This is a genomic window from Gilliamella sp. ESL0441, from assembly GCF_019469185.1.
Classification (GTDB): Bacteria; Pseudomonadota; Gammaproteobacteria; order Enterobacterales; family Orbaceae; genus Gilliamella.
In genome coordinates, this window is record NZ_CP048264.1 from 2,478,393 (window position 1) to 2,593,735 (window position 115,343).

At 37.1% G+C, this 115,343-nt stretch carries 100 protein-coding genes, 1 tRNA gene, 3 rRNA genes and 1 riboswitch (2 of these 105 cut by a window edge); of the genes, 58 read left to right on the plus strand and 46 right to left on the minus strand.

What is annotated here, in order from left to right:
- The 7 genes from rpoB to pgk form a co-directional block, all read right to left on the minus strand.
- Positions 1 to 250: the 5' end (the start) of a DNA-directed RNA polymerase subunit beta gene (gene rpoB, locus GYM75_RS10990; RefSeq protein WP_065559746.1), read on the minus strand. The gene continues 3,779 nt to the left of window position 1, outside the view; the window shows 250 of its 4,029 coding nt (coding positions 1-250); the start codon lies at positions 248 to 250; the stop codon falls past the left edge of the window.
- 245 nt (positions 251 to 495) lie between these two features.
- Positions 496 to 864, minus strand: a complete 369-nt coding sequence (rplL, locus tag GYM75_RS10995) for a 50S ribosomal protein L7/L12 (RefSeq protein ID WP_065559747.1) — start codon at positions 862 to 864, stop codon at positions 496 to 498.
- Between the two features lie 58 nt (positions 865 to 922).
- On the minus strand, positions 923 to 1,420 hold the full coding sequence (gene rplJ / locus GYM75_RS11000; protein WP_025316516.1) for a 50S ribosomal protein L10: 498 nt from the start codon (positions 1,418 to 1,420) through the stop codon (positions 923 to 925).
- A gap of 234 nt (positions 1,421 to 1,654) precedes the next feature.
- Complete coding sequence (rplA, locus tag GYM75_RS11005) at positions 1,655 to 2,356, minus strand: 50S ribosomal protein L1 (protein WP_065559748.1); 702 nt, start codon at positions 2,354 to 2,356, stop codon at positions 1,655 to 1,657.
- Between the two features lie 3 nt (positions 2,357 to 2,359).
- Positions 2,360 to 2,788: a 50S ribosomal protein L11 gene (gene rplK, locus GYM75_RS11010; protein ID WP_065559749.1), complete on the minus strand. Its 429-nt coding sequence runs from the start codon at positions 2,786 to 2,788 to the stop codon at positions 2,360 to 2,362.
- 174 nt (positions 2,789 to 2,962) lie between these two features.
- The gene (gene fbaA, locus GYM75_RS11015) at positions 2,963 to 4,042 is read right to left on the minus strand and encodes a class II fructose-bisphosphate aldolase (protein WP_065559750.1); all 1,080 of its coding nucleotides are present in this window, start codon (positions 4,040 to 4,042) and stop codon (positions 2,963 to 2,965) included.
- Between the two features lie 74 nt (positions 4,043 to 4,116).
- Positions 4,117 to 5,280: a phosphoglycerate kinase gene (pgk, locus tag GYM75_RS11020; RefSeq protein WP_065559751.1), complete on the minus strand. Its 1,164-nt coding sequence runs from the start codon at positions 5,278 to 5,280 to the stop codon at positions 4,117 to 4,119.
- Positions 5,281 to 5,509: 229 nt separating this feature from the next.
- Between pgk and rpsT the strand changes: the two genes are divergently transcribed.
- From rpsT to dtd, 4 genes are read left to right on the plus strand one after another with little or no spacing between them, the layout of a single operon-like run.
- Positions 5,510 to 5,773, plus strand: coding sequence for a 30S ribosomal protein S20 (gene rpsT, locus GYM75_RS11025; RefSeq protein WP_025316521.1), 264 nt, complete (start codon positions 5,510 to 5,512; stop codon positions 5,771 to 5,773).
- Positions 5,774 to 5,807: 34 nt separating this feature from the next.
- A complete protein-coding gene (locus GYM75_RS11030; protein WP_220215982.1) occupies positions 5,808 to 6,476 on the plus strand; it encodes an SPOR domain-containing protein in 669 nt (222 codons plus the stop codon).
- Between the two features lie 8 nt (positions 6,477 to 6,484).
- Positions 6,485 to 7,327 carry a virulence factor BrkB family protein gene (locus GYM75_RS11035; protein ID WP_220215983.1) on the plus strand — a complete coding sequence of 281 codons (843 nt, stop codon included), beginning with the start codon at positions 6,485 to 6,487 and terminating at the stop codon, positions 7,325 to 7,327.
- 7 nt (positions 7,328 to 7,334) lie between these two features.
- The gene (dtd, locus tag GYM75_RS11040) at positions 7,335 to 7,769 is read left to right on the plus strand and encodes a D-aminoacyl-tRNA deacylase (RefSeq protein WP_220215984.1); all 435 of its coding nucleotides are present in this window, start codon (positions 7,335 to 7,337) and stop codon (positions 7,767 to 7,769) included.
- An 89-nt stretch (positions 7,770 to 7,858) separates the two neighbouring features.
- Here dtd and GYM75_RS11045 read toward each other — a convergent pair whose 3' ends face one another.
- Positions 7,859 to 9,238, minus strand: coding sequence for a histidine-type phosphatase (locus GYM75_RS11045; protein ID WP_220215985.1), 1,380 nt, complete (start codon positions 9,236 to 9,238; stop codon positions 7,859 to 7,861).
- Positions 9,239 to 9,506: 268 nt separating this feature from the next.
- On the opposite strand from GYM75_RS11045, the gene dauA reads away from it, so the two are divergent.
- Both dauA and GYM75_RS11055 read left to right on the plus strand, forming a co-directional pair.
- Positions 9,507 to 11,180 (plus strand): C4-dicarboxylic acid transporter DauA, encoded by a 1,674-nt coding sequence (dauA, locus tag GYM75_RS11050; protein WP_220215986.1) that lies wholly within the window; start codon positions 9,507 to 9,509, stop codon positions 11,178 to 11,180.
- Positions 11,181 to 11,367: 187 nt separating this feature from the next.
- On the plus strand, positions 11,368 to 11,916 hold the full coding sequence (locus GYM75_RS11055; RefSeq protein WP_220215987.1) for an HdeD family acid-resistance protein: 549 nt from the start codon (positions 11,368 to 11,370) through the stop codon (positions 11,914 to 11,916).
- 108 nt (positions 11,917 to 12,024) lie between these two features.
- Here GYM75_RS11055 and rsgA read toward each other — a convergent pair whose 3' ends face one another.
- A complete protein-coding gene (rsgA, locus tag GYM75_RS11060) occupies positions 12,025 to 13,053 on the minus strand; it encodes a small ribosomal subunit biogenesis GTPase RsgA (RefSeq protein ID WP_220215988.1) in 1,029 nt (342 codons plus the stop codon).
- Positions 13,054 to 13,132: 79 nt separating this feature from the next.
- Here rsgA and orn point away from each other — a divergent pair, with 79 nt between their 5' ends.
- The 5 genes from orn (at position 13,133) to GYM75_RS11085 (ending at position 19,092) form a co-directional block, all read left to right on the plus strand.
- Positions 13,133 to 13,696: an oligoribonuclease gene (orn, locus tag GYM75_RS11065; RefSeq protein WP_220217314.1), complete on the plus strand. Its 564-nt coding sequence runs from the start codon at positions 13,133 to 13,135 to the stop codon at positions 13,694 to 13,696.
- Positions 13,697 to 13,701: 5 nt separating this feature from the next.
- Positions 13,702 to 14,973 (plus strand): lipid IV(A) 3-deoxy-D-manno-octulosonic acid transferase, encoded by a 1,272-nt coding sequence (waaA, locus tag GYM75_RS11070; RefSeq protein WP_220215989.1) that lies wholly within the window; start codon positions 13,702 to 13,704, stop codon positions 14,971 to 14,973.
- A gap of 9 nt (positions 14,974 to 14,982) precedes the next feature.
- The gene (hemH, locus tag GYM75_RS11075; RefSeq protein ID WP_220215990.1) at positions 14,983 to 15,948 is read left to right on the plus strand and encodes a ferrochelatase; all 966 of its coding nucleotides are present in this window, start codon (positions 14,983 to 14,985) and stop codon (positions 15,946 to 15,948) included.
- Between the two features lie 207 nt (positions 15,949 to 16,155).
- Entirely contained in the window at positions 16,156 to 17,487 is a 1,332-nt protein-coding gene (locus GYM75_RS11080) for a CoA-disulfide reductase (RefSeq protein WP_220215991.1), read from the plus strand.
- Between the two features lie 183 nt (positions 17,488 to 17,670).
- On the plus strand, positions 17,671 to 19,092 hold the full coding sequence (locus GYM75_RS11085; protein WP_220215992.1) for a cation:dicarboxylate symporter family transporter: 1,422 nt from the start codon (positions 17,671 to 17,673) through the stop codon (positions 19,090 to 19,092).
- Positions 19,093 to 19,170: 78 nt separating this feature from the next.
- Here the strand turns inward: GYM75_RS11085 and galU are convergent, their stop codons facing one another.
- From galU to GYM75_RS11110, 5 genes are all read right to left on the minus strand, one after another.
- Positions 19,171 to 20,085, minus strand: coding sequence for a UTP--glucose-1-phosphate uridylyltransferase GalU (galU, locus tag GYM75_RS11090; RefSeq protein WP_220215993.1), 915 nt, complete (start codon positions 20,083 to 20,085; stop codon positions 19,171 to 19,173).
- A gap of 18 nt (positions 20,086 to 20,103) precedes the next feature.
- The gene (locus tag GYM75_RS11095) at positions 20,104 to 20,667 is read right to left on the minus strand and encodes a DUF2569 domain-containing protein (RefSeq protein WP_220215994.1); all 564 of its coding nucleotides are present in this window, start codon (positions 20,665 to 20,667) and stop codon (positions 20,104 to 20,106) included.
- A gap of 228 nt (positions 20,668 to 20,895) precedes the next feature.
- The gene (locus GYM75_RS11100) at positions 20,896 to 21,045 is read right to left on the minus strand and encodes an entericidin A/B family lipoprotein (RefSeq protein WP_255556771.1); all 150 of its coding nucleotides are present in this window, start codon (positions 21,043 to 21,045) and stop codon (positions 20,896 to 20,898) included.
- 29 nt (positions 21,046 to 21,074) lie between these two features.
- A complete protein-coding gene (locus GYM75_RS11105; protein WP_220215995.1) occupies positions 21,075 to 22,268 on the minus strand; it encodes an amino acid aminotransferase in 1,194 nt (397 codons plus the stop codon).
- 414 nt (positions 22,269 to 22,682) lie between these two features.
- Entirely contained in the window at positions 22,683 to 23,066 is a 384-nt protein-coding gene (locus tag GYM75_RS11110; protein ID WP_220215996.1) for a RidA family protein, read from the minus strand.
- A 186-nt stretch (positions 23,067 to 23,252) separates the two neighbouring features.
- Here GYM75_RS11110 and ffh point away from each other — a divergent pair, with 186 nt between their 5' ends.
- Entirely contained in the window at positions 23,253 to 24,620 is a 1,368-nt protein-coding gene (gene ffh, locus GYM75_RS11115) for a signal recognition particle protein (RefSeq protein WP_220215997.1), read from the plus strand.
- A gap of 110 nt (positions 24,621 to 24,730) precedes the next feature.
- On the opposite strand, the gene GYM75_RS11120 is transcribed toward ffh, so the two are convergent.
- Complete coding sequence (locus GYM75_RS11120) at positions 24,731 to 25,597, minus strand: EamA family transporter (RefSeq protein WP_220215998.1); 867 nt, start codon at positions 25,595 to 25,597, stop codon at positions 24,731 to 24,733.
- A gap of 168 nt (positions 25,598 to 25,765) precedes the next feature.
- Positions 25,766 to 26,752 carry an octaprenyl diphosphate synthase gene (ispB, locus tag GYM75_RS11125; protein WP_363317337.1) on the minus strand — a complete coding sequence of 329 codons (987 nt, stop codon included), beginning with the start codon at positions 26,750 to 26,752 and terminating at the stop codon, positions 25,766 to 25,768.
- A 155-nt stretch (positions 26,753 to 26,907) separates the two neighbouring features.
- On the opposite strand from ispB, the gene GYM75_RS11130 reads away from it, so the two are divergent.
- Entirely contained in the window at positions 26,908 to 27,723 is an 816-nt protein-coding gene (locus GYM75_RS11130) for a TonB family protein (RefSeq protein ID WP_220216000.1), read from the plus strand.
- A 102-nt stretch (positions 27,724 to 27,825) separates the two neighbouring features.
- Here GYM75_RS11130 and pepP read toward each other — a convergent pair whose 3' ends face one another.
- The gene (pepP, locus tag GYM75_RS11135) at positions 27,826 to 29,139 is read right to left on the minus strand and encodes a Xaa-Pro aminopeptidase (protein ID WP_220216001.1); all 1,314 of its coding nucleotides are present in this window, start codon (positions 29,137 to 29,139) and stop codon (positions 27,826 to 27,828) included.
- Between the two features lie 29 nt (positions 29,140 to 29,168).
- Positions 29,169 to 29,711 carry a UPF0149 family protein gene (locus GYM75_RS11140; RefSeq protein ID WP_220216002.1) on the minus strand — a complete coding sequence of 181 codons (543 nt, stop codon included), beginning with the start codon at positions 29,709 to 29,711 and terminating at the stop codon, positions 29,169 to 29,171.
- A 123-nt stretch (positions 29,712 to 29,834) separates the two neighbouring features.
- On the opposite strand from GYM75_RS11140, the gene GYM75_RS11145 reads away from it, so the two are divergent.
- From GYM75_RS11145 to crr, 4 genes are all read left to right on the plus strand, one after another.
- A complete protein-coding gene (locus tag GYM75_RS11145; protein WP_220216003.1) occupies positions 29,835 to 30,179 on the plus strand; it encodes a hypothetical protein in 345 nt (114 codons plus the stop codon).
- A 138-nt stretch (positions 30,180 to 30,317) separates the two neighbouring features.
- Positions 30,318 to 30,575 (plus strand): phosphocarrier protein Hpr, encoded by a 258-nt coding sequence (ptsH, locus tag GYM75_RS11150; protein WP_065559773.1) that lies wholly within the window; start codon positions 30,318 to 30,320, stop codon positions 30,573 to 30,575.
- 55 nt (positions 30,576 to 30,630) lie between these two features.
- Positions 30,631 to 32,358 carry a phosphoenolpyruvate-protein phosphotransferase PtsI gene (ptsI, locus tag GYM75_RS11155; RefSeq protein ID WP_220216004.1) on the plus strand — a complete coding sequence of 576 codons (1,728 nt, stop codon included), beginning with the start codon at positions 30,631 to 30,633 and terminating at the stop codon, positions 32,356 to 32,358.
- A 9-nt stretch (positions 32,359 to 32,367) separates the two neighbouring features.
- Positions 32,368 to 32,886 carry a PTS glucose transporter subunit IIA gene (crr, locus tag GYM75_RS11160; protein WP_220216005.1) on the plus strand — a complete coding sequence of 173 codons (519 nt, stop codon included), beginning with the start codon at positions 32,368 to 32,370 and terminating at the stop codon, positions 32,884 to 32,886.
- 69 nt (positions 32,887 to 32,955) lie between these two features.
- Here the strand turns inward: crr and pgi are convergent, their stop codons facing one another.
- The 7 genes from pgi to rne form a co-directional block, all read right to left on the minus strand.
- Complete coding sequence (pgi, locus tag GYM75_RS11165; protein WP_220216006.1) at positions 32,956 to 34,605, minus strand: glucose-6-phosphate isomerase; 1,650 nt, start codon at positions 34,603 to 34,605, stop codon at positions 32,956 to 32,958.
- 243 nt (positions 34,606 to 34,848) lie between these two features.
- Entirely contained in the window at positions 34,849 to 35,781 is a 933-nt protein-coding gene (metA, locus tag GYM75_RS11170; protein WP_220216007.1) for a homoserine O-succinyltransferase, read from the minus strand.
- A 221-nt stretch (positions 35,782 to 36,002) separates the two neighbouring features.
- A complete protein-coding gene (locus tag GYM75_RS11175; protein ID WP_220216008.1) occupies positions 36,003 to 36,815 on the minus strand; it encodes an ATP-binding cassette domain-containing protein in 813 nt (270 codons plus the stop codon).
- 24 nt (positions 36,816 to 36,839) lie between these two features.
- Positions 36,840 to 37,829, minus strand: a complete 990-nt coding sequence (gene sapD, locus GYM75_RS11180; protein WP_220216009.1) for a putrescine export ABC transporter ATP-binding protein SapD — start codon at positions 37,827 to 37,829, stop codon at positions 36,840 to 36,842.
- A gap of 2 nt (positions 37,830 to 37,831) precedes the next feature.
- On the minus strand, positions 37,832 to 38,692 hold the full coding sequence (locus GYM75_RS11185; protein ID WP_220216010.1) for an ABC transporter permease subunit: 861 nt from the start codon (positions 38,690 to 38,692) through the stop codon (positions 37,832 to 37,834).
- A complete protein-coding gene (locus GYM75_RS11190; RefSeq protein WP_220216011.1) occupies positions 38,685 to 39,614 on the minus strand; it encodes an ABC transporter permease subunit in 930 nt (309 codons plus the stop codon). The genes GYM75_RS11185 and GYM75_RS11190 overlap by 8 nt, the downstream gene beginning before the upstream one ends.
- Positions 39,615 to 39,699: 85 nt before the next feature.
- Positions 39,700 to 42,390 (minus strand): ribonuclease E, encoded by a 2,691-nt coding sequence (gene rne / locus GYM75_RS11195; protein ID WP_220216012.1) that lies wholly within the window; start codon positions 42,388 to 42,390, stop codon positions 39,700 to 39,702.
- A gap of 740 nt (positions 42,391 to 43,130) precedes the next feature.
- Here rne and syd point away from each other — a divergent pair.
- Both syd and GYM75_RS11205 read left to right on the plus strand, forming a co-directional pair.
- Complete coding sequence (gene syd / locus GYM75_RS11200; protein ID WP_220216013.1) at positions 43,131 to 43,658, plus strand: SecY-interacting protein; 528 nt, start codon at positions 43,131 to 43,133, stop codon at positions 43,656 to 43,658.
- Positions 43,659 to 43,794: 136 nt separating this feature from the next.
- Entirely contained in the window at positions 43,795 to 44,970 is a 1,176-nt protein-coding gene (locus GYM75_RS11205; RefSeq protein ID WP_220216014.1) for an amino acid aminotransferase, read from the plus strand.
- 117 nt (positions 44,971 to 45,087) lie between these two features.
- On the opposite strand, the gene GYM75_RS11210 is transcribed toward GYM75_RS11205, so the two are convergent.
- Positions 45,088 to 46,224, minus strand: a complete 1,137-nt coding sequence (locus GYM75_RS11210; RefSeq protein ID WP_220216015.1) for an MFS transporter — start codon at positions 46,222 to 46,224, stop codon at positions 45,088 to 45,090.
- 304 nt (positions 46,225 to 46,528) lie between these two features.
- Between GYM75_RS11210 and purB the strand changes: the two genes are divergently transcribed.
- From purB to GYM75_RS11235, 5 genes are read left to right on the plus strand one after another with little or no spacing between them, the layout of a single operon-like run.
- On the plus strand, positions 46,529 to 47,890 hold the full coding sequence (gene purB, locus GYM75_RS11215; protein ID WP_220216016.1) for an adenylosuccinate lyase: 1,362 nt from the start codon (positions 46,529 to 46,531) through the stop codon (positions 47,888 to 47,890).
- Positions 47,887 to 48,411 (plus strand): GNAT family N-acetyltransferase, encoded by a 525-nt coding sequence (locus GYM75_RS11220; RefSeq protein WP_220216017.1) that lies wholly within the window; start codon positions 47,887 to 47,889, stop codon positions 48,409 to 48,411. The genes purB and GYM75_RS11220 overlap by 4 nt, the downstream gene beginning before the upstream one ends.
- On the plus strand, positions 48,408 to 49,193 hold the full coding sequence (locus tag GYM75_RS11225; RefSeq protein WP_220216018.1) for an amino acid ABC transporter substrate-binding protein: 786 nt from the start codon (positions 48,408 to 48,410) through the stop codon (positions 49,191 to 49,193). Before GYM75_RS11220 ends, GYM75_RS11225 begins: the two co-directional genes overlap by 4 nt.
- Positions 49,190 to 49,861: an amino acid ABC transporter permease gene (locus GYM75_RS11230; protein WP_220216019.1), complete on the plus strand. Its 672-nt coding sequence runs from the start codon at positions 49,190 to 49,192 to the stop codon at positions 49,859 to 49,861. The genes GYM75_RS11225 and GYM75_RS11230 overlap by 4 nt, the downstream gene beginning before the upstream one ends.
- Positions 49,862 to 49,872: 11 nt before the next feature.
- A complete protein-coding gene (locus GYM75_RS11235) occupies positions 49,873 to 50,625 on the plus strand; it encodes an amino acid ABC transporter ATP-binding protein (protein ID WP_220216020.1) in 753 nt (250 codons plus the stop codon).
- Between the two features lie 155 nt (positions 50,626 to 50,780).
- Here the strand turns inward: GYM75_RS11235 and GYM75_RS11240 are convergent, their stop codons facing one another.
- Complete coding sequence (locus GYM75_RS11240) at positions 50,781 to 52,142, minus strand: MmgE/PrpD family protein (protein WP_220216021.1); 1,362 nt, start codon at positions 52,140 to 52,142, stop codon at positions 50,781 to 50,783.
- 213 nt (positions 52,143 to 52,355) lie between these two features.
- Between GYM75_RS11240 and folK the strand changes: the two genes are divergently transcribed.
- The 3 genes from folK (at position 52,356) to gluQRS (ending at position 54,364) form a co-directional block, all read left to right on the plus strand.
- A complete protein-coding gene (gene folK, locus GYM75_RS11245; protein WP_220216022.1) occupies positions 52,356 to 52,841 on the plus strand; it encodes a 2-amino-4-hydroxy-6-hydroxymethyldihydropteridine diphosphokinase in 486 nt (161 codons plus the stop codon).
- Between the two features lie 134 nt (positions 52,842 to 52,975).
- The gene (gene dksA, locus GYM75_RS11250; protein ID WP_065559802.1) at positions 52,976 to 53,431 is read left to right on the plus strand and encodes an RNA polymerase-binding protein DksA; all 456 of its coding nucleotides are present in this window, start codon (positions 52,976 to 52,978) and stop codon (positions 53,429 to 53,431) included.
- Between the two features lie 42 nt (positions 53,432 to 53,473).
- Positions 53,474 to 54,364 (plus strand): tRNA glutamyl-Q(34) synthetase GluQRS, encoded by an 891-nt coding sequence (gluQRS, locus tag GYM75_RS11255; RefSeq protein WP_220216023.1) that lies wholly within the window; start codon positions 53,474 to 53,476, stop codon positions 54,362 to 54,364.
- Here gluQRS and moaA read toward each other — a convergent pair.
- Positions 54,344 to 55,318: a GTP 3',8-cyclase MoaA gene (gene moaA, locus GYM75_RS11260; RefSeq protein ID WP_220216024.1), complete on the minus strand. Its 975-nt coding sequence runs from the start codon at positions 55,316 to 55,318 to the stop codon at positions 54,344 to 54,346. The two genes, gluQRS and moaA, sit on opposite strands and share 21 nt — an antisense overlap.
- Positions 55,313 to 55,443, minus strand: a riboswitch (molybdenum cofactor riboswitch). (Overlaps the previous gene by 6 nt.)
- Before the next feature lie 389 nt (positions 55,444 to 55,832).
- Here moaA and ppnN point away from each other — a divergent pair.
- Entirely contained in the window at positions 55,833 to 57,209 is a 1,377-nt protein-coding gene (gene ppnN / locus GYM75_RS11265) for a nucleotide 5'-monophosphate nucleosidase PpnN (protein WP_220217316.1), read from the plus strand.
- 82 nt (positions 57,210 to 57,291) lie between these two features.
- Here the strand turns inward: ppnN and radA are convergent, their stop codons facing one another.
- Both radA and serB read right to left on the minus strand, forming a co-directional pair.
- Positions 57,292 to 58,671, minus strand: coding sequence for a DNA repair protein RadA (gene radA / locus GYM75_RS11270; RefSeq protein WP_220216025.1), 1,380 nt, complete (start codon positions 58,669 to 58,671; stop codon positions 57,292 to 57,294).
- 9 nt (positions 58,672 to 58,680) lie between these two features.
- Positions 58,681 to 59,655, minus strand: a complete 975-nt coding sequence (gene serB, locus GYM75_RS11275; RefSeq protein WP_220216026.1) for a phosphoserine phosphatase — start codon at positions 59,653 to 59,655, stop codon at positions 58,681 to 58,683.
- A 154-nt stretch (positions 59,656 to 59,809) separates the two neighbouring features.
- Here serB and GYM75_RS11280 point away from each other — a divergent pair, with 154 nt between their 5' ends.
- Entirely contained in the window at positions 59,810 to 60,337 is a 528-nt protein-coding gene (locus GYM75_RS11280; protein WP_220216027.1) for an NAD(P)H-dependent oxidoreductase, read from the plus strand.
- Between the two features lie 54 nt (positions 60,338 to 60,391).
- Here GYM75_RS11280 and rsmB read toward each other — a convergent pair whose 3' ends face one another.
- Both rsmB and GYM75_RS11290 read right to left on the minus strand, forming a co-directional pair.
- Entirely contained in the window at positions 60,392 to 61,684 is a 1,293-nt protein-coding gene (gene rsmB, locus GYM75_RS11285) for a 16S rRNA (cytosine(967)-C(5))-methyltransferase RsmB (protein WP_220216028.1), read from the minus strand.
- A gap of 27 nt (positions 61,685 to 61,711) precedes the next feature.
- Entirely contained in the window at positions 61,712 to 63,055 is a 1,344-nt protein-coding gene (locus tag GYM75_RS11290; RefSeq protein WP_220216029.1) for a Na+/H+ antiporter family protein, read from the minus strand.
- A gap of 413 nt (positions 63,056 to 63,468) precedes the next feature.
- Between GYM75_RS11290 and GYM75_RS11295 the strand changes: the two genes are divergently transcribed.
- From GYM75_RS11295 to GYM75_RS11365, 15 genes are all read left to right on the plus strand, one after another.
- Positions 63,469 to 64,290: a sugar phosphate isomerase/epimerase gene (locus GYM75_RS11295; RefSeq protein WP_220216030.1), complete on the plus strand. Its 822-nt coding sequence runs from the start codon at positions 63,469 to 63,471 to the stop codon at positions 64,288 to 64,290.
- Between the two features lie 45 nt (positions 64,291 to 64,335).
- Complete coding sequence (locus tag GYM75_RS11300; protein WP_220216031.1) at positions 64,336 to 65,208, plus strand: shikimate dehydrogenase; 873 nt, start codon at positions 64,336 to 64,338, stop codon at positions 65,206 to 65,208.
- Between the two features lie 134 nt (positions 65,209 to 65,342).
- Positions 65,343 to 66,107: a type I 3-dehydroquinate dehydratase gene (gene aroD / locus GYM75_RS11305; RefSeq protein ID WP_220216032.1), complete on the plus strand. Its 765-nt coding sequence runs from the start codon at positions 65,343 to 65,345 to the stop codon at positions 66,105 to 66,107.
- Between the two features lie 104 nt (positions 66,108 to 66,211).
- The gene (locus GYM75_RS11310; protein WP_220216033.1) at positions 66,212 to 67,060 is read left to right on the plus strand and encodes an SDR family NAD(P)-dependent oxidoreductase; all 849 of its coding nucleotides are present in this window, start codon (positions 66,212 to 66,214) and stop codon (positions 67,058 to 67,060) included.
- Between the two features lie 111 nt (positions 67,061 to 67,171).
- Positions 67,172 to 67,459 (plus strand): putative quinol monooxygenase, encoded by a 288-nt coding sequence (locus GYM75_RS11315; RefSeq protein ID WP_220216034.1) that lies wholly within the window; start codon positions 67,172 to 67,174, stop codon positions 67,457 to 67,459.
- Between the two features lie 213 nt (positions 67,460 to 67,672).
- Complete coding sequence (locus GYM75_RS11320) at positions 67,673 to 69,715, plus strand: FAD-dependent oxidoreductase (protein WP_220216035.1); 2,043 nt, start codon at positions 67,673 to 67,675, stop codon at positions 69,713 to 69,715.
- Between the two features lie 220 nt (positions 69,716 to 69,935).
- Positions 69,936 to 72,368, plus strand: a complete 2,433-nt coding sequence (plsB, locus tag GYM75_RS11325) for a glycerol-3-phosphate 1-O-acyltransferase PlsB (protein ID WP_220216036.1) — start codon at positions 69,936 to 69,938, stop codon at positions 72,366 to 72,368.
- 373 nt (positions 72,369 to 72,741) lie between these two features.
- A complete protein-coding gene (gene fdnG / locus GYM75_RS11330; protein ID WP_220216037.1) occupies positions 72,742 to 75,810 on the plus strand; it encodes a formate dehydrogenase-N subunit alpha in 3,069 nt (1,022 codons plus the stop codon).
- 15 nt (positions 75,811 to 75,825) lie between these two features.
- The gene (gene fdxH, locus GYM75_RS11335) at positions 75,826 to 76,800 is read left to right on the plus strand and encodes a formate dehydrogenase subunit beta (RefSeq protein WP_220216038.1); all 975 of its coding nucleotides are present in this window, start codon (positions 75,826 to 75,828) and stop codon (positions 76,798 to 76,800) included.
- Complete coding sequence (locus tag GYM75_RS11340; protein WP_220216039.1) at positions 76,793 to 77,491, plus strand: formate dehydrogenase subunit gamma; 699 nt, start codon at positions 76,793 to 76,795, stop codon at positions 77,489 to 77,491. The genes fdxH and GYM75_RS11340 overlap by 8 nt, the downstream gene beginning before the upstream one ends.
- Before the next feature lie 103 nt (positions 77,492 to 77,594).
- Positions 77,595 to 78,503, plus strand: coding sequence for a formate dehydrogenase accessory protein FdhE (gene fdhE / locus GYM75_RS11345; RefSeq protein ID WP_220216040.1), 909 nt, complete (start codon positions 77,595 to 77,597; stop codon positions 78,501 to 78,503).
- 280 nt (positions 78,504 to 78,783) lie between these two features.
- Entirely contained in the window at positions 78,784 to 79,743 is a 960-nt protein-coding gene (locus GYM75_RS11350) for an ABC transporter substrate-binding protein (protein WP_220216041.1), read from the plus strand.
- Positions 79,744 to 80,033: 290 nt separating this feature from the next.
- The gene (locus tag GYM75_RS11355; RefSeq protein WP_220216042.1) at positions 80,034 to 81,008 is read left to right on the plus strand and encodes an ABC transporter substrate-binding protein; all 975 of its coding nucleotides are present in this window, start codon (positions 80,034 to 80,036) and stop codon (positions 81,006 to 81,008) included.
- A 59-nt stretch (positions 81,009 to 81,067) separates the two neighbouring features.
- Complete coding sequence (locus GYM75_RS11360) at positions 81,068 to 82,021, plus strand: ABC transporter permease (RefSeq protein WP_220216043.1); 954 nt, start codon at positions 81,068 to 81,070, stop codon at positions 82,019 to 82,021.
- Positions 82,014 to 82,808 carry an ABC transporter ATP-binding protein gene (locus GYM75_RS11365; protein WP_220216044.1) on the plus strand — a complete coding sequence of 265 codons (795 nt, stop codon included), beginning with the start codon at positions 82,014 to 82,016 and terminating at the stop codon, positions 82,806 to 82,808. The genes GYM75_RS11360 and GYM75_RS11365 overlap by 8 nt, the downstream gene beginning before the upstream one ends.
- A 753-nt stretch (positions 82,809 to 83,561) precedes the next feature.
- On the opposite strand, the gene rrf is transcribed toward GYM75_RS11365, so the two are convergent.
- From rrf to GYM75_RS11385, 4 genes are all read right to left on the minus strand, one after another.
- Positions 83,562 to 83,677 (minus strand): 5S ribosomal RNA (gene rrf, locus GYM75_RS11370).
- Between the two features lie 153 nt (positions 83,678 to 83,830).
- Positions 83,831 to 86,730 (minus strand): 23S ribosomal RNA (locus GYM75_RS11375).
- Between the two features lie 203 nt (positions 86,731 to 86,933).
- Positions 86,934 to 87,009: transfer RNA gene (locus GYM75_RS11380), tRNA-Glu, on the minus strand.
- A 53-nt stretch (positions 87,010 to 87,062) separates the two neighbouring features.
- Positions 87,063 to 88,600, minus strand: a 16S ribosomal RNA gene (locus GYM75_RS11385).
- Together the 16S, 23S and 5S rRNA genes with 1 tRNA gene alongside form the textbook arrangement of a ribosomal RNA operon.
- A gap of 493 nt (positions 88,601 to 89,093) precedes the next feature.
- Between GYM75_RS11385 and GYM75_RS11390 the strand changes: the two genes are divergently transcribed.
- A complete protein-coding gene (locus GYM75_RS11390; protein WP_220216045.1) occupies positions 89,094 to 89,819 on the plus strand; it encodes a DUF4184 family protein in 726 nt (241 codons plus the stop codon).
- Positions 89,820 to 89,851: 32 nt separating this feature from the next.
- Here the strand turns inward: GYM75_RS11390 and gmhB are convergent, their stop codons facing one another.
- Complete coding sequence (gene gmhB / locus GYM75_RS11395; protein WP_220216046.1) at positions 89,852 to 90,388, minus strand: D-glycero-beta-D-manno-heptose 1,7-bisphosphate 7-phosphatase; 537 nt, start codon at positions 90,386 to 90,388, stop codon at positions 89,852 to 89,854.
- A gap of 117 nt (positions 90,389 to 90,505) precedes the next feature.
- Here gmhB and metN point away from each other — a divergent pair, with 117 nt between their 5' ends.
- The 4 genes from metN (at position 90,506) to tsaA (ending at position 94,070) form a co-directional block, all read left to right on the plus strand.
- Positions 90,506 to 91,537, plus strand: coding sequence for a methionine ABC transporter ATP-binding protein MetN (gene metN, locus GYM75_RS11400; protein ID WP_220216047.1), 1,032 nt, complete (start codon positions 90,506 to 90,508; stop codon positions 91,535 to 91,537).
- A gap of 112 nt (positions 91,538 to 91,649) precedes the next feature.
- Complete coding sequence (locus GYM75_RS11405; RefSeq protein WP_370632183.1) at positions 91,650 to 92,291, plus strand: methionine ABC transporter permease; 642 nt, start codon at positions 91,650 to 91,652, stop codon at positions 92,289 to 92,291.
- A gap of 14 nt (positions 92,292 to 92,305) precedes the next feature.
- A complete protein-coding gene (metQ, locus tag GYM75_RS11410) occupies positions 92,306 to 93,208 on the plus strand; it encodes a methionine ABC transporter substrate-binding lipoprotein MetQ (RefSeq protein ID WP_220216049.1) in 903 nt (300 codons plus the stop codon).
- Positions 93,209 to 93,341: 133 nt separating this feature from the next.
- Entirely contained in the window at positions 93,342 to 94,070 is a 729-nt protein-coding gene (gene tsaA, locus GYM75_RS11415; protein WP_370632184.1) for a tRNA (N6-threonylcarbamoyladenosine(37)-N6)-methyltransferase TrmO, read from the plus strand.
- A gap of 189 nt (positions 94,071 to 94,259) precedes the next feature.
- On the opposite strand, the gene hslO is transcribed toward tsaA, so the two are convergent.
- The 3 genes from hslO to GYM75_RS11430 all read right to left on the minus strand — a co-directional run bounded on the left by hslO (position 94,260) and on the right by GYM75_RS11430 (position 97,193).
- Entirely contained in the window at positions 94,260 to 95,123 is an 864-nt protein-coding gene (hslO, locus tag GYM75_RS11420; RefSeq protein ID WP_220216051.1) for an Hsp33 family molecular chaperone HslO, read from the minus strand.
- A gap of 1 nt (position 95,124) precedes the next feature.
- Positions 95,125 to 95,532, minus strand: a complete 408-nt coding sequence (gene hslR, locus GYM75_RS11425; protein WP_220216052.1) for a ribosome-associated heat shock protein Hsp15 — start codon at positions 95,530 to 95,532, stop codon at positions 95,125 to 95,127.
- Positions 95,533 to 95,615: 83 nt separating this feature from the next.
- On the minus strand, positions 95,616 to 97,193 hold the full coding sequence (locus GYM75_RS11430; RefSeq protein WP_220216053.1) for an AsmA family protein: 1,578 nt from the start codon (positions 97,191 to 97,193) through the stop codon (positions 95,616 to 95,618).
- Positions 97,194 to 97,457: 264 nt separating this feature from the next.
- Between GYM75_RS11430 and greA the strand changes: the two genes are divergently transcribed.
- Positions 97,458 to 97,934 carry a transcription elongation factor GreA gene (gene greA / locus GYM75_RS11435; RefSeq protein WP_065559646.1) on the plus strand — a complete coding sequence of 159 codons (477 nt, stop codon included), beginning with the start codon at positions 97,458 to 97,460 and terminating at the stop codon, positions 97,932 to 97,934.
- A gap of 65 nt (positions 97,935 to 97,999) precedes the next feature.
- Here the strand turns inward: greA and yhbY are convergent, their stop codons facing one another.
- On the minus strand, positions 98,000 to 98,293 hold the full coding sequence (yhbY, locus tag GYM75_RS11440) for a ribosome assembly RNA-binding protein YhbY (protein WP_065559637.1): 294 nt from the start codon (positions 98,291 to 98,293) through the stop codon (positions 98,000 to 98,002).
- Positions 98,294 to 98,391: 98 nt separating this feature from the next.
- Between yhbY and rlmE the strand changes: the two genes are divergently transcribed.
- The 3 genes from rlmE to folP all read left to right on the plus strand — a co-directional run bounded on the left by rlmE (position 98,392) and on the right by folP (position 101,979).
- Positions 98,392 to 99,018 (plus strand): 23S rRNA (uridine(2552)-2'-O)-methyltransferase RlmE, encoded by a 627-nt coding sequence (gene rlmE / locus GYM75_RS11445; protein ID WP_220216054.1) that lies wholly within the window; start codon positions 98,392 to 98,394, stop codon positions 99,016 to 99,018.
- Between the two features lie 85 nt (positions 99,019 to 99,103).
- The gene (ftsH, locus tag GYM75_RS11450) at positions 99,104 to 100,972 is read left to right on the plus strand and encodes an ATP-dependent zinc metalloprotease FtsH (RefSeq protein WP_255556894.1); all 1,869 of its coding nucleotides are present in this window, start codon (positions 99,104 to 99,106) and stop codon (positions 100,970 to 100,972) included.
- Positions 100,973 to 101,142: 170 nt separating this feature from the next.
- Positions 101,143 to 101,979, plus strand: coding sequence for a dihydropteroate synthase (folP, locus tag GYM75_RS11455; RefSeq protein ID WP_220216056.1), 837 nt, complete (start codon positions 101,143 to 101,145; stop codon positions 101,977 to 101,979).
- Between the two features lie 132 nt (positions 101,980 to 102,111).
- On the opposite strand, the gene ubiA is transcribed toward folP, so the two are convergent.
- The 5 genes from ubiA to GYM75_RS11480 all read right to left on the minus strand — a co-directional run bounded on the left by ubiA (position 102,112) and on the right by GYM75_RS11480 (position 107,596).
- Positions 102,112 to 102,942: a 4-hydroxybenzoate octaprenyltransferase gene (gene ubiA / locus GYM75_RS11460; protein ID WP_220216057.1), complete on the minus strand. Its 831-nt coding sequence runs from the start codon at positions 102,940 to 102,942 to the stop codon at positions 102,112 to 102,114.
- 108 nt (positions 102,943 to 103,050) lie between these two features.
- Complete coding sequence (locus GYM75_RS11465) at positions 103,051 to 103,611, minus strand: molecular chaperone (protein ID WP_220216058.1); 561 nt, start codon at positions 103,609 to 103,611, stop codon at positions 103,051 to 103,053.
- Positions 103,612 to 103,672: 61 nt separating this feature from the next.
- Entirely contained in the window at positions 103,673 to 104,512 is an 840-nt protein-coding gene (locus GYM75_RS11470; protein WP_220216059.1) for a DmsC/YnfH family molybdoenzyme membrane anchor subunit, read from the minus strand.
- A 1-nt stretch (position 104,513) separates the two neighbouring features.
- Entirely contained in the window at positions 104,514 to 105,134 is a 621-nt protein-coding gene (locus GYM75_RS11475) for a DMSO/selenate family reductase complex B subunit (protein ID WP_267360597.1), read from the minus strand.
- Between the two features lie 14 nt (positions 105,135 to 105,148).
- Positions 105,149 to 107,596, minus strand: coding sequence for a DMSO/selenate family reductase complex A subunit (locus tag GYM75_RS11480; protein WP_220216061.1), 2,448 nt, complete (start codon positions 107,594 to 107,596; stop codon positions 105,149 to 105,151).
- Between the two features lie 234 nt (positions 107,597 to 107,830).
- On the opposite strand from GYM75_RS11480, the gene parE reads away from it, so the two are divergent.
- From parE to GYM75_RS11505, 5 genes are all read left to right on the plus strand, one after another.
- Complete coding sequence (gene parE / locus GYM75_RS11485) at positions 107,831 to 109,720, plus strand: DNA topoisomerase IV subunit B (protein WP_065559628.1); 1,890 nt, start codon at positions 107,831 to 107,833, stop codon at positions 109,718 to 109,720.
- A gap of 27 nt (positions 109,721 to 109,747) precedes the next feature.
- Complete coding sequence (gene parC / locus GYM75_RS11490; RefSeq protein ID WP_220216062.1) at positions 109,748 to 111,976, plus strand: DNA topoisomerase IV subunit A; 2,229 nt, start codon at positions 109,748 to 109,750, stop codon at positions 111,974 to 111,976.
- 1 nt (position 111,977) lies between these two features.
- Positions 111,978 to 112,829: a co-chaperone DjlA gene (djlA, locus tag GYM75_RS11495; protein WP_220216063.1), complete on the plus strand. Its 852-nt coding sequence runs from the start codon at positions 111,978 to 111,980 to the stop codon at positions 112,827 to 112,829.
- Positions 112,830 to 112,843: 14 nt separating this feature from the next.
- Positions 112,844 to 114,286, plus strand: coding sequence for a TrkH family potassium uptake protein (locus GYM75_RS11500; protein WP_220217317.1), 1,443 nt, complete (start codon positions 112,844 to 112,846; stop codon positions 114,284 to 114,286).
- A 142-nt stretch (positions 114,287 to 114,428) separates the two neighbouring features.
- On the plus strand, positions 114,429 to 115,343 hold the 5' portion of the coding sequence (locus GYM75_RS11505) for a TerC family protein (protein ID WP_370632126.1). 654 nt of this gene lie beyond the right edge of the window; only the first 915 of its 1,569 coding nucleotides appear in the window; its start codon is at positions 114,429 to 114,431; the stop codon falls past the right edge of the window.

A 115,343-nucleotide genomic window follows, 5' to 3' on the forward strand; every position in this document is an offset into this window, starting at 1 on the left:
CTTTTACATCAAACACAGGTTCGCCCATCTTAAAGCTCACGTATTGTAACTCAGCATTACCACTATAACTTTTTATCGGAAATATTGAACGAAAAGCGGCTTCTAAACCATACTGACCTTCTGGATCTTGCTCAATAAATTTCTGGAACGAATCAAGTTGAATAGAAAGAAGATACGGTATATCCAAGACTTGTGGACGCTTACCAAAATTCTTACGAATTCGTTTTTTCTCGGTATAAGAGTAAACCATTAGTTCCTCAACTTGCTTATCTGCTATTTTAGCATGATTAAATATTCATCAGGAGCACTTCAATCGAATAATAACGCCTGACACCTCATCGAAAATATCTATAAATATCAATTGATTAGGCTTAATAAATATACTATTTCTTTATTGCTTTTTATTGATAGTCTTCAAATAAAATTCTTCGACTTTTTACAGCGCAAAAAGGCTGGAGGTAAAACCCCCAGCCATTTAGCTTGCTATCGATTAACTTATTTAAGTTCGACAGCTGCACCAGATTCTTCAAGTGCCTTTTTAAGTTCTTCAGCATCAGCTTTGCTAACACCTTCTTTAACTGTTGCAGGAGCTGATTCAACAAGATCTTTAGCTTCTTTTAAGCCTAAACCAGTTGCACCACGAACTGCTTTGATAACAGCTACTTTATTTGCACCAACATCTTTTAAGATTACATCAAATTCAGTTTTCTCTTCAGCTGCTTCAGCTGGACCTGCTGCTGCAACTGCAACAGCTGCTGCTGCAGAAACACCGAATTTTTCTTCCATCATAGATACTAGTTCAACAACGTCCATTACAGACATTTCAGCAACTGCATCTAAAATTTGTTCTTTAGTGATAGACATAATATAGTTTCCCAAATTTACAATTTTTAATTAATAAAATTCGTCATCATACTGCTAATTAAGCAGCTTCTTTTTGATCACGAACAGCTGCAAGAGTACGAACCAATTTGCCTGCTGCGGCTTCTTTCATGGTTGACATCAAGCGAGCTAATGCTTCTTCATAAGTAGGTAATGTTGCTAAGCGATCAATGTTCGCTGCAGTAATTAACTCACCTTCAAAGGCTGCGGCTTTAATCTCAAATTTATCGTTTTCTTTTGCAAACGCTTTAAAAATACGCGCAGCAGCACCTGGGTGCTCGTTTGAAAACGCAATTAGAGTAGGACCAACAAACGTATCTTTTAAACACTCATATTGAGTGCCCTCTACAACACGGCGTAATAGCGTATTACGAACAACACGCATATAAACACCCGCTTCACGAGCAGATTTACGTAATGCAGTCATTTTTTCTACAGTTACGCCACGAGAATCGGCAACAACTGCAGATAGCGCACCTTTGGCGATTTCATTAACTTCAGCAACAATTTCTTGTTTATTTTGAAGATTTAGTGCCATTGGTTTTGCTCCTGGATTAAAACTAGGCAAAGCCTAGACTTATTTAAACTAACTATAACAATATAGTTAGCACAACCACGATGAGCAGAATTCCTGTATTATATCTTATCAGGTTCTGTCACCGTCTACGTAGGAAAATTAAGTAATTAAAAGTCAATTACACCTACGGTCTTGGACGGGGTCTGGTTAAGGCCAGACACCAACCGATTTTTTTGTTTAATTAATAATGATTAATTAAACAGATGCATTCAATGTTGTTTGATCGATAGCAACACCAGCGCCCATAGTAGTAGAAAGACTTACTTTCTTCACAAAGACACCTTTAGAAGATGCTGGTTTTGCACGTTTTAACGCAACAAGTAATGCTTCTAAATTTTCTTTAAGTTTAGCTGCATCAAAATCAGCTTTACCGATAGTAGTATGGATAATACCATTTTTATCGTTACGGTAACGGATTTGACCTGCTTTCGCATTTTTTACTGCTTCAGCAACGTTAGGCGTTACAGTACCAACTTTAGGGTTTGGCATTAAACCACGTGGTCCTAAAATTTGACCTAATTGACCAACTACACGCATAGCGTCTGGCGATGCGATAACGACATCAAAATTCATTTCGCCTTTTTTGATTTGATCCGCAAGATCGTCCATACCAACTAATTCAGCACCCGCTTCTTTAGCTGCTTCTGCATTTGCACCTTGTGTAAACACAGCTACACGAACGCTACGACCAGTACCATGAGGCAATACAATTGCACCACGAACATTTTGGTCTGATTTACGTGAATCAATACCTAAATTTACAGCAACATCAACGCTTTCAGTAAATTTAGCAGTCGCAAGCTCTTTTAATAAAGCAATTGCTTCGTTGATTTCATATTGTTTAGTTGCATTCACTTTTTCGCGGATAAGTTTAGCTTTCTTAGATAATTTAGCCATCGATTAACCCTCCACTTCCAAGCCCATTGAACGAGCAGTTCCTTCAATAGAACGCATCATTGATTCAATGGTAGCACCATTCATATCTGCAGCTTTTAATTCAGCGATTTCGCGAATTTGAGCACTCGTTACTTTACCTACTTTTTTCTTGTTAGGCTCACCTGAACCAGACTTGATTTTAGCAGCTTTCTTCAATAGTACTGCCGCAGGAGGAGTCTTAGTAACAAAGGTGAATGAACGGTCTGAATAGACTGAAATAACAACTGGAATAGGTAGACCTTTTTCCATGCTTTCTGTTTTCGCATTAAATGCTTTACAGAATTCCATGATATTAACACCATGTTGACCAAGTGCTGGACCAACTGGTGGACTAGGATTTGCTGCACCAGCTGCAACTTGCAACTTGATGTAAGCCTGTACTTTTTTTGCCATTTTTTGGTTTCCTTCTCTCGGGTGCAAACGCTTCTATTATATAAATAGACAGCTCCCCTAAGTTAAATGAGGGCAGAATTATCCTACAATTGATATACAAATGCAAGATTTATTTTATGAACAATTAATACAAAGTAGGAGACTCCCCACTTTGTATTAAAAATGAAAACGTAATTAAAGTACGTTAACAGCGTTAAGTTCTTTAAATGCAAGTTCTAAACGAGCAACTAAAGAATCTTGACCTTTACGTAACCAAACACGTGGATCATAGTATTTTTTGTTTGGCGCATCAGGTCCTTCAGGATTACCTAATTGACCTTGTAAATAAGCTTCATTTGCTTTGTAGTAATCTAAAATACCCGCCCAGTTAGCCCATTGAGTATCGGTATCGATATTCATTTTGATAACACCATAACTAACTGCTTCTGCAATTTCTTCAGGTGTTGAGCCTGAACCACCATGGAATACGAAATTCAGTGATTTTTCAGGTAAGTTGAATTTTTCTGATACGTATTTTTGTGAGTTATCTAAAATTTTTGGTGTTAATTTAACATTACCTGGTTTGTAAACACCATGCACGTTACCAAAAGATGCAGCGATAGTGAAACGAGGGCTAATTTCGCTTAAACGCTCATAAGCATAAGCTACATCTTCAGGTTGAGTATAAAGTGCTGAACTATCCATATGGCTGTTATCCACACCATCTTCTTCACCACCAGTACAACCTAATTCTAACTCTAATGTCATTTTCATTGCAGACATACGAGCAAGATACTGACAACAAATATCAATGTTATCTTTTAATGTTTCTTCTGACAGGTCGATCATATGTGAAGAAAATAGTGGTTTACCAGTTTTAGCAAAGTGAGTTTCACCAGCATCAAGTAAGCCATCAACCCATGGAAGTAATTTTCTTGCACAGTGGTCAGTGTGAACAATCACTGGTACACCATATTTTTCAGCCATTAAATGAACATGTTTTGCACCAGAGATAGCACCTAGTACTGCACATTCTTGTCCTTCTAATTTAAGACCTTTACCAGCGATGAACTGTGCACCACCATTTGAGAATTGAACAATAACAGGAGAACCTACTTTTGCCGCTGTTTCAATTACCGCATTGATTGTGTTGGTATCAACACAGTTAACTGCTGGTAAAGCAAAGTTATTTTCACGAGCGATTTGAAATACTTTTTGAACATCATCACCAGTTACAACACCGGGTTTAACGACATCAGAAATCTTTGTAGCCATTTTATTACCTATGATTTAATTATTATAAAAAATAAAGGATGAGTAATCATCTCATCCTTTTTACTGAATCTATATTATGCTTTTGCTCTCGCTTCTAACATTGCAACAGCAGGAAGTTTTTTACCTTCAACAAACTCAAGGAAGGCACCTCCACCAGTTGAGATGTAAGAAATTTTATCTTCAATTCCAAATAAGTCAATTGCAGCTAACGTATCACCACCACCGGCAATTGAAAAACCTTCACTATCAGCAATTGCTTTAGCAACAATTTCAGTCCCACGACGGAAATTAGGGAATTCAAATACACCAACTGGACCATTCCATAATATGGTTTTCGCTTTTTTAATAATATCAGCTAATGCTTCAGCTGATTTATCACCTAAATCAAGAATTTGTTCATTTTCTTTAACATCAGAAACTGATTTTTCTGTAGCCGTTGCTGTTTCACTGAATTCAGTCGCAACACGTACATCAGTTGGAACAGGAATATGGCAGTTAGCCATCAATTTTTTCGCTTCCGGGATTAAATCCGCTTCATATAGTGATTTACCTACATTATAACCTTCAGCCGCAATGAAAGTATTAGCAATACCGCCACCGACAATAATTTGATCAGCGATTTTTGAAAGCGAATCAAGTACAGTAAGTTTAGTTGATACTTTAGAACCCGCAACAATCGCAACCATTGGACGAGCTGGGTTATCAAGTGCTTTTCCTAATGCATCAAGTTCCGCAGCTAATAAAGGACCAGCACATGCGATAGGTGCAAATTTACCCACACCATGCGTTGAAGCTTGAGCACGGTGAGCTGTTCCAAATGCATCCATTACATAGATATCACAAAGTGCGGCATACTTTTTAGATAACGTTTCATCATCTTTACCTTCACCTACATTGAAACGTACATTTTCAAGAACCACTAATTCGCCTTCTTTAACATCTACGCCATCAAGGTAATCTTTAACAAGACGGACAGGAAATGAAACATGTTCTTTTAAGTAATCAACGACTGGTTGCAATGAGAATTCAGGGTTATATTCTCCCTCTGTTGGACGACCAATGTGAGAAGTCACCATCACTTTAGCGCCTTTTTTGATTGCTTCTTCAATTGTCGGTAATGATGCCTTGATACGTGCATCAGAAGTGACTTTACCATTTTTGACTGGTACATTAAGATCTGAACGAATAAATAAACGTTTCCCTTTTAGATCAAGATCTTGCATTCTAATAACAGACATGAGACTTCCTCTTAATAAAAAAATATAAATAAAAATAAACTTCATGTATTCTAACATAAAAATTCTTTTTAGGTTATAGCGATTATTGTTCAAATAGTAAACGTTTGTCATCAATGTGTAATTTATAAATTGCAAATTTTTTATGTAACGGCATTGACAACTGGCAGAAAATCAGGCATATTTTGCCGCCTTATTAATATGTAATTTTATTTAAACTTGGGAGTTGACTTTGGCTAATATCAAATCAGCTAAAAAACGTGCGGTTCAATCCGAAAAACGCCGTAAACATAATGCTAGTAACCGTTCAATGATGCGTACTTATATCAAAAAAGTTTACGCAGCTGTTGCAGCTGGTGATAAACAAACAGCTGAAGTAGCATTCAAAGACATGCAAGCAGTTGTTGACCGTCAAGCGGCTCGTGGCTTAATCCACAAAAATAAAGCTGCACGTCATAAAGCAAATTTAATTAAACAGATTAAAGCATTGGCTTAATGCCCTCATCTGTTAACTATATATAGTTAAAAAAATGCTAAAAAGTGGTGTAAGCCACTTTTTTTATTTGTATACTAATCAGTTATTCCATATCAATAAAAAAAGAACAAGAGAGTATATTGTGGTTCAGCGTGATTATGTAAGAAGAAAAAGTCGACCGAAAAAAAACAAATCAAGCTTTATGCCAAAATTTATGATATTTATGGCAATTGCCCTTATTGTCTTATTTTCTGCCATTCTTTATTTTATTACCAATAATAAACCTAACAAACCCGCTGAACAACCAAAAGTCAAAACGCCTCCACCTGCCGTTACCTTGCCAGAGCAGCCTCAGGAACGTTGGACATACCTTAAAGCGTTAGAAACGCCCAATGCCAGTTCAAACGCAACATCGAATTCAGTTGCAAGTGAACGACAACAAATTTTAGACAGTTTTGCGAATAACACCAATACACGATCGAATGCCAATCAAACATCATCGACAACAACAAAATGGACATTACAATGTGGTGCTTTTAAGGAAAAAGCCAATGCAGACACTCTAAAAGCTCAACTTGCTATGGTAGGTATAAATGGTAATATTTCTTCTGGTCAGTTATATCGTGTTACAGCTGGACCCTATACTAGCAAAAGCGAAGCTGATAAAGCGTTGAGCTCACTAAAAAATAGTGGGATCAATAATTGTATTCTTTCTAACAAATAGAAAAAACCATGAAAACATTTCAGCAGATAACGTTGTTCTTAAAAATGTTGTGGGCTAAAATCAATCAAGATCAGTTGACCACATCCTCTGCCAGCCTTGCCTATACCACAATACTGGCACTCGTTCCGCTTATTACTGTTATTTTTTCATTATTATCCGCTTTTCCAATGTTTGATGAAATTAGCCTATCGCTAAAACAGCTCATTTACAGTAATCTTGTTCCTACCGCAAGTGATACCATCCAAAATTACTTAGAACAATTCATTGCCAATACGAAGAAGATGACGGTAGTAGGCATAGTGGGATTAATCGTTACCTCATTATTGCTTATTAACTCAATTAATAGTGCGCTTAATCATATTTGGAGAACGAAACGTAAACGCTCATTTATGTATAATCTAACCATGTACTGGACAATATTGACTTTGGGACCTATTTTAGCGGGCTCAAGTGTAGCGGTCAGTTCATATATATTTTCGTTAAACTGGTTATCAACTGGCACAACAGGAAATATTATGCTGAGTAGTTTACCGTTTATTATTTCTGTCGTTGGATTTTGGCTACTCTACAGTATTATACCTACTGAATCCGTTCCTTTTAAAGAATCATTCATTGGTGCCATTGTTGCAGCAATATTGTTTGAAATAGGTAAACGTGCCTTTGCGTTTTATGTAAGTTCATTTCCAACTTATCAGTTAATCTATGGCGTAGTATCTTCCATTCCGATCATGCTTGTTTGGATTTACTGTTCTTGGTGTATTGTCTTATTTGGCGCTGAATTTGCAGCAACCTTAACCGAATTTAACCGCACTAAAAAACGAATATCGGATAACCAAACTCAACCGGAGTAATATTTTTATGATCGCCTTAATCCAACGTGTTAAACAAGCTTCTGTCACTGTTGAAGATCAGATTATTGGAAAAATTAATCATGGTTTGTTGATATTACTCGGTGTCGAGCAAGATGATGATGAACAAAAAGCAATTCGATTATGTGAAAAAGTTCTTGGCTACCGTATTTTCAGTGACAGCGACGGTAAGATGAACCTTAATGTCAATCAAGCTCAAGGGGAAGTTCTTGTTGTATCCCAATTTACTTTAGTTGCAGATACCCAAAAAGGAATGCGTCCAAGCTTTACCAAAGGAGCTAAACCAGAAGATGCCAATAGACTGTATCAATTCTTTGTTGAGCAATGCAAAAAAAATATTAAGACGCAAACCGGTCAGTTTGCAGCAGATATGCAAGTATCATTAATTAATGATGGACCGGTAACCTTCTGGCTTCAGGTTTAGTCATTTAACGGATCATAGTCTTATGCAGGAATAGTTTCTACTTCACCTAATTCAGCAATACAGTCATTTACAATATGCTCAATCTAAAATCATTTTAATTTTTTAAGCATATCGATATCGGGTTGATTTTCATTTAAACCTAATTGATTTAATTTATTGGTATAAAACTGTTTAACATCCTGCCAACGATAATAAGGATATTGTTGGGTGCTAATTGGTAGATGGACTTCTTGTTCATTTAATAAGATTTTAACTAGTATCGGATGATGTGGTTGTTCACTTTTATAAAAAATCCATTGTATATTGGCGCCCATAGGAATAATTTTTTCTGCATGCCAGACAGTCGGATAATCAAATAGCGTCTTGGCAACTTTTGTTGTACCCTCTATTTCCATTAGCGTTGCAAACGGAGAAAGCGTCTCTGCATGAGCAAAACGCAAATTAGCATCAACATTATTACTGGTAATTGCAATATCGGCAGTCACTAGCATATCCTTTAATAAAGGTGCAGCAATTTTAATTTGAATACCATTGGCATCAAATGCCGGACCAATTTGTAAATAATTTTTGGCAGTGACAACCGTATTAAACCACGCATTTGCTTCCTCTGAAAAATAATCATCAAAATTAAGTTGATGATTAACTAATACCTCTGTGGGTAATGCCTGTAACTCTTGATAGAGTTGATAAACGGCCAGACTAAAATCTTCGGTTTTAATCGAATTATATTCACCAATATCCATTCCAACATTTAATTTTTCAATAAAATCAAGGGTAAAAAATTTCATAGCAACTGTTTGACTCAGTGCGATAGTTTTAGGTGAAAATTTAATTTCTTTTAAAGCATTTTTAACCACTTTACTCTGTTTATATTTATCATAAGCAGGCGAATAAATAAAAAAGCGTAACAACGTTTGTTCATTTTCGAGCTGGGTCGTGACTTGAATATGAGGATATTTTGCTTTAAAGGGTTGGACAAAAATTTCAGCCGTCTCTTTAGCCCTAGGCGACGTAGATGAAATCACCGCAATGTTATGTCCTTTAAAGACCGTTGGATTATTTTTTAACATTCGCTGACTGATGAGACCAATATCTTGACGCCCTAAATCGGTTAACTCTCCATAGTGATTATTATTCAACTGTTTAATATACAAAACTTGCTTGAGTAATGATTTTCCTTCATCAGTGAGTTGATTATCTTTGTCGGCTAATAATAATGTTTGATAGGCAATCTCTTCATATTTTGATTTACTAATATAGCGAGAACCATGACGACCAATATGATTAATATAAAATGCTTGATAGCCTTTTGGAGCAGGGGTAATGGTTTGCTTAGTGTCATAATGATAGGCGGTTTTTGAGCCTGCTAGTTGTGGTAATGCAAAACAAAATGAAGAGAAAGCAAGTAACATAATTGCACCTATTCCCCTAAAAGAATGAATAAACACGTTTTGATTAATTACTACCATACATTGCTCCTGCTAATCATACCATATCAAGAAAAGCGAATGGGTCTACGACATTATTTTTAAACGATACTGGTATCAAATCAATAGAAAAAGCATCTTAGAAACAATTTACAAAATCATTCCTAATAAACTTATTTATACCTCAATTGAAAAAGCCTAACGCAATTAAATGACAATATAAATTATTTTAATAACACTCTTTTAATTTTTGTAAAAAAGATTATCTTAGTAAGCATTTCAAAAAACTTCTATTAGTCGAATAAAAATAATGAAATTATATGGCATAACTGGCACCAAAATTTGTTGCGCTTTTATCGCAGCGTGCATAAAAGATCGTTACACATCTACCCGTTTTTTTAAGGATTTAATTGCTGGTATTACGGTTGGTATTATTGCTATACCATTAGCCATGGCTTTAGCAATAGCGAGTGGTGTTCCACCACAACATGGGCTTTACACCGCAATAATTGCAGGTTTTGTCATTGCATTAACCGGAGGTTCACGCTTCAGCGTATCGGGTCCAACAGCGGCATTTGTCGTGATTTTATATCCCGTTTCATTACAATTTGGTTTATCTGGATTACTTGTTGCGACCTTATTATCCGGTGTCTTTCTAATAATCATGGGAGTAATTCGACTTGGTCGATTAATTGAATATATTCCTTTACCTGTTGTTTTAGGCTTTACCTCTGGCATTGCGATAACTATCGCCACCATGCAAATCAAAGATTTTTTTGGTTTAACACTTGAACACATGCCGGAAAGCTATATTAGCAAAGTAACCGCTTTAGTTAAAACCTTTCCAACTATTAATTTTGCCGATACTTTAGTAGGGATTGTAACACTGATAGTACTGATTGTGTGGCCGAAACTTCGAATAAAAATATCCGGGCATTTACCTGCATTAATAACGGGTATTTTGGTCATGTTTATTTTGAATCAATTTGGCTATGAAATTGAAACTATCGGTTCTCGATTTACCTATATTTTACCTGATAATAGCATCGGTCATGGTATCCCGTCCGTTTTACCCGAATTTATCTTACCTTGGCAGCACGCTGATTTTAAATGGGATTGGTCAATGTTATCCGCTCTGCTTCCAATTTCGCTTACAATGGCAATGCTATGCGCGATTGAATCATTATTATGTGCCGTCGTATTAGATGAAATGACCCATACAAAACATCACTCAAATAGTGAACTTATCGGACAAGGATTAGGCAATATCATTGCGCCGTTTTTTGGAGGGATTTCAGCAACAGCCGCTATAGCCCGTTCCGCTGCTAATGTCAAAGCAGGCGCAACATCACCTATTGCTGCCGTGCTGCATTCGATTGTAGTATTGCTTGCACTCATTTGTTTTGCACCATTATTATCCTATATCCCTTTATCAGCAATGGCAGCCTTGTTATTGATTGTGGCATGGAATATGAGCGCTGTGCAACGAGTGATATATATAATTAAATGCGCACCTAAAGATGATATTTTAATCATGCTTATTTGCATGTCTTTAACCGTATTATTTGATATGGTTATTGCTATAACACTTGGCATAGTCTTAGCTTCAATCCTATTTATGCGTCGTATTGCACACATGACACGATTGGTTGAACTCAATCGAAGCAGTGAAAAAACATTAGTACTTCGCATTAATGGACCACTATTTTTTGCCGCCGCTGAACGTACCTTTTCTGAAATCTATCAGAAAATAAATGGCTATGAGCACATCGTATTACAGTGGGATGCGGTGCCTATTCTTGATGCGGGTGGGCTTAATGCATTACGCCATTTTGTTGATGAATTGCCAGAACAAGTAGATTTATCTATTTGTGAATTACAATTCCAACCATTGAAAACATTAGCCAGAGCCAAGTTTATACCGATTTCGAATAAATTAATGTTTTATTCAACATTAGACGAAGCACTGAAAGATAAAAATTAAAAGGACAATTAGTTTTATTATATTGATTAATTATTATACGCAAAGGAAATGGTACGCATTTTCTTTGCACATTTAGCATTACCTCCGTCATGCCTTCTTTTCGCTCGCTAAAAACGTCTGGCAAGTTTGAATTGAAAGGCTATGTTGATTACAACCGAAAGTTAACCATATAAAATAGGAATTTAATATGATATCTACTGAAAATAATACTCAAGATCTTAAACAAAAAACAGGCTGGTTTATTTTTATCGGTGTGATTTTAATTATTTTGGGATGCTTAGCATTAGGCTACCAGTTTATTGCAACTGTCTTTTCTGTTTACTTTATCGGTTCATTACTTTTAATTGCAGGTATTGCGCAAATAATACATGCCTTTAATATTAAAGGTTTTGGTCAAACAGCCTTATGGGCAGTGATGGGGATTTTGTATATCTTTATTGGATTAATGGCGTATTTCCAACCTATTGCCGTTTCTTCTGCATTTACATTACTAATTTCACTCTTACTGGTTATCAGTGGGTTTACGCAAATATTTGCATCATTAAATAACCGAGAAATACCACGTTGGGGATGGATTTTAGCATCGGGGATTATTACGCTAATTTTAGGTTTAATGATTATTGCCGGCTGGCCATACGATAGCCTATGGGTATTGGGCATGTTTTTAGGAATTGACCTTATTTTCCAAGGTTGGGCGTATGTCGCTATCGGTTTTGCACTAAAAAAACGCCAATAGTTAAAATAGCTAATCTGATTGCTCATAATCATGTGTTTTGAGATTATGAGCAATGTTTTCTAACTCATTCAAGCTCACTATCATTTTCTGAACGTATTGAAAAGCAGGCTATTTATAGCTTTTATTTGTTTTAGCTTTCACATCCTTCATGGATTGTAAAATACGATGATAATTATCAAGTCTCGATGGTGCTATTTTTCCTTCTTGTACCGCTTTTTGTAACAAGCACCCTGGCGTATTTAAGTGATTGCAGTCACGGAATTGGCACCCGCCTAAATAATCACCGAACTCTATAAAGCCATGAATAACCTGTTCAGGTTCAAGATGCCATAATCCAAATTCACGAATCCCCGGCGAATCAATAATATCGCCACCATTGGGTAAATGATAAAGCCGTGTAGATGTTGTGGTATGTTGACCAAGACCCGATAATTCAGAGATATCGCCCGTTAAAGCTGATTGTGCCTGTTCAGGCAATAACAGATTAATAATGCTTGATTTACCTACACCAGACTGACCAACCAAAATAGACACTTTTCCTTGTAATGCATCTTGCAAAGGGGCCAGCCCTTGTTGATTTTGGCAAGAAACAAACAATAGCTGATAACCAATATCCCGATAAATTGATAGCTGCTTTTCAATCTCAACACGCTGATCAGGGTTAAGTAAATCAATTTTATTTAACACAATAATGGGATGAATATTGGTTGCCTCACAAGCCACTAAATAACGATCAATAATATTCAAGGATAATTCTGGTAAAACTGCTGATATGATAACAATCTGATCAACATTAGCTGCGACAGGTTTTACACCATCATAAAAATCCGGACGTACCAATTCTGAATGTCGAGGGTGTACCGCCTCAATAATACCATTAGTATTGGGTTCCAAACTCTCTCGCCATATTACTTTATCACCGGTAACCAACGACGGTAAGGTACGGCGAATACTGCAACGATAAATTAGTCCAATATCATCTTCGACGTCAGCGGATTTACCATAACGACTCACGACGACACCTTCACGCGGCAACGAAAAATTCGACAAGTTGTCATCGTGTCTTGTCTCTAATCGTTGCTGATGTTTAGCAGCTACACGCCTTTTTTGATTTTGGGATAGTTTATTTTTTGCCACAATTAAGAATTTTTTACTATACAATTTGTCAGATATGCTACACTACTCAGCATCAAAAAGAAAATTTCTACAGCAAATTATGATCACACACACTAAAATTAATAGTAGTAATCTTATTTGGATTGATCTCGAAATGACGGGTCTCGATCCAAAAACTGATCGTATCATTGAAATTGCAACCATTGTAACTGATTCTGACCTAAATATTCTTGCTGAAGGTCCAGTTATTGCTGTTCATCAATCAGATGAACAATTGGCACTCATGGATGAATGGAATCAAAATACCCATGGCAAATCAGGATTAATTGAACGCGTTCGACAAAGTTCTTTCTCAGAACAGCAAGCTGAAGAGATAACATTAGCATTTTTACAACAATGGGTACCTGAAAACTGTTCACCAATATGTGGCAATACGATTGGTCAAGATCGTCGTTTTCTTTTTAACTATATGCCGAAGTTAGAAAAATATTTTCATTATCGTTATTTAGATGTCAGTACTATTAAAGAACTAGCAAAACGTTGGAAACCCGAAATTCTGAAAGGCATTACAAAACAAGGTACCCATCAAGCACTTGACGATATTCGTGATTCCATTTCAGAACTTGTCTATTATCGTCAGCATTTTTTTAATCTAGATCATTAACGTGCATGCAAATTATCTATACCCTTTTATTATATCTAATTCAGCCATTTGTTTGGCTAAAACTATTATGGCGCAGTCGTAAAGCGCCAGCCTACCGTCAGCGATGGTTAGAACGATATGGTTTTTGCAAAAATAAAGTCAAACCAAATGGTATTTTAGTGCATGCCGTATCCGTAGGTGAAACAATAGCGGCGATTCCGCTAATTAAAGCATTGCAACAAAAATATCCACAGTTACCAATCACTGTTACCACCATGACGCCGACAGGTTCTGAGCGAGTAAAAACGTTATTAAAAGACAGTGTCAGTCATGTTTATCTACCCTATGATCTACCTGGTGCCATAAAACGATTTTTGAAAACCACAAAGCCCAAAATTGTCATTATTATGGAAACTGAACTTTGGCCTAATTTAATTAGCCAATGTTATAAACAAAAAATTCCTTTAATTATTGCAAATGCCAGATTATCTGAACGATCAGCTGCTCGCTATGGCAAATTAGGTAAAGCGGTCAAACAACTATTTTCGAAAATTAGTATGGTGGCAGCTCAGAATCAGCATGATGGTGAACGATTTGTTTCACTTGGTTTACCTACAGATCATTTAGCAATTACCGGCAGCATCAAGTTTGATATTAACTTATCCAATGAGCAGCGACAGAAAATAAACCAGTTAAAACAACAATGGCAATTAAATAGACCTGTGTTAATTGCAGCAAGTACCCATAATGGCGAAGATGAAATTATTGTAACTGCATTTAAAAAATTACTGCTTAAACATGCTAATTTATTGTTAATTCTGGTACCACGTCATCCTGAACGTTTTAAAACGGTTGAAAAACTCATTAGTGATAATGGTTTTAATTATCTAAAGCGTAGTACAAATCAAATACCTACAGAACAAACTCAAATAGTTTTGGGCGATACAATGGGCGAACTACTAGAGCTTTATGCGATGGCAGATATCGCTTTTGTTGGTGGCAGCTTAGTAAAACAGGGTGGACATAATCCTTTAGAGCCTGCACTGCACCGCATTGCTATTATTACCGGTGAATATTTTTTTAATTTCCAAGTGATTTGTGAACAATTGATTGAAGCGCAAGGAATGATTGTTTGCACAAACTCAGCAGATGATTTATATTCATCAATAGATTGTTTATTAAATGACAATAGTAGCCGAAACCAACTTGGCGAAAATGCCTATCTCGTTTTAAAACAAAATCAAGGAGCACTAAGTAGACTATTAACAGTCATAAACCACTATCTTTATATCAAATGAGGCTTAGCTGTGAATAAAAAAAACGGTTTATTATTAGTTAACTTAGGTACACCAAGCGCAACAACGCCTGAAGCTATAAAACAATATTTAACAGAGTTTTTGCTTGATCGACATGTTGTTGATCTGCCCAGCTTTATTTGGTATCCAATTTTAAAATATTTTATTTTACCTAAACGCATTCCGTACATTCTCAAGCATTACCAAAAAATCTGGATAGAGGGTAGTTCCCCCTTGTTACATTACAGTAAATTGTTACACAAAAAATTGCAGCAACACTTACCCAATATAAAATGTGAGCTTGCCATGACGTATGGTGAACCGAGTCTTCAAGCAGCCTTAAATAACTTAAAATCCTGTAAGAAAATTACGTTGTTACCCCTATTCCCGCAATATTCTACAACCACAACACTTGCCGTTCTGGATAAAATCAAACAATTAAATGATACCAATATTATAAGAAGTAATATTCACTATATTCGAGACTATGCTGATCACCCAAGTTACATTAATGCACTCTATTTACAGATAAAACAGGCTTTTTTAGAGCAAGGACAACCTGATGTTTTACTCCTTTCTTATCATGGTATGCCTGAACGCTATATTCTTAAACGCCATGATGATTATATCGAGCGATGTGAACTCACCACCTTATTATTAATTGAAAAGTGTTTAGCGAACGGCGTCACGCTGCCAATACAAATGGCCTATCAATCAAAATTTGGAAAAGGAAAATGGGTTGAGCCAAACACGAGTGACATACTTAGAAATTTAGCTTTAAATGGCGTGACTCGTGTTCATGTGATGTGCCCAGGATTTTCTGCGGATTGTATTGAAACTTGTTATGAAATAGATCAAGAAAATCGAGAAATATTCCTTAATTCAGGAGGAAAACACTTTCATTACATCCCTGCATTAAATGATTCACAACAACATATTAATACTATCATCGATCTCATACATCAGACGGAATCTTAAGAACCGATCCGACTTTTTTTTCGATTAATTTGATTTAAAATAAGATTAAAACTATATTTGCAAGTGAAATGTTAAATTTAACACATCATTGTACATTTATTACAATTAAAATGGACAATTATGAATACTTATCGATATGCTTTGTTACTTTACCTTGATCAATGAGCAGATAAGTGTTCAAAATAGGCGCACAAAGGAGAATAATAGATGAAAATAATCATTATTGGAGCTCAAGCAGCTGGGGCGAGTGCTGCAGCTAAAGCCAAAAGAATAAACCCTAATGCAACAATTCGTATCTATGAAAAATCGGATATTGTTTCATTCGGTGCGTGTGGCTTACCTTATTATATTGGCAATCATTTTACTGATGCTAATGAAATGATATCCCGAACACCTGAACAATTTCAAAAAGATGGTATTGAAATAAAAACACGACATGAAGTGATATCTGTTGATGTTAAACAAAAAAAATTACTTATTAAAGATTTAAGTAACGGTGAAAACATTGAAGATAGCTATGACAAATTGCTATTTGCTGTAGGTGCAAGTCCAATTATTCCAACACTGGCGAATGATCAGCTGGAAAATATTTTTACGTTACGCAATCTTTATGATGGATTAGCAATCAAAGAAGCGCTGTCAAAACCGGAATGCAAAAATATTATTATTGTTGGAGCTGGTTATATTGGATTGGAAATAGCCGAATCACTGGCTGCATTAAAAAAGAAAGTAAAATTAATTCAATTAGATAATCGAGTCTTAGTCGAAGCATTTGATGAGCAACTCACTGACATTATTCAGGAAAATCTTGAGCAACATTGTGACTTACATCTACAAGAAAGTGTCCAAGGTTTTGTTGGTCAAGATAAAGTGACGCAGGTTATTACAAATAAAGGACAATATCCTGCCGATCTTGTCATTATCGCTACCGGCGTTAGACCAAATAGTCAAATCTACAAAAACATTGGCATTAATACCCTAAATAATGGTGCCATTATTACCGATGATTTAGGTAGAACAAATATCACTGATATTTATGCCGCTGGAGATTGTGCCACGCTGTTCCATAAAGTCAGCCAAACTAAAGTCTATATTCCATTAGCAACTGGCGCAAACAAATTGGGGAAAATTGTAGGTGAAAACATTGCAGGTGGCAATTGTCAATTTCCTGGTACGTTAGGCACATCAGCGCTCAGAGTTTTTAATATTGAAGCAGGACGAACAGGAATAACTGAAAATGAAGCCATCAAATTAGGTATCCCCTATAAAACGGTTTTAGTAAACGACAAAAACCACAGTAATTATGTCGAAGGTCAATCACCCGTTACGGCTAAACTTATTTATCATGCTGAAACACGCAAGATTTTAGGGGGGCAATTAGTCGGCGGCAGTGGTTCTGCACTGAGAATAAATGTATTAGCAACAGCAATATGGTCACAAATGAAGATTGACGAACTTACAATGTTAGATTTTCTGTATGCACCACCTTTTTCACGGCCTTGGGATATTTTAAATATTGCAGGTTCCATTGCCAAATAGAGATGATGAAAAGGGTGTTTACTAATCACTCAAAAATAGTCAATAAAAAATTAAATTTGTTAATCAATTGCTTCAGTATTAAAACAAACTTTTAAAGCACTTAACAAATTGATTAATAGATAAAATTAAAGCATTATTGATAATTATTTAATTATATACCCCCTAAAAGGGCGAGGATCGATTATGTCAGATGCCATTTTTCACGGGATTTTTTTTGAAAAATTCCTATCCATTACTCATTACCAAACATTAATTGGTCTTGGGCTATTACTTATTTGTTTTTTTGTCATAATGAAACCATTACAAGACAAAAAAGTTAATTTTTCAATTCGCATGTTAGTTGGCTTGATACTTGGGGCAGTTCTTGGTCTGGGAATCCAATGGTCGGCAGGTTTTCCTAAAAGTTCGACGGTTTGGATGCAAGAGATTGCAACATGGTATGGTCTTTTTGGGCGTGCCTTTATTGCCTTTATACGTATGCTAGTGATTCCACTGGTATTTGTCTCAATAGTTAAAGTTATTATTGATTTTTCGGGAAAAAAGAATTTACCTCAAATTGCATTCCGTGGAATTTTTTGGTTACTTTTTACAACAGCAATCGCTTGTATAGTCGGCATTGTTTTAGCTAACGTTTTTGAACTCGGTGAAATAAGCTCAACATCATTACACCAAGCTCAAGCTAAACATTATACCAATATTATTGATACCTTCGTTAATCTGATTCCTAGCAATATTATCGGTGCCATGGCAAAAGAAAATATTGTAGGATTAGTTATCTTTTCAGCATTAATGGGGCTTGCCGCCAATAGAATGGAAAAGAAAAACCCTCAACCAATTGCCTTGTTTAAAACATTTATTGAAGCGCTATATAAAATTGTTATGTCAATTGCAATGACCGTAATTAAATATATGCCGTATGCCGTCATTGCGTTACTCGCCCGTACAATTATATCTAATGGTATTCCTGCAATTGTTGAAGTATCAAGTTTTGTTGCAGCGGTTTATATTGCAACTCTCGTTATGCTTGTTGTACATGTATTAATTGTCTTAATTCATGGTATTTCACCAGTAATGTTTATCAAAAAAGCATTAGGAACATGGCTATTAGCTTTCACTAGCCGCTCGTCAGTGGGTACCTTACCGATGACTATTTCAACATTAACCGTCAGAATGGGCGTCAACACCGGTACAGCAAACTTAGTTGGCTCACTTGGCAGCACCATGGGTATGAATGGTTGTGCTGGATTTTTTCCTGCGTTATTAGCGGTAATGGTCGCCCATATGGTTGGGATAGATACCAATATTCAATTTTATATTATGCTTGTGATAGTCGTGGTCATAGGATCAATAGGAATCGCAGGTATTCCAGGAACAGCAACCGTTGCTGCGACGGTGGTTTTATCTGGCATGGGAATGGTTGAATACTTCCCATTAATTGGTATGGTACTCGCTGTCGATCCAATTATTGATATGGCTCGAACTTTAGCTAACGTATCGGGTGCAATGACCGCAGCGGTTGCCACAGATCGTGAAGTAGGATTGATGAATATGAATGTCTTTAACGATCCGAATCTCACTCTGGATAATGACAACACCGAAGCTTAAGTAACAACAATATATATTCAATGATAAAAAGGACGCAATTAAGCGTCCTTTTTAGGTTAATAAAACAACTTAAACCAATTAAAGTGTTTTCAACCAATCAGAAACATCTTTACCTAATGTTTTATGACGCATAGCATATTGAACAAAAGTCTGTACATATCCAAGTTTATTGCCACAGTCATGACTTTGTCCTTTAATACAATAGGCATCAACCGGCTCTTCTTCAAGTAACATTGCAATAGCATCGGTCAATTGAATTTCACCGCCAGCACCTAATGGCGTTTTAGCAAGTAATGGCCAAATTTTCTCAGATAATACATAACGCCCTACCACGGATTGATTTGAGGGCGCATCCTCAACCGACGGTTTTTCGACCACACTATACATTTGTACTACATTTCCTGCTGACAGCTCCTCTCCACGGCAATCAACAATACCATATGAAGAAACTAATTCTTTAGGCACAGGTTCAACCATAATTTGACTATGTTTAGATTCTTGGTAATTATGAATCATGGCTGCCAAATTGTCACAAGTCAAATCACTTTCATATTCATCAATAATCACATCTGGTAATACCACAGCAAAAGGTTCATCACCCACTAAAGGATAGGCACATAAAACTGCGTGACCAAGCCCTTTGGCTAAACCTTGACGAACACTTGTAATTGTTACATGTTTAGGAAGTATACTTTGTACTTCTTGCAACAATTGACGCTTCACTCGTGCTTCTAACATCGCTTCCAATTCAAAGCTGGTATCAAAATGGTTTTCAATTGAATTTTTTGATGAGTGTGTGACAAAAATAATTTCAGTGATACCTGCTGCAATACACTCTTTAACGACATATTGAATAAGCGGTTTATCGACAACTGGCAACATTTCTTTAGGAATTGCTTTCGTTGCTGGTAACATGCGAGTTCCTAGACCAGCAACAGGGATAACCGCTTTTTTTACTTTACCCTTTAGGGAATTTTCAAAATTAAATGACATAATCATTCCTTAAAAAATTTAACGGCTAATACTATCATAATTTGCATCCGTTGGACGACCATTAATAAAGGTATTTTTAACTCTTTCAGACTTTAACATATAAGGTATCCAAATACCTGCATGAATTAATGCTCTAAATAGATCTTTTAGATCACTAGATCCAAAAAATTGAGCTAATAGTTTTTGGTATAAAATTTGATCGAATACTATAATAATAATATTGAAAATCTCTAAAAAAATAAATGTGTTAACAAATTTATAATCTTTTTTGAAAAATAAGTAAGTTAGATAGATATTTACAATAATTAACAGCGTATTCCCAATTAGTTCAAATAAAAACAATTTATCAATATACGGAATATAATAATCTGAATTTATATTAATAAATTCCTCCAGAGTACCACTAAAAAACATCATATCTAATAAATCATAAATTTGACGACCAACCAAAAAAAAAGTTACAAACAAACCTATAGCGACTACAATTAACCAGCCACCTAATCCTTCCAATTTTTTTGTATTTGTATTTGTATTTGTATTTGTATTTGTATTTGTATTTGTATTTGTATTTGTATTTGTCATTGTATTAGCCTATCCCAAATTAATAAATTGTTTTTGCGAAAATATTCATTTCAAACTGAGAAAAAATCTAAGATCCAACGTAATATGAATCACTGAATATTGTTAAATGTTATCCTGATTAAAGGCACAGCTCGTCAACTTGACGAACTATGCCTTTATCAAAAAATAGATTAATTTTTGAAGTAAATGTAGATAATAAATTAGTTATATTTCGACTCAACGCTCCATTTATAATTTATCACTTACTTCATCAGCCGTATGAGTAATTGCTTTACCACCAGATTGAACATCTTTACCCACACCACTGACCGTATTACAACCCACAACAAATGTTGCCATAACTAACCCTAGCATTAACATTAACATTTTTCGGAACATATTAAATACTCCTCTTATTAATTACATGGTTATTTTAATGTAGCAAACGCTTCCGCTACTCGATGGATATTATGGTGATTTAAACCCGCCACACACATCCGTCCACTGCCCACCAAATAAACAGCAAAGTTATTTTTTAAATGTGCGACTTGTTCTTGAGAAAACCCAGTATAACTAAACATGCCTTGCTGTTTGATTAAATAATCAAAATTACTTTCAGGTACTGCCTTATTCAATAATTCTACTAGTTTAGTTCGCATTGAGATAATACGTTCACGCATTACTGTAACTTCGTCAACCCATTGGGCTTTGAGTTCAACATTATTCAAAACATGACTAACAATATGAGCACCATAGGCCGCAGGACTTGAATAATTTCGACGTACGGTTGCTTGAAGCTGACCAAGTACACGATTTGCCACTTCACTGTTATCACATAAAACGGATAAACCACCCACCCTTTCACCATATAACGAAAATGTTTTTGAAAAAGAGTTACACACAAAACCACATATTCCTAACTCTGCCACTCGTCTAATTGCATATGCATCATCTTCGATACTCTTACCAAATCCCTGATAAGCAATATCCATGAAGGGAATAAGATCGCGTGTTTTTAATATATCAATAACCTGATCCCACTGTGCATGTGTTAAATCGGCACCGGTTGGATTATGACAACAAGGGTGTAGCAAAACGATAGTTTTAGCCGGTAATTGATGTAGTGTCTCAAGCATTGCATCAAACTTAACACCACAAGTTTGTGAATCAAAATACGGATATTTATTTACCTTAAATCCAGCACCATGAAAAATGTCTATATGATTTTCCCATGTTGGATCACTGACCCAAACTTCTGATTTCGGAAAATAGCGAAACAAAAAATCAGCACCTATTTTTAATGCACCTGAACCACCTAAAGTTTGAATGGTTGCAATGCGTTTATCTTTAAACGCGCTGTGTGCTTCACCAAATAGCAAACATTGAATAGCTCGACAATACTCAGGTAATCCACTCATCGGTAAATAAAGTGATGCAGTTTTATCATTCTGATAGATAAAATCACGTACAGCTTTTACACATGCTAATTGAGGTACAATACTGTTTTCATCATAATAATAACCGATACTTAAATTTGTTTTATTCATCCGGTTATCCTGATTAAACTCAGCAACTAATGATAAAATAGGATCCCCTGCGTACGACTCAACTTTTTCAAACATATTTGCAACCTAATTACACGGCAACTAATAATAAATAATTGTAGATTATTGCATCAACTCCATCGGCAATCAATCATTAAATAGAAGTTTACACGTTCTGGATATGATTAATCATTTACTTGAATGATTAATGTAAAAAAAGATAAACATGGCAAGGCTTAAACGATAATTTATTAGATATTGCGGATAATAAAAGATGTTAGCCCCCCTAGACAAGTATAACTACCACTTTATAGGATTATCTAAAAAAGCAGAAATGTAGGGCAAAATTTGATGCAATTAAAAAGTAGTCACCAAGTGACTACACTAATTCAATTTGATGCAATAGGCATAAGTCTAAAATCTTTAATGGTAAAGGATCTATTGAGCTTAAAACTTTAAACTTTTAAAGTAAATCATTGTTAAATATTGCGTTTACTTTACAGCAATGACTTCAATTTCAACCTTAGCATCTTTGGGGATTCTGGCGACTTGTACGCAAGAACGAGCAGGAAACCCAGCATGATGTTCTGTAAAAAAGGCTTCATAAATTGCATTAACGGCCGCAAAATCATTCATATCAGCTAAAAAAATGGTGGTTTTAACGATATCACTAACTTGATAACCCGCTGCCGTGATAATAGCTTTTACATTTGCTAAACTTTGTTTAGCTTGTTCTTTGACACAATCTGACATTTTACCAGTAACCGGATCTAACGGTATTTGTCCTGATGCAAATAACATATTACCCAAATCAACGCCTTGTACATAAGGGCCTATTGCAGCGGGTGCGTTCTCTGTATTAATGATTTTTTTCATCTCAATATCTCCTGTATTCATCTTCCCTAGCTAAAAAATAATAAGGGGGAATATTATGCAAAGTTAATTTTCAACATTTGAACAGGAACACTATTTGGTGTCAAGTAAGAACAAAATTATGATCATGGGACTTCTTAAGATTTTCTGTTATGATAATCACAATTTTTTTGTTTATTGAGAGTTAATATGTTTGAGAATTTAACCGACCGTTTATCGCAGACATTTCGTAATATCAGTGGTCGAGGGCGACTGTCTGAAGATAATATTAAAGAAGCACTACGTGATGTACGTATGGCTTTACTTGAAGCCGACGTAGCACTTCCTGTTGTACGTGAATTTATTAATCAAGTAAAAGAGAAAGCCGTTGGTCTGGACGTTTCTAAAAGCTTAACACCAGGTCAAGAATTTATCAAAATAGTGCAGGCTGAACTCACATCAGCTATGGGTGAAGTTAATAGCACCCTCAATCTGGCAACACAGCCCCCCGCTGTTATTTTGATGGCTGGTTTGCAAGGGGCAGGTAAAACCACCAGCGTCGCTAAATTAGCTAAATTTTTAAAAGAAAAGCAAAAAAAGAAAGTGCTGGTTGTGTCTGCTGACGTCTATCGTCCGGCTGCAATTAAACAATTAGAAACGCTTGCAAAAGCCATTGATGTGGAATTTTTCCCATCGGATATTCACGAAAAACCAGTGAATATTGTTAATAAAGCCATTTCTCATGCCAAACTTCAGTTCTTCGATGTGTTAATTGTCGATACAGCGGGACGCTTACATATTGATAGCAACATGATGGATGAAATCAAAGAACTGCATCAGGCTATCAACCCAATCGAAACGTTATTTGTTGTTGATGCAATGACAGGGCAAGATGCCGCCAATACTGCAAAAGCCTTCAATGATGCCTTGCCACTTACCGGTGTGATTTTAACCAAAGTTGATGGTGATGCCCGTGGTGGTGCGGCGTTATCGATTCGTCATATTACTGGCAAGCCTATTAAATTCTTAGGAATGGGAGAAAAAACAGATGCTTTAGAGCCATTCTTCCCAGATCGTATTGCTTCACGAATATTAGGTATGGGAGATGTCATTTCCTTAATCGAAGAGTTGCAACAAAATGTTGATCGTGAAAAAGCAGAAAAAATTGCCAAAAAGTTAAAAAAAGGTGACAAGTTCGATTTTAATGATTTCCAAGATCAACTTCAACAGATGCGAAATATGGGTGGGATGGGAGCAATGTTGGCAAAACTACCCGGTGCAGGGCAACTACCTGAACACATTAAAGCACAAATGGATGATAAAATCACCGTTAAAATGGAAGCGATTATAAGTTCAATGACGTTAAAAGAAAGAGCCAATCCTGAAATCATCAAAGGATCTCGAAAACGTCGAATTGCGAATGGTTCAGGTACTCAAGTACAAGACGTCAACAAACTACTTAAACAGTTTGAAGATATGCAAAAAATGATGAAAAAAATGAAAGGCGGTGGCATGATGAAAATGATGCGCCAAATGAAAGGACTAATGGGTGGCGGTATGGGCTTCCCTCATCGTTAATAAGATACAATCAATCAGCTTGTTATGCATTATTGTTATACTTTGAACAATGCATAACAAGCGACATTTATATAAGTATTACATTTATTTGCGTAATACAGTCAAGCAAGTTATGGGTTAACCGATTTTATTTTAGTTGGTCGGCTCATTGTCAATACCGTACCGATTGATGAAACAATAATAAATGTAATCGCCAACCATTGATAACGTGTTAATTGCTCTTGTAAAACTATGAAGCCAGACAATGCAGCAAAAACCGGCGACAAACTCATTAAAGTACTAAATGTTTGAGCGGGTAATCTTGGTAACGCTATCATATCTAATCCATAAGGAATGGCCGACGCCAATAATGAAACCACAAACACTAAAGGAAGAAGTTCCAAAGAAAACATAGCACTCCCACTATCCCACACACCAATAGGAAATACAAATAAAGATGCTATTAAAGACCCTATCGCAACACTTGATGAACCATATAATGCCCCTGCTTTACGCCCAAAGACAATATAACATGCCCAACCTGAACCGGCTAATAAAGCCATCAAAATGCCAACGGGATCTAAATCACCAGAAGCTTGATGAATCGGTAAAAGTATCGCAAGCCCGATAACCGCAACGCCTAACCAAATAAAATCAACTAACCGACGCGAATAACACATTGCGACAACTATCGGCCCAGTAAGTTCTATCGCCACAGTAATACCAAGCGGGATTCTGGCGATGGCACTATAAAAAGCCAAATTCATGCAACCGGTAGCTACGCCATATAAAAACACATACTTAAAAGCTTGTTTAGTAATGGGTTTACGCCATGGTTTGAAAATAATGATAAGCATCAAGGATGAAAAAGTTAATCGCCAAGCGGTCATCCCTTCAGGGCCTAATACCGGAAAAAGATATTTGGCCATAGATGCACTTGATTGTAACGAAATCATAGAAATAAAAATAATAAAGACCGGCCAAGATCGTTTAAACATGCCTAATTACCTTGTTAATATAATCAGAAAAAATTGCTCGTCATTTCACAACATACGATGAAATATAAAGAAATCAATTTTTGATCATTGCTAATGATGATTTAATATAAAATGTCCATATAAGTACGAGTAGGAATGTTTTCAATCCATACTTTGATTTAACTCCTGTCAATTTTCTCTTTTTACTGAGAGCAATGCGAGATCTTGCAATGCTTTTTTATAGGGAGAGTCCGGCAGGATAGCAATCACATCAAAAGCCTTTTGGGCTTCTTGCTGTGCTATTTGTAAAGTATATTCAAGTGAACCACACTCATTCATGATCTGCAAAATACGATCTAACAAATGTCGCCCATTCCCTTGCTCGATAGCTTGACGAATCAACTTAGCTTCCTCAGCATTTTGACAATGACGCATCGCATGTAATAAAGGTAAAGTTGGTTTGCCTTCATTAAGATCATCACCCAAATTCTTACCTAAGGTTTGGTTACTATCAGCACTATAATCTAATAAATCATCAATAATTTGGAAGGCCGTACCTAAATATTTTCCATATTCTTGTAAGGCAAATTCTTGCTCTGCATTGGCGCCGGCTAACACCGCTGCCGAATGCGAAGTTGCTTCAAATAAACGAGCGGTTTTACGATAAATGACTTCTAAATACTGTTCATTAGTAATATCGGGATCATTACAATTGATTAATTGTTGCACTTCACCTTCAGCAATCACATTTGTTGCTGCCGACATAATAGTTAAAACTTTGAAAGATTCAGTCCGTACCATCATTTGAAAAGAACGCGTATAAATATAATCGCCAACTAAAACACTTGCCGCATTACCAAATAATGCATTAGCCGTTGATTTACCACGCCTGAGATCAGATTCATCAACAACATCGTCATGTAATAATGTAGCTGTATGAATAAATTCAATAAACGCAGCAGCAATGATGTGCTTATCACCTTGATAATTAAGGGCTTTGGCAACTAGCAATGCAATAATAGGACGAATTCGCTTACCGCCACTACTAATAATATAATTACCTAATTGATTAATTAGCACAACATCCGAGCTAAGCTCCGCCTGAATTGCCTCATTGACTTTAACTAAGTCATCTTTTACAAGATTAAGAATTTGACTCATTGAAGGATTTTTCATCATCCAAACCACTAAAAATAACAGATAGTTGCCTGCTATTATCTGATAAATATTGCCATGCAACAAGATATTGAATTAGCTTATTTCAAAAAAAACTACAAATGATAAGCATTTTCATTTAGAATATTCACCTTAAGTTAAAAATGATAATTGTTATGAAAATCAATTTTGATATAGACATTAGTAACGAAAAAGAACCTCAATCGCCAATACTTATCAAACAAGAGAGTGATTATATTTCAACTTCACTTTCGATCATATCACACCTATTTTTATTGGCTTTACTTTTCAGTCCAATGATCTTGGCTAAAAATGTTGTCGTTAACGAAGGTGATAACTCAATTAAGGCAATCATGATTGATGTAACACAAATAGCAGCGCCTGAACAATCATTAGTTGAAAATGCGCCTGATATCAAAGGTGTTAAAGAAAGTGATATTATTGAAAATAATCCAATAGATGAACCAATAGTTGAGCCTGTTACTGAAACCCAAATCATTCCTGAAAAAAAACCAGAGATCATTCCTGAAAATAAACTTGTCATAGAGCAAAAACAGAAACCAAAGCCGAAACCCAAACCTAAAACGAAGCAAAAACCAATTCAAAAAGAGTCACGTCAGCAAGTCAGACAAGAAGTGATCACGGATAACTTTGCCAAAACAGCCGTCGCATCTTCCATTTCTGATAGCCGTCAACATTCGGGTAATCCCTCGCCAATTAGTCGTAATCAACCTGAATACCCTCGTCGAGCGCTTGATATGCGCTTAGAAGGTCATGTCGTTGCACTTTTTGATATCAACAGTAATGGACGTGTCGAGAATATTCGCATTATTGAAACTAAACCGAACAATATTTTTAATCGTTCAGTTATCACAGCGATGAAAACATGGAAATATGAACGTAAAATAGCAAAAGATTTAAAAATAAAAATAATTTTTAATCGTGATAAATCAATAAGTTTAGATAATTAATTATCCTAATAATTTCTCAACACATTAGAACAATATTGCTTTATCCATAATAACAATAAAAGCAATAATCTCAATAAGAAGATTATTGCCTTATCGAAAAGATTAACGAGTCAGTAACATTAATTTTTCAATTTGCTCTGGTTCTTTAGGCACATCACTGGTCAATACTTCATTACCCGATGCTGTGATTAAAATATTATCTTCAATACGAATACCAATACCTTTATAACACTCAGGCACATCAGCATCTTGATTGATGTAAAGCCCTGGCTCAACAGTCAATACCATACCCGGCTCTAAAATACGATCCCTACCACTCCCCACATCATGTACATCAATACCGAGCCAATGCCCTAAACCATGCATATAAAATGCGGTATAAGCTTTATCAGCAATGAGCGAATCGACATCCCCTTGCATAATGCTTAATTTAACTAAGCCCGTCACCATAGTTTTCACAACATGATCATTTACTTCCATAATCGATGTTCCAGGTTTTAACAGATCAATTGCTTGATATTGAGCAGCTAAAACAATGTTATAAATATCGCGCTGTGCTTGGCTAAATTGACCATTGATAGGAAAAGTCCTTGTTATATCCCCTGCATAATATTGATATTCGCAGCCAGCATCGATTAACACCAAATCACCGTCTTTTAAAAGCGCACTGTTATTTTCATAATGTAATATACAACCATTGTTACCGGCTCCTACAATCGTATTATAGGAAGGAGAACGAGCACCCTGCCAGGCAAATTCATGTAAAATTTCTGCCTCTAACTGATATTCATACATCGAAGGTTTACAGCTACGCATGGCTCGACAATGGGCTTGGGCACTAATTTTGCACGCATGACGTAAAATGTCTATTTCAAAATTAGATTTAAACATCCGCATTTCATGCACAATAGGACGCCAATCAATCACACTACTGGGTGCTGAAAGTTTAAATCTTGCACCTTGTTTTAAAATCGTAAGGGCTTTTTTAACAATCGTGTCAGCATAATCATATTGCAGATCAGCATGATAAATTGCCTGCTTACCATTCAACAACTCAGGCAAAATAGTATCAATTTTATCAAAAGGATGCGCTTCATCAACGCCAAGGGTTTCTAACGCAGCTTGCTGCCCTAAACGATAGCCTGTCCATGTTTCAGCCAGAGGATCTTTTTTACGATTAAACAGCACATATCGAACATGATTATCTTGTTGTTTAATCATCACTAATACGGCTTCGGGTTCATCAAAACAGGTAAAATACCAAAAATCACTATTTTGCCGATAAGGATAATGCGTGTCATTGCTTCTGACGACTTCGGGTGAGGCAAAAAAAAGTGCGACGCTGTTAGGTTGCATCTGCGAAAGAAGCTTTTCTCGACGAGAAAAAAGCTCTTTTTTGGTATCGATATTTAGCATAGTGATAACCTTTTAAAAACAAGTTAATATTAATGAATGGTTGGTGCGATATCAGCCTCATTAAATTCATCAAAACAGAGAATCGAAGTCATGCGAACATACTCTTTAATTTCTTCAAATGCGAATCCTAACTCTTGCTCATCTTCGTTTTCATCGTAGCCTAGCTTCGCAATTTGTCTCAAATCATAAATTGCTTCACCCACATCGCCTTTAATATGATTTAATTTTGGTTGAACCAATCCAATACCTAATAAAAAATGGTTAACCCAACCGACTAAATCATCAATTTGAGAAAAAAGATCATGTTCGTTAAGTAACAATTGGAATTCAAAATCATCATCCAAAAATTGTTGCTTGGTAATACAATAAAGCTCAACCATTTTCTTATTTAGAGATTCTGGGATTTTTTGCCCATTATTGAGCATATCTTCAACTAAAGGGCGCCAACTTTCATCATGATTGCCTCCGGCTAAAATACCCGAAATAAAACCATGTAATTCAGCAGCTGTAATACCCATTTTATTTAAGTTTAATTCATGATTAAGTTCATCATAATTTACAGTTTTGGTCATTAATGTCACCCTGATTTTGTCATATCAATAAAAAGCACTCTGCACTTTCATTAATTATTAGTATATAATCCACAGCTAGCTATAAATAATAAACAGGTTACTGGGCTTTATAAAGGAATTATTTTGAATATTGTAAGATTTGTGGTGAAATTTTCCCTTCTCATTTTAGCTTTTGTTGTATCATTAACTGCTTGTAGTTCATGGTTCTCTAACAAAGGTATCATTATTCTCGATGTACAAAATAAAAACCAAACTTTTGTAACAAGCCAAGACTTGCCGCATTACTATAAACTAGGTAATGGTGAACACGAACTTCAACAATTTGAAACATTTTGTAGTGAAGAAATACAAAAATCACAACTTGATGGCAGCGAAGAAATTGTCTTTGAAAACATAAAGCGTGGTATACATGGAGAAGTAGAGTTTAAAAAATGTAGTGATAGAATCACTCGAATTTATCGTTATTAATAAATATGGACATAACTATATATTGATATATAAAAAGTTTAACTAATTCCAAAGATCGATTAAATGTTACTAGCCATTCAGGCGGTTTTTATTTATATTGGTCGCGTAAATGAAAATTTTTTTAGGAGTAGAATTATTATGTATAAACAAGATGTAACCATTACCGCACCGAATGGTCTCCATACCCGCCCTGCCGCACAATTTGTAAAAGAAGCTAAAAATTTTAATGCTGAAATTACTGTAACTTCTAACGGAAAAAGTGCTAGTGCTAAAAGTCTATTCAAATTACAAACACTTGGTCTAACACAAGGTACTACCATTACCATTTCAGCTGAAGGCGAAGATGAAAAAGAAGCAGTAAATCATTTGGTTAAATTAATCCCTGAGTTGGAATAATTAGATTCAAAATGCGATAAAGAACAGATTTAAAATTGAATAAGGATTAAATGTTATGGTATCAGGTATACTTGTTTCCCCCGGTATCGCTTTTGCAAAAGCGCTATTATTAAAAGAAGAACCTATTGTTGTTAACAGTAGACCAATTCTTGATAACAAAATTGATGCTGAAATTGCACGTTTTAAGGACGCTCGTCAAAAATCCAGCGAGCAATTAAATGCGATAATGGAACGAGCAAAATCCACATTAGGCGAAGATAAAGCTGCTATCTTTGAAGGGCATATCATGCTTTTAGAAGATGAGGATTTAGAACAAGAAGTTATCTCTCGTATACAAAGCAAGCATTCAACCGCTGATGCCGCTGTCCAATCAGTATTTGAAACTCAAGCTAAAGAACTTGAAAACTTAGACGATGAATACTTAAAAGAGCGTGCTGCTGATATTCGTGATATTGGCAAACGTTTACTTAAAAATATTTTAGGGATTGAAATCGTTGATTTAAGTGCAATTAACCAACCTTGTATTTTAGTTGCAACAGATCTTACTCCATCTGAAACAGCACAATTAAATCTAGATATGGTATTAGGTTTTATCACAGATGCTGGTGGTCGTACATCTCACACCTCAATTATGGCTCGTTCACTAGAAATTCCAGCTATTGTTGGTACATCAAACGCAACGCAAGCAATAAAACAAGGTGATTTTGTTATTTTAGATGCCATAAATAATGCCATTTATATCAATCCAGATCACGCTACTCAAGAGAAACTCAAACAGGTTCAAGCTAAATATATTGCCGATAAAGAAGAGTTGGCAAAATTAAAAGACTTACCAGCCGTCACGCTTGATGGTCACCAAGTTGAAATTTGTGCAAATATTGGTACGGTACGTGATATCGCTGGTGCGGATCGCAACGGTTATGAAGGTGTCGGTCTTTATCGTACTGAATTTTTATTTATGGATCGTGATGCCTATCCTAACGAAGATGAACAATTCAAAGCTTACAAAGAGGTAGCCGAATCAACGAATGGTTTATCTGTTATTGTCAGAACAATGGATATTGGCGGCGATAAAGATGTACCTTACATGCATTTACCGAAAGAAGAAAACCCATTCTTAGGTTGGCGTGCAATTCGTATCTGTTTAGATCGCAAAGAAATACTCCATGCACAATTACGCGCAATATTACGCGCATCAGCATTTGGTAAATTACGTATCATGTTCCCGATGATCATATCGGTTGAAGAAATCCGTATCTTAAAATCTGAAATTAATATTCTTAAAGAACAGCTTACTGCCGAAGGTAAAGCGTTTGATAAAAACATCGAAGTTGGTGTAATGATTGAAACGCCTGCTGCTGCCGTCATTGCTCATCATTTAGCGAAAGAAGTTGATTTCTTTAGTATTGGAACCAACGATCTAACACAATACACATTAGCGGTTGATCGTGGTAACGAATTAATTTCTCATCTTTATAACCCACTTTCACCATCTGTTTTAACACTCATTAAGAAAGTCATTGATGCTTCTCACAAAGAAGGGAAATGGACAGGAATGTGTGGTGAGCTTGCTGGTGATGAACGAGCAACGATTTTATTACTAGGTATGGGACTTGATGAATTCAGCATGAGTGCGGTATCAATTCCTAAAATCAAAAAATTAATTCGTAATACACATTTTGAAGAAGCGAAAAAACTTGCCGACAGTGCGCTTGAAAAAGCAACTTCTAAAGAAATTATGGATTTAATCGAAAAATATAACGCTGAAAAGCAAATTTGTTAGGAGAAAATAATGGGGTTATTCGATAAATTGAAGCAATTCATGAAGCAATTCATCAAATCTGATGATAGCCATGATAGCATCGAAATTATTGCACCTCTGAGTGGCGAAATCGTTAAAATCGAAGATGTGCCAGATGTCGTTTTTGCAGAGAAAGTCGTTGGTGATGGTATTGCAATTAAACCTGCTGGTAATAAAATTGTTGCGCCATTAAACGGTAGAATTGGCAAAATTTTTGAAACTAATCATGCATTTGCTATTGAATCAGATGATGGTATTGAGCTATTTGTACACTTTGGAATTGACACTGTTGAATTAAAAGGCGAAGGTTTTACCCGTATTGCTGAAGAAGGTCAACAAGTAAAAGTTGGTGATACTATTATTGAATTTGATTTACCACTACTTGAAAGTAAAGCAAAATCAGTGTTAACACCTGTTGTCATTTCTAATATGGATAGTATTGTCGAGCTGACAAAACTATCTGGTACCGTAGAAGCAGGTAAAACACCTGTTATGCGCGTGAAAAAATAATCATAAAAAAAACCTTCAGTTTTACTGAAGGTTTTTCTGCTCAATTCATTAACTGTCTAGTTTAATCTACTAACGCCACTTTTTATATTGATTAATCAAATTATTTGTAGAATCATCATGTGAAGTTACTGGCGTATCACTCGCTAATTCAGGTAGAATTCGACCCGCTAATTGCTTACCTAACTCAACACCCCATTGGTCAAAACTGAATATATTCAGAATAATACCTTGAGTAAAGATTTTATGCTCATACATCGCAACTAATGCACCCAAGCTATACGGGGTAATTTTCTTAACTAAAATTGAATTGGTCGGTTTATTTCCTTCAAACACTTTAAACGGAACAATTGCTTTAACTTCATCAAGCGTTTTTCCAGCAGCCATAAATTCTTGTTCAACTTGTTCTTTAGTTTTACCAAATGCTAATGCCTCAGTTTGAGCAAAAAAGTTAGATAATAATTTAGGATGATGATCACCAACTGGATTATGGCTAATTGCTGGCGCAATAAAATCACACGGAATAAGTTTAGTACCTTGATGAATTAATTGATAAAATGCATGTTGACCATTGGTACCCGGTTCACCCCAAATGATTGGGCCAGTAGTATAAGTTGTTTTATGACCATTACGATCGACACTCTTACCGTTTGATTCCATATTGCCTTGTTGAAAATAGGCAGCAAATCGATGCATATACTGGTCATAAGGTAAAATGGCTTCTGTCTCAGCACCATAAAAATTATTATACCAAATCCCAATTAAGGCTAATAATGCAGGAATATTTTTATCAATTGGTGTATTTTGGAAGTGTTTATCCATTGCATGGCCACCAGCCAAAAATTGTTTAAAATTATCAAATCCAATAGATAAAACGATCGATAAACCTATCGCAGACCAAGAAGAGTAACGACCACCTACCCAATCCCAAAATTCAAACATATTCGCTGTATCAATACCAAATTTTTCAACTTCTTTGGCATTAGTGGATAACGCAACAAAATGCAAAGCAACAGCTTTATCATCTTTAGCCGCATCAAGTAACCAAGAACGAGCCGTTTGTGCATTAGTCATGGTTTCTTGTGTGGTAAACGTTTTTGATGCTACTAAAAACAGGGTTGTTTCAGGATTTAAGCCTTTTAATGCTTCAACAATATGAGTACCGTCAACATTTGAAACAAAATGCATGTTTAAATGATTTTTATAAGGACGCAACGCTTCGGTAATCATGACAGGTCCAAGATCTGAACCTCCAATTCCGATATTTACCACATCACTTATTGCTTTACCGGTATACCCTTTCCACTCACCGCTAATAACTTTATTACTGAATGATTCCATTTTTGCTAATACCGCATTGACATCATCCATCACATTTTTGCCATCAACATAAATAGGGGTATTCGATACATTTCGTAAAGCAACATGCAAAACAGCACGATTTTCGGTGCGATTAATTTTTTCACCGCTATACATAGCTGAAATTGCACCTTTAAGATCACATTCATCAGCAAGCTTATGAAGTATTGCTAAAGTCTCTTGCGTAATACGATTTTTAGAAAGATCAACCAAAAACTCATCCTCAAACGGAATACTGAGTTTTTCAACTCGTTTTGGCTCTTCTTTTAAAATCTGGGCAATGGTCTTATTGTGATGCTTTTGATAACTTGCTTGAAGGGATTTCCAAGATGAAGTGGTAGTTGGATCAATTGATTTTAACATAACTCATTCCTTAAATAATAAAGCACTCTATCCATAATATAACTATGCCTAAAATGATGCAAGATAAGGATCTTTTATCTTTTTCTTAAATAAAGTAAGTAGTATAGATAAGCTTACTAATTCATAAACTGTGGTGTTATAGGCGTGAATAAGGAGACACCATATATAAAATTCAGTTTTGATAATAAGCATTAGCCTATTTTCTATTTTTTTGATAATTGAAATATCGTTTCTCTGTTTTATTTAATCATCAATTGTTAAATTACGCGTCGTTAAATCAAATGGTGTTAATTGATAGACATAATAGTTAAGCCAATTGCTGAACAATAAATAAGCGTGACTACGCCATGTGGCTTTAGGGGTTAAATCTGGATTATTATGAGGAAAATAATTTTCTGGGATAGTTGGCTGAATACCAGCTTTAAGATCACGAAAATATTCGTTGGCTAAAGTAAATGAGTCATATTCAGGATGCCCGGTAACAAATGCCATCCGTTTATCTGCTGTTGCCATTAAATAAGGGCCGGTAATATCAGAATCTGCCAGTATTGAAAGATCGGTATAATTTTTTATTTTTTCAATCGGAAAATCTGCATACCTTGAATGCGGTGCTAAAAAAGAGTCATCGAATCCTCGGGTTAAAATGGCATTAGGTTGTAAAATCTGATGCTGATAAACCCCAGATAATTTATGTGATCGTGTAAATTTTGGTAAATCATATAATACATTCAATGCGGCTTGTACTGCCCAACACACAAACATGGTTGAGGTGACATGTTCTTTTGCCCATGTGATAATTTCAACTAATTTTGACCAATAGACTACATCCGTAAAGGCCACTTTTCCTAACGGTGCGCCAGTGATAATAAGCCCATCAAAATTTTGTTCACGTATATCGTCAAAATCACAATAGAAACTATTTAAATGTTCTACTGGCGTATTTTTCGATTCACGCTGATCAATACGTAATAGTTGAATATCGACTTGTAATGAGGAGTTGGAAAGCAGTCGTAAAAATTGGTTTTCTGTCTCTATTTTTTTAGGCATAAGATTAAGAAAGAGCAGTTTTAGCGGACGAATTTCTTGTGTATTTGCACGAGAAGATGTCATGATAAAAATATTTTCTTTACGAAGTACATCAACGGCTGGTAATGAATCAGGAATACAAATAGGCATAGCAAAAACTCCTAATAATCAACAATCTTTTAAAACTTAAAATAGACGTCTAGAAATCTGTATAGCTAAATATAAGATGTTTTAGATTATTTGTCGAGGTTTTTATTTTGATTAGCTAAATCCAATATCTCAAAGAAAATCATGATACTACTATATACGAATAACGTTAAATTCGCATTGGTCTTTTTTAGATTGGATAATTGACAACAGTAAGGGAAGAGTTAAAAAGCCCGTGTATCGGTGCGCCATGAGTCAGCGGTTAACGCTTCGCCAAAATAGCTATTAACGAGTTTTTGCGTGATATCACTAAGTGGCGAGGCTAACACTTCGGCGGTATTCCCGTATTCAACAAGTTCGCCTTTGTGCATCACTAAGATTTGATCACTAATATGCTTCATCATCCCTATATCTTGAGTCACATAAATATAAGAGATGTTATGCTCGGCTTGTAATGACAACATCAAATTAACAATCTGTGAACGCATCGAGATATCTAATGCGGCTAACGCTTCGTCTAAAATAATAACTTTAGGTTTTAGAATTAATGCTCTCGCTAGGGCGACCCGTTGTTTTTGCCCCGATGCCATCACCGCTGGATAATAAGAAGCATGTTCAGGCAGTAACCCAACTTGCTTTAATACGTCGCTTATCATTTTTTCACGTTCAAACGCATCGTAATGTGTATTGTGTTTGAGTGGAATTTCAAGCAATTGACCAATGCGAAGTCTTGGATCAAAAGAGCTTTCTACATGTTGAAAAATCATGCGAATAAGTTGACAACGGTAACTATAATCGCCATATTCGACTTTTGTGCCATCAATCCAAATATCACCACTATCCGGTTTGACCATTCCAACTAACATTTTAGCTAATGTTGATTTGCCCGATCCATTCTGACCAATAATTGCCAAGGTTTTTCCTTCATTGATCGAAAAAGATATTGGTTTAACAGCATCAATGTATAGATGCCCCAAAAATCCTTTAGGAATTTTAAATTGCTTTGACAAATTACGCACTTTTAAAATTGGGTTCATGGTTTAGTCCTGGTATTGATAATTTTACTCATCAGTATTTAAAGGAAAATGACAAGCAACAAAGTGATCTTTAATTTGGATTAATTCGGGTGCTTGAATACATTTTTTTTGTGCATAAGGACAACGTGGGCCCAATCGACAGCCAATAGGTAAATGTTCAAGTGACGGAATAACACCCGGTAAAGTATTTAACGGGCTTTTATGTGGCATTGCCTTACCAAAATCTGGAATGGCGTAAATGAGCGCCTGTGTATAAGGGTGATAAGGCGATTTTATTAAATCTTCGCTATCCGCCACTTCAACCGTCTGTCCACAATACAATACATTAATTCGATCTGTCCACCTTGTAATCATTTGCAAATCATGGCTGATAAGTAAAATCGTGGTGCCCATATTTTGATTCATGCTAGCCAGTAGCCTAAAAATTTGGGCTTCTGTCGTGGCTTCCATGGCATTAGTCGGCTCATCGGCAATGAGTAATTTAGGTTGATTGGCCAATGCAATGGCTATCATGACTTTTTGACATTCACCTTCTGTCAGTTCAAACGGATAAGACTTTAATATTTCTTTATGCTCTTTGATTCCAACCCGATGCAATAGTTCAATCGCACGATTTTTACGCCAAAATAGCCGTTGCCACCAATGACCTTTAAAGGTGCGTCTAGGTATTGCATCGATCAGTTGTTGCCCAATTTTCATTGATGGATCTAAACATGATTGTGGTTCTTGGAATATCATGGAAATATTCGCACTAATAACTTTACGGCGTTGTTTAGGCGTAAGTTTTAATAAATCAATATTATTAAAATGAAAGCGATCTGCCGAAATTTTCCAATTGTGATTGGTGATTCCTAAAATCGCTTTGGCAATTAAGCTTTTACCAGAACCGGATTCGCCTACTAATCCTCGAATTTCACCTTCTGATAATCTAAGGTTAACCCGGTCGATAGCACGTAACAGACCGTCAGGAGTAATAAACTCAATCGTTAAATTACGAATATCTAACAATGCCATGATTAATGCCCTGCTCGTCGACCATTTAATCCAAAGTTTAATAAATAAACAAAGATAATGGTAGCTGAAACCGCAATTCCGGGGGATAAAAAGGCCAAGTAATTGGTACCAATAATGTCTTTCATTTTAAACATCATCATCCCTAAATCGGGTCTGGAGGTATCGTTAGCAAATCCTAAAAAGGTGATGCTGGTAATGGCTAAGATAATTGAACTAAATAACGATACAATTTCAGTTAAATAGACCGGCAGAATATTAGGCAAAATATAGTGATTTAAAATCGTTATTTTGGATAAACCATCAAGCCGATAAGCCGTGATATAAGTTTTATTCCACTCCTTAATCACTCGTTGATGGATATTGTATATAAATCGTGGTGAATAAGATAACCCAATGATTAACAACATATTGGTTATATCATCTTCAAATAACATACTGACAACGATAACCCCCAATAAAGGTGGTACGACCATAAAAAATCGGAAAATCAATAAAATAAAAGATCGTAGAAATGGGATAAAGAACATTAAATAATTAATTAATCCTGCAATCACAACAACATAAAATACCGCTTTTAGTGTCATCGATAAGGTTGAGCGATAACCAATTAATAAGTAATCAAAAATATCTTGTCCTTTAGCATTGGTGCCTAAAATGTGATTAATATCGCCATTCATAAACCATGCTGGCGGTAAGGAACTTGCATAAATAGGATCTAAATGAGCATGAAAAAACCACTTTGTTGAAACAGCAACAAAGACAATTGCCATAATGCCATAAAAGCCAACAATTGAATAAAGATTACTATGTAGCTTATTAAAACATAATGCCACACTATTTAATAACCTTGTTACCTTAGACATGATGTTCCTTATGACGTAATGGATAAATAGCCACAGCGGTAATTTCGCCCAATAGTGTTAAAAAGCTTATCACCGTTCCACAAGCAAAAATAGCAATTGAAATAATAAAATAATTATGATGATGATAAGCACCCATGACCCATTGCCCTAATCCAACACGGTTAAATAATATTCCGACAATCATTGTTGAAAACAACAATGTAGTCGTATTATAAGTCAATTGAGGAATAGTTGCCGGAATGGTATTGGGCAATAAATGTCGTCGTAAAATTTTTAAAGGTGACCTTTCTCGAATTGCAGCCATTTTTATGTAGTTCTGGCGTGAGGTATTTTTGACATTTTGGCTAATAAGCTGAATAGTCATAATGCTAGGCTGTATCGCAAGAATGATTATCGGAAGTTTCAGATATTGAAACTGCTCAATCAATAAATCTATTTTATTCTGTTTGTCAGACAGTAAAATCTCTAATAACGATGTACCAATAGCGGAGGAAGAGGTATCAAAATGTATTGATACAGACCAATTTGGAGAGACCCAAAACATAACAATCACAATTAGCATCACAATAGGACATGAATATAGTAATAAGCACCCTAACCGAATCGTGCTATTTAACCAATTAATATTACTTAGCCCTAAAAAGATACCTAATGGTAAACCAACAATTAGTGCTACCGCTAAGGCTAGAATACACAGTTCAATCGTCGCGGATAAAGTATAAAGAAACGAGACCTTTTCCCCTGAGGTTAATGTGAATTGTCCTTGCAATAATTGCCTAAAGAAAGAACTGTAAGCATCAACAATATGAAGATGATTAAACATAGAATGGGGCGAAAAATAGACAAGGCAAAAGCTGATCTGAGCCAAAATGCAGATAATTAATACAAAAGTGACTATTTTTTTCAAAATATAAATAATCATGTTTATCTTATCGCTTTTATTTGTCTAAGTAGGAACAGAAGTGGTCTGATGACCACTCTGTTTATAAATATCAGTTTTGAAACTATTATTCTGAAGGATAGGAAGGTTTACTTGCTTTAGCAAAGGCATGGTTTTGAGAGCTTAAACCGCCCGCTTCTCCTTTCCCTTCAAAGTGATAGTCTGATTCTTCCCGTAGTTTGAAACCAATTTCAGAATCTACATACTCTGGTGCAGGGGCTTTAGTCATTACTGACGAAGCGTGACCCGTAGCTTGAGACACATCAGTATTCACATCGCTATCATGACTTTCTTGTTCACTGTCTTTTGCAGCATCATGATCTTGAGTTGATTCAGAATTGATGGATACATCATTCAAATCAGCTGTGTGAATTGTCGGTTCAGAACGGGCTTCTGTCACTTCATTTTTAACGATAACAGGTAATAAAAGTGAAGGAATAACAGGAACCACATTACTTGGTTCATCTTGTGTGATTTGACTATAATCAATCGCAACCCGACCTAATGCCAATTCAAGAGATGCAGCAGCAAATTGTAACGGCATAGGTGATTTTTTAAGATCGCCACTTCGTACCCGTCGTTTATTACGTTGTCCATTCATACGTAGATGTCTGGAAGTGCGTCGTTGACGTTTTGGTTGTGACTCTAAAACAGGTGTTGTCTCAGCCTGTTCAGGCACTATCACCGGTAATAATAACGATGGAATAACAACACGCTCTTCATTGACTTGAATCGGTGCTTCACTATTTTTTACACGTACGCTTTTTGTCAATGAACGTTGTTGACGTCTTGGTTTCACTTCTTTTTGTTTCGGTGTGACCACTTCATTACTATTCGCTGTTTTTTCAGCTTTAGTCGCGTTTACCGCATTCGCCGAATGACTATTATTTTGCTTAGTACGACGACTGTTACTACGAGTTGTCTCTTTCACATCTTCTGTTGCTGCGCTGCTATTAGCATTTGCACCATTGCTATTACGACTATTACGCTGACGGCGACTATTCGATCGATTATTTTCACGTCTTTTAGTCGGTTTTGGTTTAACTTCTGGTTCAGGTTCACTTTTTTCAGCAACAAATAATTTGCGTAATTTACTAAATAATCCACTGAACAAGCCCCCAGATTTTTCAACTTTAGGCTCGCTCTTTTCTTTCGATGTCGTGTTCGCTTCGACTTTTGGCCCTGATAATACCGCTTGTTCAACGATGATTTCAGCCGCTGCGTCTTCTTCCTCTTCTTCCAGTTCTCGGATTAATTTCGGTAAGTTATAACTCAGTACATCAGTCTCTTCGCCAACACGTTTACGAATCACTTTATAAAGTGGCGTTTCCATCTCTTCATCACCCACAATGACAATTTTTACATCAGGGTGCATTCTTTCAATATTATTAATCGCGCGACGTTTTTCATTTAATAAATAGCTGGCAATTGGCACTGGCACGATAACATCAATTTGGACTGTGTTATCTTTCATCGCTTCTTCTTGAATTAATCGAAGAATAGAAAGCGATAATGAATTATTATCACGAATCGTTCCCGTTCCTTGACAACGTGGACAAATGTGATGAGTCGCTTCACGCAAAGACGGACTTAATCGTTGGCGTGACATTTCAAGCAGACCAAATCGAGAAATTCGTGTTGTTTGAATACGTGCTCGGTCTGTTTTCATCGCCTCTTTTAAGCGATTTTCAACTTCACGTTGGTTACGAATTGGTGTCATATCGATAAAATCGATAACAATTAGACCACCTAAGTCACGTAAACGTAGTTGACGAGCAATTTCTTCAGCTGCCTCAAGATTAGTGTTAAAGGCCGTTTCTTCAATGTCACTGCCCCGTATCGATTTAGCGGAGTTAATATCGATTGCTGTTAATGCTTCGGTTGCATCAATTACAATAGAACCGCCGGAAGGTAAACGCACTTCACGTTGAAACGCAGATTCAATTTGACCTTCAATTTGAAAATGGTTGAATAGAGGTACATCCCCCTCATAAAGTTTTAGTCGATTAACGTATTCAACACGCCCCAAATCAACTAATCGTTTTTTAGCGATCTCAAGGACTTTCGGATTATCGATTAATATATCACCCACATCATCACGTAAATAATCACGAAATGCTCGGGTAATAATATCACTTTCCTTGTGGATTAAACTTGGTGCTGGATGATTCTTAGCTTCATTTTGAATCGCTGCCCAATAATTGACTAACGCATCTAAATCTTGTTGTAACTCTTCTTGGCTTTTACCAACACCTGCCGTTCTGGCAATTACGCCCATGCCTTTAGGCTTTTCAATGGCGTCAATAATACGTTTTAAATCTGCACGATCTTCACCTTCAATTCGGCGAGACACACCACCAGCACGTGGATCATTGGGCATTAAAACTAAATAACTACCGGCAAGACTAATATAAGTCGTTAACGCAGCACCTTTTTTGCCTCGAATCTCTTTTTCAATTTGAATGAGAACTTCTTGACCTTCTTCAAGATGTTTAATGGTGCGACGACCGGTCATATTGGATGGAAAATAACTATCGGCAATCTCTTTTAATGGTAAAAAACCATCTCGCTCTCCACCATATGAAACAAAAGCCGCCTCTAAACTTGGATTGATTTTAGTAATTTTACCTTTATAGATATTGGCCTTTTTCTGCTCATGCCCAAGACTTTCGATATCTAAATCATATAAGCGTTGGCCATCAACAAGCGCAACTCGCAGCTCTTCTTGCTGGGTTGCATTGATTAGCATTCTTTTCATTATTCTACACTCTTCATTAATCTTAATTAATTGTAGGTAGAATCGTATTATTGATAAATGCTTATTTTAACAATGATAAAAAAAGTACTTAATTCGATATTTCTATACAGTGTTCATTATTTTATTTGTGTTATTTTTGTTATTATTTTATGTGACACCGATTTCACATTGACTACATTAAAATAATATTTTAGGGGGATAACCGCTAAATTCAAAAGTACAAATGACACGCCGAATTATTCCTAAATATATAATTTATTGATATTATTTCAATGGTTAATTTGCAAACCTTCATTTTATTGGTTCTAGCAAATAAACTAAATCTTTATATGATTGTTTAAAATAAACATATTATCTAATTATCTTGATTCTACTTACGCTATTTTGTTTTGACAAACTGTAATGTCTAACGCCATTGCTGCATTACAAGGATAAAAATATCCCCCCTTATTATTCACGTTTCGGCAAAGGATAGCAAGAAAATTAAACTTCATATTTCATCGATAGTTAGATTAATATTTTGAGTTATTTACAAATAATATTTATCATTTCAATAAAATCATATTAGATATATTAAAAATTTATATTAACCACACTAAAAAGCAAAAATTGCTTTACAATTTTTTCTCATTTTTAGAAAACAAAAAATGGGCACTTACTTAGTAGTACCTAAAGTAAGTTAATTTGTATAATAATGGACGAAATATAAAATAAATTCAAAAAAGAGACTTAACTTATTTATGAAATCACCCGAAAAAACAGCCTTACTTGATTTTACTTCTCGTTGGATGACTCAATTTGATTATGCCCCTAAAAGTGAAGAATTACATGCCATTCCTTCACCTTGTATACTAAAAACAGCGCAACTTGCAGTATATTGGCAACCTTTTTTATTAGAGCCGGCAAGAGATCTAACTATTGTAGAACAAGTCGTTAACATCAATCTGTGTCAAAGTGCTCATGTTTTTTATGGCACACAATATGCCGGAAATATAAACGCAAACTTTGCTGATACTCATTTAGTATTACTACAAGCATGGAATGATGACGATTTCTCAAATTTAGAGCAGAACTTAATTGCCCATTTGTCGCAACAAAAAAGATTAAAACGAATACCAACTATTTTTATTGCCTCTACCGATGAAAGTACCGAAATTATCGCCATAAATAATTTAACTGGCGAAGTGGTTAAAGAAGATCTCATTAGTGGAGAACTGACGATATTAGCTGAAAATTTAACATCATTTTTTAATAATCTTTCAATTTAATGTAAAAAAATAATTCATAAAAATTAACAAGATTATCGTCTAAACATTTATTCACAAATTGTCTGTATCGAAATTGTGTATTATAAAATATTATGTATATAATGCGATGAAAGTGATTAGACGAAATAGGTGAATTATGTTTGAAAGTTTAACAGCAGCACCGGCCGACCCGATACTTGGATTAGCCGATCTTTATAATAAAGATGAACGCACCAGTAAGATTAATTTAAGTGTCGGTGTCTATAAAGATGAAACCACCCAAACACCTATTTTAGAAAGCGTCAAAAAAGCCGAACAATTTTTATTAAATAACGAAACCACAAAAAGTTACTTATCCATTGACGGAATCAAAGAATTTAATATCGCTACACAAATCTTATTATTTGGTAACGAAAATGAACGAGCCAGAACGGCACAAGCACCTGGAGGCACAGGCGCTTTACGAATCATGGCCGATTTTTTAGCTCGCCGAACCAAAGTAAAACGTATTTGGGTCAGTAATCCTTCATGGCCAAATCATCGAAGTGTCTTCCAAACTGCTGGTCTTGAAGTGCGAGAATACCGTTATTATGATGCACAAACCCATAGCTTGGACTTTGATGGACTGATGCAAGATTTAAGTAAAATTGTAGCAGGTGAGGCGGTACTTTTTCACGGTTGCTGTCACAATCCAACCGGTATCGATCCAACTCCTGAACAATGGCAAGCCATTTCAGATTTAGCCTTAAAAAATGGTTGGTTACCGTTGTTTGACTTAGCTTATCAAGGATTTGGACAAGGTATAGAAGAAGATGTGTATGGATTACGACTATTCACCGATCATCACCCAGAATTATTAATTGCTAGCTCATACTCTAAAAACTTTGGGCTATATAATGAACGAGTTGGTGCTTTTACCTTAATCGCTGCTGATACGGAGATTGCGGATCGGGCTTTTAGCCAAGTTAAAACCATTATTCGTGCCAATTATTCTAATCCACCCGCTCACGGCGCCAAAATTGTATCTTATATTTTAAATAACAAGGAATTAAAAGAAGAGTGGATCGATGAATTGACAAGTATGCGTCAACGTATTCATCGTATGCGCCAATTATTTGTCAAAACATTACAAGATAAAGGTGCAAATCAAGATTTTAGCTTCATCGCTAAACAAAACGGCATGTTCTCTTTCAGTGGATTAACAGAACAACAAGTACTGAAACTGCGTAACGACTACGGTATTTACATCGTGAATTCGGGACGAATCAATGTCGCTGGCATGACCCTTGATAATATGTCACGCCTGTGTGAATCGATAGTTGAAGTGTTATAAGCCTATTTTATGAAGTCAATTTTTAGGCATTATTGTTGATTAACTGTTGTGTTAGTTTGATAAAGACAGCATGAGGGATTGATTATCAATCCCTCTGCATATTAAGGATATCACGACTTATCTGGTAAATTTTTTAAATAATAAACAGGCAAATACAATATCTAACACACACAGTGAAATCAGCACTAAAAACGAGCCTAAAACACCGCTTGAATCTAATCCTAAACTAAACAGATACGGATAGCCAAATACGCCAATAAAGTAGCTTAAACTAAAAATAGTTAAATAGATACTTCGCTTTTCAGCATCGATGTCTTTAACCATTTGAGTTTGAATTAACGGATAAACCAAACCATAACTTATGCCTAATAATGACGACGGTACAATATAAAAAATATTATTTGTCGTAACCAAAAACAGACACAAAGCGATCAACATAATGAATAACAAGCCGATCATGGCTAACTGCTGTGACAGTTTTAAAATAAATTTAGCCAGATAGAATCGGGCAAATAATAATGAAAAAGTATAAGAAATATAAAATATCGAAAAGTTTAAATTCTTCTCTTTCGCAAACACAAATTGAAAGTTCATCATTGAAATGTAAATACAGGCGCCTAAAAAAACCATTATTAACGGAATGACCGCATTTGAAGTAACAATGGTTTTCATTACTGGCAAAATCGATAATTTACTGCTATTTTGCTTATTGGATAAGGTTACATTAAAAAATAACCCACCGGCTAACAAACTCAACAACACAGCAAACATAAACATATATTCAATAGCAATATTATAATCGAGCAGTGTTTTGACTATCACTGGCGATAATCCGGCGCCTAACATATTAAATGCCGAAATAAACATAAAATGACGACTTAATTCGGCAGTATTACTGGTTGACGACACCATAATCGGCCCCAACGTATAAATAATCCCCCACCCTGCACCAAGCAACAAACCTGCAATATAAAGAAAAACACCACCTGTATACAAAATCAATGCGATAGCAAAGGCATAAATTAACGCCCCCATTGCAGCAATAACATTAGTAGAAACAGATTTCAACACATAAGGAATCGACAAAATCGACGCCACTACCCCAATGATCCCCATTGAAATAATTTCACTCGACATCACTAACGAAAGCTTTAAAGTGTCGGTTAAAAATAACGGCAGCGTTAACATCACGCCATAGGCAAAAGAGGTTAAAAAAGAGCCTAAGCAGACTAATTTAAATAATTTGTTATTCATCACTATTTATTCCTTTTTATTAAGCAGGCTCACGTTGTCCCCACGATGATAACATCAAAGAGATCAAGTATCGTGCATAATACGAATAAAAAATAAGAAATTTTGAAAAAATTCCCCTATTTGAGTCTATTCATCAAAACAAAATAAACATTCAACAATCAACTTCCTCAATCGCCCGTGATCAAATCCCAACAAGCTTAATTCTTTTTAGTTATATCCATAGTCCAAGAGGATATTAGACGCTGTTTGAATAATCTTTAATAATTGAATAATAAAACATTAATTAATCTTTGAGGATATTTCGGTGGCGTCACATGTTATTGATTATTTGATTTTAGGTAATAATTTTAGTACCAGTGAAATGCGAGCGATATGGTCAGAACAAAATCGCTTAGAAAAGCAAGTTGCTGTAGAAGTCGCACTAGCAAAAGTACAAGGTGAACTAGGTGTCATTCCTTGCGATGCCGCTGATGCAATCGTTGCTAAGGCCGATGCTTCGAAACTGTCCATTGAACAAATTGCCAAACAAGCTGCAAAAGCCAAGCACTCTTTAATGTCAACGATCAATGCGCTACAAGATCAAGTTGGCGATGCCGGTCAATTTATTCATTATGGCGCAACCACGCAAGATATTGTCGATACGGCAACCGTTTTACAACTTAAGCAATCATTTGCCATTATTGAACGTGACACCAAACTGGTGGCATGTGAATTAAAAAAGTTAGCCAAACAGTATCAATATTTACCTATGGTTGGACGCACTCATGGTATGCAGGCACTTCCTACTACTTTTGGGTTTAAACTTGCCGTTTGGTTAGATGAGTTTGTTCGCCATTTACAGCGGTTAAGTGAAATTAAACAGCGGGTTTTAGTGGGTAATATCAGTGGTGCAATTTGTACTTATGCCGCCATGGGCGAATTAGGGGTACAAGTTGAAGCCAGAACATTAACTTTATTAGACCTCAATACACCCAACATTGGTTGGCAAGCTGCACGTGATCGGTTTTCCGAATATGCATCCGTCATTGCATTAATCAGTGGAACACTGGGTAAAATGGGTAATGAGTTTTATAACTTAATGCGCACTGAAATTAACGAAGTTGAAGAGCCCTTTTCTGACGGAAAAATCGGTTCAACCACTATGCCTCATAAACGAAATCCCGCCGCATTAGAAGGCTTAGCTAGCTTAACCGCACCATTATTAAAAAGTGTCGCTTTAATTCATGAATCCATGAAAGTTGAACATGAGCGAGACGCCATGAGTTGGCGAGCCGAGTGGATAGCTCTTCCTGAAATTAATCTCTACCTTTCTTCACAACTACAAACGGCATTAGCTGTACTACAAGGGTTAAAAGTCAATGCTGAACGCATGTTAACTAACTTAACCTTACAAAATGGTTTACTGCTGTCTGAAAAAGTGATGTTTGAAATAGGCAAGCGATTAGGCAAACAGACCGCTCATCGTTTGGTTTATCAAAGCGCAATGCAAGCTTTTGAGCAAAATAAAACCTTTAAAGCAGTGTTATTAGCTGATTCTATCTTGAATAAAGAGTTTACCGAAGATGAACTCGATAGTTGGTTAGAACCCGTTAATTATGTTGGTTTAGCGCCTGAAAAAGTGGAACAAGTAATCCGGTATGCTGATCAAAGTGGAGTCTTAGTATGACGTTCCGCCTAATGACGCAAAATGATATCCCAGCTTATCAAACGCTATTGCATAATGCTTATCAAGCAACCCTACAACTTGGTATTCATTTTGCTGCTGCGACAGTTAATCAAAAACAAATTGCCGATCATATTGAATCAAATGCTGTTTATCTCTATGAAAAACAGGGTAAATTAATTTCAACATTAACGATTCGTTTTCCATGGGGCAATAATCCCGGGCCTTATGGATTACCGCATTTAGGTTGGTTTGCCACTGACCCACAATATAAAGGTCAAGGCTACGGTCATGCATTATGGGATTTTGTTGAACAACAAATTTTAATTAAACAATTAAGACTTCCTGCGGCGACATTAGGAACAGCCGCAAATCATCCATGGTTAGCCACACTTTACATCAACAAAGGTTATAAACCTATTGGGCAAGCCGATTTAACCCCTGATCACACCACACTCTATTTTGAAAAAATTTTTAATTATAAAAACTACACTGAATGGAAAAAAAGGAATCACAAACAATGAAAACAATCAGAACTATTTTCTCTGCGATACTACTCGCCAGTTTAACATTATTATTCGGATGCGATACAAATAGCCAAGATTCGACCACAAAGCAGCCGATCATAAGAGTCGGTTCAACCGGTCAAAGTTATCCAAATGGTTATAAACAACAAGATAAATTAATCGGATTTGATGTTGAACTGACAGCAGCCATTGCCAATGAACTGGGTTATCAAGTCGAATGGGTGGTCGCTGATTTTGGCGGCTTAATGGGACAGTTTGATTCAGGACGTTTAGATACCATTGCCAATGCCGTTGCAATCACACCTGCTCGCCAAGATAAGTATGATTTTTCTCAGCCATATAGTTTTTATGGTAGTCAGATTGTTACCCATCAAGAAAATAACGATATAAATACGTTATCTGATTTTAAAGGTAAAACCATTGCTGGCGTGTTAGGTTCAAATCATATCAATAATTTGAAAAAAGCCTTTCCAAATAATGAAGTGACGATTAAAACTTATGAAACCCGTGACGGAGCCATGTATGATACCGAATATCAACGGGTTGAAGGTTATGTTAATTCAAAACCCATCTTACTGGCTGAAATCAAACGTAAAAATCTTCCATTTAAATTAGTAGGCGAGCCAATAACGATTGAGCAAGTTGCTTTTCCATTTAGTAAAGATGAAAAAGGTCAAGCATTACGTGAAAAGTTTAATCAAGCTTTGGACAAGTTACGCAACAACGGCACGTTAAAAAATCTTTCGATTAAATATTTTGGTGAAGATATTACCTCATGAACTTTAATGTAAACTATTTTTTAAGTGTGTTTCCTCAGATATTACCGTATCTACCGGTCACACTTTTTATTGCAGTGGTGTCAATTTTATTTGCTATGGTGTTAGGTCTGACTATCGCATTGTTACGTAATAATAAAATCATCATTGTTGACGCAATTTTTTCGCTGTTTATTTCGCTATTTCGTGGGATTCCCTCGGTCGTATTGCTCTTTATTATTTATTACGGTTTACCGCAGATCTTTCCTGTATTAAAGCACATGGGAGCAACAACCGCCGCTATTGTCTGCTTTAGCTTAAAATATTCTGCTTATCTAGCCGAAATTTTCCGTGCTGGTCTGGCGTCAGTCGACCCAGGACAAAAAGAGGCAGGACTAACCTCGGGACTAAGCACGATTCAGGTTTACCGAAACATTATTTTGCCACAAGCATTGGTCAATGCTTTGCCTAATACCGGTAACATGTTTATTTCATTACTCAAAGACTCGTCTGTCGCTTTTTTTGTTGGCGTACAAGAACTGCTAGCAGCAGGCAAAATGCTAACGGCGAGCTCCTTTCTCTATTTTGAAACCTATTTAGCGGTCGGCATTGTTTATTGGCTAACGGTTGTTGCTTATTCATGGCTACAAAAACAGTTAGAACGTAAATTAAGCAAACCGTATTACCGTTAAGGAGCAAGCTCATGATTTCTGTATCACATCTGTCTAAACGGTTTGGTCATCATCAAGTATTAAAAGAGATAAACCTTTATGTAAAACAAGGTGAAGTTGTCGCCATTATTGGGCCTTCAGGCTCAGGTAAATCCACGTTATTACGTTGTCTGAATTTATTAGAAAAACCCAATACGGGTACAATTCGAATAGGTGATGTCATTCTGGATAGAGAACATTATCGTCATAAAGAAGAAGTACAATTACGCAAACAATCAGCGATGGTATTTCAACACTATAATTTATTTAAAAACAAAACGGCGTTAGAGAACATTACTTATCCTTTGATTCTGGGTAAAAAAATCAATAAAAGCGAAGCCAAACAACAAGGATTAATGCTATTAAAGCGGGTGGGCATGTTACCTTATGCAGACCAATATCCAATAACATTATCCGGCGGGCAACAACAACGGGTGGCTATTGCCAGAGCATTAGCGGTTAGACCTAAAGTTCTATTATTTGATGAACCGACATCGGCACTCGATCCAGAGCGTGTACACGAGGTGCTGCAAGTCATGTTACAGCTTGCTAAAGAAAATATCACGATGATCATTGTTACTCACGAAATGGAATTTGCTAAATATGTTGCTGACCGAATTATCTTTATGGCAAATGGCGTCATTGTAGAAGAAGGCTATGCTAAAACTCTTATCGATCATCCACAAAACGAGTTAACTCAACGTTTTTTGCGTCAGCTAACCGATGATATTAATTTCGAAATTTAATAAAGAAAAAATTGTTCGCTCACTGAGTGCTTATATTGAGACAAGAAATTGGGGGGATTTTACATCGTCCCCTATTTAGAATTCACGTAATAGTAAATATCACCTTATTAACAAACTTTAATTTTTATTCTTTTAAGTGAATCAAGATTTTTCAACTATAACTTAACTATATAACGCTTTATAAAATCGCTGACATCTAACCCTTTTGCAAATGCTTGAATATCTTGGCTTAGCGCTATTGCAGTTGGCTGATCATCAATAGCGTTTACGAGTTTTGCTGTCATTTCATTTTGGCTGTAAGGATTCTTTGGTGAGCCTTTGGGAAGGTCGATGCGTTGGCTGATTTTTTGACCGTTATTTAGTAATATCTCAACCACCACATAACGACCATTATAGGCTTGAGGATGTGGTGCTAAGGTGATGTGATAACTGCGATGCATTTTTTGCATCAGTTGTTGAATGTTGTCAGCGATTGGCGTTGCCGAAAATGCCTTAAAATCAGTGGGTAAACCTAATAAAATTAAGGCCAAAATATATTCAGCTGAAAAGCGCCCTTGCTCAGCAAGGGTTGGCTGTTGATAAATTAATGCCGCATCACTCTTAGGTGGCGCAAAGTAAAGGGTAATGTTAGCCACATTCTCAACACGAAATTGCGGATGTTGAGAAAGTAATTGTCCGGCATCCGCGATATAGGCTCCAGCGGAACAAAAACTATAAGTTTTAAACCACAATCCAGGGTCAATTATCTTCCAAGGCTTTGCCCAACTGGTTAAATTCAACCCCGTATTCCCTTGTCCATACATGGCGAGAAATCCTAAATTTTCATCTAAAAAATTTTGATCTGCTTGTAGTCCTGCTCTTAACCAATCAACAGTTTGGATGGCATGTTGCGCAGCCAGTCCTGCATGTAAAAATTTTATGGGTGTGCCCATTAACAAGCGCATACCCGAAGCTTGGGTTGCTGCAAGTGCTAATGCTTGCGATAAAAAAGGTTCATTATACAAATAACAAATTGCGGCTGTGGCTGCTATACCACCAAGCGTAATAGTGGCATGCCATCCTTTTTCATAATGTTGTGGATTGACGCTTTTACCCAGCAACGCCATGACTTCAATACCAATAACATAAGCCGTTAAAAATCGCCGTCCATCAATCTGGAATGGCATATGATCTAATCGAATACTGGCAAACAGTGCCGATAAAATCACCGCTGAAGGATGGCCTCGTATATCTGAATGAACATCATCATAATCTAAACAGTGGGCTTGAAAACCATTGAATAATGCCGCTTGACGTGGTGTAGCTAACTTTTTTTGACCAATCAGCCAAGACCGCTCATGCCCCCCTTCTTCTTTTATCCAAGCGAGTAATCTTTGAACATTCATATCCTGACGAGCTTGTAAACAACATGCAAAATAATCGACGATGCCATTTATCGCATTATTAATAACGCAGGAATCATTAAGAACAGGGGTATTTTTAATTAACAAGCATAATTGTTGGTTTAAGTTCATCATATATTCACTCATCAAACTATCATAAATAGACTTGACCAAAATAGCGTAAAATCAGCGTTAAGTTAAAGATTATCTAGTTATATTTTAATAACTAAACTTAATACTATTGCATCAAGCAGTCGTCTTTTTCCCTTCATATAACTATTTTTGACTCATCATTAGTATGCTAATATAGATGACAAATGATTAACCTAAACTTTCACTTATCTAATTATGTCAACTTGTTATATTGCGTTAGGAAGTAACCTTGACGATCCTTTTGCTCAAGCAAATCGAGCAATAGCCGCTTTAACTCAATTGCCTCATACTCAACTGGTTAAAGTCTCGCCTTTTTACCGCAGTAAACCTTTAGGGCCACAAGATCAAAATGATTATCTCAATGCAGTGATTAAGTTAATAACCAGCCTTTCACCAATTGAATTATTAGATGCCTTACAATCGATTGAAAAATCACAAGGGCGAGTTCGCAAAGATAATCGTTGGGGGGCAAGAACTTTAGATTTGGATATTCTTTTATATGATGATTTGATTATCAATAGTGAACGATTAACCATACCGCATTACCACATGAAAAACCGAGAGTTTGTCCTTTATCCACTCTTTGATATTGAGCCAGAACTCGTCTTTCCCGATAATGACAAATTGTCAGATCTTGTTGCTAAGTGTCCTAAAAATGACATGAAACAGTGGATAGCATAATTATATACATTAATACATATAGTTATGTTAATTTGCTCTAATTATGTAAAAAAAATCATAAAAAAATTTTGCCAATGGCTAATTTATTGCTATAGTTTAGCGCTTGCAAATAATCTGTACTTAAGGGGATTGCTGTGAAAAAGGAACAAAAAGTTAATACATCTTCTCTTAGCCTGCTTTCAATTGCTGGGCTTGAGCCTTATAAAGAGGCGAAAGGCGAGGAGTATATGAACCCTAAGCAATTGAAACATTTCAAACTTATCTTAGAAGCATGGCTTGCGCAATTACAAGGCGAAATGGGCAAAACAGTCTCGCACATGCAAGATGAGGCTGCAAATTTTCCAGATCCAGCTGACCGAGCAACTCAAGAAGAGGAGTTCAGTCTAGAGTTAAGAGCACGCGATAGAGAACGTAAACTGATCAAAAAAATTGAAAAGACATTAAAGAAAATTGAAACTGATGATTTTGGTTTTTGTGAATCTTGTGGCGTTGAGATTGGTATTCGTCGCCTTGAAGCTAGACCTACGGCGGATCTATGTATCGATTGTAAAACGTTAGCGGAACTTCGCGAAAAACAAATGGGAATGTAATTTTAATTACTTTCCTCAAACATTACACTACCAGATAAGCCCATGTGCTATATTGGTCGTTTTGCTCCCTCACCATCCGGACCATTACATTTTGGTTCGTTGGTGACGGCTCTCGGTAGCTATTTACAAGCTAAAGCTTATCAAGGTAAATGGTTAGTCCGTATTGAAGATATCGATCCACCACGCGAAGTCAAAGGTGCATCCTCACTCATTTTAAAAACATTAGAAATATTCAATCTGTTTTGGGATGATGATGTTCTATACCAATCAACATGTAGTGAACGTTATCAATCGGTATTGCAATCATTACTATCCAAACAGCAAGCCTACTATTGCGACTGTTCAAGACAACGAATCCATCATCTTACCAATCATATTTATGATGGCTTTTGCCGTCAGCGAAATTTAACCCCGAACCACCAGCAGCATTTAGCCATTCGGTTAAAGCAAACCCATCCAATCTTTGAATTTGAAGATAACATTCTTGGATTACAAACAGTTGAACCAGCAAGTGCGCAAGAAGATTTTATTATTCACCGAAAAGATGGACTATTTGCTTATAATTTGGTCGTCGTTCTGGATGATCATCAGCAAGGCATTACCGAAATTGTTCGTGGCGCTGATTTGCTACCGGTTACCGCAAAACAGATATCACTTTATCAACAGTTAGGCTTTACCGTTCCAACCTATTGCCATTTACCACTGGTCTTAGATCATAATGGTAATAAGCTGTCGAAACAAAATCATGCTAAACCAATCGAATTGGATAATCCAACCTCGCTAACCATTCAAGCTCTGCAATTTTTAGGACAACAGATACCACAAGATTGGCAAGATGCAACCCAACAACAATTGTTAGATTGGGCAATAGCACATTGGCAGCTTTCAACTATCCCGAAACAAAATGCAGTATTAACCACCAATGTAAGATAAGTTAGGCATCATACCCACTAGATTATCGTGTAATCGATGTTTTTCTGGTTTGACTACCAATGAAGCAAGAATGCGTGATTTAAGTTGTGCTTTTTGGTCTGCACTGACCAGTAAATCACGTAAATCAATCGCCGAATCACCAAACAGACAATAGTGTAACTGCCCAATTGATGACACTCGCAATCGATTGCAACTTTTACAAAAATCTTTTGAATATGGCATGATAAGACCAATTTTACCTTGATAATCATCATGCGCATAAACTTTTGCCGGCCCTGATAGAGCTTGCTTCGGTTGTAACTGCCAACCTTGCTCAATTAATTGACGTTCAATTGATTGACCAGCTAAGTGATAACGATGAAATAGATTACGGCTTTCATTGGTTTCCATAAGCTCGATAAAACGCAACTCAACTGGTCTGTATTTAATCCAAGATAAATAGTCTGATAAATGGCTATTGAGATCTTTCATTAAAACAGTATTAATCTTCACTTTCGGTATGCCAATTTCTAACGTTTTTTCAACGCCTGCAATCAGCTCTTTCAGCTTATCTTGACCTGTGATCAGTTTAAATATATGAGGAGAAAAACTATCTATACTAATGTTGATTGAATTTAGACCAGCTTGATGCCAATGGTTGATATTTTTTAATAACCGTGTGCCATTGGTCGTGATTGCAAGCTCACGAATACAGGGATAAGCCGAAATAACCGACAAAATTTCGGTAAAATCTCGACGTAATGTCGGTTCACCACCTGTAAGTCGAATTTTATGAACACCAAGCTCAGCAAATGTTGACACAATATTATCAATTTCATTAAGCGATAAAAAATGGTGAAGCTTATTCGGATGATAACCATTGGGTAAACAATACTGACATTTAAAATTACATAGTTCGGTAATCGACAAGCGCAGATATTGAAATCGACGCTGATAATTATCCACTAATTGCATATAAAAAAAACACCTTATCCAAATCGGGAAGCATAGCCATTTCTGCGCTATACCGCGGCTAATTCACCATATGAAACAGGCCAAGGCAACACTTAGGTGAAAAAGCTTCAGAGTTTGGTTTAGTCTAACATAGACAATATTTTTTGACTATAATCAATTAATCAATTCGAACATTCTGAATAAAATTCTAAGGTTAAGTTGATTCATCACTGTTTTCACCATTCTCAACTATTTAGAATAACAATTACTGCTTTCTCAACGATTATTCGCTTTAAATTAATCATTTAGCACAACAATATTAATTGATTTATTCACATTCAAATAAAGTCAGAGGTATATTAATATCAAATAAATTTAATTATGATAAATCAATCCTTTTGCTGTATTTCAATTATTCAATAGGATAATTACGATAAAATTGAAAAAAGTTCATTTTATAAACTTTACTTATTCAATCTGTTTGAGTATATAATAACTCCTTTGTCGATAAAACCGTCAAATGGAGGTTGTGATGATTACCACCCATATAAGTCCATTAGGATCTATGGATTTACTCGCTCAAGCTGAAGTGGATATTCTAAAGAGATCAGCAAATAGTGAATTATATCAATTATTTCGAAATTGCTCATTGGCAACACTGAATGCGGGTAGTAAAACCGATAATACGAAAGAGCTATTAGATAGGTTTCAATCGTTCGAAATTAATGTGATTAGTAAAGAACGAGGCGTTAAGCTAGAGCTCATCGATGCGCCGGAAAGTGCTTTTGTGGATAAACGTATTATCCGTTCAATTCAAGCTAACCTTTTTGCAGTGTTGCGCGATATTCTTTTTTTAAATAGTCAAATCAGTGCTGTTAAGCAATTAGTGTCGAATGTCAACCTTGATAAAGATCATTCCTATTATATTACTAATTTGGTTTTTTCGATTTTACGTAATGCTAATGCGCTACATGTCGGCGAAGAGCCTAATCTTGTGGTTTGCTGGGGTGGTCACTCAATTAATGAAAACGAATATTATTATGCCCGTCAAGTCGGCATGCAGTTAGGGCTACGTGAGCTTAATATCTGCACTGGCTGTGGCCCCGGCATTATGGAAGCTCCCATGAAAGGCGCTGCTGTTGGTCATGCTCAGCAACGCTATAAAGATAGCCGTTTTATTGGGATGACTGAACCTTCAATTATTGCCGCTGAACCACCTAATGCCTTGGTCAATGAGCTTATCATCATGCCAGATATTGAAAAACGGCTTGAAGCTTTTGTCCGTATGGCACACGGTATTATTATCTTCCCTGGTGGTCCGGGTACTGCTGAGGAACTGCTCTATATTTTAGGCATTATGTTAAACCCAGCAAATAAAGATCAGACATTACCACTTATCTTAACTGGCCCTAAAGAATGCGAAGGCTATTTTGCTGCCATTGATGACTTTATTCGTCAAACCTTAGGCGAAGAAGCCACCAAGCTTTATCAAATTATTATTGATTCCCCAGAACAAGTTGCGCGTATTATGAAAAAAGGGGTTAAACATGTTAAATCCTCACGCTTAAAAACAGGTGATGCTTACGGTTTTAACTGGCTCCTTAAAATTGATGGTTCATTACAACAACCTTTTGAACCCATTCATGAAAATATGGCTTCATTGAATTTACACAAAGATCAGCCTGTGGAATTATTAGCCGCTGATTTACGTCGGGCATTTTCGGGAATTGTTGCTGGTAATGTGAAGGAGTTTGGTATGAAACAAATTGCTGAACGAGGCCCTTATAAGTTACAAGGCGATAAGGAAATAATGAAACAGTTGGATGATTTATTACGTAGCTTTGTTAAACAAGATCGGATGAAATTACCGGGTGGAACGGCTTATCAACCTTGTTATGAGATCTGTTATTAACACATCATCTAAAATAGCTTATTTAACTGTTATTTTGCCGGTATTTTTTGTCGGCAAAATAACAGACGCATCGACCAATTAGCTATAAATCATTCAAAATATCTAAAGCTTCAGAAACTTTTTTGACACCAAAAACTTGCATATTTTCAGGTCTCTTTTTCGGCATATTGGCAATCGGTACGATCGCTTTTTTAAAGCCATGTTTTGCCGCTTCAGAAATCCGCTCTTGACCACTTGGCACAGGGCGAATCTCGCCACCTAAGCCAATCTCGCCAAAAATAACCACATCTTGTGGCAGTGGACGATTTCGAAAACTTGATACTAAGGCGGCAATCAAAGCTAAATCGGCACTGGTTTCAGTAACTTTTACACCACCGACGACATTAACGAAAATGTCTTGGTCAGCCATTTGTAATCCACCATGCCGATGCAAGACCGCCAGTAAAAGGGCTAATCGATTCTGATCAAGCCCAACTGTTACGCGTCTTGGATTCCCATACATTGAATGGTCTACCAGCGCTTGAATCTCAACCAATAATGGACGTGTCCCTTCCCATAACACCATCACCGAGCTACCGGGTAGCATTTCATCCCCACGACTTAAAAAAATCGCTGATGGATTACTGACTTCTTTCAATCCTTGCTCGGTCATGGCAAAAACGCCTAATTCATTCACTGCACCAAACCGGTTTTTATGGCTACGCAACGTCCTAAATCTGGAATCCGCATCACCATCTAATAAAATTGAACAATCGATACAGTGTTCAAGGACTTTAGGACCGGCAAGTGACCCATCTTTAGTAACATGTCCAACCATAATAATGGCTATGCCTTTGGTTTTAGCAAAACGAGTTAAATAAGCAGCGGTTTCCCGCACTTGAGCGACACTCCCCGGCGATGATTGAATATCAGCAAGATGCATAACTTGAATGGAATCAATAACCATGAGTTTAGGTTGTGATTGTTCAGCCAGCAAACAGATCTGCTCAATACTGGTTTCTGACAGCATATTAATATTATCGGTTGGTAGTCCTAAACGATGAGCACGCATAGCTACTTGCTGTAAGGACTCTTCGCCCGTCACATAAAGGGTGTTCATTTGCGTTGAAAGCTTACTCATGGTTTGTAATAACAGGGTACTTTTACCGGCACCTGGATTACCCCCAATAAGAATTGCACTACCAGGGACAACACCGCCCCCTAACACTCGGTCAAATTCGGAAAAGCCGGTAGAAAATCTAGGCAACGCTTCTAAACTGATTTCAGACAGTTTTTGAATTTTTGCCTGTCCAACGTTACTACCTGCATAACCGGTTAACCGATCATTGCGTGATGATGCACTTGCCAGCCTAACTTCGGTAATGGTATTCCAAGCATGACATGCACTACATTGACCTTGCCAACGAGGATAATCTGCACCACAATCATTACAAACAAAAGCACGTTTAACGGTTTTTGCCAACTTAATCTCCTAACCTTCACTTAATAAACTGGTCGATAAGATACACCATAATCCAGTTAAATCCGCATAATTAATGCTAATTCGTGCCTTTTCAACCACTTTAGGTTTACCATGATAAGCCACGCCAAGACCTGCAATTCGAATCATCATTAAATCATTCGCACCATCGCCAATAGCAACCGTTTGTTCAATGGGTATATCTAACGATGCAGCTAAATTCTGTAATGTTCGAGCTTTAAATTTGGCATCGACTATTTGACCCGTCACTTTACCGGTTAATTTATCATTTTTGATTTCTAACTCATTTGCATAAGCATCGACCAATTTTAATTTTTGTTTTAAATGGTCGGCAAAATAGGTAAATCCCCCTGATGCGATAGCGACATACCAATTTCTTTTTTGTAATTCTTTAACTAGATAAGTCAGTCCCGATGTCAATGGTAATTCATTTTTTACTTGCTGTAAGAGTTCTTGAGGAGCGCCTTTCAAGGTTGCAACTCGCTTACGTAAGCTGGTTGCAAAGTCTAACTCGCCCCGCATAGCTTGCTCAGTGACAGCCGCGACTTGATGCCCAACACCATATAATTTGGCAAGTTCATCGATGCATTCAATTTTAATCGCCGTGGAATCCATATCCATAACAAGCAAACCCGGTGAGTGTAAGGTTGGTAAATTATCAATAGGTGATACATCAATGCCTAATGCTAGGGAAATAGATTTTGCCTTTTTAGGCATAACGCCAGCAATCCGGACAATTTGGTAAGTTTTAATTTTCCAAGAAGAAACTATCACCATTGGCATCGCCAACTGATTTTGGAATTTTGACAGTATCGTTTTATTTAATTTTTTACCATAGATGATCCAACCTGTTTTACCTGCATTATAGTCAAGCGGAACCACTTCACAACCATTCAAAGATAATGGTAAACCTTGCCAGTTTTGAATATTTTCGGGGAGATCACTATAGGTGAGAGTATAAGCCATTACAAATATCTTTATAACACAAAATAAACCGAGAATTTACCACATCTACTAAAAATTGTCCAAGTGAGCAATAATTATCCTATAATTTAATTTTATACTAGTATATAGTATTGAATAACGTGCATTTTATTAACTAAAAGGAAAGGAAATTACTATGACATTAATGATTTTAGGCCATCCCAATATGGCGCAATCCATTGCTAACAAAACAATTATTGAGACATTACAGCAAACTGTTACCGATCTTGAAATCCGAAATATACATCAACTTTACCCTAATTATCAAATCGATGTAGAACAAGAACAAGCCGCATTATTGAGACATGATCTTATTATTCTTCAATATCCTATGTATTGGTTTAATATGCCAGCTATATTAAAGTTATGGTTTGATGAAGTGTTGACTTACCAATTTGCTTATGGCTCACAAGGTGATAAATTAAAAGGTAAAAAGTTATTGCAGAGTTTAACAATAGGGCAAAAAAGTTACCAAGAATACGGTGAAAATTTAATTGACCACTTTCTTGAATCAGTAAAATTTTCGTCTCTGTATATACAAATGGAATATCTTCCACCGGCTTTATTATATGGTGTATCACCATTTGATGATAAAACAGAAATAAGAACCAAAGCCTTAAAACATGGACAGGAATTAGCTGAATTGATAAAAAGTTACTGCTAATGACAAAATGTGATGATATAGCGTGAGACAGACATCATCACATTAAACGTTCTGTTAGCTATGTTTGGTTAAAACCGCATAAAAAAACCCATCACCGCCGTTGTCGGTAGGTAAAAACTGTTTAACCTCGCCTTGCAATTTTGCATCACTATTTTCATGTAAAAAACGCTCAATTTGCAATCTATTCTCTTCTGGAAGAATTGAACAAGTCGCATAGACTAAAGTACCACCTGTTTTTAAATAAGGCCAAATATACGTTAAGATCGCATGTTGTAACTCAGTGAGTTGGGCTATATCACTATCACGACGTAACCATTTTATATCTGGATGACGCCGAATAACGCCCGTAGCTGAACATGGGGCATCAAGTAAAATCCGGTCAAATTGACGCCCTGCGCACCATTTTTCTGGCGTTAATCCATCACCAACTTTCACTTCAGCACATTGTTTTAAACGCGTTAAATTATCATTAATCCGTTTAGCACGACTCGCATCAACATCAACCGCTAGTACTTGAGCATTTGGGGCGACTTCTAAAATATGTGTAGTTTTACCACCAGGTGCGGCACACATATCTAAAATTTGCTCGCCATTTTGCGGGGCAAGTAGATAAGCCGCATATTGTGCAGACAAGTCTTGTACGGTCACCGCACCTTCAGAAAAATAGGGCAATTTGGTCACATTAACGGGCTGTAATAACCTAATGGCAGAAGGTATAGCTGTACAAGCTTGTGATTCAATGCCTGCTTCGGTAAGCATTTGTTGGTACTCACTCACTGAATAGTGATTAAGATTCACTCGCAACCACATCGGAGGTTTTTGATTATTCGCCACTACAATTGCTTGCCACTGCTGTGGATAGGCTTGCTTAAGACGAGTTAGTAACCACGTCGGATGGAGAGTTCGGGCTGTATCTTGTTTACAGTCTTGCGAAAATTTGTTTGTCAAAACAGCTTGTTGACGCAAAAATTCCCGCAACACACCATTAATTAATCCTTTGAGAGCGATTTTTTTTAATTCCTTAACCGCGTTAACTGTTTCTCCTACTGCTGCATGCTCCGGAATACGGGTATAGAGAACTTGGTAAACACCCACTAACAATAAATAGTGTAAAACTCTATTTTTACCAGTAAGCACTTTGTTCATCAAGCTATGAATATAGAAATTCAGTTCGGGTAATACCCGCATTACCCCGAAACAGATTTCTTGAACTAACGCTTTATCTTTATCGGCAATTTTAGGATTTAAAGTCATCAATGCAGAGCTGAGCGATTGCCCTTCTTCCAACACATTAAAAATAGCCTGAGCACAAACCGCACGGATATTTTGATATAACTTGTTATTCATAAGCAATGACAGCCTTAATTGATGTTATTACAGAATTAACGATCCAACCCAACCCGCAATAAATAAAGGGATATTAAAATGGGTGAATGTTGGAATAACACTATCACGAATATGATCATGCTGACCATCACTATTAAGCCCAGCCGACGTTGCTAAAATAGTATCAGAAGGCGGAGAACCAGCATCACCAATCGCCCCAGAAGCACCAATTAAACAAACTGTTGCAATAGGTGAAAAGCCAAGCTGAATACAAAGTGGGACATAGATTGCCGCAATAATAGGCACCGTCGAGAATGACGAACCGATACCTAACGTGATCACCAATCCGACTAACATCATCATAAATGAAGCAATAACTTTATTACCCGCGAATAAAGCAGCACTGTTAATCACTAACGGTTCAATATCATTTGTTTGTTTTAGCACTTCGGCAAAGCCTTGGGCAGAAATCATAACAAAACCAATCATGGCCATCATTTTAATACCATCAGTAAAAACGCCGTCTGCTTCACCCCATTTAATGGTTCCCGAAACAATAAAGCAAATAAAACCAATTAGCGCCCCTAAAATCATTGAACCTGTGTAAAGTTGGATAGCAAAAGAGAGAACAATTGCCAATAGAGACACAATAAGTGAACGCTTATTTACACTATTTACCGTTTCTAAATTCGTCTCTTCACGAATAATTTTATATTCTCTTGGTTTACGGTAACTGACAAAAATTGCCCAAAGTAGCCCAACAAACATCCCTAGCGCTGGTATCGCCATAGCATGCATTACATTCACATGACTAACATCCATGCCGGATGCAGTGATATTTTTTAATAAAATTTGATTTAAAAAGATATTACCAAAACCAACCGGTAAGAACATATAAGGTGTAATGAGTCCAAATGTCATTATACAGGCAATCATTCGTCTATCTAACTGTAATCGAGACATCACATATAATAGTGGTGGGATTAACAGTGGAATAAAAGCAATATGGATAGGTATGATATTTTGTGAAGAAATACTGACCAAAGCAATAATAATAATTAATAACCATTTTATGCGTTTTTTAGCACTGCTCGTTGTCAACTGTTTAACCGCTTTATCAGCTAATAATTCAGGCAATCCCGATTTTGAAATTGCAACGGCAAAAGCACCAAGCATAGCATAAGAAAGAGCGATATTTGCACCATTGCTAATACCTGTATTGAATGCATCAATTGTTTGTTTTAACGTTAAATGGCTAAATAAACCACCAACAAAGGCACCAATAATTAAGCTAATTACCACATGAACACGGCAAAGAGATAAAATTAACATACAAATTACCGCAATAACCACAGCGTTTATTGACGATAAAAGCTCAAAAACTGTATTCATAGATATATTCTCTTAAATAAACAAAGTTAATTATTTTAGTGGATGACTATAGAAAGTGCAATTGATAGTAAATGCTGACTTTTAACCATGATTATTCTAAAAATAGTTGACGTCTAAATGGATTTTAAGTGACAGATTAAAATAAAAAGCAAAATCAACACATTGCTCAATAAACTCCCCATATTTTTTATAACTGTCTGATTAATTTTTTATTGATAAAGATCTCATTTTGATAAAAATCCTTTTTTTATCCTTGCTAATTACAGAATAAATGGCTATTTTAAATAATAGATATTTTTAATAGAAATCATTATATTTATAGAAATATAATAATGAATCATAATGTGGCTTATTTAAAAATTACACTAATTTTATGCTTTAGATGAATTAAATTTTTAATTAAGGAGAAAGATATGTCTAACCGTCCAATTGGATTGGCAGCGTTAACTGTCTTAGATGTTTCACCTGCTAACCAAGTCCTTGTTGCAGCAGAAGCGGGTTATACTCATGTCGGTTTGAGGCTTATACCGGCTACGCCAACTGAACCGGTATATGCGACCGTCGGCGATACGCCATTGGTTCGAGAAATTGAACGCCGTTTAAAAGAGACAGGAATTAAGGTATTAGATATAGAAATCTTCCGTTTAAAACCCGATACCCGTGTCATTAACTTTTTACCCGTACTGGAAACGGGCGCAAGATTAGGTGCCAGTCAGGTACTTTTGGCGGGTAACGATCCCGATCAAAATCGACTAGCCGATAATTTTGCCCAGCTTTGTGACATTGCCGCTCCCCTTGGCATTGCCATCAATATCGAACCGATGCCATGGACAAACATCCCTGGCGTCAATGCCGGTGTTGAACTGCTAAAAAAAGCGAATCAAAACAATCAAGGTATGATAATTGATCCCCTGCATTTTGATCGAGGTCCAAATACCCTTGACGATTTGAAAAAAGTACCTAAAGATTGTTGGCGTTATATGCAACTGTGTGATGGTACTAAAGAAAAACCTCAAGACACAGAAGGACTACTTTATCAAGCTCGTAACTATCGTTTATCCCCGGGGCGTGGTGGGATTGACCTTGTATCTTTGTTGAAAGCTTTACCTGAAATGCCGATTTCAATTGAATGTTGTAATGACGAATTAGCTTTATCTAAATCCCCAATTGAACGCGCTAAAATGTATATTGAAGATACACGTGCATTATTAAAACGTGTTGCTGAACAATCTTAATTGTTAACGCTTTATTGAAAAAAAGCGTGTAGTGGAGAATTTTTAATGAGAAATAATATTGACGGCCATTATTTATTGATTGGTTTAATGGCTTATCCAATACGTCACAGTTTATCACCGCAAATGCAAAACACTATTTATTCAAAACTAAATATTCCTTATGTTTATTTGGCTTTTGAAGTTGATCAAGAAAAATTACCCGATGCAATAAAAGGTCTTCGTGCCTTAGGTTTGCGAGGTAGTGCGGTATCGATGCCCAATAAACAATTGGTTTGCCAATATCTTGATAAGTTAACACCTGCGGTTGAAATGAGTGGGGCTTGCAATACAATTTCGAATGATAACGGCATATTAACCGGTTATAACACCGACGGCATTGGCTATATGCGCATGTTGAAAGAAGCAGGCATTGATGTCATAGGTAAAAAAATGACGATTCTTGGCGCAGGCGGTGCAGCAACAGCTATTGTAGTACAAGCTGCGCTTGATGGTGTGAAAGAGATCGCCATCTTCAATCAGAAAGATGACTGCTATGCAAAAATTGAAGCAATTGCAAAAAAATTAAATGAAAACACACCATGTAAAGTCAGTGTGACCGACCTTGCTGATAAAGAGCAACTCCGTCAAGCCATTGCCACCAGTGAAGTACTTTGTAACGCTACAGGTGTTGGAATGAAACCATTAGAAGGGCAAAGTTTAATTACCGATCCAACGATGTTAAGACCGGATCTTGTCGTAACAGACTGTATTTATAGCCCACGTAAGACCAAATTGCTTGAAATCGCAGAACAGCAAGGTTGTAAAACCTTAAATGGGATTGGCATGATGCTTTGGCAAGGTGCAGCGCAAATCAAAATTTGGACGGGTGAAGATGCACCTATTGAGTATGTAAAAGAAAAAATGGGATTTAATGATTAGTCGATAGGTAATCTTTTTACCTAATAATCCAATTAAAAATAAGTTAACAGATTATTTTATGTTATTGTCTGATTTGAATCACACAATATAAGATTAATCATTATCAATATAATCTTTTACCAACAGGATATAAAATGAAAACAGTTACAACCAAAAATCTAGTTATAGGATCGGGTGCGCCGAAAATTATTGTCCCAATTGTGGGGAAAACTGAAACCGAACTACTTGATGAAGTGACATTTTTACAATCGATAGATTTTGACGTTTTGGAGTGGCGAGTAGATCACTTCACCCAAGTTGATAATATTGATGCTGTGAAAACTGTTGCTAAAAAAATTGCAACCTTATTACCGAGCAAACCTATTTTATTTACCTTTCGTACCGCTAATGAAGGTGGAGTAAAACCATGGCCACTAACCGATTATCTTGAATTAAACAAAGAAATAGCTAAGAGTGGACTGGTCGACCTGATCGATGTTGAAGTCTTTATCGGCGATCAATACGTAAAAGAAATTATTAATGTAGCGCATCAACATAATGTATTGGTTGTCACATCCAACCATGACTTTGAAAAAACACCTACGAAAAACGATATCATTTCTCGATTACGTAAAATGCAAGATTTAGGTGCTGATATTCCCAAAATTGCGGTTATGCCACAGACCACAGATGACGTCCTTACCTTATTAGCGGCAACCACAGAAATGAATGAAAAATATGCAACCAGACCCATCATTACCATGTCAATGGCAGGGCTGGGGGCAATTAGCCGAGTGGCAGGAACAACATTTGGTTCAGCAATGACATTTGGAGCAGCTAAAAATGCCTCAGCACCGGGGCAATTAGATGTCAAACAGTTACGTTATATTTTAGATGTGTTGTATCAAAGTAAACAGTAGGTTAAATAATTTGGTACTTACTTTGACATTAAGATTTAATCAAATATAAAGATATGCGAAGAAAGTATAAATAAAAGTTATCAAGTTGAATAATAGGAGTTTTTATGAGCCAAAGTTGGTTAGGATTAGAAAATGATGTTTGTGTCATCACAGGTGCAATTGGTGGCATGGGCTCCGAAATTTGCCGTGAATTTGCCAAACAAAAAGCGAATCTTGTACTTATCGATTTAGATGAAACAAAATGTCAACAACTTGCTAAATCGTTAAGTAATGAATACGGTATAAAAGCAATCGGTCTTGCCTGTAATACCACTAACGAAGCACAAGTAGATGCAGCGGTCGCAAAAGTAAAACAAGAATTTGGACGTTGTGATGTACTGGTTAATACTGCAGCAATTTTACGTTTTTGTCCGATTGAAGACCTTCCTCTTGATGAATGGAATACTACCGTTAATATTAACCTAACAGGATATTTCCTTATGTCTCAACGTTTTGGGCGTTTAATGATTGAGCAAAAATCAGGTCGTATGGTGCATATCTCAACGGTGGCGTCGCACACGCCTGAAACTTACAGTGGTGCTTACAGTTCAACCAAAGCTGGGGTTTCGATGATGTCTAAACAATTTGCTGCTGAATGGGGACAATTTGGTATTCGCAGTAATGCAGTCTGTCCATGTTTTGTCAAAACACCTTTATCAAAAAAATTCTATGAAGATAAAGAAGTTGAACAAGGTCGTACCCGTATGATTGCCAGCCGTCGTATTGGTGAAACCATCGATATTGCTAATGCTGTTTTATATTTGGCAAGTAAACGTTCTGATTATTCAAATGGTACTGAGCTTGTGGTTGATGGTGGTTACGAAGTAATGCTTGGAGATTTAGTCCCACGTCCAGGTGGTCGTCGCCAATTTGCAGAACAACAACATGCGGCTTCGAAAGCATCGAACAAATAAAAAATATCAGTCAATTAGGCTTATAGCTCACGACCGTGATCATGGTGGTTAATTGGCTTTTTAGGATTTGAAAACCACAATCAAAATAGAGAATAACCATAAGGAATATCGATGTGTGAGCTAAATATTATTGCAATACATGAGGTAAAACCAGAGTGGGTAAAGGAATATCAACAAGCTGCCCTAAAAGTGCGGAATGAAAGCAGAAAAGAAGCTGGTTGCATTCGTTATGAACTCAGTCTGGATACCAATAACCAACATATTTTTATTTTCTCAGAAATATGGGCAAACCAAGCTGCCATTGAGTTTCATAATACGACTGCTCATTTTATGGAATTTAAACAATTCTTAGAGAATAAATTAGTCAATAGAAAATGGTATAAAACGAAAAAATTCTAATTAAATAGATAACGAATTCTCGTAATGGCTCGCGCTTAGCATAACGCGAGCCATTCTAGTTTTCATCTATTTATAGATAAAACGAATAAATTAAACTTGATCTATAAAATATAAACATAAGTTAGCAATGGATTTATTATTAACTTTAACACGTTTAGAAGACTATTTTGCAATGTTTGATAGAGAAATTATTTAAATAAAAAGGAGACAAATATGCCCAATTTTTCAGCTATATTTGAACCGTTTGTAATTAATAAAACAACTATACGCAACAGAATTGTCATGCCACCGATAGGGACTAACTTTGCCACATTACATGGCGAAATGGTGGATGACCATATTCAATACTATGAACAACGAGCAAAAGGCGGAACTGGGCTTATTATCCTTGAAAACGTATGCGTTGATTTTCCTTATGGTACTAACGGTACCACACAACTGAGAATCGACAACGATCAATACATTCCCGGATTGTATAAATTTACCGAACGTATGCACAAGCATGGGGCTTCGGTCGCAGTACAAATTAATCATGCAGGCGCATCCGCTTACCCCGGTCGCTTAAATGGCTTGCAACCTATTTCTTCATCCAATATACCATCTAAAACAGGTGGCAATATTCCCAGACCAGCAACGATTGAAGAGCTTCATGATATTGTTAAACAATATGGACTAGCAGCTCACAGAGCCCAAAGAGCCGGTTTTGATGCTGTTGAAATTCATGCCGGACACTCATATTTGCTGAGTCAATTTTTATCACCGCTGTATAACAACCGTACAGATGAATTTGGAGGTAGTATCGAAAACCGAGCACGATTAATTCGTCTGGTTATTAATGAAATGCGTAGCAAAGTCGGCCCTTTCTTTCCAATCCTTTTACGGATTAGTGCGGTCGATTTTGTAGATGGAGGAAATACTTTAGACGATACCTTAGCTATTTTAGAACACCTGAGTGAGGGTGTGGATGTTTTTGATGTATCTGCCGCACAAAATGATACTATCCAATTTCAGATTGATCAGATGAATCTCCCTGACGGTTGGCGTTCTTACATGGCAAAAGCTGTGCGAGATAAATTTAATAAACCGACCATTGCGTCTGGTAACTTTCGAGACCCATCAATCATCGCTAAAACAATTGAAGAAGGGATTGCTGATTTTGTCGTTTTAGGACGAGGGCTAATTGCCGAACCTTATTGGGTTGAAAAAGTACAAAATAACGAAATCGACACATTAAGAAAATGTATTTCATGTAATATTGGTTGTGCAGATCATCGCATTGCGAGATCTAAACCAATTCGCTGTACAGTTAATCCGGATATTATCAGTTATGAAGACTATAAACGCTATCAGATCTCAACCCCGCTTAATGTTGTTGTAGTGGGAGGCGGAACGGCTGGACTTGAAGCCGCATGCACAGCAGCAGAAGTCGGATGTAATGTTACATTATATGAAGAAAAGCCTTTTTTGGGTGGTCTGTCAATGATGATTTCTCGATTTCCATACAAACAACGTATTGCCGATTTGCCTAAATTTCTTATCAACCGTGCCAAAAGTTTAAAAAATCTCACAATCAATCTTAATACACGAGCAACGCCTGAAATAATCGAAAAATTACAACCCGACTTAGTGATTAGTGCAACCGGTTCAAAACCTTTATTACCCCCTATTAAAGGATTACACGATCAGCTTAGTGCGCCAAACAGACAAGTATTTTCGATTTTTGACATCATGGAAGACTTCAATCAATTTACCGATATTGCCAATAAAAAAGTGGTTGTCATCGGTGGGGGAGCTGTCGGGCTGGATGTCGTTGAATATTTTTCTGAAAACAACGCCAAGGCGGTTTCCATTGTTGAAATGAAGCCTGCTATGGCTGAAGATTTGGATTATATTGGTCGTATTTCTATGATGACCATGCTCAAACATAATCAGGTTGATGTTCATCTTTCTACAACTTTACTGGAAGTCGCTGAAAATCACTTTTTAGTTAAAGATAAAGATGGTCACCAATTTAAATTAGAATTCGATTATGGTTTTGTCTGTTTAGGAATGCTAAGTGAAAACACCTTTAGCCAAGCTTTTTCTGAACATGCAACTAAAAATAACTATGTTTATCATAAAATTGGCGATTGTAAACAAGCTCGTAAACTTATCGATGGCATGCGTGAAGGACGAGATGTTATTACCCTGATCCAACGATTGGAGAGGATAAAAAACAAAGAGATTCGTGGAGTTGATATCAATAAACCTTTATAATGCTTTCAACTATCGTTATAAATAGAGTTATTTAACTCAAACTATATCGACGAAAGATTGTGCAAATTAGCTAACGTTTAAATGATAACAAGTATATACTTAGTGTTTTCTCTCTTATTTAAACAATAAGAGAGATTCACTATTATGATTTAAATACTAATTTCTGTATTAGCTTGATTAAGTATATTTCATTATTTAAGCCTATAATTAGCGAAATACGATGAGGTTTATTTTTATGTTTTCGTGGTGGACTAAAGTTTCTTTTTCACTAATCCAAATCCCAATTAAATTATTTGTTAAAAGTAAACCTATACCAGCAGATCCGGTTTCTGAATTAGGTCTTGATACTAATAAACCCATATTATATGTTTTGCCCTATAATTCTAAGATTGATCTTATGGTTGTTCGTTCTTTATGTTCCAAGTTCGGCTTACCTGATCCGCTAGAAGGCATCGATATTAATGGTAATATGGTTCCTTCATATATTTTTATTGATAAAGGCCCGGGTATTTTTGCCTCTAATCAACAAAAAACAAAAGCAATTGACATTTTAAGAGAATATATTTCTGCTCATCAAGAAAATCCCGAGTTGGATATTCAAATGTTACCGGTTTCGGTGATGTTCGGACGCAGTCCAGATAAAGAAGGCAAAAAAAGCCCTTCTCTACAAGTGCTGGGAGCAACTTATAAATTATATAAAATCATTGTTTCAGGTCGAGATTGCTATACCCGTTTTTCAAGAACCGTGTCATTAAAAGATATTGAAATCAATAATCAACAAAATATTTCGGTCTTAGCCCATAAGCTTGCTCGTGTTGCACGTATTCATTTTACCAAACAAAGAATGGCATCAGTGGGTCCTAAACTGCCTGTACGGCAACAAATGCTGAATAAATTATTAACTAATCCTAGCCTTTCTGATGCAATTCAAGAAGAAGCCAAAAGTAAAAATATTAGTCTTGATAAAGCGAAAAAAAATGCACTGGCAATGTTAAACGAAATTGCCGCTAATTTTTCTTATCGAATGCTAAGAATTACCGATATTGTTTTAACTTGGGCATGGAACAGACTTTACCAAGGTTTAAAAGTAACCAATGCCGATCCAGTTCGAGAACTGGCGCAAAATGGACATGAAATTGTTTATGCACCGTGTCATCGCAGTCACATGGATTATCTTTTATTATCTTATGTTCTTTATCGACAAGGATTAGTACCACCTCATATTGCTGCTGGTATCAACTTGAACTTCTGGCCTGCTGGTCCGATTTTTAGACGACTAGGTGCCTTCTTTATTCGTCGTTCATTTAGAGGAAATAAACTTTATACTTCCGTTTTTCGTGAATATTTAGCTGAGTTATTTATTCGAGGCTATGCTGTTGAATATTTTATCGAAGGTGGGCGTTCACGTACCGGTAGATTGCTCGATCCGAAAACAGGCATGCTCATGATGACCATCCAAACGTTATTGCGTGGCGATGCAAGACCTATCACCGTTGTACCGGTTTATATTGGTTATGAACACGTTTTAGAAGTGGCGACTTATGCCAATGAATTACGCGGAGCAAAAAAAGAAAAAGAGAGTTTATGGCGTACGCTAAAAGCCTTTTTAAAATTAAAAAAATTAGGTTTTGGCTATGTTAATTTTGGTCAACCTATCCCACTGAACCAATTTTTAAATCAACAAATACCAGAATGGCGTGATGCAATTGAACCAACAGGCACCGCTCGCCCAAATTGGTTGACACCCACTACCAATGTTCTGGCAAAACAGATCATGGAGCGTATCAATGCCTCAGCAGCTATTAACGCCATGAATTTATGTTGCTCTATCTTATTGGCAGCGGATCAACGGGCATTAACTAAAGTTAAACTCATAGAACATATTAATTATCTTCTTACATTATTAAAAAATATTCCTTATTCTGATTTGATAACGATTCCCGCTCAAAGCGCAGATGAACTATTTGAACATGCTAAACAGATGGGTAAATTTGTTATCACAACCGATGAGGCTGGCGAAATTGTCGGCTTAACCACTGAACAAGCGGTTTTAATGACTTATTATCGTAATAATATTCAACATTTGCTGATCATTCCTGCAATCGTTGCCAGAATTCTTGTGAAGAATAATCGCATCTCCTCAGAAGCGGTTTTAGAACAGGTAAAATTGCTTTTCCCATTAATTAAATCTGAACTGTTTTTATATCATAATGAAGCGCAGTTAGTTGAATATGTAAACCAAATTATCGCCACCTATTGTGACTTAAATTTAATTAGTTGTACGTCAGATAAATTAGTGCTCAATTATGCAAAAATGTCTGGTTTACAGTTAATTGCTTCGTCATCAAAAGATACCTTACAACGTTATGCGATTGCTTTTTCGCTTTTGCAAAAAGACCCTTCAATTAGTCGAGCTAATTTAGAAAAAGAAGGTCGATTAATTGCGGAAAGATTATCGGTATTACATGGAATCAATGCGCCAGAATTTTTTGATAAAGGGGTCTTTTCAACACTGGTTGCATCACTACGAGAACAAGGTTATCTGGATGATCAAGATAGTGCCAGTTTTCAAAAAATTGAAAACATGAATAATATCTTAAAACCTCTCATTACTCATCGAGTCTTGCAAACAATTGAGGAAATTAATCCTTAATCACGAGTTAGTATCGATAGAGTTTGCCCTTTTATCAGTCGCAAACTCTATCAATATTGTTGAATATAGCAAAATCCACAATACCAATCGATTCACTTGATAGCTCATATATTGATAATAATTTTAAGTTTTGTTAAGATACGCTTTACATAATTATTGCAAAGTGCTGCTAACAATTTTAGATAAATTTTAATAAAAATTATCGGATCTTTTCTTCTGTTTTTTTGATTAATGTCAAATTTTAATCATTGATATCTGTTTTTTCCTTTATTTCCAATTGATAAACGATTATTATGAATCATTATCCAATAGGGATATTAGTACCTATCAATATAATAAATTAAAATGTAATGTCAGCTTTTAAGGAGTTCATATGCTATTTAACCGTAGACAGTTCTTTAAGATCTGCGCTGGTGGCATGGCAGGAACAACAGTTGCCACGCTTGGACTTGCTCCCAATGTGGCGCTTGCACAAACTCGCCAATTCAAATTATTAAAATCGAAAGAAACCCGCAATAACTGTACCTACTGTTCGGTTGGCTGTGGAATGTTACTTTATAGTCGAGGAGATGGAGCTAAAAATGCCGAATCTTCTATTTTTCATGTAGAAGGCGATCCTGATCATCCAGTTAGTCGTGGCTCACTCTGCCCAAAAGGTGCTGGGGTGCTAGACTATATCAAAAGTGAACAACGTGTTAAATATCCCGAATATCGTGCTCCTGGCTCTGATCAATGGCAACGTATCAGTTGGGATGAAGCGATTGATCGTATTGCTCGATTGATGAAAGAAGACCGAGATAAAAACTTTATCGACAAAAATGAACAAGGTACAACCGTGAATCGCTGGACATCAACCGGTTGGTTGGTCACTTCAGCTGCGAGTAATGAAACGGGTTGGTTAGCGTTCAAAATAGCTCGCTCATTAGGTATGCTAAGTCTTGAAACTCAAGCAAGGGTTTGTCATGGCCCGTCGGTATCTAGTCTTGCAGCAACGTATGGGCGTGGTGCGATGACAAATAACTGGAATGACATTAAAAATGCCAATGTCGTCATTGTTATGGGTGGAAATGCCGCTGAAGCTCATCCGGTTGGTTTTAAGTGGGCGATTGAAGCTAAAATCACAAATGGCGCTGAACTTATCGCTATTGATCCTCGTTTTCACCGCACGGCTTCGGTTGCCGATAAATATGTTCCGATTCGTGCAGGTTCGGATATTGCCTTCTTACTAGGTATTATTAATTATCTCATTACCCATAACGAAGTTAATTTTGAATATTTAGTCACACACAGTAACGCTAGCTTAATTGTGAGTGATGACTTTAATTTTGATGAAACTAGTGGTCTATTTAGTGGCTATAATGCTGATAATCGCCAATATGATCAAGCCAGTTGGACATATCAAAAAGATGAAAAAGGTTATGCGCTTCGAGATAAAACACTCACGCATCCACGCTGTGTTTGGAATCTGTTAAAACAACATGTAAGTCGATATACACCAGAAATGGTAAACAAAGTTACCGGAAGCCCGATAGACGGATTTTTACATGTTTGTCGCTCTCTTGCCAGCACGAAAACCAATGACCGAGCAGCAACATTTTTATATGCCTTAGGTTGGACACAACATACTTATGGTACCCAAATTATTCGTACTGCTGCCATGATTCAACTTATTTTAGGTAATGTGGGTGTCATGGGTGGGGGAATTAATGCCTTACGTGGACACTCAAATATTCAAGGTTTAACCGATGTCGGACTCTTATCCAATCGTTTACCTGCATATTTGGATTTACCTAAAGACTCGCAAGTTTCGCTTGAACAGTATTTGGATGAAAAAACCCCTAAACCGTTAGGTGCCAATGAGGTGAATTTCTGGGGTAACTATCCCAAATTCTTTATCAGTTTTATGAAAGCGATGTATGGTGATAAAGCGACTAAAGACAATCAGTGGGGATTTGATTGGTTACCTAAATGGGATAAAACTTACGATATCTTACGCTTTAGTAAAATGATGCGTGACGGTCAAGCTAATGGTTTTATTTGCCAAGGATTCAATCCACTTGCTGCCTTACCTGATAAAAATAGTATTCGTGAAGGTTTATCTAAACTCAAATTCTTGGTGAGCATTGACCCATTACCCACTGAAACAGCCGAATTTTGGAAAAATCATGGTGAGTCAAACGATGTCGATTCAAGCAAAATTCAAACCGAAGTCTTTCGATTACCGACTAACTGTTTCGCTGAAGAAAACGGTACGATTGTCAATTCATCTCGTTTATTGCAATGGCATTGGGCAGCAGCAAAGCCTCCTTATGAATCGCTATATGACCCCGAAATCATTTCACGTATCTTTCTAAGAATCAAAGAACTTTATGCTGAAGAAGGCGGTGCTTATCATGAACCAATTAATAATCTTTCTTGGGATTACCAAGATCCAGAAGGGCCAGCAGCAGAAGAATTAGCCCAAGAGTGTAATGGTCGTGCTCTTGCTGACCTTACGGATACCAACGGTAATGTGATTCTGAAAAAAGGTCAATTATTAAGTGGTTTTTCTCAGCTTAAAGATGATGGTACCACCTCTTCAGGTATCTGGATATTCTGTGGTTCGTGGACTGAACAAGGTAATTTAATGGCAAGACGTGATCCAACAGATCCATCTGGTAAAGGTATCCATGCAGGTTGGGCATGGTCATGGCCAATGAATCGACGTGTACTCTATAATCGGGCATCGGCAGATGAACACGGCAATCCATGGGATCCAAACCGAGTATTGATAAAATGGAATGGTTCTCATTGGGATGGCAATGATGTTGCTGACTTTACCGCTACCTTGTCTCCAAGTTCTGGTGCAGGCGCCTTTATTATGAATAACGATGGTTTAGGTGGATTATTCTGCTTAAATCGTCTGGTTGATGGGCCTTTCCCTGAGCACTACGAACCATTTGAAACGCCAATTACCAATAATCCGTTGCATCCAGAACAAATCAATAATCCGGTTGCTCGAGTATTTAAAGAAGATTTAGCGCGTTTAGGTTCAGCAGATGAATTTCCTTATGTGGGAACAACATACAGTATTACAGAGCATTTCCACTTTTGGACACAACACGCAAGATTGGCCTCAATTACGCAACCAGAACAATTTATCGAACTAAGCGAAAATCTTGCCAATAAAAAAGGAATCAAATTAGGCGACACCGTTAAAGTGACTTCGTATCGAGGCTATATAAAAGCGAAAGCGGTAGTAACTAAACGCTTGCCTACGTTAACGGTAGACGGTAAAGAGATCGAAACCATTGGAATCCCAATTGTTTGGGGATTCACTGGACAAACTAAGAAAGGATTTTTGGTCAATGAATTAACCCCTCATTTAGGTGATGCAAATTCACAAACGCCAGAATATAAATCATTCTTAGTTAACATCGAAAAAGTTACCACCGTGGCATAGGCAGGAGGATTAATTATGTCATTACAAACTCAAGATATTATTCGTCGTTCTGCAACTAATGATTTAACGCCTGCACCGCGAGCACGTGATTATCAACAAGAGGTGGCCAAATTAATTGATGTCACCACCTGTATTGGTTGTAAAGCATGCCAAGTCGCCTGTAGCGAATGGAATGACCTGCGAGCAGAAGTAGGCAATACGGTCGGTGTTTACGATAATCCCGCTGATTTGGAGTCTAAAGCATGGACGGTAATGCGCTATTCTGAAGTTGAAATTAACGGAAAATTTGAATGGCTAATTCGCAAAGATGGGTGTATGCACTGTTCTGAGCCTGGCTGTTTAAAATCTTGCCCTTCTGAAGGTGCTATCATTCAATATGCTAACGGAATAGTCGATTTTCAGTCGGAACATTGTATTGGTTGTGGCTATTGTGTAGCAGGTTGCCCGTTTAACATTCCTCGTATCAGTAACGAAGATAATCGAGCCTATAAATGTACTTTATGTGTTGACCGTGTTTCGGTTGGACAAGAGCCGGCTTGCGTTAAAACCTGCCCGACTGGAGCTATTCATTTCGGAACTAAACAAGATATGATTCAACATGCTGAGCACCGAATAGCCGATTTAAAAAAACGGGGATTTGAACATGCAGGGCTTTATAATCCTCAAGCGGTCAATGGAACGCATGTCATGTATGTATTACATCACGCTGATCAACCCGATCTGTATCACGGTTTGCCAGATGAACCCCATATCAGTGAACTGGTTAGATTCTGGAAAGGCCCTTGGAAACCACTTTCAGCTGCCGCCTTTATTGCTACTTTTGGAGGATTACTTTTCCATTACATGGGCGTCGGTGCAATTGAAGTAGACGAAGAAGATATCGAACAGGAAAAACAAGCGGATAAACAAGCAAGAAAACGGTTAGGATTACCTATTTTTGGTCGTAAAAATAGTGCCGACATACCACAAAAGGAGGAACATCATGAATAAAAAAGGAATGATTCTTAGAACACCACTTATTGTACGTTTTTGCCATTGGTGTATGGTGTGTCTTTTCATCTTAACGGCATTATCTGGTTTATCGTTATTTTTTCCGTCCATTAAACTATTTGGGCTTTTTCTTGGAACCCCTCAACTGGTTAGAGCGTTACATCCCCTAATTGGATGCATCGTCTTTATACTGCTGATGTTCATGTTTGTAAAGCTTGCTCATCATAATATCCCTAATAAAAATGATCTGTTATGGATCAAGAATTTTAAACACGTCATCATGGGCAAAGAAGAAGGTATACCCATTGGCAAATATAATGTTGGTCAGAAATTTTTATTTTGGTGTATCATGAGTTTAATCACTGTGTTATTCGTAACCGGTATGATTATGTGGCGAAGATATGTTTCAGATTATTTTTCAATTGAAATTGTTCGTATTGCAATCTTTTTCCACTCGTTTGCAGCTATTTGCTTAATCTTGCTCGCCATTGGTCATGCTTATATGGCTATCTGGGTTAAAGGTTCAATTAAAGGGATGATTACAGGGTATGTATCTCGAGCTTGGGCTCGAAAAAACCACTCTTCATGGTATGAAGAAGAAATGCAAAAAATCTATCAACAGGAACTGGAAGCAGATAAACCTGTAGACATAAAGCAAACAACAAAAGTCGAACAAAAAACAGCTTTATAGTTGTTTCTAAAATATATCTATCTTATCCGCTGATATTTATCAGCGGAATTATCTCAATCACTAAATCGATTATGGATAAAATAATCATGAATGGTAACCAATAATGAGTATAAAAATCATCCCACAAGTTCAACTTGAAAAACAAAATATCAATTCCGTTATCAGACAAATTCCCTTACTTTTTTATCCTTCACCAACAACGCTCTATTTGCATCGAGCTAACAGGCTAAAAGAATTAGCAAAAAATAGTCCATTAAGTGACTATCTCTGTTTTTGTGCTCAATTAGCGCAAACGCAAGCAGACTTAGTTAGCCAAAAACCACTAAATAAAGAGCTATTCGAGCCATTAAATAATGATTTACCGCCACTGAGTATAGAAAACTTTTCATTACCCTACTCTTGGCAGGATTATTTAAAGGCGTTATTACAATCATCATCAAATTTAACCGATCAGATTTCAATCGTGATTGAACAACTGAATAAAAACAGTATTGAGCAATTACAAAATAAAGCTTTGCATTTACTTAAAGGCGAATTCCACGCAGTTGATGGCAATGAAGCCGTATTTATTTGGTCTGCACTCTCTGTTTACTATAGCCAGCTAGCTAGCCAAATAAAAGGTAAAGCAGTATCCGAAAATAGTGATAAAAATTGGCTATGTCCCGTATGTAATAGCATGCCGGTTGCCAGCGTCATTCAACTGGGTGGTCATAATGGATTGCGTTATTTACATTGTAGTTTATGTGAGAGTGAATGGTATGTGCCAAGAGTAAAATGTACCAGCTGTGATAACATGAAAAATATTGAATATTTTTCGCTAGATAGTGAATTGTCAGCGACTAAAACAGAATGTTGTGATGCTTGCCACAGCTATTTAAAAATCTTTGATCAGGATAAAGATCCGCATATTGAAGTTGTTGCTGATGATATTGCCTCTTTAATACTTGATATCAAAACCGAAGAAGAAGGTTTTGCAAAAAGTGGTATCAATCCCTTTGTATTTGCACAATAAGAATTTTGCTTCTAATAAATTTAGAATTAACCTTGAATAGGTAACTGAACAATATTAGCAGCTATTTTTAGCTTTCTTTCATGAAAAGGAGGATTAAAAAAACAATAATCTGATTATTATATTCTTAATTTGTTTGAAATTTTAGCGTATTTTTATATTAATCAGATGATGCCTCATCCTTTTAAAAAATAAGAATGACAAAAAAGTCCAATTACACCTTAACATTTTGATTGAATCAGTTTAGAATAATACTATTGTACTAGTTTGCGAGTTTATTTTTATGAAACGCTTTTTTTTATTCAGTTGTTTGATGTTAATTACCCCTTTTATGTGTATAGCAAATACGGTAAAAAGTGTTGCCATAACTGCAATTGTTGAACATCCCTCACTAGATCAAATCCGAGATGGTGTAAAAGATGAATTAACAAGCAGTGGTTATATATTAAATGAAAATTTAACGGTTAAGTACAAAAGCGCCCAAGGCAGTAGCGCGACTGCAGCACAAATTGCCAGACAATTTATTGCCGATAAACCCGATGTTATCGTCGCTATTGCAACTCCAAGTGCACAAGCAACAGCCGCAGTAACTAAACAAATCCCACTCGTATTTGCAGGAATTACTGATCCCATTGCCGCAAAGCTAGTTAAAAATTGGGAACCAACCAATACCAATATTACGGGTGTATCTGATTTTCAAGAGATTGGGCCTCAAATCGACTTTATGAAAAAAATTGTCCCGAATGTAAAATCGGTAGGATACATCTACAGTCCAAGTGAAATCAATTCCACTGTGGTAATGAAAAATTTGAAAGCACAACTTGCAGAACAAAATATTTCATTGGTTGCAGTGCCCGCACAACGAACTGCGGATATTTCCACTGCGGCAAATTCGTTAAAAGGCAAAGTTGACTTGATTTATACGACAACCGATAACAATGTTGTATCTGCTTATGAATCATTAGTGAAATTTGCTAATGAAAACAAAATTCCTTTATTAGCATCTTTTCCTGATGCAATTGAAAGAGGCGCCGTTGCGGCTTATGGCATGAGTTATTATGATGTTGGTCGTCAATCAGGCAAACTTGTTGTTCGCATTTTGAATGGAGAAAAACCCGGCAGTATTGCGCCAGAAATTGGACAAGCATTACGACTGGTTATCAATATTGAAGCCGCGAAAAAACAAGGCGCAACATTATCGCCTGAAGTTATTCAGTCCGCTTATAAAGTCATTGGTGAATAACATAATCCCATTTATGCTTTGCTGAATCAATCAGCAGAGCATACCCCTATTATCAACAGAACTCGCTTACTCTCGAACGAATGATTATTTTCGTTTTTTTTATCTATAAAAGAAGCAAAATATACCCAATTTTTGTCGATTAAAAGTGCTTTACAATCACTAATCATAACAGATTGTAATTAAAAATTTACAGCTAAATAAAGTGATATTCCTAGAAAATTATTTAAATATGATTTATAGTAAACACATATTTATCTAAGTTGTAAAAAAATTATTACAAAGGTACCTATATGCGTAATCGTATTTGTAAACTTATTATGCTACTCTGTTTATCAACCCTTACTTTTTCATCGTTTGCTGATACAGCAAAGGAACAAAAGTATGTTGCTATTACAGCCATTGTTGAACATCCTGCATTAGATAATGTTCGAAGAGGGGTGGAAGATGAATTAAAAGATAATGGTTATATCAACGGTGAAAACTTAAAATTACAGTATGCCAGCGCTCAAGGCAGTAGTGCTAATGCTGTTCAAATCGCTAAACAATTTGCTGCGAATAAACCCGATGTGATTGTCGGAATTGCAACACCTAGCTCACAAGCTTTATTAGCGACGACTAAACGTATTCCAATCATTTTCACGGCTGTAACAGATCCCGTTGCCGCAAGATTAACCCCTAGTTGGGAAGCGTCAAAAACCAATGTGACCGGTGTTTCTGATGCACTACCGTTAGATGCGCAAATAGATATGATGTTAAAAATCAAACCAGATGCGAAAAACATTGGTTATGTCTATAGTCCTAGCGAAGTCAATTCAACTATTGTACTTAAACAATTACAATCAGCACTAGAAAAACGTGGTATGCAAATTATCGCAGCTCCTGCTCAACGTACTTCAGATATTTCTACAGCAGCAAGAAGTTTAAAAGGTAAAGTTGATCTGATTTATACCACTACCGATAACAATGTCGTTTCGGCTTACGAGTCTTTAGCAAAAGTCGCTAATGAAAGTAAAATACCTTTGTTAGCCTCCGATCCTGACTCAGCCGAACGCGGAGCCATCGCGGCCTTGGGAATGAGTTATTATGACTTAGGACGCCAAGCTGGTAAAATCGTTATCCGCATTCTTAATGGTGAAAAACCTGGCGATATTCCGCCACAAATAGGTAACATTACACAGTTAACAATCAATAAAAAAGCAGCTGAGCGACAAGGCGTCGTATTATCTGAAGATGTATTGAAATCAGCAACGAAGATTGTTGAATAGTTTTTTAATTTTATCACGATACCGCTAATATTAGCGGTTAATTTTAATAGGTTTTTTTCATGTCTTTTGAATTTTTAATAGGCTCGCTGGGAATTGGACTTATTTATGCCATTGTGAGCTTAGGTGTTTTTATATCTTTCCGTTTACTCGATTTTCCAGATCTAACAGCCGATGCCAGCTTCCCGTTAGGTGGCGCAGTATGTGGTTTATGTATTTATATTGGTATTGACCCTTGGATTGCCACACTTTTAGGTATGTTTGCGGGGTGTATCGCCGGTAGTTTGACTGGATTGCTTTATGTTAAGCTCAATATTTTGCAATTATTATCCAGTATTATTGTCATGATAGGTTTGTATTCAATCAATTTAAGGATATTAGGTCTTGGACGTTATATTACTCACGAAACAACTGAATATTCAGGATCACCGAATCTTGCGTTATTGGATGCGAAAACTATTTTTTCACCCTTTATTTCAGAAGACTACAGTAACCAATATATTATTCAATCCGTTATGGTTTTTGGCTTTGTTGTTGTGGTTTGGTTATTGCTACATTTATTTTTAAACACCCAAATGGGATTGGCATTGAGAGCTACCGGTACAAACCAAAGAATGGCTAGATCTCAAGGTGTCCCAACGGGCAGCATCACCATTTTAGGTATGGCTATTTCCAATGGCTTAATCGCATTAGGCGGTTCATTATTTGTGCAAACTCAGGGCAGTGCTGATATTACTATCGGTGTGGGGACAATCGTCATTGGTCTTGCTTCTATTATCATTGGTGAAAGTATCTTCCCAACAAAACGTATATGGGCAATTATGCTGGCAGTTATTCTAGGCGCTATTCTTTATCGTTTATTTATAGCTGTAGCACTTAGTAATGAGTTTTTGCACAAAATAGGTGTAGGCACAGAAGACTTAAATCTTATTACCGCAATATTGGTTGTACTTGCTCTTGTACTACCTAAGCAATTAAAAAAATACTCGAAAAAAAGAGGAAATAAACATGCTTAACGTTGAACAATTGCAATTAACCTTTAACCAAGGTACACCTATTGAAAATCACGTATTACGTGGCTTAAATTTAAATATAAAAGAAGGTGAGTTTGTTACGATTATTGGTAGTAATGGTGCGGGTAAAAGTTCGTTACTTAATATTATTAGCGGAGATTTACTTAGTGACTCAGGGCATGTCATCATCAATGGCAAAGATGTAACGCGTGTTCCTGCCTGGAAAAGAGCAGGAATGGTTGCCAGAGTGTTTCAAGATCCGATGGTGGGAACCTGTGAAAATTTAACCATCGAAGAAAATCTTGCTATTGCTTATAATCGTGGACGTTGTTTTACATTACGCCCTGCACTTAATCGCAAAATTCAGTCCATATTTAAGGAAAAGCTTGCGACTTTAAATTTAGGTCTCGAAAATCGTTTATCCGATATGATGGGGTTACTTTCAGGAGGACAAAGACAAGCAATAAGTTTATTGATGTCGACCTTACAGCCATCTAAAATTTTGTTACTCGATGAACACACCGCTGCACTTGATCCTAAAACAGCTCAATTCGTTCTAGATCTGACTAATGAAATAGTGGGCAAAAACCAGTTAACAACCATGATGGTAACACATTCAATGAAACAAGCTCTAGAATACGGAAACAGGACCGTAATGCTTCATCAGGGACAAGTCGTACTTGATGTTTCTGGTGAACAACGTGATAAGATGACAGTAAATGACTTATTAGCTATGTTTGAAAAAACACGCGGTGAAAAAGTTACCGACGATGCCTTACTTTTAGGTTAATATTAACAAACAAGCAATATTCCTTATTAGGAGTATTGCTTTCTCTTTTTGTCTGTCCAATCAAACTCTCCAAACTTTAAGCTCTTTCAATTACTCACACAATGTTATCAAAGCATACGCTACTTAAAGATCACTTTTCCATATTAATGGATGGTCAATAATAAAGTACCTTAGCTTATGCTTTTTTTAAATATTTAATCTACAGACATTAACTTCGATTCAATATCTTTCCAATAAAGAGCATAAATTTGACTCATTGTTATTATAGAGAGCACTTGGCTTGGCTATTCGCCAGTTAAGTGTTAACCATTTAATCTTTAATGGAATTTTATAATCAACAATCTAGTCTAAATAACAGATATGTTATTAGCATCAAACAAATTTATCACTCATTGGGCAGGTTAAATCTACAGATTAATATTTTTTATGCTATGAAAATTGAACTACGACATTACACTGATATAACAATAGATATTTAATGGAATTTTGTAATCGACGACTTAATGTAGATAATAGACATGTTATTAACATCAAACAAACTTATTAATATTTGTAATAAGTATTAGGTAGATCCAATCTGCTGTTTGATATTATTCATGAGATACCGCTTTAAATGGTTTATTAAAAGTGATTAATGAGCTCATTTCCAGACTATATCCCTCTCTGCTCTTCAATTACGTTGATTTTAATTTCTTAAATCATAGATAGCAAAAAAACCCAGCATCTCTGCTGGGCTCTCGCACTTATTTAAAAGTCTGGCGGCACCCTACTCTCACATGGGTAATACCCACACTACCATCGGCACTACGGCGTTTCACTTCTGAGTTCGGCATGGGGTCAGGTGGGACCACCGCGCTATTACCGCCAGACATATCCTGTCTTCTCTTTCTCTATTGATGTACATTATCTCATCTTTACATCAATTCCTCAATCCGGAACAAACTGTTTCTACAATATTCAATCACCTTCCGATGATTTTCTCTTCTCTCTATTCGCATAATCCCAAAACAACTCCGAGTTGTAAGGTTAAGACTCTCGGTTCATTAGTATCAGTTAGCTCAATGTATCACTACACTTACACACCTGACCTATCTACGTCTTAGTCTCAAACGGACCTTACTGATTCTCATCAGGGAAAACTCATCTCGAGGCTAGTTTCGTACTTAGATGCTTTCAGCACTTATCTATTCCGCACGTAGCTACCGGGCAATGCAATTGGCATCACAACCCGTACACCAGCGGTGCGTTCACTTCGGTCCTCTCGTACTAGAAGCAAACCCTCTCAATTTTCCTACGCCCATGGCAGATAGGGACCGAACTGTCTCACGACGTTCTAAACCCAGCTCGCGTACCACTTTAAACGGCGAACAGCCGTACCCTTGGGACCTACTTCAGCCCCAGGATGTGATGAGCCGACATCGAGGTGCCAAACACCGCCGTCGATATGAACTCTTGGGCGGTATCAGCCTGTTATCCCCGGAGTACCTTTTATCCGTTGAGCGATGGCCCTTCCATTCAGAACCACCGGATCACTATGACCTACTTTCGTACCTGCTCGAGCCGTCACTCTCGCAGTCAAGCTAGCTTTTGCCATTGCACTAACCTCCTGATGTCCGACCAGGATTAGCTAACCTTCGTGCTCCTCCGTTACTCTTTGGGAGGAGACCGCCCCAGTCAAACTACCCACCAGACAGTGTCCCTTACCTCGATTCAGAAGTATAGGTTAGAACATCAAACATTAAAGGGTGGTATTTCAAGGATGACTCCACACACACTGGCGTGCATGCTTCAAAGTCTCCCACCTATCCTACACATTAAGGCTCAATGTTCACTGTCAAGCTATAGTAAAGGTTCACGGGGTCTTTCCGTCTTGCCACGGGTACACCGCATCTTCACGGCGATTTCAATTTCACTGAGTCTCGGGTGGAGACAGCCTGGCCATCATTACGCCATTCGTGCAGGTCGGAACTTACCCGACAAGGAATTTCGCTACCTTAGGACCGTTATAGTTACGGCCGCCGTTTACTGGGGCTTCGATCAAGAGCTTCTGCTTACGCATAACCCCATCAATTAACCTTCCAGCACCGGGCAGGCGTCACACCGTATACGTCCACTTTCGTGTTTGCACAGTGCTGTGTTTTTATTAAACAGTTGCAGCCAGCTGGTATCTTCGACTGACTTCTCCTCCATCCGCATGGGACTTCAATTACCATCAGCGTGCCTTCTCCCGAAGTTACGGCACCATTTTGCCTAGTTCCTTCACCCGAGTTCTCTCAAGCGCCTGAGTATTCTCTACCTGACCACCTGTGTCGGTTTCGGGTACGATTAACTATAACCTGAAGCTTAGAGGATTTTCCTGGAAGCAGGGCATCAATTACTTCACTACCTTAGTAGCTCGTCATCACGCCTCAGGGTCTCAGTGACCGGATTTGCCTAATCACACCCCTACACGCTTAACCCACCATCCAATAGGTGGTAAACCTAGCCTTCTTCGTCCCCCCATCGCAGTTATAGCCAGTACGGGAATATTAACCCGTTTCCCATCAGATACGCCCTTCGGCCTCTCCTTAGGGGTCGACTCACCCTGCCCCGATTAACGTTGGACAGGAACCCTTGGTCTTCCGGCGAGCGGGCTTTTCACCCGCTTTATCGTTACTTATGTCAGCATTCGCACTTCTGATACCTCCAGCATGCCTCACAACACACCTTCTACGGCTTACAGAACGCTCCCCTACCCAATACACTTACGTGCACTGCCGCAGCTTCGGTGCATAGTTTTAGCCCCGTTACATCTTCCGCGCAGGCCGACTCGACTAGTGAGCTATTACGCTTTCTTTAAATGATGGCTGCTTCTAAGCCAACATCCTAGCTGTCTAAGCCTTCCCACTTCGTTTCCCACTTAACTATGACTTGGGGACCTTAGCTGGCGGTCTGGGTTGTTTCCCTCTTCACGACGAACGTTAGCACCCGCCGTGTGTCTCCCATGATTAAACTTGTCAGTATTCGGAGTTTGCATCGGGTTGGTAAGCCGGGATGGCCCCCTAGCCGAAACAGTGCTCTACCCCCAACAGTTATACATGAGGCGCTACCTAAATAGCTTTCGGGGAGAACCAGCTATCTCCCGGTTTGATTGGCCTTTCACCCCCAGCCACAGGTCATCCGCTAATTTTTCAACATTAGTCGGTTCGGTCCTCCAGTTAGTGTTAACCAACCTTCAACCTGCCCATGGCTAGATCACCGGGTTTCGGGTCTATACCCTGCAACTTAACGCACAGTTAATACTCGGTTTCCCTTCGGCTCCCCTATTCGGTTAACCTTGCTACAGAATATAAGTCGCTGACCCATTATACAAAAGGTACGCAGTCACACATACCCAACGGTACATGCTCCCACTGATTGTACGTACACGGTTTCAGGGTCTATTTCACTCCCCTCCCGGGGTTCTTTTCGCCTTTCCCTCACGGTACTGGTTCACTATCGGTCAATCAGGAGTATTTAGCCTTGGAGGATGGTCCCCCCATATTCAGACAGGATATCACGTGTCCCGCCCTACTCTTCAAGCTTCCACATAATCCATCTTCGTGTACGGGACTTTCACCCTCTGTCGTGCGACTTTCCAGACGCTTCCACTGATACATTATGCTACCCGCTTTGGGCTCCTCCCCTTTCGCTCGCCGCTACTAGGGGAATCTCGGTTGATTTCTTTTCCTCGGGGTACTTAGATGTTTCAGTTCTCCCGGTTCGCCTCATCTGACTATGTATTCATCAGATGATAGTGCAGTCACCTGCACTGGGTTTCCCCATTCGGACATCGACGGCTATAACGCCTTTTATCGGCTCACCGTCGCTTTTCGCAGATTAACACGTCCTTCTTCGCCTCTGATTGCCTAGGCATCCACCGTGTACGCTTAATTTCTTAACCTTACAACTCACAGTTGTCTTGGTTTCTATTACGCTTTTTTCTCTTTTCTACTTCATAACATCCATACTTTCGTATCAATGCCTTCCGTAAAAACGAGAACTCGTTTCTTTCAGCTTGTTCCTAATTGTTAAAGAGCTTTATCTTTCTATTTACTCATGCAAGTAAATACAAACATAATTAATTCAAGAAATAATCTCATCTGATGGCGTCCCCTAGGGGATTCGAACCCCTGTTACCGCCGTGAAAGGGCGATGTCCTAGGCCTCTAGACGAAGGGGACTTAATTATTTCTTCATAAACAAACAATCTGTGTGAACACTTACGAGCGCTTCGTAAGGAGGTGATCCAACCGCAGGTTCCCCTACGGTTACCTTGTTACGACTTCACCCCAGTCATGAATCACACCGTGGTAAACGCCCTCCCGAAGGTTAAGCTATCTACTTCTGGTGCAACCCACTCCCATGGTGTGACGGGCGGTGTGTACAAGGCCCGGGAACGTATTCACCGTGACATTCTGATTCACGATTACTAGCGATTCCGACTTCATGGAGTCGAGTTGCAGACTCCAATCCGGACTTAGACGTACTTTCTGAGGTCCGCTTGCTCTCGCGAGGTCGCCTCCCTTTGTATACGCCATTGTAGCACGTGTGTAGCCCTGGTCGTAAGGGCCATGATGACTTGACGTCGTCCCCACCTTCCTCCGCTTTATCAACGGCAGTCTCCTTTGAGTTCCCGACCTAATCGATGGCAACAAAGGATAAGGGTTGCGCTCGTTGCGGGACTTAACCCAACATTTCACAACACGAGCTGACGACAGCCATGCAGCACCTGTCTCACAGTTCCCGAAGGCACTCCAGCATCTCTGCCAGATTCTGTGGATGTCAAGACCAGGTAAGGTTCTTCGCGTTGCATCGAATTAAACCACATGCTCCACCGCTTGTGCGGGCCCCCGTCAATTCATTTGAGTTTTAACCTTGCGGCCGTACTCCCCAGGCGGTCGATTTATCGCGTTAGCTTCGGAGCCCATCACTCAGGGCAACAAACTCCAAATCGACATCGTTTACAGCGTGGACTACCAGGGTATCTAATCCTGTTTGCTCCCCACGCTTTCGCATCTCAGCGTCAGTATCTGTCCAGAAGGCCGCCTTCGCCACCGGTATTCCTCCACATCTCTACGCATTTCACCGCTACACGTGGAATTCTACCTTCCTCTACAATACTCCAGATAACCAGTTTTAAGTGCAATTCCCAGGTTGAGCCCGGGGCTTTCACACCTAACTTAATTATCCGCCTACATGCCCTTTACGCCCAGTCATTCCGATTAACGCTCGCACCCTCCGTATTACCGCGGCTGCTGGCACGGAGTTAGCCGGTGCTTCTTCTGTAGCTAACGTCAACTGCATGCACTTTTCATACACACAACTTCCTCACTACCGAAAGTACTTTACAACCCGAAGGCCTTCTTCATACACGCGGCATGGCTGCATCAGGGTTTCCCCCATTGTGCAATATTCCCCACTGCTGCCTCCCGTAGGAGTCTGGACCGTGTCTCAGTTCCAGTGTGGCTGGTCATCCTCTCAGACCAGCTAGAGATCGTCGCCTTGGTGAGCCTTTACCCCACCAACTAGCTAATCCCATATGGGTTCATCAAATGGCGCACGTCCTTTCGGAACCGTACTTTGGTCTCTCAACTTTATGCGGTATTAGCAGTCGTTTCCAACTGTTGTCCCCCTCCATTTGGCAGATCCCCATACTTTACTCACCCGTCCGCCACTCGTCATCAAGTGCAAGCACTCATGTTACCGTTCGACTTGCATGTGTTAAGCCTGCCGCCAGCGTTCAATCTGAGCCATGATCAAACTCTTCAATTTAAAGTTTGATGCTCAATAACTGTTTCTGACATATTCAAATGAATCTTCAGTGTCACTTATCAAGACTTAATTTTTTGAGTCCGTAGACTTTTAATTTTTCGTCTCGCAAGTGCCCACACAGATTGTCTGTTTCTTCTTTTTAAAGAGCTGACAGTATTTTTTTCGCTTTCGCTTTTACTGTCTCAAGGGCTGCGTATACTACGCTACACCTTTTTATTCGTCAAGATCTTTTTTCAAAATTTTTGATCCTGCTCACTAACCTCTTTTACCGCCTGCTTTCGCTGACGCCGTGTCAGTGGATGCGCATTATAGAGCCTTAAAAAAATCATGCAAGCGTTTATTGCAATTTTATTTCTGTTTGTGTTTTTTTTACCCATGCCGTATTGAAAACAAACTGATCCTATACAAATTTTACAAACTTTCTTTATTATTATTTATTATGTCAGTTATGATATGTTTGCTTTAGGCTAACTTATTAAGATGGATTTTTCATATGCCTTTTACTTTCGCACACCCAGCAATTGTTTTACCTTTTAATAAAAAGCCTCAATTTTTTTCAATGACAGCCTTAATTATAGGTAGCATGTCCCCTGACTTTGAATATTTTCTTAGAATGAAAATAAAAAGTGATATGAGCCATACTTTATTTGGTATTGTTTATTTTGATCTGCCAATAACATTAATGGTTGCTTTTATCTTTCATTCCATCATTCGTAATGAACTAATCAAAAATTTGCCTCATTTCCTTTTTAAACGATTTGCTCATTATCTTACTTTTAATTGGAATCAGTATTGCTTGCATCATTGGTTTATTGTTTTGACATCAGCAGTAATGGGCATATTGTCTCATATTGGTTGGGATAGTTTTACTCACTTAACTGGTTTTGTAGTTAAACACATCCCTTTTTTACAACAGTCAATTTCCCTAAACAATATTGATATTCCTATCTACCAATTACTACAGCATGGCAGTACTTTGGTCGGAATGAGTTTAATATGCCTCTTTATTCTTAGATTACCGATCATGACTGATAAAAGGAATACGGTTAGTGTTCTATATTGGGGTTTGGTTATGATGATCGTTATAAGTGGTTTCTCTCTTTTTTTCGCTAATACTATCCATACTTTTGGTCAAAATGTGGTGAACTTTATTGATGCACTATTTTTAGGATTAATATTAGCACCACTTGTATTGAGAATTATACGGCGTTTATTTTAAACACCGTAATAGAATAGTATTGTTTTAGAATGTTAAGATTCTGCTTTTATTTTATTAGGTAAATCCGCCAAACTATCGATTACCCAATCGGCTTGAGCAACGACTTCTTCAGTGATTGGGTCGCCCGTTTTCACTAAAACGGTTTTTTTGACCCCAGCCCTTTTACCTGATAATAGATCTGAAAGTTTATCGCCCACCATATAGGAATTAGCAATATCAATGCCTAACTCTTTCGCTGCGGTTTGAATCATACCTGGGCTTGGTTTTCGGCATTCACAATGATCGACTAGTGGATCATGCGGACAATAATAGATACCATCTAAGTCAACACCTCTGTCTTGTAACGACCAATCCATCCATTCAGTTAAAGTATGAAATTGCTCTTCAGAAAATTTGTTTCTGGCAATTCCAGATTGATTGGTGGTAATAACTAATAAGAAACCCATTTTTTTGAGCTCTTGCATTGCCTCAATAACTCCGTCAATAAAGTGGAATTTATCAATTGTATGCACATAGTTATAATCGATGTTTATTGTACCATCACGATCTAAAAAAATAGCAGGCTTCATATTTACTCATTTTCCTTTTATTTAGGTATTTATCCTAATTTGCATAATATATTATTGATTGACTTAGATGTCTAGACGTCTTAATATTCAACTATTCGCATTTTGCTTTTATATATTATGATACAATTACAACATATTTCGAAAACTTTTGAACATAATAATACGTTAATCCACGCATTAAAGGATATTACTATTAATGTACCCAAAGGTAAAATTTATGGGGTTATCGGTAAATCAGGCGCTGGAAAAAGTACATTGATTCGCTGTGTCAATCTGTTAGAAAAGCCGACAAGTGGTAAAATTTTTTTAGATAATCAAGAGATAACTAATCTATCTAATCGACAATTAATTCCTGTTCGTCGAAAAATCAGCATGATTTTTCAACATTTTAATCTTCTCTCATCACGTACCGTATTTGATAATATTGCTTTTCCTCTTGAACTTAATCGGACACCCAAAGCTAAGATTAAGCAAAAAGTCGATGAACTAATCGCATTAGTTGGTTTGACTGAAAAAGCAAATGTCTATCCAGCCAATTTATCTGGTGGACAAAAGCAACGTGTTGCTATCGCACGAGCCTTGGCAAGTGACCCTAAAGTATTATTGTGTGATGAAGCAACCAGTGCCCTTGATCCAGAAACAACGCGTTCGATTTTAACTTTATTAAAAGAAATCAACCAGAAACTTGAATTAACAATCTTATTAATTACCCATGAAATGGATGTCGTTAAACAGATTTGCGATCAAGTTGCCGTTATTAGCAATGGAGAGTTAATTGAACAATCATCAGTAGGTGAAATGTTTTCCCATGCTAAAACCGATATTGCCCGTCAATTTATTCAATCTACTTTACATTTAAACATTCCTGATGACTATTTAACTAAGCTATCAAAAAAGTATAGAGAAGGACTTAATCCCCTAGTACGCCTAGAGTTTTCAGGTGTTTCGGTTGATTTACCGCTGTTATCGCAAATTGCTCAACAATTCAATATCGAAAGCAATATTATTAGCGCTCAGATGGATTACGCCGGTGGCGTTAAATTTGGTTTAATGCTAGCGGAAATGAAGGGCGAGACGAAAAGTATTGAATCCGCAATTGAATTTTTAGAAAAAAATAACACCAACGTAGAGGTGCTTGGTTATGTTTAGTTTTATTCCTTCTTTTAAACCTTTCGAAACCTTATTTCGATATTTAGCACACTACAATTTTTGGGGTGATTTTGTCGCTTTTTGCTCTTCTTTTAATGGTTTTAATGAAGCCATGTTATTTAAAATGGCACAAGCAACGGATGAAACACTTTATATGGTTATCTTATCTGGATTTTGGGGAACCGTTATTGGATTACCGATTGGTATACTTCTTTATACCACTCGTAAAGGACAAATTTTAGATTGTTATATCGCTAATAGTGTTATTTCATTTATAACGAATATATTTCGTTCAATACCTTTTATTATATTGATTGTTTGGATTATTCCTTTTACAACTTTCTTAATGGGAACGTTTATTGGTAAACAAGCTGCTGTTGTGCCACTAAGTATAGGTGTTTCACCATTAATCGCTCGCATGATTGAAAATGCATTATTAGATGTTCCAAAAGGTTTGATTGAAGCAGCTCGCTCAATGGGTGCAACGCCATTTCAAATCATTTATAAAGTATTATTACCTGAATCCTTACCGGTCATTGTTAATAGTATGACAATTACTTTAATTACGCTAACGGGTTATATTGCCATGGCAGGCGCTGTTGGTGCAGGTGGTCTTGGTCAATTGGCAATTCAATATGGTTACAATGGATACAAGCCTGCTATAATGAATACAGTTTTAGTTATCTTAATCATTATTGTATTTATTATTCAGTTTATAGGAAATGCCATTGTAAAACGCGTAACTCATCATTAATTTTGGAGAAAATTATGTCAATTAAACAGCTAGCATTAATTACCACCTTAGTCAGTGCCTTTTTTGTAACGGGTTGTGATAATAGTAAACAAACAGTATCGGAAAATAACAATTCAAATCAATCAGATAATATGACGACACTTAAAGTCGGTGTTATTTCAGGGCCCGAACAAGAAGTAGCCGAAGTGGTAAAACAACAAGCTAAGGATCTTTATCATTTAGATGTTGAGTTGGTTATTTTCAATGATTATGTCACCCCTAATCAAGCATTAAATGATGGATTAATTGACGTTAATGCATTCCAACATAAACCTTATTTAGATGAGCAAATGAAAGAGCGTGGTTACAAATTAGCTGTTGTCGGTAATTCATTTGTTTACCCAATTGCAAGTTATTCTCATAAACTTAAACCAATCGACAATGCTACGCCAACGGGTGAAGGCGTGAAAGTGACATCTCCGCGTGGCGAAACTTTCTTTATTCCAGCTAACTCAACCATTGCGATTCCAAATGATCCAACTAATTTAGGTCGTGCACTATTGTTATTACAACATGAAGGATTAATTACCGTTGATAAATCAAAAGGTTTATTACCGACAGTTTTAGATATCACCAGTAATCCTAATAATTATAAAATTGTTGAGCTTGAAGCGCCTATGTTGCCACGCTCTTTAGACGATGCACAAGTTGACCTTGCTATTATCAATAATGCATTTGCCGGACAAGCAAATTTAACGCCAAGTAAAGATGGCATTTTTGTTGAAGATAAAGAATCCCCTTACGTTAATATTATCGTTGCCCGTGAAGCTGATAAAGATAACGAGAATATCAAAAATTTTGTGAAAGCTTACCAAACTGATGCTGTAGCGCAAAAGGCAGATCAAATTTTTAATGGTGGTGCTATTCGTGGTTGGTAATAACTTACCAAAAACATTAATAAATCAAAATTCCGCCGATTTAAGGTCGGCGGAAACAATTAAAGACAAAATAGATAGAGTTATTGAGTGAGATACTGCAGACCATACATTAACTTAGTAGAGCATAGTTAAGATCATGACCTGGCATATAGACCCCATTGGTATTATACATTCCCCTTATAGCGAAAAATTTGCTGTACCCAGACAACCGAATTTAGTTCCTGCTGGACATGGAGAACTTCATTTATTGGCACCTTATAACGATCCTAATAGTGTTAAAGGATTAGAACAGTTTTCACATTTATGGTTGCTATTTCAATTCCACCATATAGATCAGAACAAGTGGCGCTTAACCGTTCGTCCTCCTCGTTTAGGTGGAAATAAAACGTTAGGCGTATTTGCAACTCGTTCCCCATTTAGACCCAATCATATCGGGCTTTCGGCAGTAGAATTAAAAGACATAGTCATTAAAAATAAACAAGTTATTTTAAAATTAGGAAGTTTAGATTTAGTTGATGGCACACCTATAATCGATATAAAACCCTATCTACCTTATTGTGATAGTTATCCAGATGCCACTGCTGGCTATGCACAAACGTCTCCAGAAAAAAAATTAACAGTTGAATTTTCTTCTCAAGCATTAGAATCCATCTCTTTACATCAACAAAGTTATCCTCAATTGAAAGAGTTAATTACCCAAGTTATAGCTCAAGATCCTAGACCAGCCTATAAGCATCATAATACTGAAAAACAGACATATGGTATATGCTTGTATAATTTTAATATTCAATGGCAAATAGCCCAGCAACATGTAGTAGTTCAAGATATTTGTATCAATTCTGACCTAAAATCCGTTACCTAATATTTTATTTGAGAATTTTCCTACATATAAGAAATGTAATAGAGCTCAGAACGCTGTGCACTTTTAGCTATCGATATATTAATAAATAAGAAAATTGAATTTAAAATTTAATAAAGGAGAGGGTCAACTATTAAATAGCTGACCGTTTTTACTTTAATAACATCATTTATATCAAAAAGAAATGATTAATTAGTGGTAATTGACGTGTTGCTTGTTTCTCATTTTTGCAATATCAATTTCATCAAAGATATAATGCTTACCGCAATAGTCACATAGGATATCAATCTTACCGCCATCCTCTTTGAGAATTTCATTAATTTCATTTTGCGGTATTGTTACTAGACTATCTTCAAAACGTTGCCGAGAACAACCACATTTAAATGTAACATTCTCAGTTTCAAACAGTCGAACTTGTTCTTGATTATAAAGGCGATATAAAATTTCATCACTGGTTAGTTTAAATAATTCATCGCTCGTGATTGTTTCGGTTAAAGCGCATAGATGATCAAAAGAATCTTCAGTATTTTCATTAGCTGGTAACACTTGCAATAATATGCCGGCAGCCATTGGTTTATTATTGTAAACACCTGTTTTAACAAATAATCTAGTTGGCAACTGTTCAGACTGCATAAAGTAATTTTCAATACATCCTATTAGCGTCTCTTTTTCAAGTCCGACAATACCTTGATAGCGTTCTCCATTCTTGGGCGTAATGGTAATTACAATATAGCCATTACCCACCATATCTTTCAGTGACGCATTATCAGCAATGTCACCATTAACCCGAGCTACCCCACGTAATTGTTGATGATGATTGCCATTAACAACCGCTAAACGCAGAGGACCATCACCTTGTAATTGAACCGCAATATCGCCTTCAAATTTTAAGGTTGCGGTTAATAAACTCGTCGCAACCAGTAACTCACCCAATAAATTTTGTACTGCTACAGGATAATTATGGTTATCTAAAATTGCTTGGTAAGTTTGTTCTAAACGAGTTATTTCACCACGAACAGGGTGATTATCAAAGATAAATCGATTTAAAGTATCCATATCAATTTTTGTCGCCTTGTTGTCTATCATATTTAAATTTTATTAAATTACGCCGCTCTTTTTTATCCGGCTTTCTATCAGGATGTGGCATGGTTAATGCATTAAGCTTACGTGCTTCGGCAATTTTTTCACGTTTATCTAAGCTTTCTGGTGTTTCTTGATAAAGTAATTGAGCTTCTTGCGCAGGTCTCCGCTGCTCATTAATTGCAAGAATTTTAATTGTTTTTTGATCTGAACCTTGCCGAAGGGTCAATATTGCACCAACTTCAACTATCTTACTAGGTTTAGTTCGTTGACCATTATAGTGAACTTTTCCCCCTTCGACCATTTCACGAGCGAGTGAACGCGTTTTATAAAACCGTGCAGCCCACAACCATTTATCTAATCTTACTGGAACCATATTTTTCATTTTTTGTTTATCACTAATTCAGTTTTATAAGACAAAAAAAGCATTTCAAACATTTTTAATATATAAGGTCCACTTTATAAAAATCAATTGTCAGGTTTAATGCCAAAATTAGTATTATTGAAAATTATTGCACCTATTAAACTAAATGGTGCAAACTTCCCATATAATTCAGCAGTATAATTAGTCACTTCAGGAACGTCTTTTACTAATTTTAAGTCCGTTAATAATTGACTTGAGATATTAGATGCCTTAAGTACAAAAGATGAAAACTCTGTTTGGGTAGAATTAAGATTTGCTTTTATTTCAAGCACACCATTGCTAACCAGACCATTGAAGTTAAATGAATTATGATTATCTGAATCATAATCTATAACCAAATCGGGATGATTAATTTCCACACTATTGACTGAACCTCTTTCAGCCATAAAACTGAGTTTTCCAGATTCTAAGCCTAAATTTTTACCTTTTACTATTGTAATATTTGAGCCCGTTCCCTCGCAATTTGTAAATGTAAATGGATAATTTGGATCAACATTTAATATCATACTAGGAAGAACAGATAATTTTCCAATTTCAATTCTGCTAAATATTTCTGGTAAATTAAAATGTTCAAACGGTTTAGGTAATTGATAAATTACACCCGCCAGAGTTAGCTGATCTAACTTTAAAACATCATTATGCCAACTTCCTTTAAAGTTAATATTTCCTTTATTCCAAGTTGCTATTGCTTTTTGAATTTCAATATTATTTTCATCAAGTTTTAATTGAAGTAGTACTGAAGAAAATAAATTATCATACCAAACAACATTGTCTGCACTAAACGTTACAGCACTTTGGTCAAAATATCCTTCTTTATTAAAATGAATATTTTTCGCCTCTAAATTCCCCTTTTCTACTAAAAGAGAAGGAAGTTGTAAACTACTTTCAAATATCGATAATTGGTGAACAGTAAAAGTGGGCAAATATGTTGCATAGGCTTCCCAAAAATTATTTATGTGAGATTCATAATGGATATTATTTAATTTTAATTGCTCAATATCCCAACTTTTATCTGCAAGTATTTTTAATTTACTTATGAAAAATCCATTTTCAATATTTCCACCTAAATTTGTTATGGTCGTTACACCATCTCGATGAAAACCTTCAATAACAACCGAATTAATATCGAATTCATTAAATTGGAATTTGTTTAAAGTAAATTCAAATTGATATTTTTCGGTGTTTGAAAGGGAAAATGGCTTGATTCCACCATTTGCTTGTTGAAATTTGATTTTATCCGCGCCATCGTTAACAGAAACCGTAGCAGTTGAATTAATGAATTTTAAGAAATTTGCCGAAAAATTATAATTTTCAAGTTTAGTTTCATTCAATGTTCCATCAATAACAGTAATATAATTAAAATGGTTTAATTGCCACAAATCATTTTTGTCTAATCCGATGACTAATTTAGGAATATTAGCTATCTGTTGCTGACCATCGCTGATGACAACATCATCCAAGACAACTTCATAAACATTTGAAAAAGAATGGTGAACATGACCAATTGAGATAGTATAGGAACTTAATTTTGATAATTGCTCACTTATTATTTTTGCCCCAAAAGCCGTCTGTACTAAAAAATATGTTAGTAAAATCAAAGACCAAACAATGAACAAAAACATGATTATGTAAAATCGTATTCGTCGCATAAATAAATTAAATTGTTATAATAAGCCGTTCACAATGATACTACGATAAACGATTTTAGATGAAATAGCATCTTATTTTGATATAAATGATTTGTCGTTACATGAGTTTTGCAGTTAATATATAAATATTGATAATTGAAACGTTAAAATACCAAATGGAATCGATCACTCTGCCTTTATTTAAAGTAAGATGAGGGATTGTTTTTATTTAATATAAATAAAGCGGGAGAAACACAAATGAAACAAATCCCAATGACAGTAAAGGGAGCTGAATTATTACGTGCTGAACTTGAAGAGCTAAAAAATGTTAAAAGACCTCAAATTACAGCAGCAATAGCCGAAGCAAGAGCACACGGTGATTTAAAAGAAAATGCAGAGTATCATGCAGCAAGAGAACAACAAGGTTTTTGTGAAGGACGTATTCAAGAAATTGAAGGAAAGTTATCACAAGCACAAATTATAGACATTACCAAAGTCAAAAACACTGGCAGAATTATTTTTGGTGCTACCGTCACTGTTATCAATGTGGATACTGATGAAGAAACCACTTATCGAATTGTGGGTGATGATGAAGCTGACTATCGACAAAATCTCATTTCGGTTAATTCCCCTATTGCCAGAGGATTAATTGGTAAAGAAGATGGTGACACAGTACAAATCAAAACGCCTGGTGGCGATGTAGAGTTTGATATTGTTAAAGTAGAATATATTTAAAAAGTTAATTCTGCATTGTCATTTGCTACAGATAAACAGGGCGAATACCCTGTTTATTAATCGTATTATTTAGGTAACGTGATTTTCTTCTCTTCACTTGGTCTAAAAATAGTAAAAATAGAACCAACTTGTTGTACTGCAAGGGCATGCGTTTCACGTATAATTGCCTCGCAAATAAGTTTTTTCGTCTCTCTATCTTCAGCAGACACCTTAATCTTGATTAACTCATGAAAGTTTAACGCATTTTCAATCTCTGCAAGCACACCTTCAGTAAACCCATTTGCACCGATCATAACAATCGGTTTTAAATGATGAGCTTCACCTTTTAAATACTGTTTTTGTTTATTTGATAAATTCATTATTTTTTTATCACATTAAGTTGCAATTTTGTTATTCTACCCTTATATATATTTGTAATCAATTGAAGAGAACTCTTTACTATAAGGATTTATTCCCTGTGAGTAACAAAAAACGCTCAGCAAGCTCGACTCGTTGGCTTAATGAACATTTTAATGATCGCTTTGTGCAACAAGCACAAAAAAAAGGTTTACGATCGCGAGCATGGTTCAAATTAGAAGAAATTCAAAAAAGTGACAAATTATTTAAACCTGGAATAACCGTTGTTGATCTAGGCGCAGCGCCTGGTGGATGGTCACAATATGTGGCGTCTGTTATTGGTAGCAAAGGACGAATTATCGCTTGCGATTTATTACCGATGGATCCGATTGTCGGTGTTGATTTCCTACAAGGTGATTTCCGAGACGAAGCTGTGCTTAAGGCTCTACTTGACCGTGTTGGTGAAGAAAAAGTACAAGTCGTCATGTCAGATATGGCTCCGAATATGAGTGGTCAACCTGCTGTTGATATTCCCAGAGCAATGTATTTAGTTGAACTTGCCTTAGATATGTGTCGAGATGTCCTTGCCCCAAACGGCAATTTTATTGTCAAAGTATTTCAAGGTGAAGGATTTGAAGATTATTTAAAACAAGTAAGAACGATGTTTAAAACTGTTAAGATTCGTAAACCTGAAGCGTCGAGATCACGATCGAGAGAAGTTTATATCGTTGCAATGGGTATGAAGTAGCCAGTAGCACAATTTTGTAGTAACATTACTTCCTAATTTTAGTCGTAACTGTTAATTTTTATGAGAGGTTTTTCTTTTGAACGACATGGTAAAGAATTTACTGATCTGGGGAATTATTGCTGTAGTATTGATAGCTGTATTTAATCAATTCAGCTCAGTATCAAATAGCGGTCCTCAAGTCAATTATACTCAATTTAATTCCGATATCACCAGTGGTAAAATCCAAGAAGTGCATATTAATGGGCGCGAAATTATTGCCACAACAAAAGGTAATAGTAATTATGTGACTTACATTCCCTATTTTGATGAAAAATTAATGGATGACTTAGTCTTAAATAAAGTTGCCGTTTATGGTAGCCCTGATGAAAAACCAAGTTTGTTAGCAAGTATTTTAATCTCTTGGTTCCCCATTATTTTATTAATCGGATTTTGGATCTTTGTCATGCGTCAAATGCAAGGCGGTGGTAAAGGTGGGCCAATGTCGGTGGGTAAAAGTAAAGCTCGGATGTTAGCACCAGATCAAGTAAAAACCAAATTTACCGATGTCGCAGGCAGTGAAGAAGCCAAGCAAGAAGTAACAGAAGTGGTCGATTTTTTACGTGATCCAGGGAAATACCAAAAATTAGGTGGACGTATACCAAAAGGTATTTTGATGGTTGGGCCACCGGGTACTGGTAAAACATTGTTAGCTAGAGCCATTGCCGGTGAAGCCAATGTGCCTTTCTTTAGTATTTCAGGTTCCGACTTTGTTGAAATGTTCGTTGGTGTGGGCGCATCACGGGTACGTGATCTCTTTGAACAAGCCCGTAAACATTCACCTTGTATTATCTTTATTGATGAAATTGATGCTGTTGGTCGCAAACGTGGAGCGGGTTCAATGGGCGGTCATGACGAACGCGAACAAACCCTAAACCAAATGTTAGTTGAAATGGATGGTTTTGAAGCTAACAGTGGTATTATTATGATTGCAGCAACAAACCGTGCTGATATTCTCGATCCTGCATTACTTCGTCCAGGTCGTTTTGACCGTCAAGTTCAAATTGATTTACCTGACTTAAAAAGTCGTGAGCAAATTCTGGCAGTACATGTACGTAAAGTGCCTTTAGGGTCTGATGTTAATCTAGCAGTGCTAGCCCGCGGAACACCAAATTATTCGGGTGCTCAATTAGCTAATTTAGTTAACGAAGCAGCGCTATTTGCCGCTCGCCGTAATAAACGTTTAGTCACGATGGATGAGTTTGAAGAAGCCAAAGATAAAATCGATATGGGTACTCAACGTCGTTCATTATCCATGACAAAAGAGCAATTAACCAATACGGCTTATCATGAAGCGGGACACGCAATTGTGGGTTATTTAATGCCAGATCATGATCCGCTCCATAAAGTCACGATTATTCCTCGTGGAGGGGCGTTAGGTGTCGCCTTCTTCTTACCGGAAGGTGATCAAATTAGTCAAACTCGTACTCAGTTAGAATCAAAAATTTCAACAGCTTATGCAGGACGAATTGCCGAAGGCTTAATTTATGGCGAAGATAAAATTACCTCTGGTGCTTCAAGTGATATACGATACGCTTCAAATGTAGCCAGAGCAATGGTGACACAATGGGGCTTCTCAGATCGTTTACCACCTGCATTGTTTGAATATGAAGAGTCTTCTTATGGAGTCATGAAGAAAATATCTGATGGTACAGCTAAAATTATTGATGAAGAAGTTAATGCAATCCTTCAACGAAACTATCAACGAGCTAAAACAACATTAACTGAAAATATTGATATTCTTCATGCAATGAAAGATGCTTTACTCAAATATGAAACAATTGATAAAAAACAGATTGATGAACTGATGAATCGCCAGCCAGTCACGCCACCAGAGGGTTGGACAGCCAGTGATGAAAAAGCAGCACAAGAAGTACCAAATGAAGGTCGTGATACACCACCTGAATCGGATAATTAATCTGTTTTAATTTCTATAACGCGCTACGGCGCGTTTTTTATCGGATAATTTAGATAAATCTAAAATACAAACAGGTAACAAGCTTAAATGATTTTGCTATTGTTTTTAGCTTATAACTAAGTTTAACGATAGCAAAATTGAGTAGCAGATGACTTAAATAAGGCATAATCATGGAAATTCGTTTCAACAATCAAATTATGGATCTCTCTTTTCCTCAAGTAATGGGTATCGTAAACATGACGCCGGATTCGTTTTCTGATGGCGGTAATTATAACAATCTTGATGATGCCATGCGTCGAGTTGATAATATGATACAAGCAGGCGCAACATTTATTGATATAGGCGGCGAATCAACACGCCCTGGTGCAGCCATTGTATCAGTTGAAGAAGAGCTAGATAGAGTGGTGCCTTTAGTTGAAAAAGTGGCTCGCTATTTTGATGTTTGGATTTCTGTTGATACCTCTAAACCCCAAGTTATGACAGAGTCAGCAAAAGCAGGAGCCCACTTAATTAATGATATACGAGCATTAACAGAGTCTGGTGCAGTCGAAGCCGCAGCCCAAACAGGATTACCAGTTTGCATTATGCATATGCAAGGCGATCCTCAAACTATGCAAAATGCACCACATTATCAGCAAGACATCTATCAAGAAGTCGATCAATTTTTTGCCCAACATATCAATCGTTGCATCAATGCAGGGATTGAGCGAGAAAAAATTATTCTTGACCCGGGTTTTGGCTTTGGTAAAACATTAGCACACAATTATCGATTACTAGCAACACTTGAAAAATTTCATCACTTTCATTTACCGCTATTAGTTGGTATGTCGCGAAAATCGATGATTGGACAAGTATTAAATGTTCCGCCTAAAGAACGTATGTTAGGTAGTGTTTCTTGTGCAGTAATTGCAGCGATGAAAGGTGCACAGATTATTCGAGTTCATGATGTAAAAGAAACCTTTGATGCACTGCGAATTGTGCAAGCCACTTTAGCTGAACAGGAATAAACGGGATTTAACTTCAACAAAATGAGCTGTTATTTTGTTAAAAAGGGAATTTTTAGACAAATAAGATAAAAATCCCTTTTTGTTTTATTCTTAAGAATTTTCAACTTTTGGTATTACTGTTTCTAATAATCATTAAACAATAACAACACTTAAAAACATCACTAATCCAACATAATTATTATTTTGAAAAGCTTTGAAGCATCGAGTTCTATCACGATCGTTTATTAACCATTGTTGATAAAGAAACAGTAACGACATGATCGATATTCCACTATAGTAAATAAAAGACAGATGATGACTCAAACCAATAATTATCAAGCAAATCACCGTTATTATCTGTAAAATGCCAATTATCAATTTATCATAATGCCCAAACAAAACAGCCGTTGATTTAATGCCAATTTTGATATCATCATTGCGATCAACCATGGCATATTCCGTATCATAAGCAACTGTCCAACAAATATTTGCCAAACACAATAACCAACAGGTTAACGGGAACTGTTCAATTGTGGCCGCATAGACCATTGGAATGCTCCAACTAAATGCAATCCCTAATACTATTTGCGGAAAGTAGGTATAACGCTTCATAAACGGGTAAATCATTGCAGTTAACAATGCACAGCCAGCAATCATCCACGACAAAGTATTTAAAAAGAATAATAAACAAGCAGCCATTAACAACAATATCAATAATGTCCATAAAGCATTCTTTGCGGTTAATACGCCTTGCGCTAACGGACGGTGTTGGGTTCGCTCCACATGCGCATCAAAATGGCGATCGGCATAATCATTTACCACACACCCTGCCGCTCGCATCACAACAACACCCAGTACAAAGATAACAACAAGTTCAACGGGCGGATGAGGATTTGCAAGCCAAATTGCCGTTATAGTTGGCCAAAGCAATAGCAAGATTCCAATTGGTTTATCTAACCGCATAAGTTGTAAATAAGCTAACATATCTGATTTCTATCTTATATAACAATGGGTAAATTATACCTTTTCCTTCAAAAACTGTAACGCTCTCAATAACTGAGCCAATTTAATTGCTACTATTAATAAACACGCTCATTGAAGCATCTCTAAATATTGTTCTGCAATAACGGCAAGAGCAGCATAAAATGGACTAATTTGATTATGTTTTAATTGGTTTAAATAGTAAGTAGACCACGTAAATAAATGTTCATTTAATAATTGTTTTGCTGTTTGTGGCTGATTTTTTTCTAGCAGTAATGCAAATGCCATTAACATTAATCCAAACTGATCTTCAGGCTCATTCATACCAGTAGACAGCATTAACCCTTGTTGCTGTAAAAATTCACGATAACGTTCTTGTGATTCCCCCATTAATAACTTTTCTTGATCCAAATAGACCGATCCCCAAGGTGGGGCAAGCATTTCACCTTGTCCTTCAAATAACAGTGAAAATTGATAATCAAGATCTTGATGGGATAATTCTGCCGCCAATCTTTGACATTGCTGACAAATTAATTTGGGATTTTGCCAATTAGCAAGCTGATCGATATGGAGTAAAGCCTCAATCAACGGTTTGACGGTTTCACTTCGAGGAGAATAGTAAAAAAATGCCCCAATGATTTTTGCTAAGGTGGCGGTAGTTAGATTATCCAATCTTATCTCTCTTATTCATTATAAAATGACTTAATTTGCTATGAGTTATTAGCTTCAATGATTATAGCGGTATTGTCCATAAATTATAAAATGCAATGCGTCCACAAACCTCCCCCAAAAAAGTACAAGCAAAGGCTGTAGTACAAAGTATCGTCATATGTTTTGTTCGCCAACAACTAAAAATAATCAACATTAGCGCCACGATTAATAAAATACACTCGATTATCATCCAACTCAATTGCGCATTAGCCAGCGCCGGACTGATTGAAGTCATTAAATTAAAATAAGGTACTTTTGACAGCACAATTAATAAAACGCCAATAATAAAAGCACCTATTCCTAATCGATATAGCCCAACCCTAGCACTAGCAATACCACCTAATGCCAGCATCGTTAGATACATTTGAATCGGTGTATAAACAGTATCCCACGTTTTCACTGTGGGTAATCTATACGTTAAAACAATCGTCCAAACAAACACTAAACTTAGTATCATCAACACGATCGCTAATAGTTGATTTATATAAGGGATGCGATTTATCTTTAAACAAAGCGGCTTAATAATATCAAGTTTTTCACTATTGGGATTAAGAGCAAAATAATTGAGTAACAAGGATACAAGCGGAACTCCAAACAATACACTAAAGGTAAAAATTTCATTACTCATTGGCGAACGACCGATACCCAAAATCACATTGAAGGCACGCATAGGATGCCCCAAATGGAATGAGGCAATAAGCATACCAAGAGCCATAAAAAGCAGTGCTAACCCATTAATTTTTTGTCTAATAACTTGTTTAGCTTGTGAATGATTGATGAAACAAGACAAGCTACTCAGCAATACCATTCCCGCAGATAATTGCCCCAATACCGTAAAAAAAACGAGTGGTAATTCATGCATATTAAACCTCCTCTGGATTGAGCACTTTACCCAATGTATCACCCGAACTTTTAGCTTGTGCATGGGGTTTAATCACAATATTGGGTTTAGTTAGCTCGGCATTAGGCAAAGGAGCAATATTACGTTCATTACCATAACGTTCACGTAATTTGCCTATCTCGTCAAAATCTAAAGCATGTTGCGGACAAGATTCGACACACACGGGCTTTAATCCTTCGGCGACACGTTCATAACAGCCATCGCATTTTGACATGACACGCTTTTGATGATCATACTGTGGTGCACCATAAGGACAACGCATTTCACAATACCGACACCCGATACACACATCTTGATTGACAACCACTAAGCCATCTTGCTTGCGTTTGTGCATTGCCCCCGTAGGGCAGCCTTGTACGCAAGTCGGCTCATCACAATGGTTACAGGCGATCGACAAATAATAAGTAAATGTATCATTCTGCCAAATTCCAGCTACTTGCTGCCATGTGCCACCACCATATTCATAGACTCGGCGAAAATGCACCCCAAGGGCATTATCTTTCTCGTCTTTACAGCTGACTTGGCAGGTTTTACATCCGGTACATTTGGAAGAATCAATAAAGAATCCATATTGCATTTTCATCATCTCCCTGTGACTTATGATGCCGAAGACATACTGGATATTGGTTTGATATCAACCAAATTGGTATGTTGTGAATTTGATTTTGCCAATACCGAAGGACGCAATGAAGTTAATCGATTGACGCACCCCCCAATATCGATACCCGCTGCATTGGTTTTTGCCCACAACCCTTGTGGAATGGCAATCACTCCGGGTAATATACGTGGCGTTACTTTTGCAGGAATATATAACCGACCGCGATCGTTAAAAACTTCGACTAATTGACCATGCTTTATGTGTCTCTGCTGAGCATCAATAGGATTGATCCACAGACTACTGGCAACAGCCTCACGCAATTGAGGGAGATTGCTATAAGACGAGTGGCAATGTCCTTTAATATGAAATCCAATTAACTGTAATGGGTATTTTTCTTGTTTCAGCTTATCTTCGCTTCCTTCAATTGCGGGTAAATAAGCTGGGATAGGATAAAGTTTATCATCCTGCTCAAATTCCCATTCACGCGCAATTTTCGCTAAGGCTTCAGAATAAATTTCAATTTTGCCCGATGGGGTATTTAACGGATGATTAACGGGATCATCGCGAAATGCCTTTAAAGCAATGTGATTATCACTATCGGCTAATTTACGATCAATAACTCCCATACCGTCTGTTTCGGCAAAAGACGGTAAATCAGGATTTTGTTTGCGCATTCTTTCATAACTATACGCTATCCACTCCTCTTGTGTTCGTCCTTCCGTAAATTTATCTTTAACGCCCATTTTTTCAGACAATTCGGTTAGCACATCATAAGCCGGACGATTTTCCCAAAGTGGCTTAATGGCTTGTTGCATACGAATCACATAGTGATAAGCGCCCGATGCATAGGAATTATTGATTAAATCATGACTTTCCACTGACGACACATCAGGTAATAACAAATCGGCATACCTTGCTGAAGCGGTCATATGCGTATCCCAAACCAAGATAAATTCGCATTTTGATTCATCTTGTAAAATCTGATGGGTTCGATTGAGATCGGCATGCTGATTACCAATTACATTACTGGCATAGCTCCAGATAAACTTGATACCAACATCCAATTTATCTTTACCCAGTATATAAGCATTTTTAGCTGTCATGTTCTGCGGTTCTTCAATCGCTTTTGTCCATAAAAAAAATGGAATACTGGTTTTAATCGGATTTAACAGATTCAGACCAGGAACCGGATAAGTCACGCTTCCGCCCCAAGTTCCGATATTAGTACCTTGTTTACCAAACTGACCCGTGATAATTGGCAGTATCATAATTGCACGGGTAGTATGCTCACCATTTTGCCAACGCTGAGCCCCCCAACCTTGAGAAATCCATGCTGCTTTAGCATTGACAATATCTAATGCAAGCTGACGAATTTGTTTAGCTGGAATACCGGTCTTTTTAGCTGCCCATTCAGGGGTTTTAGGCGTTCTGTCATCACCTAATCCAAGAATATAAGATTTAAAATCACTAAAAGGCGGTGCACTGTCGGGTAATGAGTCAGCATTCCAGCCTACACAATATTGATTGAGCATTGCATCATCAATTCTATCTTCTTCTAGTAAAGCATAACCGATTGCAGCAACTAAAGCGGCATCCGTTCCAGGAATTATTGGAATCCACTCAGCATTGTAACCCACAACACTTTCACTACGCCTTGGATCAATAATAATCACCCTTGCTTTACTTTGTGATAATGCATTGAATAGCTCGGTCACCTGCCCCCCACCCGACATTCGAGTTTCAGCAATATTTTGTCCAAACATTACCACTAGATCAGAGTGTTTAATTTGGTCTATTAACGACTCTTTTGCATTGCCATAAATATAAGGTTGGATAGCAGTTATTTGACCACTTGAATAATCACCATGATAATTAAGATAACCACCAATCGTACTCAAGAATCGCTTACAAGCACTACGCCCAGAAATATTTGCACCTGTAGTACCTGTACCATATTGATAATAAATAGACTCGTTGCCATATTGATTAATGGTATACTTGAGTTTATTTGCCAATAAAGCGATTGCTTCATTCCATGAAATACGTTTGAATTTACCTTCACCACGCTTACCCACTCGTACCATAGGATATTTTAAACGCTCAGGATCGTAAGTTCGCCAACGTACCGCTCTTCCTCGCAAGCAAGGACGAATTTGATGCAGACCAAAGACAGGATCATTAATGCCGTCTTCCGAAGAAATTTTAGTAATAATATCATTCTTCACATGGACTTTTAGAGGACAGCGACTACCACAGTTAACTAAACAAGCACTATAGACGATTTTTTCCTCATTATCCGAACTGGCAAGACTATCATTGTCATTAACGTTAGGTTCTGCGTACACAAATGGGGATTGAATGGTATTGGCTAATGCCGCAACGCTCCCAATTGCTAACGATTTTTGTAAAAAATCTCGTCGGGTTATCTTATTATCTGACTTGCTCATTTTGTTCCCTTATGTCTATTTGGGATTTATTTATCATAATACTTTAGATGGGCTGATAAAATAGAAAACGGCATAAACCGTCTTTTAACTATCAATAAATAAAGGTAATAACAATTATTCTCAATAAATACTTGGTAAAAATACTGAATTTGCTTTTCATTATAAATTTAATTTCATGCATCTTAAAGAAAGATTGGTATAATAAGGTCATTTATTCGAATAAATAGAAAAACTATGTCACAATCTACTTATAACGCTGTTGATATTGAAGTCTTAAAAGGGCTCGATCCTGTTCGTCATCGTCCAGGTATGTATACCGACACGGCTCGCCCAAATCATTTAGGGCAAGAGGTTATCGATAATAGTGTCGATGAAGCAATAGCCGGTCACGCTCGTCAAGTTAAAGTCACGCTTTATGAAGATAATTCATTAGAAGTTATTGATGATGGGCGAGGTATGCCTGTTGATATTCATCCCGAAGAGGGGGTACCGGCTATTGAATTATTACTTTGCCGTTTACACGCTGGCGGTAAATTTTCTAATAAAAATTATCAATTCTCTGGTGGACTTCATGGTGTGGGTATCTCAGTTGTTAATGCGCTATCTAAACGGGTAGAAGTGACCGTTAACCGAGATGGTCAAGTATACCAAATTGCGTTTGAAAATGGCGAAAAAGTCGAAGATCTTCATGTAACTGGTACGTGTGGACGTCGTAACACGGGCACAAAAGTTCACTTTTGGCCAGACGAAAAATATTTTGATTCACCAAGATTTTCAGTACCCCGTTTATCTCATCTACTCAAAGCAAAAGCGGTACTTTGTCCTGGTCTTGAAATTATCTTTAAAGATAAAATTAATAACACCGAACAACGCTGGTGTTATCAAGATGGCTTAAAAGATTACTTAATGGAATCCGTCAGTGGTTACTCACTACTACCGGAAGAGCCATTTACCGGCAGCCATACCGGTGATACAGAAGCCGTTGAATGGGCACTCTTGTGGATGCCGGAAGGTGGCGAACTGTTAACAGAAAGCTATGTTAACTTAATTCCTACAGTGCAAGGGGGTACCCATGTCAATGGTTTACGCCAAGGACTGCTTGATGCAATGCGTGAATTTTGTGAATTTCGTAATTTATTACCACGTGGCATAAAATTGACGGCTGATGATATTTGGGAACGCTGTGCTTATGTGTTATCTGTAAAAATGCAAGAGCCACAATTTGCAGGACAAACCAAAGAGCGCTTATCATCCAGACAAAGTGCTGCATTTGTATCTGCCATTGTTAAAGACGCTTTTAGTTTGTGGTTAAATCAGCATGTACAAACCGCTGAATTACTAGCGGAAATGGTGATTTCCAGTGCACAACGACGACTAAGAGCTTCAAAAAAAGTTATTCGTAAAAAATTAACTAGCGGTCCAGCATTACCGGGCAAGCTTGCGGACTGTTCATCACAAGACTTAAGCCGAACTGAACTCTTTTTAGTGGAAGGCGATTCCGCAGGTGGCTCAGCTAAACAGGCTCGAGATCGGGAATATCAAGCGATAATGCCATTAAAAGGTAAAATTCTAAACACTTGGGAAGTCTCATCGGATGAAGTCCTTGGTTCTCAAGAAATCCACGATATTTCGGTCGCGATTGGTATTGATCCTGATAGTGATGATTTAAGCCAATTACGATATGGTAAAATCTGTATTTTAGCCGATGCCGATTCTGACGGTTTACATATTGCCACCCTACTTTGTGCGCTATTTGTTCGTCACTTTCGTGCAATGGTCGAACACGGACATGTTTTTGTTGCTATGCCACCATTATATCGTATCGATCTTGGTAAAGAAGTCCATTACGCCTTAGATGAAGAAGAGAAAGAAGGAATTTTAGATCAGCTTAAACGGAAAAAAGGCAAACCGAATGTACAACGTTTTAAAGGTCTCGGTGAAATGAATCCACTGCAACTGCGTGAAACAACGATGGACCCAAATACTCGCCGTTTAGTACAGTTATCATTAGATAATTCAGAAGAAACAATGGCGTTAATGGATATGTTACTTGCTAAAAAACGTTCAGAAGATCGCCGTGAATGGTTGCAAGAAAAAGGTGACCAAGTCCAACTTGATGTCTAACATAAAGAATGATTTAGAGGAACAATAATGAGTGAGATAACTCATGACGGAGTAGAAGTTCAGTCGCTACGTACCTTTACAGAAAGCGCTTATTTAAACTACTCTATGTATGTCATTATGGATCGTGCACTACCTTTTATTGGTGACGGTTTAAAACCAGTGCAACGCCGTATTGTTTATGCCATGTCAGAATTAGGGCTTAACGCTCAGGCTAAATTTAAAAAATCAGCACGTACTGTCGGTGATGTTTTAGGTAAATATCATCCACATGGTGATAGCGCCTGTTATGAAGCAATGGTACTGATGGCACAACCATTTTCTTACCGCTATCCATTGGTTGACGGACAAGGTAACTGGGGGGCGCCAGATGATCCAAAATCCTTCGCTGCAATGCGTTATACCGAATCACGCCTATCTAAATATGCCGAACTACTATTAGGCGAATTAGGACAAGGTACGGTCGATTACACCCCTAATTTTGACGGTACATTACAAGAACCGAAAATGTTACCGGCCAGATTACCGAATATTCTATTAAATGGTACTACAGGTATTGCTGTTGGGATGGCGACCGACATCCCACCCCATAATATTCGTGAAGTGGCCAATGCAGCGATTATGCTGGCAGATAATCCGAAAGCTACGCTAAGCGAAGTGATGGCTCACATACAAGGGCCTGACTTTCCAACTGAAGCAGAAATCATCACCCCACCACAAGATATAGAAAAAATCTATAAGACGGGACGTGGCTCAATTCGTATGCGTGCTGTATGGAAAAAAGAAGAAGGTGATATCGTTATCACTGATCTGCCACATCAAGTTTCTGGTGCGAAAATTTTAGAGCAAATTGCCTCACAAATGCGTGCCAAAAAACTACCATTAATTGAAGATTTACGTGATGAATCTGATCATGAGAATCCAACACGACTCGTCATTGTACCTCGCTCTAATCGTGTTGACTTAGAACAGGTCATGAATCACCTATTTGCCACAACCGATCTGGAAAAAAGCTATCGGGTCAATATGAATATGATTGGGCTAGACAATCGCCCATCCGTCAAAGGGTTAGTTGAGATTTTAACTGAATGGTTAGAATATCGTCGTAATACGGTAACCAGACGTTTAAACTTCCGTTTAGACAAAGTATTAAAACGCCTTCATATTTTAGATGGTTTACTTATTGCCTTTTTGAATATCGATGAAGTCATTAATATTATTCGCTATGAAGACGATCCTAAAACAGAGTTAATGCAACGGTTTAATTTAACTGAAATCCAATCTGAAGCGATTTTAGAGTTAAAACTTCGCCATTTAGCTAAACTTGAAGAGATGCGTATCAAAGGTGAGCAAAGTGATCTCGCTAAAGAGCGTGATCAGCTTCAAGCATTACTCGGTTCACCTAGAAAATTGAATAGTTTAATTAAAAAAGAGCTTCAACAAGACGCTGATAAATACGGGGATGAACGCCGTTCTCCGATTGTTGAACGCAGTGAAGCAAAAGCCATTACCGAACAAGAACTAATACCGTCAGAACCGGTGACCATTGTCTTATCTGAAATGGGTTGGGTAAGAGCGGCTAAAGGTCATGATATTGATCCAACGGGACTGAGTTACAAAGCTGGCGATAGTTTTAAAGCGGCTGCAAAAGGAAAAAGTAATCAACCTGTGGTATTTATTGACTCAACGGGCCGTAGCTATGCCATTGAACCCAATACATTACCTTCAGCGCGAGGACAAGGCGAACCACTTACGGGTAAATTAGCATTACCTGCTGGTGCAAGCGTTGAACATGTATTGATGTCAGCAAATGACAATCAAAAATTTTTACTTGCCTCAAGTGCGGGGTATGGATTTATATGTCAATTTAGTGATTTAGTCGCACGTAACCGAAACGGTAAAGCCATAATTAATCTACCGAATAATGCGAAAGTACTCACGCCTATTGAAATTTCAAATGATGAAAGCTTACTTTTATCCATTACCCAAGCAGGACGGATGCTTATTTTCCCTGTAAAAGATCTTCCCGAACTGGCAAAAGGCAAAGGAAACAAAATAATCTCATTATCCAATGCAGATGACAGCCTTGCTTATATGATTTTAATTACACCGGAAACATCCATCACCTTATATGTTGGCAAACGCAAACTTACCCTAAATCCTGTTGATTTACAAAAATTTAGGGCAGAACGTGCTCGTAAAGGTAGCGCTTTACCACGTGGACTACAAAAAATAGATCGAATTGAGGTAAACAAATAGTATGTCTTTTATTTGGGCGATTATTACAGGCTTTGTATTAAGCATTGTATTAAAATCGGGATGGGGTTATTTACTTGGATTTTTTGTTGGTCCAATGCTCTATCAAACCCTTTGTAACAAGTTAAACCAGCAAAGAACTCAAACTAATCCAACTTTATATTTAACCATTGTTTTTGAAGTACTTGGTCATCTCAGTAAAGCAAAAGGCGTGGTCACACAAGATGACATCAATCTTGCACGCCATTTTATGGATAGACTACAACTTGATAGCAACAGTCGACGACTTGCGCAAGACTCATTTAATCGAGGTAAAGCTGCGGATTACCCTCTTCGAGCTCGTTTAAAAGAGATATATATTCAATACCGCTTTCGACGTAATGTGTTAAATATTTTTTGTGAACAACTCATTCAAGCGGCACTGGTTGATGGTCATTTAGATGAAAAAGAGTCACAAATATTGTATATTGTGGCAGAAGAATTTAATATTCCTCGTCAACAAATGACCATGTATATTAAAATGATGATGGGAAGCTACCATTTTCGTCAAAATGGTTATCACCAAAATCAATACCAAGATCAGCATTACCAATATCAACAAAATCATCAACATCAGGGCTATCAAGGTCGTTCAGCACAATCAGATCTACAAAATGCATACAAAATTTTAGGTATCGAATCATCAGCCGAAATTACAGAAATAAAAAAAGCATATCGAAAACTAATGAATGAGCATCATCCCGATAAGTTAGTGTCAAAAGGCTTACCTAAAGAGATGCTTGAAGCTGCCAAAAAACGCGCTCAAGAGATTCAAGCTGCTTATGATCTCATAAAAGTATCGCGCGGATTTAAATAGAGACAACAACGATGATGCATTGGCGTTCAATTATTCGAATTGTAGGATTATTGATAACATTATTATCTGTTTTCATGTTATTACCTGCTCTGGTCGCATTAATTTATCGTGATGGCGCTGGTGCGATATTTCTTCGTTCTTTTTTTGCAGCCTTGATTTTAGGCGGCTTGTTGTGGTTACCAAATCGACACCAACGTCACGAACTTAACACCCGTGAAGGCTTTTTTATTGTGGTGCTATTTTGGGTTGTGTTAGGCACAATTGGCGCTTTTCCATTTATTTTTGATAATCACATTAATTTAAACTTAACGACAGCATTTTTCGAATCATTTTCTGGTCTAACAACAACGGGGGCAACCACCATTGTGAAGTTAGACCATTTACCTAAAGCGTTACTGTTTTATCGACAATTACTGCAATGGCTTGGCGGAATGGGGATAATCGTGTTAGCGGTTGCTATCCTACCTTTACTAGGTGTCGGGGGGATGCAACTTTATCGTGCTGAAATTCCCGGCCCACAAAAAGACAGTAAAATGCGACCACGTATTGCCGAAACAGCAAAAACCCTTTGGTCAATCTATATTCTACTTACCACACTATGCGCAATCTGCTTGTGGTTTGCAGGCATGAATGTATTTGATGCTATCTCCCACAGCTTTTCAACGATTTCAATGGGGGGATTTTCCACCCATGATGATAATTTGGCTTACTTTAATAGCCCGGCAATCAACTATATTGTTACCCTATTTTTAATCTTATCTGGCTGTAACTTTGCGCTCCATTTTGCTGCATTAAGCGGTTTTTCAATAAAAGTTTACTGGCGAGACCAAGAGTTTAGAACCTTTATTTTCATTCTATTAATACTAATTGCCATATGCGCAGTGGTTATATTTTTCTATAAACCTCATCGCCTTAGTATTGATAAAATCATATTACAAGTCGTGTCCATATCATCGACAGCAGGATTTTCTGTAGATGATATTAATACTTGGCCTTCATCATTACCTATTTTTCTACTTTGTGCCTCGTTCATTGGTGGTTGTGCCGGTTCGACGGGGGGGGGCTTAAAAGTGGTCAGAGTACTACTTTTATTTATGCAAGGTTCGCGTGAGCTAAAACGATTAATTCATCCAAACGCTATCTATACCTTAAAATTAAATCATCGAGTTGTACCTGAACGAATTATCGAATCAGTTTGGGGATTCTTTTCTGCTTACGCTTTAGTTTTTCTAATTAGTTTATTTGTCATTATGGCAACAGGTGTTGATGCAACCGACTCTTTTTATATTGTTGCCTCTTCACTCAATAATTTAGGTGTGGGGCTTGGTAGTGTCAGTGATAATTTTGCCCATGTCAGTGATGTGGTGAGATGGGTGATGGTGGTCGATATGCTATTTGGACGACTAGAAATATTTACATTATTAGTCCTTTTTACACCAACATTTTGGCGAAGTTAACCTTAAACTCAAACACCCATAAAAATAAAACTTTTTGCCAAATTATGCAAAATTCATAAATATTTTATTGATTATTTAGTCAATTACATAGAAAATTAGAACGCAGCATGTGCTGTGTTTATTAGAGGTAATCACCTGACATATGGAATGGATCATGGATCCTACGATCTGGATTGGTTTATCCACCCTGATTGTACTTGAAATCGTCCTTGGTATTGATAACATTGTTTTTATTGCCATTCTTGCCGAGAAGCTTCCACCACACCAACGCGATAAAGCACGCATCACTGGTCTTGCTTTTGCATTAATTACTCGCATTATTTTATTAATGTTCACCGGTTGGTTAGTCACACTCACGACACCACTATTTACAGCGTTTGGTATTAGTTTCAATGCCCGCCAACTTATTATGTTAGTGGGAGGCATATTTTTACTGTTTAAAGCCACCATGGAACTCAATGAACGTCTTGAAGGTGCAGCTCACGAAGAAGGAAAATCGAAAAAAACCTCACACTTTTGGACTGTCGTTGTACAAATCGTTATTTTAGATGCCGTGTTTTCTCTCGATTCTGTGATTACGGCGGTCGGTATGGTTGAAAATATTCCTGTCATGATTATTGCCGTTTGTGTGGCAATTTGCATTATGATGGTCGCAAGTAAACCTTTAGCCTATTTTGTCAATTCGCATCCCACCATTGTTATTCTTTGCTTGAGCTTTTTATTAATGATCGGCTTTAGTTTAGTTGCAGAAGGATTTGGTTTTGCCATTCCAAAAGGCTACTTATATGCCGCTATTGGTTTTTCAATCATGATTGAGTTTTTTAATCAGTTAGCCATATTCAATCGTCGCAAAGCATTGAATAAAAAACCTCTGCGAGAACGGACTGCCGAAGCGATCTTACATCTACTGAAAGGCGATGTTGAAGAAGATCCGGATACTCACACAATTGATACGGTATCAGATAACAATAAAAAAGAATCTGTCTTTAACCATCAAGAACTCAACATGGTTGAACGCGTTCTTGGACTGGCAAAGCGATCGGTCAGCAGTATTATG

What these genes read in the sequence shown, in the direction of transcription:
- GYM75_RS11365 (WP_220216044.1), top strand. Translation starts at nt 82,014, where the DNA reads ATGCTTAACGTTGAACAATTGCAATTAACCTTTAACCAAGGTACACCT.
- dtd (WP_220215984.1), top strand. Translation starts at nt 7,335, where the DNA reads ATGATCGCCTTAATCCAACGTGTTAAACAAGCTTCTGTCACTGTTGAA.
- rplA (WP_065559748.1), bottom strand. Translation starts at nt 2,356, where the DNA reads ATGGCTAAATTATCTAAGAAAGCTAAACTTATCCGCGAAAAAGTGAAT.
- rsmB (WP_220216028.1), bottom strand. Translation starts at nt 61,684, where the DNA reads ATGAATAACAAGTTATATCAAAATATCCGTGCGGTTTGTGCTCAGGCT.
- fdnG (WP_220216037.1), top strand. Translation starts at nt 72,742, where the DNA reads ATGCTATTTAACCGTAGACAGTTCTTTAAGATCTGCGCTGGTGGCATG.
- pgi (WP_220216006.1), bottom strand. Translation starts at nt 34,605, where the DNA reads ATGTTAAAATCAATTGATCCAACTACCACTTCATCTTGGAAATCCCTT.
- GYM75_RS11085 (WP_220215992.1), top strand. Translation starts at nt 17,671, where the DNA reads ATGTCAGATGCCATTTTTCACGGGATTTTTTTTGAAAAATTCCTATCC.
- galU (WP_220215993.1), bottom strand. Translation starts at nt 20,085, where the DNA reads ATGTCATTTAATTTTGAAAATTCCCTAAAGGGTAAAGTAAAAAAAGCG.
- aroD (WP_220216032.1), top strand. Translation starts at nt 65,343, where the DNA reads ATGAAAACAGTTACAACCAAAAATCTAGTTATAGGATCGGGTGCGCCG.
- GYM75_RS11480 (WP_220216061.1), bottom strand. Translation starts at nt 107,596, where the DNA reads ATGAGCAAGTCAGATAATAAGATAACCCGACGAGATTTTTTACAAAAA.
- ptsI (WP_220216004.1), top strand. Translation starts at nt 30,631, where the DNA reads ATGGTATCAGGTATACTTGTTTCCCCCGGTATCGCTTTTGCAAAAGCG.
- GYM75_RS11320 (WP_220216035.1), top strand. Translation starts at nt 67,673, where the DNA reads ATGCCCAATTTTTCAGCTATATTTGAACCGTTTGTAATTAATAAAACA.
- GYM75_RS11315 (WP_220216034.1), top strand. Translation starts at nt 67,172, where the DNA reads ATGTGTGAGCTAAATATTATTGCAATACATGAGGTAAAACCAGAGTGG.
- crr (WP_220216005.1), top strand. Translation starts at nt 32,368, where the DNA reads ATGGGGTTATTCGATAAATTGAAGCAATTCATGAAGCAATTCATCAAA.
- GYM75_RS11500 (WP_220217317.1), top strand. Translation starts at nt 112,844, where the DNA reads ATGCATTGGCGTTCAATTATTCGAATTGTAGGATTATTGATAACATTA.
- GYM75_RS11360 (WP_220216043.1), top strand. Translation starts at nt 81,068, where the DNA reads ATGTCTTTTGAATTTTTAATAGGCTCGCTGGGAATTGGACTTATTTAT.
- rplK (WP_065559749.1), bottom strand. Translation starts at nt 2,788, where the DNA reads ATGGCAAAAAAAGTACAGGCTTACATCAAGTTGCAAGTTGCAGCTGGT.
- pgk (WP_065559751.1), bottom strand. Translation starts at nt 5,280, where the DNA reads ATGTCTGTTATTAGAATGCAAGATCTTGATCTAAAAGGGAAACGTTTA.
- GYM75_RS11095 (WP_220215994.1), bottom strand. Translation starts at nt 20,667, where the DNA reads ATGACAAATACAAATACAAATACAAATACAAATACAAATACAAATACA.
- GYM75_RS11470 (WP_220216059.1), bottom strand. Translation starts at nt 104,512, where the DNA reads ATGCATGAATTACCACTCGTTTTTTTTACGGTATTGGGGCAATTATCT.
- moaA (WP_220216024.1), bottom strand. Translation starts at nt 55,318, where the DNA reads ATGCAATTAGTGGATAATTATCAGCGTCGATTTCAATATCTGCGCTTG.
- folP (WP_220216056.1), top strand. Translation starts at nt 101,143, where the DNA reads ATGGAAATTCGTTTCAACAATCAAATTATGGATCTCTCTTTTCCTCAA.
- dauA (WP_220215986.1), top strand. Translation starts at nt 9,507, where the DNA reads ATGAAATTATATGGCATAACTGGCACCAAAATTTGTTGCGCTTTTATC.
- GYM75_RS11190 (WP_220216011.1), bottom strand. Translation starts at nt 39,614, where the DNA reads ATGATTATTTATATTTTGAAAAAAATAGTCACTTTTGTATTAATTATC.
- metN (WP_220216047.1), top strand. Translation starts at nt 90,506, where the DNA reads ATGATACAATTACAACATATTTCGAAAACTTTTGAACATAATAATACG.
- ubiA (WP_220216057.1), bottom strand. Translation starts at nt 102,942, where the DNA reads ATGTTAGCTTATTTACAACTTATGCGGTTAGATAAACCAATTGGAATC.
- GYM75_RS11205 (WP_220216014.1), top strand. Translation starts at nt 43,795, where the DNA reads ATGTTTGAAAGTTTAACAGCAGCACCGGCCGACCCGATACTTGGATTA.
- rplL (WP_065559747.1), bottom strand. Translation starts at nt 864, where the DNA reads ATGTCTATCACTAAAGAACAAATTTTAGATGCAGTTGCTGAAATGTCT.
- GYM75_RS11355 (WP_220216042.1), top strand. Translation starts at nt 80,034, where the DNA reads ATGCGTAATCGTATTTGTAAACTTATTATGCTACTCTGTTTATCAACC.
- plsB (WP_220216036.1), top strand. Translation starts at nt 69,936, where the DNA reads ATGAGGTTTATTTTTATGTTTTCGTGGTGGACTAAAGTTTCTTTTTCA.
- fdxH (WP_220216038.1), top strand. Translation starts at nt 75,826, where the DNA reads ATGTCATTACAAACTCAAGATATTATTCGTCGTTCTGCAACTAATGAT.
- GYM75_RS11080 (WP_220215991.1), top strand. Translation starts at nt 16,156, where the DNA reads ATGAAAATAATCATTATTGGAGCTCAAGCAGCTGGGGCGAGTGCTGCA.
- GYM75_RS11290 (WP_220216029.1), bottom strand. Translation starts at nt 63,055, where the DNA reads ATGAATACAGTTTTTGAGCTTTTATCGTCAATAAACGCTGTGGTTATT.
- rplJ (WP_025316516.1), bottom strand. Translation starts at nt 1,420, where the DNA reads ATGGCACTAAATCTTCAAAATAAACAAGAAATTGTTGCTGAAGTTAAT.
- GYM75_RS11340 (WP_220216039.1), top strand. Translation starts at nt 76,793, where the DNA reads ATGAATAAAAAAGGAATGATTCTTAGAACACCACTTATTGTACGTTTT.
- GYM75_RS11405 (WP_370632183.1), top strand. Translation starts at nt 91,650, where the DNA reads ATGTTATTTAAAATGGCACAAGCAACGGATGAAACACTTTATATGGTT.
- GYM75_RS11045 (WP_220215985.1), bottom strand. Translation starts at nt 9,238, where the DNA reads ATGGTAGTAATTAATCAAAACGTGTTTATTCATTCTTTTAGGGGAATA.
- GYM75_RS11120 (WP_220215998.1), bottom strand. Translation starts at nt 25,597, where the DNA reads ATGTTTAAACGATCTTGGCCGGTCTTTATTATTTTTATTTCTATGATT.
- GYM75_RS11225 (WP_220216018.1), top strand. Translation starts at nt 48,408, where the DNA reads ATGAAAACAATCAGAACTATTTTCTCTGCGATACTACTCGCCAGTTTA.
- GYM75_RS11390 (WP_220216045.1), top strand. Translation starts at nt 89,094, where the DNA reads ATGCCTTTTACTTTCGCACACCCAGCAATTGTTTTACCTTTTAATAAA.
- GYM75_RS11230 (WP_220216019.1), top strand. Translation starts at nt 49,190, where the DNA reads ATGAACTTTAATGTAAACTATTTTTTAAGTGTGTTTCCTCAGATATTA.
- GYM75_RS11235 (WP_220216020.1), top strand. Translation starts at nt 49,873, where the DNA reads ATGATTTCTGTATCACATCTGTCTAAACGGTTTGGTCATCATCAAGTA.
- ffh (WP_220215997.1), top strand. Translation starts at nt 23,253, where the DNA reads ATGTTTGAGAATTTAACCGACCGTTTATCGCAGACATTTCGTAATATC.
- GYM75_RS11210 (WP_220216015.1), bottom strand. Translation starts at nt 46,224, where the DNA reads ATGAATAACAAATTATTTAAATTAGTCTGCTTAGGCTCTTTTTTAACC.
- GYM75_RS11310 (WP_220216033.1), top strand. Translation starts at nt 66,212, where the DNA reads ATGAGCCAAAGTTGGTTAGGATTAGAAAATGATGTTTGTGTCATCACA.
- sapD (WP_220216009.1), bottom strand. Translation starts at nt 37,829, where the DNA reads ATGGCATTGTTAGATATTCGTAATTTAACGATTGAGTTTATTACTCCT.
- yhbY (WP_065559637.1), bottom strand. Translation starts at nt 98,293, where the DNA reads ATGAATTTATCAAATAAACAAAAACAGTATTTAAAAGGTGAAGCTCAT.
- GYM75_RS11175 (WP_220216008.1), bottom strand. Translation starts at nt 36,815, where the DNA reads ATGAACCCAATTTTAAAAGTGCGTAATTTGTCAAAGCAATTTAAAATT.
- GYM75_RS11140 (WP_220216002.1), bottom strand. Translation starts at nt 29,711, where the DNA reads ATGACCAAAACTGTAAATTATGATGAACTTAATCATGAATTAAACTTA.
- syd (WP_220216013.1), top strand. Translation starts at nt 43,131, where the DNA reads ATGAAATCACCCGAAAAAACAGCCTTACTTGATTTTACTTCTCGTTGG.
- GYM75_RS11220 (WP_220216017.1), top strand. Translation starts at nt 47,887, where the DNA reads ATGACGTTCCGCCTAATGACGCAAAATGATATCCCAGCTTATCAAACG.
- hslO (WP_220216051.1), bottom strand. Translation starts at nt 95,123, where the DNA reads ATGGATACTTTAAATCGATTTATCTTTGATAATCACCCTGTTCGTGGT.
- GYM75_RS11185 (WP_220216010.1), bottom strand. Translation starts at nt 38,692, where the DNA reads ATGTCTAAGGTAACAAGGTTATTAAATAGTGTGGCATTATGTTTTAAT.
- GYM75_RS11350 (WP_220216041.1), top strand. Translation starts at nt 78,784, where the DNA reads ATGAAACGCTTTTTTTTATTCAGTTGTTTGATGTTAATTACCCCTTTT.
- metQ (WP_220216049.1), top strand. Translation starts at nt 92,306, where the DNA reads ATGTCAATTAAACAGCTAGCATTAATTACCACCTTAGTCAGTGCCTTT.
- pepP (WP_220216001.1), bottom strand. Translation starts at nt 29,139, where the DNA reads ATGCTAAATATCGATACCAAAAAAGAGCTTTTTTCTCGTCGAGAAAAG.
- djlA (WP_220216063.1), top strand. Translation starts at nt 111,978, where the DNA reads ATGTCTTTTATTTGGGCGATTATTACAGGCTTTGTATTAAGCATTGTA.
- GYM75_RS11430 (WP_220216053.1), bottom strand. Translation starts at nt 97,193, where the DNA reads ATGTTTTTGTTCATTGTTTGGTCTTTGATTTTACTAACATATTTTTTA.
- parC (WP_220216062.1), top strand. Translation starts at nt 109,748, where the DNA reads ATGAGTGAGATAACTCATGACGGAGTAGAAGTTCAGTCGCTACGTACC.
- GYM75_RS11475 (WP_267360597.1), bottom strand. Translation starts at nt 105,134, where the DNA reads ATGAAAATGCAATATGGATTCTTTATTGATTCTTCCAAATGTACCGGA.
- serB (WP_220216026.1), bottom strand. Translation starts at nt 59,655, where the DNA reads ATGGCTTATACTCTCACCTATAGTGATCTCCCCGAAAATATTCAAAAC.
- ispB (WP_363317337.1), bottom strand. Translation starts at nt 26,752, where the DNA reads ATGAAAAATCCTTCAATGAGTCAAATTCTTAATCTTGTAAAAGATGAC.
- GYM75_RS11300 (WP_220216031.1), top strand. Translation starts at nt 64,336, where the DNA reads ATGAGAAATAATATTGACGGCCATTATTTATTGATTGGTTTAATGGCT.
- fbaA (WP_065559750.1), bottom strand. Translation starts at nt 4,042, where the DNA reads ATGGCTACAAAGATTTCTGATGTCGTTAAACCCGGTGTTGTAACTGGT.
- parE (WP_065559628.1), top strand. Translation starts at nt 107,831, where the DNA reads ATGTCACAATCTACTTATAACGCTGTTGATATTGAAGTCTTAAAAGGG.
- GYM75_RS11280 (WP_220216027.1), top strand. Translation starts at nt 59,810, where the DNA reads ATGACATTAATGATTTTAGGCCATCCCAATATGGCGCAATCCATTGCT.
- gluQRS (WP_220216023.1), top strand. Translation starts at nt 53,474, where the DNA reads ATGTGCTATATTGGTCGTTTTGCTCCCTCACCATCCGGACCATTACAT.
- ftsH (WP_255556894.1), top strand. Translation starts at nt 99,104, where the DNA reads ATGGTAAAGAATTTACTGATCTGGGGAATTATTGCTGTAGTATTGATA.
- GYM75_RS11105 (WP_220215995.1), bottom strand. Translation starts at nt 22,268, where the DNA reads ATGTTTGAAAAAGTTGAGTCGTACGCAGGGGATCCTATTTTATCATTA.
- GYM75_RS11110 (WP_220215996.1), bottom strand. Translation starts at nt 23,066, where the DNA reads ATGAAAAAAATCATTAATACAGAGAACGCACCCGCTGCAATAGGCCCT.
- hslR (WP_220216052.1), bottom strand. Translation starts at nt 95,532, where the DNA reads ATGAAAAATATGGTTCCAGTAAGATTAGATAAATGGTTGTGGGCTGCA.
- waaA (WP_220215989.1), top strand. Translation starts at nt 13,702, where the DNA reads ATGCAAATTATCTATACCCTTTTATTATATCTAATTCAGCCATTTGTT.
- GYM75_RS11295 (WP_220216030.1), top strand. Translation starts at nt 63,469, where the DNA reads ATGTCTAACCGTCCAATTGGATTGGCAGCGTTAACTGTCTTAGATGTT.
- fdhE (WP_220216040.1), top strand. Translation starts at nt 77,595, where the DNA reads ATGAGTATAAAAATCATCCCACAAGTTCAACTTGAAAAACAAAATATC.
- GYM75_RS11030 (WP_220215982.1), top strand. Translation starts at nt 5,808, where the DNA reads ATGCTAAAAAGTGGTGTAAGCCACTTTTTTTATTTGTATACTAATCAG.
- GYM75_RS11035 (WP_220215983.1), top strand. Translation starts at nt 6,485, where the DNA reads ATGAAAACATTTCAGCAGATAACGTTGTTCTTAAAAATGTTGTGGGCT.
- GYM75_RS11130 (WP_220216000.1), top strand. Translation starts at nt 26,908, where the DNA reads ATGAAAATCAATTTTGATATAGACATTAGTAACGAAAAAGAACCTCAA.
- rne (WP_220216012.1), bottom strand. Translation starts at nt 42,390, where the DNA reads ATGAAAAGAATGCTAATCAATGCAACCCAGCAAGAAGAGCTGCGAGTT.
- GYM75_RS11240 (WP_220216021.1), bottom strand. Translation starts at nt 52,142, where the DNA reads ATGATGAACTTAAACCAACAATTATGCTTGTTAATTAAAAATACCCCT.
- orn (WP_220217314.1), top strand. Translation starts at nt 13,133, where the DNA reads ATGATCACACACACTAAAATTAATAGTAGTAATCTTATTTGGATTGAT.
- GYM75_RS11100 (WP_255556771.1), bottom strand. Translation starts at nt 21,045, where the DNA reads ATGTTCCGAAAAATGTTAATGTTAATGCTAGGGTTAGTTATGGCAACA.
- GYM75_RS11055 (WP_220215987.1), top strand. Translation starts at nt 11,368, where the DNA reads ATGATATCTACTGAAAATAATACTCAAGATCTTAAACAAAAAACAGGC.
- greA (WP_065559646.1), top strand. Translation starts at nt 97,458, where the DNA reads ATGAAACAAATCCCAATGACAGTAAAGGGAGCTGAATTATTACGTGCT.
- gmhB (WP_220216046.1), bottom strand. Translation starts at nt 90,388, where the DNA reads ATGAAGCCTGCTATTTTTTTAGATCGTGATGGTACAATAAACATCGAT.
- metA (WP_220216007.1), bottom strand. Translation starts at nt 35,781, where the DNA reads ATGCCTATTTGTATTCCTGATTCATTACCAGCCGTTGATGTACTTCGT.
- ptsH (WP_065559773.1), top strand. Translation starts at nt 30,318, where the DNA reads ATGTATAAACAAGATGTAACCATTACCGCACCGAATGGTCTCCATACC.
- folK (WP_220216022.1), top strand. Translation starts at nt 52,356, where the DNA reads ATGTCAACTTGTTATATTGCGTTAGGAAGTAACCTTGACGATCCTTTT.